Source organism: Mycobacterium montefiorense (genome assembly GCF_003112775.1).
GTDB lineage: Bacteria > Actinomycetota > Actinomycetes > Mycobacteriales > Mycobacteriaceae > Mycobacterium > Mycobacterium montefiorense.
Map to the genome: position 1 here is coordinate 172,602 of NZ_BFCH01000017.1, position 115,343 is coordinate 287,944.

General features: G+C 63.6%; 95 protein-coding genes, 7 pseudogenes and 1 riboswitch (2 of these 103 cut by a window edge). Of the genes and pseudogenes, 52 read left to right on the forward strand and 50 right to left on the reverse strand.

Annotated features, from left to right (window positions below):
• The 3 genes from DB708_RS10775 to DB708_RS10785 form a co-directional block, all read left to right on the forward strand.
• Positions 1-232, forward strand: the 3' end of a protein-coding gene (locus DB708_RS10775; protein ID WP_108921926.1) for an SDR family oxidoreductase. 542 nt of this gene lie to the left of the window's left edge; the window shows 232 of its 774 coding nt (coding positions 543-774); its start codon lies off the left edge, out of view; its stop codon occupies positions 230-232.
• A gap of 116 nt (positions 233-348) precedes the next feature.
• Entirely contained in the window at positions 349-1,440 is a 1,092-nt protein-coding gene (locus DB708_RS10780) for an acyl-CoA synthetase family protein (protein WP_108921927.1), read from the forward strand.
• A 10-nt stretch (positions 1,441-1,450) separates the two neighbouring features.
• Positions 1,451-2,812, forward strand: a complete 1,362-nt coding sequence (locus DB708_RS10785) for an aldehyde dehydrogenase family protein (RefSeq protein ID WP_235616743.1) — start codon at positions 1,451-1,453, stop codon at positions 2,810-2,812.
• Here the strand turns inward: DB708_RS10785 and rpsR are convergent.
• From rpsR to rpmB, 4 genes are read right to left on the reverse strand one after another with little or no spacing between them, the layout of a single operon-like run.
• Positions 2,809-3,066, reverse strand: coding sequence for a 30S ribosomal protein S18 (gene rpsR, locus DB708_RS10790; RefSeq protein WP_108921928.1), 258 nt, complete (start codon positions 3,064-3,066; stop codon positions 2,809-2,811). The two genes, DB708_RS10785 and rpsR, sit on opposite strands and share 4 nt — an antisense overlap.
• On the reverse strand, positions 3,067-3,372 hold the full coding sequence (gene rpsN / locus DB708_RS10795) for a 30S ribosomal protein S14 (RefSeq protein WP_108921929.1): 306 nt from the start codon (positions 3,370-3,372) through the stop codon (positions 3,067-3,069).
• Positions 3,372-3,536: a 50S ribosomal protein L33 gene (gene rpmG / locus DB708_RS10800; RefSeq protein WP_036465848.1), complete on the reverse strand. Its 165-nt coding sequence runs from the start codon at positions 3,534-3,536 to the stop codon at positions 3,372-3,374. Before rpmG ends, rpsN begins: the two co-directional genes overlap by 1 nt.
• A complete protein-coding gene (gene rpmB, locus DB708_RS10805) occupies positions 3,536-3,772 on the reverse strand; it encodes a 50S ribosomal protein L28 (protein ID WP_108921930.1) in 237 nt (78 codons plus the stop codon). The genes rpmG and rpmB overlap by 1 nt, the downstream gene beginning before the upstream one ends.
• Positions 3,773-3,890: 118 nt before the next feature.
• Between rpmB and mrf the strand changes: the two genes are divergently transcribed.
• The 3 genes from mrf (at position 3,891) to DB708_RS10820 (ending at position 7,672) form a co-directional block, all read left to right on the forward strand.
• The gene (mrf, locus tag DB708_RS10810; RefSeq protein WP_108921931.1) at positions 3,891-5,084 is read left to right on the forward strand and encodes a ribosome hibernation factor-recruiting GTPase MRF; all 1,194 of its coding nucleotides are present in this window, start codon (positions 3,891-3,893) and stop codon (positions 5,082-5,084) included.
• A gap of 153 nt (positions 5,085-5,237) precedes the next feature.
• Positions 5,238-6,128 (forward strand): SDR family NAD(P)-dependent oxidoreductase, encoded by an 891-nt coding sequence (locus DB708_RS10815; RefSeq protein ID WP_235616727.1) that lies wholly within the window; start codon positions 5,238-5,240, stop codon positions 6,126-6,128.
• A complete protein-coding gene (locus DB708_RS10820; protein WP_108921933.1) occupies positions 6,125-7,672 on the forward strand; it encodes an AMP-binding protein in 1,548 nt (515 codons plus the stop codon). Before DB708_RS10815 ends, DB708_RS10820 begins: the two co-directional genes overlap by 4 nt.
• Here DB708_RS10820 and DB708_RS10825 read toward each other — a convergent pair.
• Together DB708_RS10825 and DB708_RS10830 are read right to left on the reverse strand one after the other, a co-directional pair.
• Positions 7,669-12,522, reverse strand: coding sequence for a cation-translocating P-type ATPase (locus tag DB708_RS10825; protein ID WP_108921934.1), 4,854 nt, complete (start codon positions 12,520-12,522; stop codon positions 7,669-7,671). The two genes, DB708_RS10820 and DB708_RS10825, sit on opposite strands and share 4 nt — an antisense overlap.
• Positions 12,523-12,684: 162 nt before the next feature.
• Positions 12,685-13,641: a sigma-70 family RNA polymerase sigma factor gene (locus tag DB708_RS10830; RefSeq protein ID WP_108921935.1), complete on the reverse strand. Its 957-nt coding sequence runs from the start codon at positions 13,639-13,641 to the stop codon at positions 12,685-12,687.
• A 189-nt stretch (positions 13,642-13,830) separates the two neighbouring features.
• Between DB708_RS10830 and DB708_RS10835 the strand changes: the two genes are divergently transcribed.
• From DB708_RS10835 to DB708_RS10845, 3 genes are all read left to right on the forward strand, one after another.
• Complete coding sequence (locus DB708_RS10835; RefSeq protein WP_108921936.1) at positions 13,831-14,601, forward strand: SDR family NAD(P)-dependent oxidoreductase; 771 nt, start codon at positions 13,831-13,833, stop codon at positions 14,599-14,601.
• 41 nt (positions 14,602-14,642) lie between these two features.
• Positions 14,643-15,380, forward strand: a complete 738-nt coding sequence (locus tag DB708_RS10840) for a DUF899 domain-containing protein (RefSeq protein ID WP_108921937.1) — start codon at positions 14,643-14,645, stop codon at positions 15,378-15,380.
• Positions 15,381-15,691: 311 nt separating this feature from the next.
• Positions 15,692-17,110, forward strand: a complete 1,419-nt coding sequence (locus tag DB708_RS10845; protein ID WP_201263488.1) for an amidase — start codon at positions 15,692-15,694, stop codon at positions 17,108-17,110.
• A 139-nt stretch (positions 17,111-17,249) separates the two neighbouring features.
• Here DB708_RS10845 and DB708_RS10850 read toward each other — a convergent pair whose 3' ends face one another.
• From DB708_RS10850 to DB708_RS10860, 3 genes and pseudogenes are all read right to left on the reverse strand, one after another.
• A complete protein-coding gene (locus DB708_RS10850; protein WP_108921938.1) occupies positions 17,250-17,474 on the reverse strand; it encodes a hypothetical protein in 225 nt (74 codons plus the stop codon).
• Between the two features lie 43 nt (positions 17,475-17,517).
• Positions 17,518-17,889: a nuclear transport factor 2 family protein gene (locus DB708_RS10855; protein WP_108921939.1), complete on the reverse strand. Its 372-nt coding sequence runs from the start codon at positions 17,887-17,889 to the stop codon at positions 17,518-17,520.
• A 446-nt stretch (positions 17,890-18,335) separates the two neighbouring features.
• Positions 18,336-19,364 (reverse strand): annotated as a pseudogene (locus DB708_RS10860) (agmatine deiminase family protein).
• Between the two features lie 289 nt (positions 19,365-19,653).
• Here DB708_RS10860 and DB708_RS10865 point away from each other — a divergent pair.
• A complete protein-coding gene (locus DB708_RS10865; RefSeq protein ID WP_108921940.1) occupies positions 19,654-20,124 on the forward strand; it encodes an SRPBCC family protein in 471 nt (156 codons plus the stop codon).
• A gap of 22 nt (positions 20,125-20,146) precedes the next feature.
• Here the strand turns inward: DB708_RS10865 and DB708_RS10870 are convergent, their stop codons facing one another.
• The 6 genes from DB708_RS10870 to DB708_RS10895 are packed head-to-tail and all read right to left on the reverse strand — an operon-like array spanning position 20,147 to position 27,590.
• Positions 20,147-21,289 carry an NDMA-dependent alcohol dehydrogenase gene (locus tag DB708_RS10870; protein WP_108922248.1) on the reverse strand — a complete coding sequence of 381 codons (1,143 nt, stop codon included), beginning with the start codon at positions 21,287-21,289 and terminating at the stop codon, positions 20,147-20,149.
• A 28-nt stretch (positions 21,290-21,317) separates the two neighbouring features.
• Positions 21,318-22,823 carry an AMP-binding protein gene (locus DB708_RS10875; RefSeq protein ID WP_201263489.1) on the reverse strand — a complete coding sequence of 502 codons (1,506 nt, stop codon included), beginning with the start codon at positions 22,821-22,823 and terminating at the stop codon, positions 21,318-21,320.
• The gene (locus tag DB708_RS10880) at positions 22,820-23,602 is read right to left on the reverse strand and encodes an SDR family NAD(P)-dependent oxidoreductase (RefSeq protein WP_201263490.1); all 783 of its coding nucleotides are present in this window, start codon (positions 23,600-23,602) and stop codon (positions 22,820-22,822) included. The genes DB708_RS10875 and DB708_RS10880 overlap by 4 nt, the downstream gene beginning before the upstream one ends.
• The gene (locus DB708_RS10885) at positions 23,595-25,205 is read right to left on the reverse strand and encodes an AMP-binding protein (RefSeq protein WP_108921942.1); all 1,611 of its coding nucleotides are present in this window, start codon (positions 25,203-25,205) and stop codon (positions 23,595-23,597) included. Before DB708_RS10885 ends, DB708_RS10880 begins: the two co-directional genes overlap by 8 nt.
• 1 nt (position 25,206) lies before the next feature.
• On the reverse strand, positions 25,207-25,956 hold the full coding sequence (locus tag DB708_RS10890; protein WP_108921943.1) for a GntR family transcriptional regulator: 750 nt from the start codon (positions 25,954-25,956) through the stop codon (positions 25,207-25,209).
• On the reverse strand, positions 25,956-27,590 hold the full coding sequence (locus DB708_RS10895) for an SMP-30/gluconolactonase/LRE family protein (RefSeq protein ID WP_108921944.1): 1,635 nt from the start codon (positions 27,588-27,590) through the stop codon (positions 25,956-25,958). Before DB708_RS10895 ends, DB708_RS10890 begins: the two co-directional genes overlap by 1 nt.
• A gap of 218 nt (positions 27,591-27,808) precedes the next feature.
• Between DB708_RS10895 and DB708_RS10900 the strand changes: the two genes are divergently transcribed.
• From DB708_RS10900 to DB708_RS10935, 8 genes and pseudogenes are all read left to right on the forward strand, one after another.
• A complete protein-coding gene (locus DB708_RS10900) occupies positions 27,809-28,672 on the forward strand; it encodes an SDR family NAD(P)-dependent oxidoreductase (RefSeq protein ID WP_108921945.1) in 864 nt (287 codons plus the stop codon).
• Positions 28,672-30,072: an aromatic ring-hydroxylating oxygenase subunit alpha gene (locus DB708_RS10905; protein ID WP_108921946.1), complete on the forward strand. Its 1,401-nt coding sequence runs from the start codon at positions 28,672-28,674 to the stop codon at positions 30,070-30,072. The genes DB708_RS10900 and DB708_RS10905 overlap by 1 nt, the downstream gene beginning before the upstream one ends.
• Entirely contained in the window at positions 30,069-31,928 is a 1,860-nt protein-coding gene (locus tag DB708_RS10910; protein ID WP_108921947.1) for a flavin-containing monooxygenase, read from the forward strand. Before DB708_RS10905 ends, DB708_RS10910 begins: the two co-directional genes overlap by 4 nt.
• Complete coding sequence (locus DB708_RS10915) at positions 31,925-32,875, forward strand: SDR family NAD(P)-dependent oxidoreductase (protein WP_108921948.1); 951 nt, start codon at positions 31,925-31,927, stop codon at positions 32,873-32,875. Before DB708_RS10910 ends, DB708_RS10915 begins: the two co-directional genes overlap by 4 nt.
• A 13-nt stretch (positions 32,876-32,888) precedes the next feature.
• Positions 32,889-34,082, forward strand: coding sequence for a CaiB/BaiF CoA transferase family protein (locus DB708_RS10920; protein ID WP_108922250.1), 1,194 nt, complete (start codon positions 32,889-32,891; stop codon positions 34,080-34,082).
• 2 nt (positions 34,083-34,084) lie between these two features.
• A pseudogene (locus DB708_RS10925) lies at positions 34,085-35,797 on the forward strand (thiamine pyrophosphate-binding protein).
• A gap of 30 nt (positions 35,798-35,827) precedes the next feature.
• Complete coding sequence (locus tag DB708_RS10930) at positions 35,828-37,258, forward strand: aldehyde dehydrogenase family protein (RefSeq protein ID WP_108921949.1); 1,431 nt, start codon at positions 35,828-35,830, stop codon at positions 37,256-37,258.
• A 235-nt stretch (positions 37,259-37,493) separates the two neighbouring features.
• Positions 37,494-39,497 carry an acyltransferase family protein gene (locus tag DB708_RS10935; RefSeq protein ID WP_108921950.1) on the forward strand — a complete coding sequence of 668 codons (2,004 nt, stop codon included), beginning with the start codon at positions 37,494-37,496 and terminating at the stop codon, positions 39,495-39,497.
• 4 nt (positions 39,498-39,501) lie between these two features.
• On the opposite strand, the gene DB708_RS10940 is transcribed toward DB708_RS10935, so the two are convergent.
• Positions 39,502-40,161, reverse strand: coding sequence for an O-methyltransferase (locus tag DB708_RS10940; RefSeq protein WP_108921951.1), 660 nt, complete (start codon positions 40,159-40,161; stop codon positions 39,502-39,504).
• Positions 40,162-40,298: 137 nt separating this feature from the next.
• Positions 40,299-40,472, forward strand: a riboswitch (M-box (ykoK) riboswitch).
• A gap of 272 nt (positions 40,473-40,744) precedes the next feature.
• On the opposite strand from DB708_RS10940, the gene DB708_RS10945 reads away from it, so the two are divergent.
• Complete coding sequence (locus DB708_RS10945) at positions 40,745-40,978, forward strand: hypothetical protein (RefSeq protein WP_133251001.1); 234 nt, start codon at positions 40,745-40,747, stop codon at positions 40,976-40,978.
• A 106-nt stretch (positions 40,979-41,084) separates the two neighbouring features.
• On the forward strand, positions 41,085-42,752 hold the full coding sequence (locus tag DB708_RS10950; protein WP_108921953.1) for an NRAMP family divalent metal transporter: 1,668 nt from the start codon (positions 41,085-41,087) through the stop codon (positions 42,750-42,752).
• A 3-nt stretch (positions 42,753-42,755) separates the two neighbouring features.
• On the opposite strand, the pseudogene DB708_RS10955 reads toward DB708_RS10950, so the two are convergent.
• A pseudogene (locus DB708_RS10955) lies at positions 42,756-43,700 on the reverse strand (NADP-dependent oxidoreductase).
• A gap of 127 nt (positions 43,701-43,827) precedes the next feature.
• Here DB708_RS10955 and DB708_RS10960 point away from each other — a divergent pair.
• The gene (locus DB708_RS10960; protein WP_108922251.1) at positions 43,828-44,424 is read left to right on the forward strand and encodes a hypothetical protein; all 597 of its coding nucleotides are present in this window, start codon (positions 43,828-43,830) and stop codon (positions 44,422-44,424) included.
• A 9-nt stretch (positions 44,425-44,433) separates the two neighbouring features.
• Here the strand turns inward: DB708_RS10960 and car are convergent, their stop codons facing one another.
• Both car and DB708_RS10970 read right to left on the reverse strand, forming a co-directional pair.
• Complete coding sequence (gene car / locus DB708_RS10965; RefSeq protein ID WP_108921954.1) at positions 44,434-48,015, reverse strand: carboxylic acid reductase; 3,582 nt, start codon at positions 48,013-48,015, stop codon at positions 44,434-44,436.
• Positions 48,016-48,176: 161 nt separating this feature from the next.
• Positions 48,177-48,932 (reverse strand): L,D-transpeptidase, encoded by a 756-nt coding sequence (locus DB708_RS10970; RefSeq protein WP_108922252.1) that lies wholly within the window; start codon positions 48,930-48,932, stop codon positions 48,177-48,179.
• Between the two features lie 378 nt (positions 48,933-49,310).
• Here DB708_RS10970 and DB708_RS10975 point away from each other — a divergent pair, with 378 nt between their 5' ends.
• On the forward strand, positions 49,311-50,243 hold the full coding sequence (locus DB708_RS10975; protein WP_108922253.1) for a LysR family transcriptional regulator: 933 nt from the start codon (positions 49,311-49,313) through the stop codon (positions 50,241-50,243).
• Here DB708_RS10975 and oxc read toward each other — a convergent pair.
• The 4 genes and pseudogenes from oxc to DB708_RS10995 all read right to left on the reverse strand — a co-directional run.
• Positions 50,227-51,432, reverse strand: a pseudogene (gene oxc, locus DB708_RS10980) (oxalyl-CoA decarboxylase); the annotation flags it as partial. The gene DB708_RS10975 and the pseudogene oxc overlap by 17 nt on opposite strands.
• Before the next feature lie 17 nt (positions 51,433-51,449).
• The gene (locus tag DB708_RS10985) at positions 51,450-51,923 is read right to left on the reverse strand and encodes a DUF2231 domain-containing protein (protein ID WP_108921955.1); all 474 of its coding nucleotides are present in this window, start codon (positions 51,921-51,923) and stop codon (positions 51,450-51,452) included.
• A gap of 42 nt (positions 51,924-51,965) precedes the next feature.
• Positions 51,966-54,134, reverse strand: a complete 2,169-nt coding sequence (locus tag DB708_RS10990; RefSeq protein ID WP_108921956.1) for an elongation factor G-like protein EF-G2 — start codon at positions 54,132-54,134, stop codon at positions 51,966-51,968.
• A gap of 132 nt (positions 54,135-54,266) precedes the next feature.
• The gene (locus tag DB708_RS10995; RefSeq protein ID WP_108921957.1) at positions 54,267-54,692 is read right to left on the reverse strand and encodes a TIGR03668 family PPOX class F420-dependent oxidoreductase; all 426 of its coding nucleotides are present in this window, start codon (positions 54,690-54,692) and stop codon (positions 54,267-54,269) included.
• 139 nt (positions 54,693-54,831) lie between these two features.
• Between DB708_RS10995 and DB708_RS11000 the strand changes: the two genes are divergently transcribed.
• The 4 genes from DB708_RS11000 to DB708_RS11015 all read left to right on the forward strand — a co-directional run bounded on the left by DB708_RS11000 (position 54,832) and on the right by DB708_RS11015 (position 59,918).
• Complete coding sequence (locus DB708_RS11000; protein ID WP_108921958.1) at positions 54,832-55,899, forward strand: S1C family serine protease; 1,068 nt, start codon at positions 54,832-54,834, stop codon at positions 55,897-55,899.
• A gap of 108 nt (positions 55,900-56,007) precedes the next feature.
• A complete protein-coding gene (gene treS / locus DB708_RS11005) occupies positions 56,008-57,792 on the forward strand; it encodes a maltose alpha-D-glucosyltransferase (protein ID WP_108922254.1) in 1,785 nt (594 codons plus the stop codon).
• Positions 57,789-59,138 (forward strand): maltokinase N-terminal cap-like domain-containing protein, encoded by a 1,350-nt coding sequence (locus tag DB708_RS11010; RefSeq protein ID WP_108921959.1) that lies wholly within the window; start codon positions 57,789-57,791, stop codon positions 59,136-59,138. The genes treS and DB708_RS11010 overlap by 4 nt, the downstream gene beginning before the upstream one ends.
• Positions 59,139-59,210: 72 nt before the next feature.
• Positions 59,211-59,918 (forward strand): YoaK family protein, encoded by a 708-nt coding sequence (locus DB708_RS11015; RefSeq protein ID WP_409347585.1) that lies wholly within the window; start codon positions 59,211-59,213, stop codon positions 59,916-59,918.
• A 56-nt stretch (positions 59,919-59,974) separates the two neighbouring features.
• Here the strand turns inward: DB708_RS11015 and ag85C are convergent, their stop codons facing one another.
• The 5 genes from ag85C to DB708_RS11040 form a co-directional block, all read right to left on the reverse strand.
• On the reverse strand, positions 59,975-60,994 hold the full coding sequence (gene ag85C / locus DB708_RS11020; RefSeq protein ID WP_108921960.1) for a diacylglycerol acyltransferase/mycolyltransferase Ag85C: 1,020 nt from the start codon (positions 60,992-60,994) through the stop codon (positions 59,975-59,977).
• A 234-nt stretch (positions 60,995-61,228) separates the two neighbouring features.
• The gene (locus tag DB708_RS11025; protein ID WP_108921961.1) at positions 61,229-62,056 is read right to left on the reverse strand and encodes an ABC transporter permease; all 828 of its coding nucleotides are present in this window, start codon (positions 62,054-62,056) and stop codon (positions 61,229-61,231) included.
• Positions 62,046-62,876: an ATP-binding cassette domain-containing protein gene (locus tag DB708_RS11030; RefSeq protein ID WP_409347586.1), complete on the reverse strand. Its 831-nt coding sequence runs from the start codon at positions 62,874-62,876 to the stop codon at positions 62,046-62,048. Before DB708_RS11030 ends, DB708_RS11025 begins: the two co-directional genes overlap by 11 nt.
• A 2-nt stretch (positions 62,877-62,878) precedes the next feature.
• Positions 62,879-63,334 carry a MarR family winged helix-turn-helix transcriptional regulator gene (locus DB708_RS11035; protein ID WP_108921963.1) on the reverse strand — a complete coding sequence of 152 codons (456 nt, stop codon included), beginning with the start codon at positions 63,332-63,334 and terminating at the stop codon, positions 62,879-62,881.
• 58 nt (positions 63,335-63,392) lie between these two features.
• The gene (locus DB708_RS11040; protein WP_108921964.1) at positions 63,393-63,890 is read right to left on the reverse strand and encodes a metallophosphoesterase family protein; all 498 of its coding nucleotides are present in this window, start codon (positions 63,888-63,890) and stop codon (positions 63,393-63,395) included.
• A gap of 35 nt (positions 63,891-63,925) precedes the next feature.
• On the opposite strand from DB708_RS11040, the gene DB708_RS11045 reads away from it, so the two are divergent.
• Positions 63,926-64,381 carry a MaoC family dehydratase gene (locus DB708_RS11045; protein ID WP_108921965.1) on the forward strand — a complete coding sequence of 152 codons (456 nt, stop codon included), beginning with the start codon at positions 63,926-63,928 and terminating at the stop codon, positions 64,379-64,381.
• Positions 64,382-64,386: 5 nt separating this feature from the next.
• On the opposite strand, the gene DB708_RS11050 is transcribed toward DB708_RS11045, so the two are convergent.
• Together DB708_RS11050 and DB708_RS11055 are read right to left on the reverse strand one after the other, a co-directional pair.
• A complete protein-coding gene (locus DB708_RS11050) occupies positions 64,387-65,682 on the reverse strand; it encodes an acyl-CoA dehydrogenase family protein (RefSeq protein WP_235616728.1) in 1,296 nt (431 codons plus the stop codon).
• Positions 65,683-65,756: 74 nt separating this feature from the next.
• Positions 65,757-66,845 carry a F420-dependent hydroxymycolic acid dehydrogenase gene (locus tag DB708_RS11055; RefSeq protein ID WP_108921967.1) on the reverse strand — a complete coding sequence of 363 codons (1,089 nt, stop codon included), beginning with the start codon at positions 66,843-66,845 and terminating at the stop codon, positions 65,757-65,759.
• 75 nt (positions 66,846-66,920) lie between these two features.
• Here DB708_RS11055 and DB708_RS11060 point away from each other — a divergent pair, with 75 nt between their 5' ends.
• Positions 66,921-67,106 carry a hypothetical protein gene (locus DB708_RS11060; RefSeq protein WP_108921968.1) on the forward strand — a complete coding sequence of 62 codons (186 nt, stop codon included), beginning with the start codon at positions 66,921-66,923 and terminating at the stop codon, positions 67,104-67,106.
• Between the two features lie 29 nt (positions 67,107-67,135).
• Entirely contained in the window at positions 67,136-67,741 is a 606-nt protein-coding gene (locus DB708_RS11065; RefSeq protein ID WP_108921969.1) for a GNAT family N-acetyltransferase, read from the forward strand.
• 3 nt (positions 67,742-67,744) lie between these two features.
• Here DB708_RS11065 and DB708_RS11070 read toward each other — a convergent pair whose 3' ends face one another.
• Positions 67,745-68,407 carry a TetR family transcriptional regulator gene (locus DB708_RS11070; RefSeq protein WP_108921970.1) on the reverse strand — a complete coding sequence of 221 codons (663 nt, stop codon included), beginning with the start codon at positions 68,405-68,407 and terminating at the stop codon, positions 67,745-67,747.
• A 69-nt stretch (positions 68,408-68,476) separates the two neighbouring features.
• On the opposite strand from DB708_RS11070, the gene DB708_RS11075 reads away from it, so the two are divergent.
• From DB708_RS11075 to DB708_RS11090, 4 genes are read left to right on the forward strand one after another with little or no spacing between them, the layout of a single operon-like run.
• Positions 68,477-69,571 (forward strand): ferredoxin reductase, encoded by a 1,095-nt coding sequence (locus DB708_RS11075; RefSeq protein ID WP_108921971.1) that lies wholly within the window; start codon positions 68,477-68,479, stop codon positions 69,569-69,571.
• A 26-nt stretch (positions 69,572-69,597) separates the two neighbouring features.
• A complete protein-coding gene (locus DB708_RS11080; protein ID WP_108921972.1) occupies positions 69,598-70,719 on the forward strand; it encodes a fatty acid desaturase family protein in 1,122 nt (373 codons plus the stop codon).
• 22 nt (positions 70,720-70,741) lie between these two features.
• On the forward strand, positions 70,742-71,266 hold the full coding sequence (locus DB708_RS11085) for an SRPBCC family protein (RefSeq protein WP_201263491.1): 525 nt from the start codon (positions 70,742-70,744) through the stop codon (positions 71,264-71,266).
• Positions 71,266-72,312 (forward strand): LLM class flavin-dependent oxidoreductase, encoded by a 1,047-nt coding sequence (locus DB708_RS11090; RefSeq protein WP_108921973.1) that lies wholly within the window; start codon positions 71,266-71,268, stop codon positions 72,310-72,312. Before DB708_RS11085 ends, DB708_RS11090 begins: the two co-directional genes overlap by 1 nt.
• On the opposite strand, the gene DB708_RS11095 is transcribed toward DB708_RS11090, so the two are convergent.
• Positions 72,309-73,412, reverse strand: coding sequence for a DUF1214 domain-containing protein (locus DB708_RS11095; RefSeq protein WP_108921974.1), 1,104 nt, complete (start codon positions 73,410-73,412; stop codon positions 72,309-72,311). The genes DB708_RS11090 and DB708_RS11095 overlap by 4 nt on opposite strands.
• Positions 73,409-73,984: a TetR/AcrR family transcriptional regulator gene (locus DB708_RS11100; RefSeq protein WP_108921975.1), complete on the reverse strand. Its 576-nt coding sequence runs from the start codon at positions 73,982-73,984 to the stop codon at positions 73,409-73,411. The genes DB708_RS11095 and DB708_RS11100 overlap by 4 nt, the downstream gene beginning before the upstream one ends.
• 28 nt (positions 73,985-74,012) lie before the next feature.
• Between DB708_RS11100 and DB708_RS11105 the strand changes: the two genes are divergently transcribed.
• From DB708_RS11105 to DB708_RS11115, 3 genes are all read left to right on the forward strand, one after another.
• Positions 74,013-75,257, forward strand: a complete 1,245-nt coding sequence (locus tag DB708_RS11105) for a sulfotransferase family protein (RefSeq protein ID WP_108921976.1) — start codon at positions 74,013-74,015, stop codon at positions 75,255-75,257.
• A 299-nt stretch (positions 75,258-75,556) separates the two neighbouring features.
• On the forward strand, positions 75,557-77,005 hold the full coding sequence (locus DB708_RS11110) for a phenylacetate--CoA ligase family protein (protein WP_165839797.1): 1,449 nt from the start codon (positions 75,557-75,559) through the stop codon (positions 77,003-77,005).
• Positions 77,006-77,353: 348 nt separating this feature from the next.
• Positions 77,354-79,228, forward strand: a complete 1,875-nt coding sequence (locus tag DB708_RS11115; protein ID WP_133251002.1) for a glycoside hydrolase — start codon at positions 77,354-77,356, stop codon at positions 79,226-79,228.
• A gap of 64 nt (positions 79,229-79,292) precedes the next feature.
• On the opposite strand, the gene DB708_RS11120 is transcribed toward DB708_RS11115, so the two are convergent.
• The gene (locus DB708_RS11120; RefSeq protein WP_108921979.1) at positions 79,293-79,913 is read right to left on the reverse strand and encodes a GntR family transcriptional regulator; all 621 of its coding nucleotides are present in this window, start codon (positions 79,911-79,913) and stop codon (positions 79,293-79,295) included.
• Between the two features lie 625 nt (positions 79,914-80,538).
• On the opposite strand from DB708_RS11120, the gene DB708_RS28195 reads away from it, so the two are divergent.
• Entirely contained in the window at positions 80,539-80,826 is a 288-nt protein-coding gene (locus tag DB708_RS28195; protein ID WP_369692927.1) for a RidA family protein, read from the forward strand.
• Positions 80,827-81,040: 214 nt separating this feature from the next.
• Here DB708_RS28195 and DB708_RS11125 read toward each other — a convergent pair.
• A pseudogene (locus DB708_RS11125) lies at positions 81,041-82,021 on the reverse strand (MFS transporter); the annotation flags it as partial.
• 552 nt (positions 82,022-82,573) lie between these two features.
• Here DB708_RS11125 and DB708_RS11130 point away from each other — a divergent pair.
• Entirely contained in the window at positions 82,574-83,902 is a 1,329-nt protein-coding gene (locus tag DB708_RS11130; protein ID WP_409347587.1) for a serine/threonine-protein kinase, read from the forward strand.
• A gap of 89 nt (positions 83,903-83,991) precedes the next feature.
• Here the strand turns inward: DB708_RS11130 and DB708_RS11135 are convergent, their stop codons facing one another.
• The gene (locus DB708_RS11135) at positions 83,992-84,447 is read right to left on the reverse strand and encodes a cupin domain-containing protein (protein ID WP_108921981.1); all 456 of its coding nucleotides are present in this window, start codon (positions 84,445-84,447) and stop codon (positions 83,992-83,994) included.
• Between the two features lie 489 nt (positions 84,448-84,936).
• Here DB708_RS11135 and DB708_RS27260 point away from each other — a divergent pair, with 489 nt between their 5' ends.
• The 7 genes and pseudogenes from DB708_RS27260 (at position 84,937) to DB708_RS11160 (ending at position 91,831) form a co-directional block, all read left to right on the forward strand.
• Positions 84,937-85,107 (forward strand): hypothetical protein, encoded by a 171-nt coding sequence (locus tag DB708_RS27260; RefSeq protein WP_165839799.1) that lies wholly within the window; start codon positions 84,937-84,939, stop codon positions 85,105-85,107.
• A 58-nt stretch (positions 85,108-85,165) separates the two neighbouring features.
• Positions 85,166-85,702, forward strand: coding sequence for an aminotransferase class I/II-fold pyridoxal phosphate-dependent enzyme (locus DB708_RS27955; protein WP_261859426.1), 537 nt, complete (start codon positions 85,166-85,168; stop codon positions 85,700-85,702).
• A 26-nt stretch (positions 85,703-85,728) separates the two neighbouring features.
• Positions 85,729-86,163: an aminotransferase class I/II-fold pyridoxal phosphate-dependent enzyme gene (locus tag DB708_RS27960; RefSeq protein WP_261859427.1), complete on the forward strand. Its 435-nt coding sequence runs from the start codon at positions 85,729-85,731 to the stop codon at positions 86,161-86,163.
• 11 nt (positions 86,164-86,174) lie between these two features.
• Positions 86,175-87,890, forward strand: coding sequence for a fatty acyl-AMP ligase (locus DB708_RS11145; RefSeq protein ID WP_108921982.1), 1,716 nt, complete (start codon positions 86,175-86,177; stop codon positions 87,888-87,890).
• A 90-nt stretch (positions 87,891-87,980) separates the two neighbouring features.
• A complete protein-coding gene (locus tag DB708_RS11150; RefSeq protein WP_108921983.1) occupies positions 87,981-88,397 on the forward strand; it encodes an MmpS family transport accessory protein in 417 nt (138 codons plus the stop codon).
• A gap of 2 nt (positions 88,398-88,399) precedes the next feature.
• Positions 88,400-91,173: pseudogene (locus DB708_RS11155) on the forward strand (MMPL/RND family transporter); the annotation flags it as partial.
• Between the two features lie 289 nt (positions 91,174-91,462).
• Positions 91,463-91,831: a hypothetical protein gene (locus tag DB708_RS11160; RefSeq protein WP_108921984.1), complete on the forward strand. Its 369-nt coding sequence runs from the start codon at positions 91,463-91,465 to the stop codon at positions 91,829-91,831.
• A 65-nt stretch (positions 91,832-91,896) separates the two neighbouring features.
• On the opposite strand, the gene DB708_RS11165 is transcribed toward DB708_RS11160, so the two are convergent.
• Genes DB708_RS11165 through DB708_RS11175 form a run of 3 tightly spaced genes read right to left on the reverse strand, consistent with a single transcriptional unit; the run spans position 91,897 to position 94,533 of the window.
• Complete coding sequence (locus DB708_RS11165; protein ID WP_165839800.1) at positions 91,897-92,475, reverse strand: NifU family protein; 579 nt, start codon at positions 92,473-92,475, stop codon at positions 91,897-91,899.
• Positions 92,476-92,534: 59 nt separating this feature from the next.
• On the reverse strand, positions 92,535-93,584 hold the full coding sequence (locus DB708_RS11170) for an amidohydrolase family protein (protein ID WP_165839801.1): 1,050 nt from the start codon (positions 93,582-93,584) through the stop codon (positions 92,535-92,537).
• Positions 93,571-94,533 (reverse strand): NAD(P)-dependent oxidoreductase, encoded by a 963-nt coding sequence (locus DB708_RS11175; RefSeq protein ID WP_108921987.1) that lies wholly within the window; start codon positions 94,531-94,533, stop codon positions 93,571-93,573. The genes DB708_RS11170 and DB708_RS11175 overlap by 14 nt, the downstream gene beginning before the upstream one ends.
• 699 nt (positions 94,534-95,232) lie before the next feature.
• Here DB708_RS11175 and DB708_RS11180 point away from each other — a divergent pair.
• The 3 genes from DB708_RS11180 to DB708_RS11190 all read left to right on the forward strand — a co-directional run bounded on the left by DB708_RS11180 (position 95,233) and on the right by DB708_RS11190 (position 98,196).
• The gene (locus DB708_RS11180; protein ID WP_165839802.1) at positions 95,233-95,790 is read left to right on the forward strand and encodes a PPE domain-containing protein; all 558 of its coding nucleotides are present in this window, start codon (positions 95,233-95,235) and stop codon (positions 95,788-95,790) included.
• A 44-nt stretch (positions 95,791-95,834) separates the two neighbouring features.
• The gene (locus tag DB708_RS11185; protein ID WP_108922257.1) at positions 95,835-96,938 is read left to right on the forward strand and encodes a LuxE/PaaK family acyltransferase; all 1,104 of its coding nucleotides are present in this window, start codon (positions 95,835-95,837) and stop codon (positions 96,936-96,938) included.
• 85 nt (positions 96,939-97,023) lie between these two features.
• A complete protein-coding gene (locus DB708_RS11190; RefSeq protein WP_338103931.1) occupies positions 97,024-98,196 on the forward strand; it encodes a cysteine desulfurase family protein in 1,173 nt (390 codons plus the stop codon).
• 45 nt (positions 98,197-98,241) lie between these two features.
• Here DB708_RS11190 and ampC read toward each other — a convergent pair whose 3' ends face one another.
• The gene (ampC, locus tag DB708_RS11195) at positions 98,242-99,351 is read right to left on the reverse strand and encodes a class C beta-lactamase (RefSeq protein WP_165839811.1); all 1,110 of its coding nucleotides are present in this window, start codon (positions 99,349-99,351) and stop codon (positions 98,242-98,244) included.
• Positions 99,352-99,642: 291 nt separating this feature from the next.
• Here ampC and DB708_RS11200 point away from each other — a divergent pair, with 291 nt between their 5' ends.
• A complete protein-coding gene (locus tag DB708_RS11200; RefSeq protein ID WP_108921990.1) occupies positions 99,643-100,308 on the forward strand; it encodes a GntR family transcriptional regulator in 666 nt (221 codons plus the stop codon).
• Positions 100,309-100,338: 30 nt separating this feature from the next.
• Here the strand turns inward: DB708_RS11200 and DB708_RS11205 are convergent, their stop codons facing one another.
• From DB708_RS11205 to DB708_RS11220, 3 genes are all read right to left on the reverse strand, one after another.
• Positions 100,339-101,790, reverse strand: a complete 1,452-nt coding sequence (locus tag DB708_RS11205; protein WP_108921991.1) for a xylulokinase — start codon at positions 101,788-101,790, stop codon at positions 100,339-100,341.
• A gap of 9 nt (positions 101,791-101,799) precedes the next feature.
• Positions 101,800-102,282 carry a hypothetical protein gene (locus DB708_RS11210; protein ID WP_108921992.1) on the reverse strand — a complete coding sequence of 161 codons (483 nt, stop codon included), beginning with the start codon at positions 102,280-102,282 and terminating at the stop codon, positions 101,800-101,802.
• Between the two features lie 291 nt (positions 102,283-102,573).
• Complete coding sequence (locus DB708_RS11220) at positions 102,574-102,762, reverse strand: hypothetical protein (protein ID WP_108921994.1); 189 nt, start codon at positions 102,760-102,762, stop codon at positions 102,574-102,576.
• 752 nt (positions 102,763-103,514) lie between these two features.
• Between DB708_RS11220 and DB708_RS11225 the strand changes: the two genes are divergently transcribed.
• A complete protein-coding gene (locus DB708_RS11225) occupies positions 103,515-104,159 on the forward strand; it encodes a superoxide dismutase (RefSeq protein WP_108921995.1) in 645 nt (214 codons plus the stop codon).
• 181 nt (positions 104,160-104,340) lie between these two features.
• A pseudogene (locus DB708_RS11230) lies at positions 104,341-105,972 on the forward strand (P-type ATPase); the annotation flags it as partial.
• Between the two features lie 140 nt (positions 105,973-106,112).
• On the opposite strand, the gene DB708_RS11235 reads toward DB708_RS11230, so the two are convergent.
• The 7 genes from DB708_RS11235 to DB708_RS11265 form a co-directional block, all read right to left on the reverse strand.
• Positions 106,113-107,108 carry an isocyanide synthase family protein gene (locus DB708_RS11235; RefSeq protein WP_108921997.1) on the reverse strand — a complete coding sequence of 332 codons (996 nt, stop codon included), beginning with the start codon at positions 107,106-107,108 and terminating at the stop codon, positions 106,113-106,115.
• Positions 107,105-108,055 carry a cytochrome P450 gene (locus tag DB708_RS11240; RefSeq protein ID WP_235616730.1) on the reverse strand — a complete coding sequence of 317 codons (951 nt, stop codon included), beginning with the start codon at positions 108,053-108,055 and terminating at the stop codon, positions 107,105-107,107. Before DB708_RS11240 ends, DB708_RS11235 begins: the two co-directional genes overlap by 4 nt.
• Positions 108,056-108,437: 382 nt before the next feature.
• Positions 108,438-109,238: an ABC transporter ATP-binding protein gene (locus DB708_RS11245; protein ID WP_108921999.1), complete on the reverse strand. Its 801-nt coding sequence runs from the start codon at positions 109,236-109,238 to the stop codon at positions 108,438-108,440.
• Complete coding sequence (locus DB708_RS11250; protein ID WP_108922000.1) at positions 109,235-110,308, reverse strand: iron chelate uptake ABC transporter family permease subunit; 1,074 nt, start codon at positions 110,306-110,308, stop codon at positions 109,235-109,237. The genes DB708_RS11245 and DB708_RS11250 overlap by 4 nt, the downstream gene beginning before the upstream one ends.
• The gene (locus tag DB708_RS11255) at positions 110,305-111,129 is read right to left on the reverse strand and encodes an ABC transporter substrate-binding protein (RefSeq protein ID WP_201263493.1); all 825 of its coding nucleotides are present in this window, start codon (positions 111,127-111,129) and stop codon (positions 110,305-110,307) included. The genes DB708_RS11250 and DB708_RS11255 overlap by 4 nt, the downstream gene beginning before the upstream one ends.
• A 200-nt stretch (positions 111,130-111,329) precedes the next feature.
• Entirely contained in the window at positions 111,330-112,712 is a 1,383-nt protein-coding gene (locus DB708_RS11260; protein ID WP_108922001.1) for an MFS transporter, read from the reverse strand.
• A gap of 132 nt (positions 112,713-112,844) precedes the next feature.
• On the reverse strand, positions 112,845-114,359 hold the full coding sequence (locus DB708_RS11265; RefSeq protein ID WP_165839803.1) for a PPE family protein: 1,515 nt from the start codon (positions 114,357-114,359) through the stop codon (positions 112,845-112,847).
• Positions 114,360-114,570: 211 nt separating this feature from the next.
• Here DB708_RS11265 and DB708_RS11270 point away from each other — a divergent pair, with 211 nt between their 5' ends.
• On the forward strand, positions 114,571-115,343 hold the 5' portion of the coding sequence (locus DB708_RS11270; RefSeq protein WP_108922003.1) for an SAM-dependent methyltransferase. Its footprint extends 133 nt past the window's final position; the window shows 773 of its 906 coding nt (coding positions 1-773); it begins with the start codon at positions 114,571-114,573; its stop codon lies off the right edge, out of view.

Below are 115,343 nucleotides of genomic sequence, written 5' to 3' on the forward strand. Positions count from 1 at the left end.
GCATGTGCAGACCGGGTTGCAGGGCGAGCGCGGATTCGATCCGCGGGCAATGCCGCTGGATGACTACATCGCCGAGACGATGGCCTTGTTGCAGTCGCAGCCCGACGCCGACGAAATCGTGGTGGAACGCGTCAAGGCTTTCCGATACGCCGAGCGCGACGGCACCTATCACGACATCTACCCCGCCTTCAATGAGGCGATCACGGCCTGGCTGCGTAGCCGGGACAGCTGAAAACCCCGCTGTCACACAGAATTCGCTGCAGCATGGGCTAACGTTCAGTCGTTGTATGCCCGGTGCGGGCTGAGCCTGTGTGGCGGGCCCGACCGGCATGCGACAGGATCGATGGCATGGACGATGTCGACTTTTCGTTGTTGGACGTCCCGAGATCGGCACCGGTCGAAGACCCCGAGGCCTTTTTGCGCGCGGCGATCGCCTGGCACTTCGGTGCCGACACCGGATCCGCCTTCTGGCTGCGGACCGCCGGGACGCTGGATTTCGACCCGTTGACCGATGTCAAGACCTTCACCGATCTGCGGTTGTTTCCTAATCTGCTCAGCGAGCTGCGTAATGTGCCGGTCGAGGATCTGATCCCGCGCGGATACGGCTCACCGCCACCGGTACCGCAGGTATTCGAGTCCGGAGGTACCACCGGCGCTCCGAAACGTACTGCGCAGCTTCCGGATTGGGTCGCGCAAGTCGTCGAATGGCAAACCGACGACTTCGCCACCGGCGGCTTCCAGCGTGGCCGGGGCTTCCTGTGCCTGATGCCGAGCGGTCCGCACGGCGTGGGCTACTTCTCGCGGCTGGTCGCCGAGCGGCTGGGCTCGGCATTTCACGCGATCGACCTCGATCCGCGCTGGGTGAAGAAGATCGCCGCGCGTGACGCCGCCGGGGAAGTGGCGGCCTACCTCGACCACGTCCTCGAGCAGGCGGTACACGTTCTGCGGACGCAGAACGTCGCGAATCTGCATGCCACCCCGCCGTTGCTCGAGGCGATCGCCCGCAACGACGATCTGGTGGATTTGGTGAATGCCAAGATCCGCTACCTGTTGCTCAGCGGTGCGCACGTGGACGCCGACACGCTTGACCTGCTGCGCGACATCTTCCCCGATACGACGATCACGATGGCCTTCGGCAGCACGATGATTCTCTCGCAGGCTGTCACCCGAATCGATGGCGACGCATTCGTTTTCGACCCGCGAACACCGTATGTGGTGTTCTGGGTGATCGACCCCGACACCGGAGAGCAAGTACCCTACGGGCAGCTCGGCCAGGTGGTGATGAACCACATCAGCAAGGGCATGTTCCTGCCGAACAACCTAGAACGCGATATGGCGATCCGGATAGCCGGGCCCGCAGGACAACTCAGCGATTCGGTCTGTGCGGTACGGCCGGTCGCCACCTTCGAAGGCGAGGCCGTGATCGAGGGCGTGTACTGACGTGACCAGCGTGCTGATCGACGCGCTCGGACCCAGCGGCGAGTATCGGACGCGCAACCGTGAGATTGTCACCAGCACAGCCGGGATGCCCGTCGCCGAGCTGAGTCTTGTTCCGCCGCTGTATGTGTCGCGCACCGTCAGCGCGCAGCGCAAGGTCGCGCCGCTGCCGGTTGCGCAGCGTGAAAAGGCTTTGGCCGGCGCGGCCGACAACTTCTCGACCGCCGTCATCGGCGGCCTGGACTTTGCCGCATATGTCGAACTGGCCAGCCGGATTTCGGGAGTTCCGATCGCGGTCACCCGTGCCGGAGCCCTGGGTGTGGCCGACGCCGTTGCCCACGCATGCGACGCGGTGTGCCCGGCGCGACCGATTGGCGCGGCGCGCGACTGGCGCGAGGACCGCACCCGCCGCGGCAGCGCGGTCTGGACGCGTCGCGGCGAGGTGTTCGCCGTGCACGCCGCGGGAAACGGCCCGGGCGTACACGGCCTGTGGCCCCAGGCGCTGGCGCTGGGCTACCGGGTCGCGGTGCGCCCGTCGCGGCGCGAACCCCTCACCGGCCATCGACTGGTTAACGCGTTGCGCCAGGCCGGCTTTCGACCCGAAGACGTGGTCTTTCTGCCCACCGATCATGGGGGAGCAGACGAGATCATTCGCTGCGCCGATCTCGCCATGGTGTACGGCGGCCAGGATGTTGTGGACAAATACGCCGTCGATCCGGCGGTGATCGTGAACGGACCGGGTCGCGCGAAGATCCTGATCACCGCCGACCGGGACTGGCGCGATTACCTGGACCTGATCGTCGACTCGATCGCCAACCTGGGTGGCATGGCGTGTGTCAACACCACCGCGGTGCTGTTGGAGGGCGACCCGGCCCCGCTGGCGGCGGCGATCGCCGAACGGTTGGCGACGATCGAGCCGTTGCCCACCGAGGATGAGCGGGCGACCCTGCCGACCCAGCCCGTCGCTAGGGCGCAAGCGCTGGCGGACTACCTGGCGACTAAGGCGGCGGGCACCACCGCGCTGCTGGGCGCAGATCAGGTCGTCGCCACGCTGGGCGACGGCTACGCCGCGCTGCGTCCGGCCGTCCATCTGCTGGCCGAACCCGACGTCGACAAGCTCAACATCGAACTGCCGTTCCCCTGTGTGTGGGTGGCGCCGTGGCCGCGCGACGCCGGCCTGGGCCCGCTGCGACAGTCCTTGGTAGTCAACGCGATCACCGGTGACGACGACTTGATCGACGGCTTGCTCGCCGAACCGACCATCAGCAATGTCTACCGCGGAAACCACCCGACGTTCTTGCACGCTCCCGAAATCCCGCACGACGGGTTCCTGGCCGACGTACTGATGCGCAACAAGGGTTTCATGCGGGACTAGCGGGCGTTGACGTAGGGCAGCAGCGCCATCTCGCGGGCATTCCTGATCGCGGTGGCTACCTGCCGTTGCTGCTGAACCGTCAGGCCGGTGACGCGGCGCGAGCGGATTCGGCCGCGCTCGGAGATGAACATCCGCAACGTCGTGATGTCTTTGTAGTCAACGTGCTTGATCCCGAGGGTGCTCAGCAGGTTCTTCCTTTTCTCGAACGGCTGGGTCCGGCTCGGGCGGGTCTGCTGTTTGGACTTGCCGGCCATCTACCAACTCGCCTTTCGGACGCCGGGAAGTTGCCCTTCATGCGCCAGCTCGCGCATCCGCACCCGGGACAACCCGAACTTGCGCAGGTGCCCGCGCGGACGACCGTCGACCGAGTCGCGGTTGCGTACCCGCACCGCGCTGGCGTCGCGAGGCTGGCGAGCCAGCGCCTGCTGTGCGGTCAGCCGTTGTTCGGCAGTGCTCGCCGGAGATCGGATGATCTCTTTGAGGATGGCCCGGCGTTCCGCGTAGCGTGCGACGATCGCGCGGCGCTGCTCGTTTTTGACGATCTTGGATTTCTTGGCCATCAGCGTTCTTCCCGGAATTCGACATGGCGGCGGACCACCGGGTCGTACTTGCGCAGCGTGAGTCGGTCCGGGTCGTTGCGCCGGTTCTTGCGGGTGATGTAGGTGTAGCCGGTACCCGCGGTGGAGCGCAGCTTGACGATGGGACGAATCTCGTTGCGCGCCATCAGATCCGCTGCCCTTCCCGGCGCAGTCGCGCAACGACGGCCTCGATGCCGTCGCGATCGACGACCTTGATCCCTTTGGCGCTCACCCGCAGCGTGATACGCCGGCCCTCCGACGGCAGGTAGTACGTCTTGGTTTGAATGTTGGGCGACCATCGCCTCCGGGTTCGGCGATGCGAGTGCGACACCGAGTTACCGAAACTCACTGTGCGCCCGGTGACCTGACAGTGCATGGACATGATGCCTCCCCTCCTCTGGGCGACCCACCGTTATTGAAAATCATTTTCGACAAGGCCCCGCCCCGCACTGTACCGTGGCGGAGGCGTTATTGAAAATCATTCGCAATAAGGAGTTGGGATGCGGACCCCGGTGGTGCTGGTGGCGGGTCAGGGCGACACCGATGCGGTGACGGGTGCGCTCCTGCGCGGTCCCGGAACCGTAGTAGTCGAGCACCGCTTCGACGGCCATGTCGTGCGGCGGACGACGACCATGTTGTGCAAGGGCGAATTGACCACCGCGCACGACGCACTGGAGTTGGCGCACGGGTGTGTGGCCTGCACCGTCCGTAACGATCTTTTGCTGCTGCTGCGCAAGCTGGCCCACCACGGCGGAGTCGAACGCATCGTCGTGCACTTGTCGCAGTGGATGGAACCCGAACCCATCTGCGTCGCGATCAACCACGTCCGGGTGCGGGTCGGTCCCGGCTACCCCGACGGTCCGGCCGCCTTGGATGTGGCGATCGCCTGCGTGGTGACGTGCATCGACTCCCGCAGTTGGCTCACTCGCGCGCTCGGCGAGGACGATCTGCCGGACGGGCGCACGATGGCCCAGGTCGTCGTCGGCCAGGCCGAGTTCGCCGACCTGCTGGTGCTGACCCGCCCGGAACCACTGACGCTGGCGGTGCTGCGCAGGCTTGCTCCGCGGGCGCGGATCACGGTCGGTCTCGACCGTGTCGACATAGCGCTGGCGAACCTGGAAGAGGATTCGCGGCGCGGCCGCAGCGACCATCCGCACGGCTGGCTGCTGGCCGGCCGGCCGCCCCTGGGCGCCGACGGGACGGTGCGAGTCGTCGAATTCAACGCCCGCCGCCCGTTCCACCCTGAGCGCTTACACGCCACCGTGGATCTGCTGTTGACCGGCGTGGTGCGCGCCCGCGGGCGGCTGTGGCTGGCCAGTCGGCCCGACCAGGTCATGTGGCTGGAGTCGGCCGGTGGCGGCATGCGGGTCTCTTGCGCCGGAAAGTGGCTGGCGGCCATGACCGCGCGTGAGGTGGCCAATGTCGACGCGGAACGGCGTCTGTTCGCCGAGTTGCAGTGGGAATACCGGTTCGGCGACCGGCACACCGCGATGACGGTGCTGGTCTGTGGTGGGGAGCCACCCGACATTCTCGACGCCCTGCACGGTGCGTTGCTCACCGACGCGGAAATGGCGGACCCGCGTGAGTGGCGCGGCTACCCGGACCCCTTCGGAGAATGGCACGAGGATCCTTGCGACGAAATCTCCGGCACCGCAGAAGAAGTCGCATCCGACTCCGACCGCCGGGAATCTTGAAGTCGCACCGCGTCTCACCGGCAAATTAGCGTTTAGCCAGAACCAGGGGTTCGGGCTGTGCGCATGATCTGGTAGCTGTAGGTTACGAGTCAGCGTTGGAAAAGCAGCGCTGCACCAGGACTCGGCACGCCTATCGGTGAACGCGGTGTGAAGGTGAATTTGATAGGTCAGGCCTTTAAGACGGCGACAGACCGATTGGCCAACCCGGCGCGGGTATCGGACCCCGACAAGCTGCGCGCCGCGGTTACGGGCAAGACGGTGCTGGTGACCGGCGCATCGTACGGAATCGGCGAGGCGACCGCCCGCAGGCTTGCTGCGGCCGGTGCGAAGGTGCTGCTGGTCGCCCGATCGGCGGAACGGCTCGACGACCTCGCCGCGGCGATCAACGCGGGCGGCGGGCAAGCGGTCGCCTACCCGGCAGATCTGAGCGACGAGGCTGCCGTCCACGTCCTGACCAAGCAGATCACCGAGAACCACGGCCCGCTCGACATCGTGGTCAGTAACGCCGGCAAATCGCTGCGCCGGTCGCTTCATCACCAGTACGACCGCCCGCACGACTTCCAGCGCACCATCGACATCAATTACCTGGGGCCGATCTGGCTGCTGCTGGGACTGCTGCCGGCCATGCGGGAAAACGGCGGCGGCCACATCGTGAATGTCTCGAGTGTCGGCGTGCGCGTGGTGCCCGGTCCGCAATGGGGCGCCTACCAGGCGTCCAAGGGCGCATTCGATCGCTGGCTGCGCAGCGTGGCACCCGAACTGCACGCCGACGGCGTCACTATCACGTCGGTCTACTTCGCGCTGGTCCGAACCCGGATGATCGCACCGACGCCGATCCTGGGCCGCCTTCCCGGGCTGTCCGCGCAGGAGGCCGCCGATGCCATCGCCAAGGCGATCATCGAACGCCCGCGCACCAACGAACCGCCGTGGGTATTTCCGGCCGAACTGTGCTCGGTGCTGTTGGCCGGACCCGCGGATTGGGCGGCCCGGTTGTGGCATCGTCGCTTCTTCGCCGATTCCAGCGGCCGAAAGGACCAGGGATGACAGACGGTGTGGCCGCCACGACCGCCCGCGCGTTGGTGTCCTCGCGGTTGCTGAGTGTGCCCACACCGATCGCGGCGCTGCGGCTGATCCGCGAGGTGTATCGCGGCGGCACGAATCTCGCCACGCTGGCCGCTCGCTGGCCGGATCGCACCGCGATCATCGACGACGACGGAGCGCTGACCTACCGCGAGCTGCAGACCATCACCGAGGCGCTCGCGCACGAGCTCGTCGACGCCGGTGCGGGGCCGGGCGAGGCGGTGGGGATCATGTGCCGCAACGGCCGCGGCTTCGCGGCCTCAGTATTCGCCACAGCGCTGGTCGGTGCCGATGTGGTGCTAGTGAATACGGAGTTTCGCGCCAATGCCCTCGCCGGCGCGCTGAGCACGCACCAGGTCATAACGATGTTTTGCGACAAAGAGTTTGCGGCCCAGATCCGCGAAACCGCCCCGTCGGTCCGGGTCATCGATCCGGCCGGCGCCGAGATATCTCCAGGCAAGTCGCGGCCTAAGGTTGCATCGTCGGGCCGAATCGTGTTGCTCACCTCCGGCACCACTGGCATCCCCAAGGGTGCGCCGCGCACACCCCGGATCAGCTCGGGCCTGGGGGCGGGCGTGACCATCCTCGAACGCACCGGGTTGCGCAGCGGGTCGCGAATCGCCTTGGCAACCCCCATGTTCCATGGTCTCGGATTCGGTATCATGACGCTCGCCGTCAGTCTGGGCGCCACAATGCTGACCCGCCGCCGCTTCGACGCCGAAGAAACACTCGCACAGGCGTCGTTGCAGGGCGCCGATGCGATGAGCGCCGTACCCATCATGCTGGCGCGGATCCTGGATCTGCCGCAGCGGGTGCGGTCGCGCAACCCGTTGTCGCTGCAGGTTGTCATATCCAGTGGCGATCGGCTCGATCCCAGCCTGGCGCGGCGGTTCATGGACTCCTACGGCGACATCCTCTACAACCTCTACGGCTCCACTGAGGTCGGAATTGGCTCCCTGGCAACACCTTTCGAGTTACGTCACGCCCCGGATACGGTAGGAAGACCGGTCGCCGGCTGTCCGGTTCGCATTCTCGACAAAAGCGGCAATCCCGTCGGGTCGCGGGTGACCGGCCGCATTTTCGTCGGCGGTGAGCTGGGCTCGGAAGGCTACACCGGCGGGGGCGGCAAGGCTGTCGTCGACGGCTTCACCAGTACCGGAGACATGGGCTATCTGGACAACTCGGGCCGGCTCTACATCGTCGGTCGCGAGGACGACATGATCGTCTCGGGTGGTGAGAACGTGTATCCCCGCGCGCTGGAAAACGCACTCGCCGAGCATCCTGACGTTGCCGAGAACGCGGTCGTCGGGGTGCCTGACGAGCAGTTCGGGCGCCGACTGGCAGCGTTCGTTGTTACCCGCGGGCAGCGCGACGTCGATGTGCCGGCACTACGGGAGTACTTGAAGGACAAGGTCTCTCGTTTTGAACAGCCCAGGGATATCCATATCGTCGACAGCATTCCGCGCAACCCTGCGGGCAAGGTCATACGTAGGGAACTGGCGACTTAGGCATCCGGCTGATCGTCTGGTTCGCCTTCGGGCGCGATGACGCCGACGGTCTTGTTCAGCCAGTTGGGCGCCAGCCACGAGACCGCGGTGGCACCTGCTGTCGCCCCCATCACGCCCGACCAGGCGACCGGTCCCAGCGGCGTGCATCCGAAGAACTGGCTGACCACCGGGGTTTGAATGATGCCGACCAGCACGCCCGCGCTGCCCAGTGCGGTCGCCACCACGAGTGGGCTGTGCTGGCGCGTCAGCAGGGTCTGGGCGAGCTGAGTCGTCACCAGCGCCGCCAATCCCATTGTCGCTGTGCGGCGTTCGCTGCCCGGCGTGTAGCGCCCGATGCCCCAGGCGGCCGTCGCGCCGGCGGCGGTGACGACACCACGGGTGACGATCTGGCGCATCAGCGGGGCGTCCAGCGACGGCGTGGGCCCGGTCAACACCGCGAGCCGGTGTGCGGCACGGGCCTTTTCGGCCTGCTCTTCGGTCTGGTACTGGGTTTCGTCGGGTTCGACGTATTGCGACGTGACGGCAACCGCGAGCGCGGGGAACATGTCGGTGAGCAGGTTCACCAGCAGTAGCTGACGCGTTCCCACCGGCGCGCGCCCCTGGCCGAACGCGGTCCCGATGATGGTGAACAGCACCTCGCCCACGTTGCCGCCGACCAGGATCGTGACGGCATCGCGTACACCGGCCCACATGCTGCGGCCCTCGACCAGTGCGTCGAGCAGCACGGACAGATCGCGGTCGGTCAAGATGATGTCGGCGGCTCCCCGGGCGGCCGACGAGCCCCGACCGCTCACGCCGATGCCCACGTCGGCCATCCGAATCGCGGCGGCGTCGTTGGCGCCGTCACCGACCATTGCCGTCACCCGGCCGCAGCGCTGCAGCGCGGCCACGATCTGCACCTTCTGCTCCGGGCTGACGCGAGCGAAGACCGCGACGTTGGAGACGACCTTGGCGCAGGCGTCCTCGTCGAGACCGGCAAGCTCGGCGCCGGTGATGACGCGCGCATCCGCCGGCAGTCCCAGCTGACGGGCGATCGCCCGCGCGGTGATCGGGTGGTCGCCGGTGATCAGCACCACCTCGCGGCCGGCGGCCTCCAACGCCTCGATCAACGGACGCGACGATGCCCGTGCGGTGTCGGCCAATCCGACGTAGCCCAGCAGCTCGAGGTCCTGCGCTGTGGCCTCGACGGCATCGACGTCGGTGTCCTCGTCGTGGGAGGTGCCGTTGGGCCACGGGCGCCGCGCCACCGCTAGTACCCGCAAGCCCCGCTCGGCGAGGCTGTGAACCACCGATTCCGCATGTGCACGGTCGGCCTCCGGTTCGGCGAACCGGCAGCGCGGCAGCACCACCTCCGGGGCGCCCTTGAGCATCAGTACCGGCGCGTCCGCGTCCGCGCTCAGCGTGCCGATGGCGGCGGCGTAGCCACGGCTGGACTCGAACGGCACCTCGGCGAGCAACTGCCAACCCGAATTGTTCTTGGTGAGAAGGAAACTCGCTGCGGTGATGATCGCCTCGTCGGTGGCGTGCGCATGACCCTGGCCCTCTTGGGGCTGCGGCGACGCCCACGCGGCGGCCCGCAGCACCGCGGCCGACCGCGGATCCTCGGCCTCCGGGAACGGGTCGCCCGGTTTGGCATCGTGCGGCACGGCGCACAGCACACGCAGCCGGTTCTCGGTGAGAGTTCCTGTCTTGTCGAAACATACGGTGTCGACCCGGCCGAGGGCTTCGATGGTGCGCGGCGAGCGGACCAGTACCCCGCGCGCAGTCAGGCGCTGGGCGGCGGCCAGCTGGGACAGCGTGGCCACCAGCGGCAGGCCCTCCGGCACGGCGGCCACCGCGATCGCGACACCGTCGGCGACGGCCTGACGTAACGACGCGCGGCGCAGCAACGCCAGCGCGGTCACCGCGGCGCCGCCGGTCAGGGTCAGCGGCAGCACCTTGCTGGTCAGCTCGCGCAGCCGGGCCTGGACTCCGGCAGCCGTTTCGACGTTGGCGACTGCCGAGATCGCCCGGTGCGCAGCGGTGTTGACGCCGGTAGCCACGACGATCGCGCGAGCGCGGCCCGCGATGATCGTGCTGCCCTCGAACAGCATGCTTGCCCGCTCGCGGTCGTTGACGGCGACCGGCTCCACCTGCTTGTCTACCGGGAGCGACTCTCCGGTGAGCAGTGATTCGTCGACCTCCAGGTCTTCGGCCACCAGCACACGCGCGTCGGCCGGAACCACCTCCGGTGCGGCCAGGTCGATGACGTCGCCGGGCCGCAGCGACTTGGCGGACACCGTGACCGTGCGGGTGGCGTGTTGGGCAGCCTCCAGGCGGCGTCGCATGGTGGCCACTGCCGGGACTACCACGCGGCGCACCAGCTGATCCTGCTCGGCGAAAAGTTCGGCGGCCGCCGCCTCGGCCCGCAACCGTTGTGCCCCAACGGTTATCGCGTTGGCAGTCATGACACCGCCGACCAGCAGCGCGTCGATGTTACTGCCGACGATGGCCGACGCGGCCGCGCCGACGGCCAGAATCGGGGTCAGCGGGTCGGCGAGCTCGACCCGGGTCGCCGAAGCCAGCCGAGCCAGGGTGTGCAATGGTCCGCGCAGCCCATCGAACGGTGGGCTGTAGGACAGGTCATCGAGGCGGCGGCGCCAGGACGGCGTCAGGGTCTCCACCGCCAACGGTCGCGAGCCGCCGGCCAGCCGCGAGTACACGATCTCGGGATCCAGGGCGTGCCAGGTGGTGAGCGGCTGGGGGGTCGGGTCGGGAAGGCGTAGCACCCGGCCGGCCGAGAAGGCTCCGGCCACGATCGCGGTGGCCGCGGCGGTGTTGACCGGGTTGAGCCAGCGGCGGAAGCTCATCGGGTTGGTGGGTCGCTCCTGATCGCTGCCGGTGACCAACAGCAGCCCGGCCAGCGTGGTACCGCCCTGGGCAAGGTGTACCGCCGATTCGCTGGCCGAGCGGGCCACCGGAATCGCGGACAGGATCCGAACCGCGTCGGCCAAGTCGGTGCCGGTGATGATGTCGGCGGTCCACGGCGTCGCGGCGCGCGGATCATCAAGTGCCACACCGATATCTGCGATGGCCAACGCGGCCAGCGTGTCGGTCGACGCGAAGTCGCGGTGCACCGCGGTGATCAGCAGCACCGGTCCGCGATCGGCCCGCAGCTCGCGCACCACGCCCAGCAGTGGCGTACCGGGCGGGTGCGTCGCGCCGACACTCGCGGTGAGGTCCTCGGTACCGGCCACGTGACGCAACACCACTCGGGCTCCGGTGCGATTCGCGGTCTGCAGCAACGGGATCGCGTACGGGTCGGCTTCCCAGCCGACTTCGACCCTGCCGACGATCTCGCCGTCGACCACCAGGTCGGCACTTTCCAAGCCCTGCGCGGGGGTAGCCGACGGGCCTTGTACCGGAACCCATCTCAGATGCGCACCGGTGGCGGGCAACTCGTCGTGGTCGGGCTCCGGCGCTTCCTCGCCATGCAGCAGGGCGTCGGCGACCTCGTAAACCCGGTCGTCGTCCCAGCCGGGTGCCTCGCCGATCGACTGCAGCACCGCGCGGTGGTCACCGCGCAGCGCGGCGCCGTCGATCACGACCACTCGCACCCGGTCCAAGCGGCGCAGCGCGCCCGGGTCGAGCACCAGCTGCCCGCCGTTCGCGAGGCCGCGACCCAGCGTCGAGGCGAACGCCTGGCGGCCCATGTGAGCGGCCCTGGGCACCCCGGCCTCGATCGCGGCGGCCGCGTCTTCGGTGCCGCCACCGGCGACCAACGCACTGGCCGCGGCGATCAGCGAGCCGTTGGCTGCCGAGTTGACATAGGCCTCTACTGGTCCGGCCATGGAGCCTTTTTCGGTGTCCATCGCGGCGTCGATGGCTCCGCCGACCACGACGTGTGAGGCTTCGCCCGCGGCTGCGGCAGCCCAGCTGTGCCGGGGTACCTGCGAGTGGGCTCCGGCCGACGAGATGACCGGGACCACCGGAGCCTGCGGGCGCTCGGGCGAGGCCAGCTGCGGCTCACGTTCACGCCAGACGCGACGGTGCGCGGCCGCCTCGGTGATTTGCAGGGTCCGTTGCGTCATGTCGAGCAGCGGGGTGCCGAGCGCTTGAGTCAGCCCGTTGGCCGCCGCGGTGGCTGCCGCCAGGGCAACGTCGGTGCCCACGCGACCCAGTCGCGACTCGAGGATCGCCACCATGCGCGGCTGATGGTTAATCAGAGCGGCCGCTGCCCGGGTGGTTTGCGGTGCGGCGGGCAGTCGGGTCACCCAGCCGGTGACCGCGGCGGTCACCGCGACCATGTCCATGGCCGCGGCGGTCAGCGGCACCAGAATCGCCAGCGGGTTACCCGGGTCGGCGAATGGCGCGGAAACTGGTACGTCCGACTTCGTGGAAGCCAAATCGGCGGCAATGGCCGCAACCGTCGTCCGCACGTCGTCCACGACGACTTCGTTATCCGCGTCGTCGCAGAGTTCGACGACCAACCGGCCCAGGGCGCCCTCGACGTGGGCCTCGGCCACTCCGGGAATCCGGCGAACCGGCTCCTCGACCACCGCCGCGTATTCGTACCAGCGGGAGAACGGCAGCAACGGGTCGAGGTCCAGGTGTACCCGCTGCCCGCTCTGCCAGCGCACCGGCGGCCTGATGTGGTCGGGGGAGCCGTTGGGGGAGGTGTTGATTCCGAGCGCCCGGCCGGTGGAAGTCGCCATCGACTGCACGACAGGGCCGGCCAGTTCGGCTACCGGGCTCGCCAGGAGCTGCACCGCACCCGCAGCGCCGGCCGCGGTGGACATGCCGGCCTTCACCAGCTGGGCCGCTCCACCGGTGACACCAGCGACAACGCTGGTTACACCCGGAATCTTCATTCACTCAGCCTTCAGCTACGTTCGTCGCGCTAATAATCGTGGGGTGTCGGGGACCTGTCCACATATGCGTTCGAAGGCAGGCCGTGCGACGACACCAACAGTTCTGATGGGTGGGGATTCACTGGGTGAACAGCGGGTGTAATCGCGTCCCTTTGGGGCAGTTTACCGGCTGGGCGGCAGATCGAACGTGGCGAACAACACCGGGTCGAGGAAGACGGTAATGGCGGCGACGCCGGTGGCGCCCGGGGTGATCACGTGAATTGAATGGGCCCGCAAGACACCGTCGTCGGCGCGGCGGTACTCGGCCACCGCGGGTTGGGCATTCGCGGCTGTCTGAACCATGGAAATATCGCCGACAGTCGTAAATGCCTGTGCAGCAAGGAATTCCATCACAGTGTCCCGCCCGGTAAACCATACGGGAAGCGGCGGCATTTCGAGTTTGACGTCCGTCTGTAGCAGCTCCGTGAGTGCGGCCATGTCGGAGTTCTCGAATGCCGCGCAGTAACGGTCGAGCAATTCGCGGCGCTTGGCATCGTCGGGCTCCAGCACGTCGTCGTCGGTGGGCGAAACCTCGGCGAGGCGGGCCCGCGCCCGCTGTAGGGCGCTGTTTACCGAGGCAGGTGTGGTTTCCAGGAGTTCGGCAACCTCGGCAGCGCTGAACTGCACGACGTCACGCAGAATCAGCACGGCACGCTGACGCGCGGGCAGCTCCTGCATCGCCGTCATCACGGCCAGTCGCACGCTGTGCCGCACCGTCACGGTGTCTTCCGGGGTCGCGAACAGGTGCGTGTCGGGGAGCGGCTCCAGCCACTGATGGGCGCCGGCGCCGCCGGCGAGATCGGCCTCCGGATCGACCGAGCTGTCACCCAACCCGGCCGGCAGCACGCGCCGGGCTCGGTTCTCCAGCGCACGCAGGCACGCCGTGGTGGCGATTCGGTACAGCCAGGTTCGCAGCGCGGCGCGCTCCTCGAATGCCTGGTAGCCCCGCCAGCCGCTCAGGTAGGTCTCCTGGACGAGGTCCTCGGCATCGTGCACCGAGCCGAGCATGCGGTAGCAGTGCGCGATCAACTCGCCTCGATACGGCGCCGCCTGCTCGATGAAATCCTCCTGAGCCGACACGATCGCTCTCCCATCTCGGCCTCGGTCTCGGGTGGCCCGAAACGCTACTCCAGTACAGAGACGTCGGGACGGCGAAATTCATCGGCTTTGCGGCGATGAATTCGGGCGGTGCGCCGTATCTCAATTGGTGGATGTCGACCCACGCCGGCGTTCGCACCGGCACAGTTCTCCAAGGAAGCGAGTACGGAAATGAAACCGCCGAACCAGACCCACCCCGGCAGAGTTGCCGGTACCACCGCGATCGTGACGGGGGCCAGCCGCGGTTTCGGTCGCGCCATCGCGACCGCATTGGCCGAAGCGGGCGCCGAGGTCGTCGGTGTGGCGCGCAGCGCCGCCCTGCTCGACGAGGTCCGCGGGGAGCTCGGCGACGTCTTCATCCCGGTGGTCGCCGACGTCGCCGATGCGGCCACCGCGAGCCAGCTCATTGACAAGTACGCCCCGCGCACCCTGGTGCTGTGCGCCGGGTCCACGCCGCGGATGAGCCCGTTGCCGGAGCAGAGCTGGGCAACCTTCAGTGCCAACTGGAATGTCGATGTCGCGCAAGCTTTTCACTGGACCCGGCACGCGCTGGCGCGTCCATTGCCGCCGGGCAGCTCCGTGATCCTGATGTCCAGCGGCGCGGCGGTCAACGGGTCGCCACTGTCCGGTGGCTACGCGGGCGCCAAGGCAACCGTCAGGTTCATCGGCAGCTATGCCGCCGGCGAGTCGGACCGAGCCGGCCTGGGAATCACCTTCGTCTCGCTGCTGCCGCGATTGACGGCCGCCACCGAGCTCGGCGCCCAAGCCGCGGCGGCCTACGCCAAGCGCCAGGGTGTCGACGTCGACACCTTCGTCGAGCAGAACGGACCCGCGCTGACCGTCGAGCAGGTCGGCACGTCGGTATCGGCGATCGCCGGCGGCGAACCCGGGCAACACGGCGCCTACCTGCTCACGGCATCAGGTCTGTCGGCGCTGAACTGAACTCACCCAAGGTCAGGCGAAATCGAAAGGCGGACAACGCAATGAACACACCACCGATCGTGTCGGCCCAGGAGTGGCAGGCCGAACAACAGCGACTGCTGGTCAAGGAGAAAGAGGTGCTCCGGGCACACGATGCACTGGCGGCCATGCGGCGGCGGATGCCGTGGCTGGCCGTGGACAAGCAGTATGAATTCGACGGGCCCGAGGGTCCGGTGAACCTGGCTGGACTCTTCGAAGGCCGGCGCCAGCTGATCGTCTACCGTGCCTTCTTCGGCTCCGACATTCACGGCTGGCCGCAGCACGCCTGCCGCGGCTGCTCGATGATCGCCGACCACATCGGGAACCTCGCCCATCTCAATGCCCGCGACACCACGCTGGTGTTCGCCTCGCGTGCGCCACAGCCCGACATCGAGCGGTTGAAGGCGCGGATGGGCTGGCAGATGCCCTGGTACACGATCACCGACGGCTTCGACACCGACTTCGGCGTGCACGAATGGCACGGCACGAACGCGTTCATCCATGACGGCGACCGGGTTTTCCGCACCTACTTCATCAACAACCGGGGCGACGAGGTGCTGGGCAACACCTGGAGCTTCCTGGACATGACGGCACTGGGGCGCCAAGAAGCCTGGGAGGATTCGCCGCCGGGATACCCGCAGACCGCCCCGTATGAATGGTGGGACTGGCATGACGCGTACGGCCAGCACGAGCCCTCGCGATGGTTCGGCGAGCCCGACCCGAACGATCCGGATGACCAGCGGCCGCCGCGCGGCGACTGAACGGGACAGAATATTCGGGACCAACTGCAGCGCCACAAGTCAATGTGCTCGCGAATGACGAGCCGGACAAAGCGCGGTTCCGACGTCAAGGTGTTGACATGTTCGCCGCGATGTCCGGGACCGGACGAATTAGAGTCGGGTGTCAACTGCGCGCGAAGTATTGATTTATAGCCGGCGAAAGTGTGTGCTGGTCGCGCCGACTCACCAGACAACATGACCTACAGCGGCCAACGCCGTTCGGGCCGTGCAGGATTCACCGATACCCGGCAAGCAGGAATATTGGTGTTTGACATGAATTTAGGGGACAAGACGTGGAGTTGTTTCGCCTCACGGCACAGCGGGCTCGTGAGATGTTCGAGATCCGGGAACTGTCTCCGGTGGAGCTTTTGGACGCGGTTGTTGCCCGTACTCGCTTCACCGAGTCAACCGTCAACGCGGTGACTGAAGAGTTCCTCGAGGAGGGCTACTCGGCGGCGCGCGAGTCCGAGGCGCGGTTCGGGGGGCGGGGCGGTGGAGCGCCGCGGCCGCTCGAGGGGATTCCCTTGATGCTCAAGGACGAGCAGCCGATCGCGGGGAGACTGGCTGAGTACGGCTCCTTGCTTGGCCGCGGGATGGTGGCGAGTCATACGCATCCGATCATTGATCGGATCTTCGAATCGGGTGCGGTCGTGCACGGACGTACCGCGACGCCGGAATTCTCTTGCACCGCGGTGACACACTCGAAGCTATGGGGCGTGACGCGTAATCCTTGGAATCTGCACGTCACGCCAGGCGGCTCGTCGGGCGGGTCCGGCGCCGCCTTGGCCGCCGGATCGACGATCCTTGCCACCGGTTCGGACATCGGCGGGTCAATCCGAATTCCAGCGTCTTACTGCGGGGTGATTGGGTTTAAGCCGCCGTTCGGACGGGTGCCCAGTTTGGCGCCGTTCAACCTGGATTCCTACTGTGCCGACGGGCCCATGGCGCGCAGTGTCGCGGACGTCGCCGCCCTTCAGAACGTGATCGCGGGTCCCTGGGTTAAAGATCAGGCCTCACTTCGTCCGGCGAGTCCCGTCGTCGCAAAGGCGGCGCGACTGGATGGTGTCCGGGTGGCTCTGTGTCCCACCCTTGGCGACTACCAGCCAGATGATGCGGTCCTGGTGAACACGGCATCGGTAGCGGACGCGCTTCGAGCGCTCGGAGCCGAGGTAGTAGAAGTCACGCTGCCGTGGAGACGGGAACACATCCTAGAGATCGCAATCGCGCACTACGCTGCGGTGATGGGGGCGTCAATCCAGAGCGTTGTCGACAACGATTCTCGGCGCGAGGCGCTTCTGATGGACTATTCGCGCGAGGTCGTACGAGTGTGCGCACAGGCTGGCGACTACGCCTCGGGGTTAGAGGAAGAAGTGGCGATCTATCGACCCCTCGGAGAGATCCTGGTCGAATTCGATGCTTTGCTCTGTCCCACGGTTGCCGGTCTCGGACCGGCGGCTGACGATCCCGGTGCCGACTTCAAAGCTATGTTCGACGGCCTTATGACGGTCCCGTTCAACGTGATCGGGCGCGTACCCGTGCTTGCAATTCCCTCCGGGATCGCGCCGAACGGGGTCCCCACGGGCGTGCAGCTAGTCGGCAAGACGTATGACGATGCAATGGTCTTCCGGATAGGCGCCGCCGTCGAAGCCGAATTGTCCCTGTGGACCTCCGAGGAGTGGTGGCCTACGGTCGTCGCCGAGGGGGATATGTAATCTGTAGTGGCTCAACGAGTTTCCACGCTGATCCCGAGATGGCCTTCTGACTTGTAGTGGCCGCCGCCGGGACCGCGTGCTTTCCGGCTAAGCCGAAGCGGCGCTGCCGGCTCACACTATTCAGTGCGAAAAGCGCGGTTTACAGAATTCGGTGGTGTGCCCTATCGACCTGGTAGCCGGCCGGGAATGACTTCTCGATGACCTGCAGCTGGTGGTCCACCCTGGACTCCAGCTCAAGAACTATGCAGCTATCGCCGAGTGCTTTTGATTCGAGAACTATGTACCGCTGACCACAATCGGTGATCGGGTCGCCCGAGTGCAATTTCTCGACCGGCACCGACTCCGGAGTTCCATCTGCCTCCATCCCTGACACGGTAGGTCAATTCCGGGGGTGAGGGAATAGACCGCTATGTGGTGTCGGCCTGCCGTTGCTTGAAAAACACGCTCACCCGAGAGATTAGGCCATCGGTGTCTTGTTCGAAGAGGATGCATTCGGGCCACGTGATCGCGACGCTATCGATCTCGAACGTCTCGGACAGCTCTGCGTACGACACCCGGGAGTCCACGTGCGAGACCCGCTGCACGTGCAGTCGATGGCCCTTCAGATTGGTGCATACCTTGCGCAGGTAGGCGACATAGTGCGCCTTACCCTCGACGACATCGCAGAACGGTCCCTCCCGGGTCAAGCCTTCCTCCGCGATGGTGTCGGCCAGTCCGTCCCAGTCGTGAGCCGCCAGACATTCCAGGTAGCGCTCGACCACTTGACTTTGCGTCCCCATGCCTTCTCCGCTCGCTGCTGGGTTCACGGTAGGCGCGGCGTGGTCGCAAGGCTAGGTTCTTTGCTGTGAGCTAGTGGACCGCGCACTCCGAACATGCGCTGTCGGATCAGTACGAAATTTGCCGGCTTGCTGTCCGCGGGAAAATAATGCAGTGATCCGCGACAGGATCACAGGCGGCCACCAGTCTTTCAAGCGCTTCGGGAGCGGACCATTGTTGCTTTCTACCGGCCAGGAACCAGTCTGCATTATCTTCGGGCGGTATCTCTATGCGCGGCCAAGAGTGCACTCAACAATGCGGCGGGATGACACGAAGACGTAATAAGTACTCGGAAGGCGTGAGCACAATTTCCGAACAGCGGGCGCCCTCAGAGTCTTGACAGGATTAAAAGTCAAGCCGGGTAGTGTCGGAGACTTCATCGATGCAGCTGAGCTGGAGCTTGGCTCATTCAAGCTTGCAGAGCCGACGGCTGGTGCTGGGTCAGGCAATGGATACCTCCGCCGCGCTCGAACAGAAGCCGCGCGTCGACGGTTACGACCTCTCGTCCGGGGTACTGCTCGGCAAGGATCGCTACTGCCCGCTGGTCTGACGGGTCGTCAAAACTGCACGCGATGACGCCCCCATTGACTACTAGGTGATTGATGTAGCTGTAGCACACGAACCCTTGAGCGTCCTTGAGCGTCGTTGGTGCCGGAATCTCAGTGATCTCCCATGACCTTCCGGCAGCGTCGTGGCTCGCTTCCAGTGCCGTGCGAATCTCCTGACAAACTCGATAGTCCGGATGCCCCTCGTCGCGCTGGGTGTGCAGTAGTAACCGCCCCGGCGAAGTAATTGTGGCGACGAGGTCCACATGCCCTCGCGTGCCGAAATCACTGTGGTCTCGGGTGAGGCCCCGTGGCAGCTAAACCGCGTGAGTTGTTCCGAGCATGCGGGCCAATTCGTCCTCAACATCGGCGCGAGTGATGCCTGGGTTGCGCGCGTGGTCGAGTTGTACTGTCTCGGTGAGTAACACGGTACCTTCGCCGTCGACTTGAATTCCGCCTCCCTCGTTCACCAACCATGAGCTCATCGCTGGTAACCCGGCGCGTTGCGCTACGAAGTAGCCAACTTCGTTGTCCGCCATAAGCTGTGGCCATTGGGTACCCCAGCCGTTGAATAGCCAATCGATCGCTACCACAGATCCGTCGGTGTTATGCACGAAAGTTGGCCCGATGTCGCGCATCCATGGCGCGTTGAGCGGTGCCTCAACTAAGTCGATCTCTGTCGAAAGGTAGGACTGCGCTGCTGAAATTTGGCTCGGATCCACCACCATAGTCACGGGTTCGAATTCGGCAACGGCGTGAGCTACGGCTGCCAACATGGTTCGTATCTTGTGGTGGCCACGTTCATCAATTCCCAGCGCAAGACTGCTGCTGGGAAACCCCATCCAAACCTGGTCCTGCGGTGCCGACTCCGCCGGCATTTTCCAGCCGTTCATTTCACTGCTCGCTCTCGAAGTGACGGAAACAAACGCCGACATGTTGCCTCTTTGATGTAGACCACTCGTTCCTGTTCGAACGCCGTCGGACATACCGGGCGCAGAGGCAGATGCTGTTCGTTTAAGACGATAATGTCTTATATGAGATAGTGATATCACAAGATGCCATGACTGTCCAAGCGGAGGCTGGTGTGGATTCGAGCTTTGGCTCATTCGAGCTTGCAGACCGACGGCAGGTGTTGGGTGAGGCGATCGAGCGCGGCGTGGTCGCAAGGCTAGGTTCTCTGCTATGAGCTTGTGGACCGCGCACTCCGAACACGCGCTGTCAGAAGACGTGCCCGCGCCTTTAGAAGCGGTGCGTGACTTCTACGTCGATTTGGACAACATCAAACTCGTGCACCCGCTGATCGTGTCGGTGGAGTCGCTTGAGCGCAGCGAAACCTCGGATGGCTACCGGCACAGCTACCGGGTGGTCGATCGAATTCCGCTGGGACCGTTCACCATGCAGATCACCTACCAGGCATGCCTGCATGTTCGCCATAGCGGCTACGTGCTGACCGAGGCCGATCAGTCCCCCGGGGTGCGCCTGCGCGGAATGGTGAGCTTCGAGCCGATCCGGGAACCGGTAGTCGGCACCCGGATCACCGAGCACATCCGGATATCGGCACCCCGGCTATTGGCCCCGATCACCAGGAGCAAGGGAGTCAAGGCTCACATCGCAATGTTGGCCGGCATTCGTAGTCACTTCGAATCCGGCTGAGCCGCTGCGAATCCGGGGTTAGTTAGACGCCGGCGAAATCGATGACTCCGCGAATGTTGCGGCCCTCGCGCAGATCGACGAATGCCTCGTTGATTTGGTCGAGCTGGTAGTGGCGGGTGACCAGCTCGTCGAGTTTCACCGCGCCGGCCTGATACATCGACAACAGCATCGGCACGCTGGTACGCGGATTCATCCCGCCGTACAGCGCTCCCCGCAGCTGTTTGGCCGACAGCGTCATCTCTTGCAGCACCAACCCGACCGGTGGCTCGGTGAACGGGGTGATGCCGGTGAGCACGCAGATCCCGCCCTTGCGAAGCAGCGTCATCGCCAAAGGAATCAGGTCCACATGCACCACGCCGGGACACACGACCACGCGGTCCGCCATCAGGCCCGCGGTGATCTCTGTGACCAGCGGTATTGCTTCCTGCGCGGAGGCGGCGGTGTGCGTGGCCCCGAAAATCTTGGCCGAATCTCGCTTGGACTCAACCGGATCCACCGCGACGACATATTTTGCGCCGACGGCCCGCGCTCCTTGCAGGGCGTTCATCCCGACACCGCCGGCGCCGATGACGACGACGGTGTCGCCGGGTTCGGTGCCCGCCGATATCGTCGCGGAACCCCATCCGGTGCTGACCCCGCACGAGACGAGCGAGGCGGCGTGGAACGGGATCGCGTCGTCGATCTTGATGACCGACCTTTCCGACAGCACCGCATATTCGGCGAACGTGCCGAGTTGCCCATAGGCCAATAGGTTTTCGTCACCGAGATGCCGGCGGCAGGTTCCGTCGGTGGGCATCTCTCGCACGAACAGGCTGGCGCCGATATCGCAGATGTAGCTCTGGCCGTTCACGCAAAACCGGCAACTGCCGCACGCCGGAATAAACGAGAGGGCCACGTGGTCGCCCGGCCGCACCGTCGTCACGCCCGGCCCGACTTCTTCGACCACCCCCGCGCCCTCGTGACCGCCAAGCAGTGGGAACCAGTCCGGCGCCGGCTGACCGCTTGCGGCCACCGCCTCGGGAGTCGGCACCACGTCGCCGGTGAACAGATGGTCGTCGGAGTGGCAGATTCCGGCGACGGCGATCCGCACCAGGACTTCACCGCTGTGGGGCGGATCCAGTTCAATCTCGCGGATCTCCCAGTCCTGGCCGACCCCGCGGATCACAGCGGCACGACACTTCATTGCGATCTCCCTATTGTCTCGAGGCATTTGCGGTACCAACGCGGCGGGGCGTCAACCCGGCTCGCAGTTCCCGTTTGAGCACCTTGCCGTAGCTGTTTTTCGGTAGCTCGTCGACGAATTCGTAGCGCTTAGGCCGTTTGAAGCGGGCGATGCGCCCCAACACATACGCATCCAACGCCGCGGGGTCGACCGCGCCGACGATGAACGCGACCACCACCTCACCCCACTCGGCATCGGGTGTGCCCACCACGCATGCCTCCAAGACGCCGGGGTGCTCGAGCAGCACCTCCTCCACCTCCCGGGGGTAGATGTTGCTCCCGCCGCTGATGACCACGTCCTTCGATCGATCTCGCAGCGTGAGAAAACCGCGCGCGTCGAACGAACCCATATCGCCGGTGTAGAGCCAGCCTTCTTTGAGCGTGGCGCGGGTCGCGTCGGGATTTTGCCAGTATCCGGACATGACCGCGTCTCCGCGGCAAACGATTTCGCCGACCTCGCCGACGGCCGCCGGTCGGCCGTCGGCGCGCAGCACCACGACCTGCATCCCCGAACGCGCATAGCCGACCGAACCCAGAATCGCGTCGTCGTCCGAGTCGTGATCGACACCGCGTAGCCCGGTGATAGTCATCGGTGACTCGCCCTGCCCATAGATTTGCGCGAAGATCGGGCCGAATGCCGTGATCGCCTTCCGCAGGCTTTCGACATACATTGGACCGCCGCCGTAGACGATCACCTTGAGATTGGCCGGACGGCCGCGGCCCGTATCGACCAGTCGCTGCACCATCGTCGGGGCCAGAAATGCGCTGACGGCCGGGTGGTGCTCGCACAGATCGAGGAACTCGTCGGGATCGAACGCACCCGAGGAGGGCACCACCTGGCGGGCGGCGCGCAGCACGTACGGCAGCACGTAGAGGCCAGAGCCGTGCGACATCGGTGCCGCATGCACGAGGCTGCAGTCCTCGTCGACAGCGTCGATGTCGGCAAGGTGCGCGACCGTCATCGCCGTGAGGTTGCGGTGCGACAGCATCGCGCCCTTCGATCGGCCGGTGGTTCCGCTGGTGTAGAACAGCCACGCCAGCGCGCTCGGGTCGGTGTGTGGGGGTGCCGACGCGAGGGCGTCGAATCGCCGTGAGTAGTCTTGGGATTCAATGATTTCCGTTGGCGTCGCAGTGATCGATGCGAGCTCGGCGCCAATCGTGGCGGAGGCGAACACCTGCGCCGCGCCCGCGTCGTCGAGGATCTGCGCCATCTCGCGCGGATGCAGCTTGTAGTTGATCGGGACGACGACGCACTCGGCAGCCCAGATCGCAAACATCAATTCGACGATCTCGGGGCGGTTCTGGGTGGCGATCGCGATTCGAGCACCCACGCCATGCTGTTGGCGGATCGACGCGGCCAGCCGCAATGCCCGGTTGTGCAACTCGAGCCACGTCCACAAACGGCGACTCCCGTGGTACACGGCACCGCGATCGGGGAACCGGCTCGCGGCCGCATCGAGCATCGCAAACAGGTTCATCGCTCGATCCACTGCGATTCCAACGCGAACTCCGAAAGGTACTTCGTCGAACTCCATCCGCCGTCGACGACGATCGTTTGGCCGTTGATGAAACTTCCACCCGGCGAGCACAGGAACGCGACGGTGCTGGCGATATCGTCAACGCGGCCCAGCCGCTGATGCGGAGTCATTTCGGTGTTGATCTTGCGGAATCGCAGATCCTCCAAACGTTTTTCGACCATGGGCGTCACCGTCACGCCCGGCGCGACGGCGTTGCAACGGATGCCGGATGCGCCGTACTGGCAGGCGATGTGAGTGGTCAGCGCGGTCAGTCCGCCCTTGGCGGCGGAGTACGCGCCGCCTCGCAGCCCGCCGACCACCGCGAAAGTCGACGTCACGTTGATGATTGCCGACCCGGGCGCCATGTGCGGCAGCACGTCGCGCGCCAGCCGAAACGGAGCCCGCAGCATCAAACCCAGGAAGTAGTCCAGGGTCTCGTCGTCGGTTTCGTGTAGCGGCTTGGGGTTGCCCACTCCGGCGTTGTTGATCAGGAAGTCGATGTGGCCCCACCGCTGCACCGCGAGGTCCACGATGCGTCGCGGCGCGTCATCGTCGGTCAGGTCGACAGCGAGCGTCGCGACGCGATCCGGATCGTTGATCGCCCTTTCGAGCCCGGCCAGCCGAGCCCGGTCGCGGCCGATGCCCACGACCGCCATGCCCATCTCGGCAAGCTTTGTTGCGCACCCCAAGCCGATGCCGCTGCTTGCTCCCGTGACGATTGTGATCTGCATCTCACCCATCCTGTGTCAGCACCGCGCGGATCTGATGTTTGAGTATCTTGCCCGCGTCGTTCTTCGGCAGGGCATCCCAGATCACCACCCTTTCTGGTGCCTTGAATTTGGCGACCCCCTTGCTCACCAGCAGTGCAAGCAGGCTCGCGACGTCCGGGCTGGCCGCGCCCGCGGGGACGATCACCGCACAAGCCCGCTCGCCAGTGCGCTCATCGGGCAGTCCGACGACTGCGATCTCGGCGATGCCGGGATGGTCGGCGAGCAGGTCCTCGACCTCCTTGGCCGAGATGTTCTCACCGCTGCGGACGATGATGTCCTTGGCCCGGCCAGTCACGACGAGGTACCCGTCATCAACCCAGCGCCCAAGATCCCCAGTGCGGAAAAAGCCCGCGGCATCGAAAGAGTCGGCGCCGTCTTTCCGATGTCGGTAACCCAGCAGCATTTGTGGGCCGCGCACACAGATCTCCCCGTCACCGGCGGGCGCCGACTCGTGTGGGACGAGTTTGATCTCAGCGATGCCGGGTCTGCCGTCGGTGTCCGCCGCGTGATCGGCCTCCGGTGGCCGGGGTGCGCCGACGGTCGCAACGGGCACTTCCGTGCAGCCGTACACCCTGGTGACCACCGCATGCTCGAAATACTCTGTGGCGCAACGGATCAGCGACGGCGATACGGACGCGCCGCCGCAGATGAATACCTTCAGGTCGGGCAGCCGGGTGCCGGCGCGCTCGGCGGCAGCCAACAGTTGCTGCAGGAATGGTGTTGCCCCCGCGATGTGGGTACACCGCTCGGAGGCCATCAGTGCGACCGCTTGTGACGGTTCCCATCGGTCCATCAGTATCGCGGCTGTGCCTAGCAGTAGCGGGCATTCGAACGCGTAAATCGAGCCACCGATATGGGCAACCGGCGACGGGACCAGGAACGTGTCGCCCGGGGCGATCATCCAGTGGTCGCTGATCTGACAGATCAGCGCGTGTATCGAATTATGGGTGTGCAGTACGCCTTTCGGGCGGCTCGTGGTGCCGGATGTGTAGAGGATCATTCGCACTGAATCGGGATCCAGCGCGGGCAGGGTTGCGGAACCTAGTGGCCGCTCCAGTAGGAGCCGATACGGTGTGTACGAACCGGCTTGCCCGTTTTCGGAGCCGCGCAGCACCACCACTGTCGGCGCCGGGCTCATCGTGGTCGTTACGCGTTCGAGCATCGCCGCGTAGTCGTGGCCGCCGTATTGGTGTGGCACGAAAATCATTGCGGTTTCGGCGTCTTCGAGGATGAAGTGCAGATCGTGGTCGCGTAGCGACGGCAAGATCGGGTTCACCACCATACCGGCCAGCGTCGCGGCCAGATAGATGACGGCGGTCTCGTACCAGTTCGGCAGCATGAACGAGACGACGCTGCCCGTCGGCATGCGCGACATCATGGCGGCAGCCAGCGCGCTGGCCTGCGTGTATAGCGTGGCACAGTCCAGCCGAATACCCTTGTCCACCACAACTATTCGTTGTGGCGAATCTGCTGCGGCCGTGCGCAGTGAATCGGCCAGCGTGGTGTGCACCCACAGCCCGCGGCGGTATGCCTGCGCCGCGTGTGCCGTGTCCTGCGGGACCCGGGCGATCACATCAACCGGCCTGACCAGTCACGCGACGCATGGTCATCGCATACCGGAATCTGGACGACAGGTGGGTGTTGATCGTCACTTGGGCCACCTCGCCGTCCGAGGTCGTGTAGGTGCGCCGCATCTCGAGCGCGGCCGTTCCGGCTTCCACGCCCAGGCCGTCGGCCAATTCTGCCGATAGCGCGACGGCGGCGATCTCTTGGTGCAACGCAGCGACGCTCACGCCGAACAGATCCTCGATCAACGGAAAAATCGGGCCGGTATGGCGCTGCAGCAACCTGCCGACCGCGGCGAAACTCCGGGTGATGTAGTACTCCGTCCGGCACATCGGCACCGACGCACCGTCGGCTCGCCGGTAACCACGCACCGACAGCCACTGAGTCCCGACCTCGAGTCCGGTCCGAGCTGCGAGGTCGTCGTCGATCGTCACCATCGCGTTGGATTCGATGGTCAGCTGCGCGCCGGCCGCGAACGCGAGGAGGTCGTCGATCGACATCGCGTCCTGGGCATAGGAACTCGACGCCGTCCGGGGAACTACCCGGGTACCCGCGCGGGGTCGCGACGCGACCAGGTTGTCCTCTCTGAGCCGGCGCAGGGCCTCGCGGACGGTGTAGCGACTCACCGCGAAGCGCTCGCATAGTTGGTGCTCGGTCGGCAGCTGCGAGCCCACCGGGTAAACGCCGTCGACGATCTCCTTGCGCAGCGTGCGTGCGATCTGTAGGTAGCGGTGGTCGCCCGCGATAGCCGCCGACATCAGCGGCCGTCCCTGGTATGACGCACTGCCAGCACGCTGCCGTCGCCATCGGCCGAGATGTAGAGCGTGCCGTCGGCCGCGGCGGTGATTCCGGCGAATGGGCCCTGCGGTCCGGAAAACGGTGGCATGCCGCGCAGCGGCTTGGGTGTCACGCCCGGCGGGGGACCGACCGGCAGCCCGGACGCGATCGTGCGCCGCGCGTGGCCGGTCAGGTCGAACGCGATCAACTCCTTGGCGCCGGCATCGACGATGTAGAGCACACCGCTTTGGACCGCAATGCCCTGCGGCCGTTGCAGATCGGCGACGACGGTGTTGATCCTCGACCCGTTCACCCTGACCACCCGTCCGGCTCCGGCCTCCGCGACCAGACACGCGCCGTCGGCATCGATCGCGACGCCGACCGGCTCACGCAGATCCGTCGCCAGCACCTCGATACCCCCCGACTGCAGCGACAGCACCCGCCCGGTGCCCAATTCCGCAACGACCACCCCACTCGGGCTCAGGGTGACACCATAAAGCTGGTCGAAACCGTCTGCCAGCACCGCGCTTTCGTTCGCCTCCGGCCGGTAGCGGGCGATCTGGCCGCCCGATGTCGTGACGACGAACTCGCCGGGTCCGGTCGCGACGACGCCGCGCAGAAATCCGGGATAACCGGGGCTGAATAGCATTCCGGCGGTGTGTAAAGACCCGTCGGGCAGTGCGACGTAGAAGTAGGTGCCGTCGGCGATGTAAAGCTGTCCGTCATGGCCCACCGCCAGGTCCATCGGCCAGTTGAGTCCGCCTGCCAACACGGAGCGCGTTGTGCCGGCGGGCGATATCTCGGTGATCTCGCCGGTGAAGTTGGATACGAAGAGCCGGTCGCCGACGAAGGTGCAGTTGTCCAGCCCCGGATTCAGCTGGGCGAGCAGTTGCTGTTCGCCGCTGCGAGGATCGATGCGCAGCACCTGCCCGCTCGCCACCTGCGTCGAGACGAGGTAGCCGTGCGCGTCGAACTTGACCGAGTCGGGCACACCGAGATTGCCTGCGACACACTGCGGATCGCCGCCATCGGGGTCGATACGCCAGATTTCGTTGGCGCCCATCACCGGGAAATACAGCAGGCCGTCCGGGCCGACCTCCATCGCATTCGGCGAGGGCACATTCTCTAACAGCACCCGCGGCGGCCCGCCCGCCAGGTCGAATTCCAGCAGCCGCCCACCCTCGCGGCATTCACCGATGAACAATCGGCCTGCATGAATGGTGATGCCGTTGGCTGAAGGAACGTCGTCACGTAACACCCGCGTTCGACCGCTGGTGTCGCGCACGCTGACCCGGCCGTCCATCACCTCGGTCGCGTACAGATTGCCGCTGGCATCGAACGCGACGTCGTCGGGCGCCACGATGTCGCCGCCCTTGGGGCTGGCGGTCACCAGTTCCCCAGTGCGGTGATCCAGCGCGCTGATCTGACTGCCGGTCACCTGGGCGATATAGATGCGACCGTCCGGGCCGGTGCGCAAGCCATTGGCGCCGAACAGCCGGCTGGGTGCGGTGACCTGCTCGAGCTCCCATCCCTGCGCGACTTCGATCGGGTGTGCCCCGGAATTCGAGGGGGCATACCGCGAGGGCTGCGTTGAGATGGCCCTTGAGATGGACATGCTCGCCGAGGTCCTTCCGTCAGCCGGTTGGGCTGGACGTTATCAACTCCTCCTAGTCCAGACAATAGCTACGAATGTGTTCCGGCTCGACCTTGACAGCGAAGTCCGCTGATCGGAATAGTGTTCTCCAATGGACAGAATCCCGTATTTTGTCCGGACAAAATGAGCAAGAGATCTCATTGCGGACGCTTGACGGCGGCGGTGGGTGGAAGCAGGTCATGGACGATCACGAGGATCACAGCGATCTTCTAGGGCTCGACGGTCGCATCGTGGTGGTTGCCGGCGCCGGCGGGGGCGGCATCGGTACGACCGTCACGGCCATGACCGCCCGGGCGGGTGCCACGGTGATCGCGGTGAGCCGGTCGAAGGAAAACCTCGACGAGCACATCGCCCCGTTGGCGCAGCAGGGTCTGGCCGTGGTGCCGGTCGTGGCCGACGCATCGACCGACGAGGGTATCGCTGCGGTGCTTGACCACGCCCGCCGTGCCGACGGCGACTTGTACGGGCTGGTCAATGTCGCCGGCGGCGCGCGGCCGGCGACCTGGATGCCGTCGACTCGGGTGGCGCGCAGCGACTGGCGCAAGATCTTCGCAGACAATCTCGAAACGGCCTTCTTCATGAGCCAGGCTGTGGCAAGTGAGCTCGTCGCGCAGCAACAGCAGGGGTCGATCGTGTCGATCTCCTCGATCAGCGGCATGAACACCGCGCCATTTCACATCGCCTACGGGACAGCCAAAGCCGCGATCACGGCGATGACGCGCACGATGGCCCTCGAGTTGGCGCAGGCGGGAATCCGGGTCAATGCCGTGGCTCCTGGCGTCACCGAGACAGCGGCTTCGCGCGCCTATGTCGACGAGGACCCCGGCCGGGACCGGCAGGCGATCGCGATGGGACGGCGTGGGCGGCCCGAGGAGCAGGCCGGCGCCATCCCTTTTCTGCTCTCCGAGATGTCGAGCTACATCACCGGCCAGACGCTGCTCGTCGACGGCGGGCTGGGCCTCAAGTGGAGCCATCTAGGCGCCGACAACACCTCACTTTTCTTGCATGACGAATCCTTCCGCGCGGCAATCAGGAGGATGTGATGACCGATCCAGCCAAAGGTTTGAATTCCGAAGCAGCCGAGGAACTATCGAAACCAATGACAATCGGCGTCGAGGCATACATTTCCGAGGACTATGCCCGCGCCGAGCGCGACAAGCTGTGGCGCAAGGTTTGGCAGCAAGTCGGCCGCGTCGAGGAGCTGCCCGAGGTGGGTAGCTACCTGACCTACGACATTCTCGACGACTCGATCATCGTGGTGCGCAGCGGCAGTAACGAATTCCATGCCCACCACAACGTCTGCATGCACCGTGGCCGCCGGTTGATCGACACCCCCGAGGGCGCCAAGAACGCATATGCCCGAACGCGAAAGTCGTTCGTCTGCGGCTTTCACGGCTGGACCTACGGTCTCGACGGAGCGTGCACTCATATCCGCGAACAGCAGGACTGGCAGGAAGCGCTCACAGCAGACAACACCCGCCTTCGACCGGTCAGAGTCGACACCTGGGGCGGTTGGTTGTGGATCAACATGGACCCCGACTGTGAGCCGCTGGCCGACTTCTTGTTCCCCGCCGCGAAGATTCTCGATCCGTTCGGTTGTGAGAACATGCGCTACAAATGGCGTAAGTGGCTGTCCTTCGATTGCAACTGGAAGGTCGCGCTGGAGGCCTTCAACGAGACCTACCACGTTTTCACCACGCACCCCGAGTTCAACAAGTTCGGCGAATTCAAGGGCTGGGCGAAAGCGCAAGGCAGACACAGCCACATCGGTTACGACGCGCCAGCGGAGATGGAGGCCACCAAGTCCAAGATCCGCCTCGGCATCGGCGCCGATCCGCGGGTTTCGACCGCGGAGATGCAGGTGTACACGATGGAGGAAACCAACGCCACCACCACGCAGACGCTGGTGAACGCGGCGAAGCGACTGGTTGATGAGTTGCCCGAGGGGACACCGGCCGATAAGGTTCTCGAACACTGGCTGGCGTCGGCGCGCCGTGACGACGAGGCCCGTGGCGTGCTCTGGCCGATAATTCCCGCCGACATCCTCGGGCAGGCCGGCACCGCATGGCAGATCTTTCCAAATTTCCAGATTGGGCAGGGCCTGACCAGCGCGCTGTGTTACGGGGCGCGGCCACACCCCAGCTACAACCCCAACAAGTGCATCTTCGAGGTGTCAGTCTTCGAGCTCTACCCGAAAGGTCAAGAGCCACAAACCGAGTGGGAGTACACACCGGTCGGCGACCCCCGATGGCGGTCGGTTCTACCGCAAGACTTCTCCAACATGGCCGCCGTGCAACAGGGCATGAAGTCGCTTGGGTTCCCGGGCACCAAACCCAATCCATACCGCGAACGCAGCACGGTCAATCTGCACTACCAATTGTCGAGGTACATGGGTGTCGGGGAACCCCAAAGCCTTTCAGATGAGGAGCACCCACGAGCATGACCCCGGATATCAAGGCGGCCCAAGAGGCCTGCGGGCCAACCCGGACGCCCGACGACTTAGACATCGACGCGCTGCGTGAGAAATACCGCCACGAGCGCGAAAAGCGGCTGCGCAAAGAAGGTTCCAATCAGTACATCGAATTGGAGGACGACTTCGCTGGCTACTACGAAGTCGATCCCCACACGCCGGTGGTCCCACGTGAGCCAATTGTCGACGACATCGACGTCGCGGTTCTCGGCGGTGGCTTCGGGGGCCTGCTGTCGGCGGCCCACCTGAAGAAGGCGGGCGTCGATGACGTACGGATCATCGAGCTCGGTGGTGACTTCGGCGGCGTCTGGTACTGGAACCGTTACCCGGGAATCCAATGCGACAACGAATCCTACTGCTATATACCGCTTCTCGAAGAGCTCGATTTCATCCCGTCGAAGAAGTTCGCCGACGGTGCCGAGATCTATCAGCATTGCCGCAACATCGGAAAGCATTTCGGCCTCTATGATTCGGCGATCTTCTCCACCCAGGTGCGTGACCTGCGTTGGGACCAGGAGATGAAGCGCTGGAGGATCAGCACGAACCGCGACGACGATATCCGCGCCCGCTTCGTGGTGCTGGCGTCGGGCCCCTTCCACCGGCCGAAATTGCCCGGCATCCCCGAGCTCAAAGCGTTTGGCGGACACAGCTTCCATTCGTCGCGGTGGGACTACGACTACACCGGAGGCGATGTCAGTGGGAGTCTGGACAAACTGGCGGACAAACGCATCGCGGTGGCCGGCACCGGTGCCACGGGCATCCAGATCGTGCCCTTTCTCGCGCGCGCCGCCAAACATCTCTATGTGTTTCAGCGGACACCGTCGACCGTCGACGAACGCAACAACGCTGCGACCGATCCGGAATGGGTGAAGACGCTGCGGCCGGGTTGGCAACGGGAGCGTCAGCGCAACTTCCACTCATGGACGTTCGAGGGTATGGCGCTGGGTCAGCCGGATCTGGTGTGCGACTTCTGGACCGAGCTGGGACGCAACACCGCGGCCCGGGTGCTCGCCCTGGACGACCCCGCGTCGATGACTCCCGAGCAGTTCGTTGCGCTCCGAGAGGAGGAGGACTACAAGATCATGGAGCGGCTGCGGCGCCGCATCGACTCCCTGATCGAGGACGGGGCGACGGCCGAAGCGCTCAAGCCCTATTACCGCTTCCTATGTAAGCGGCCCTGTTCCAACGACGATTACCTGGCGAGCTTCAATCGTCCGAATGTCACGCTGGTCGATGTGTCCTCGAGCAAGGGCGTCGAGCGGGCCACCGAAAAGGGTCTGGTGGCCAATGGTGTCGAGTACGAGGTGGACTGCATCATCTATGCCAGCGGCTTCGAAATCACCACCGAGTTCAGCCGCCGCTATTCGATCGAGACGATCGAGGGACGCGACGGACTGTCGCTGTTCGACTACTGGCAAGACGGTTACCAGACGCTGCACGGGATGACCAGCCTTGGATTCCCAAACCAGTTCTATACGGGCTTCACCCAAGTCGGCATCTCGGCCAACATCGCCGCGAATTATGAACTGCAGGGCGAGCACATTGCCTACGTGATCGCCGAAGCGCTGAAACGGGGAGTCAGCACCGTGGAGCCCAGTCAAGCGGCACAGGAGCAGTGGTGCGCGACGATCCGGGAGACCGCGATCGACAATTCGGCGTTCGACGCGCAGTGCACGCCCGGCTATTACAACAACGAAGGTGGTGGCGGCGGACAGGGAATCCGGTCGCACCTGGGCGAACCCTACGGCCCCGGCTTTTACGCATTCGAGGATTTGTTGCGGCTGTGGCGCGATAAGGGTGACCTGGAAGGGTTGGTGCTCGGCGGTTGAGCGAAACATGTGCGCCGCAACTGAGATTCGACGGTCGCGTCGCCGTGGTAACCGGCGGCGGCCGAGGACTCGGCCGCTCCTACGCCCAGCTGCTCGCCTCACGCGGGGCGAAGGTGGTCGTCAATGACGTCGGCGGCAGCCTCGGCGGTGCGGGCGTCGACACAGGTCCGGCCGAGCAGGTGGTCGCCGAGATCACCGCGGCCGGTGGCGAGGCCGTCGCTTGTAGTGCGTCGGTAGCCACGCGTGGAGGAGGCGAGGCCATCATCGCCACGGCGCTCGGGCACTACGGCGGCATCGACGTCCTGGTTCACAACGCGGGCAACGTCCGTCCCGGCTCGCTCAAGGAGATGAGTTACGAGGACTTCGACGCCGTGCTCGACGTGCATTTGCGTGGCGCGTTCAACGTTGTGCGGCCGGCATTTCCGCTCATGTGCGAGGCGGGCTACGGCCGCATCGTGCTGACCTCGTCGATCGGTGGCCTGTATGGAAACCACCACGTGGCCAACTACGCGGCCGCCAAGGCCGGCGTGATCGGATTGTCCAATGTCGCCGCGCTCGAAGGCGCCGCCGAAGGTGTGCGGTGCAACGTGATTGTGCCGGCCGCGGTGACGCGGATGGCGGAAGGCATCGACACCTCGGCGTATCCGCCGATGGGTTCGGAATTGGTTGCACCCGTGGTGGGTTGGCTCGCGCACGAGTCGTGCTCGGTGACCGGTGAACTGTTCATCGCGCTGGCGGGTCGGGTGGCGCGGGCGGTCGTCGCGGAGAGCCCCGGCGTGTGCCGGGCGTCGTGGACGATCGAGGAGGTCAGCAGCCATCTGGATGCGATCCGCTACGTCGAGGCGCCACTCATCTTTCCCGTCGTCCCGGATGGACATAACCAGCACATCGGATACAGCTTCGATCTTGCTCACCGCTCGAACGACCAAGGAGCGCTCAATGGCTAGCCCGACGGGCCCGATGGCCGGTCTGCGGGTGATCGATCTCACCGCGATGGTGATGGGACCGTACTGCACGCAGATCATGGCTGATATGGGTGCCGACGTGATCAAAGTCGAACCACCCCAAGGAGATAACACCCGCTATATCTCGGTAGGTCCGGCGCCGGGCATGAGCGGGGTATTCGTCAACGTCAACCGGGGCAAGCGCAGCATCGTGCTGGACCTGCAAACCGACGGCGGAACACGCGCCCTACGCGCTCTCGTTGAGACCGCCGACGTGTTCATCCACTCGATGCGCGCCAAAGCAATCGCCAAGCTCGGCTTCGGTTACGACGACGTCACCGCGATCAATCCCGCGATTATCTACACCAATTGCTACGGGTACGGACGACGTGGACCCGACCACGACCGCCCCGCCTACGACGACACAATCCAGGCGGAGTGCGGCCTGCCGGCGGTGCAACAGCAGTTGACCGGCGAGGCCGATTACGTCGGCACGATCATGGCAGACAAGATAGCTGGTCTGACGGCGCTGTACGCGACGACGATGGCGTTGTTCCATCGCGAGCGCACCGGGCAAGGGCAAGAAGTCGAGGTCGCCATGTTCGAAACCATGGCCTCGTTCATGCTCGTCGAACATGCCAACGGTGCTCTGTTCGACCCTCCGCTGGGACCCGCGGTGTATCCCCGCACCGTGGCGCCCAACCGCCGTCCGTACCGCACCAGCGACGGCTACATCGCCGCATTGATCTACAACGACAAACACTGGAACGCCTTCATGGAAGCCGTGCAGCCGCCGTGGGCCAGCGACCTGTATTCGACGCTGGAACAACGCGCTCGCGAGATCGACACCGTTTACGGGCTGGTGGCTGAGACGATGAAGGAGCGTTCTACCGCGGAGTGGTTAGCGCTGCTGCGCCGGCTCGAGATACCGGCCGCCCCACTGAACACGCCGGGCGCACTCTTCGACGATCCGCATCTCAACGCGGTCGGCATGTTCGAAACAGTGGACACCCCGCACGGACCGGTGCGCTTCCCGGGCGTACCCACTTGGTTCTCGCAGACACCGGGTCGCGTCGCGGGCCCGGCGCCAGAGCTCGGCGCCCACACCGCACAAGTGCTCGCCGAAATCGGCGCGAGCGGCCACAAAATCAGCCGAAATGACCAGCCAGAGCGCGATTTTGCGACTGCTCGCGACGGAAAGGAACTCTGACCATGGCCGTGCCCGTGTACCAGCGCATTCTCGACCTGTTCGAGGCCGAGGGGGTGAACACGCTGTTCGGTATCCCGGATCCGAACTTCGTGCACATGTTTGCCGAGGCCGACGCGCGCGGGTGGTCGGTGGTCGCACCGCATCACGAACTGAGCGCGGGATTCATGGCTGAGGCCGCGTCACGTATGACGGGCAAGCCCGGCCTGTGCATCGGCACGCTCGGCCCGGGCATGGCCAACATCGCCGGAGCGATCCAGTGCGCACTCGTGGAGAACTCGCCGGTGATCTTTCTCGGCGGCCAGCGCGCCCGCATCACCGAGCGCCGGGTCCGGCGCGGACGGATCCAATTCGTCCGCTAGGAGCCGCTTTTCGCGCCGTCCGTCAAGTACAGCGCATCCATCGAGTACGCCGATCAGACGGACGAGATCATCCACGAGGCGATTCGCCGGGCCATGTCCGGCACACCCGGCCCGGTTTACATCGAATACCCGTCGCACGTTATCCTCGAAGAAATCGACGTTGCAGAACCGTTGCCGCCCAATCGGTATCGCCTCGTCAACCAGGGGGCGGGCGCTCCTGAGATCGCCCAGGCCGCGAAGCTGATTCGCGAAGCGAAGAGTCCGATTCTGTTGGTGGGCCACGGCGTGCACACGTCGCGCAGCGGTCCTGCGGTCAAGGAGCTCGCCGACTTGATGGCCTGCCCGGTCATCCAGACCTCCGGTGGAACGTCGTACATCCCAGGCCTGCGGGAGCGGACATTCCCCTACCTGTTCTCCCCGGCCGCCAACGAGGCGGTCGAGGAATCCGACCTGTGCGTCGCGCTGGGAACCGAACTCGGCGAGCCCATGCACTACGGCCGGACCCAGCATTGGGCAGACAACGATGCGAACCGCAAATGGGTGTACGTCGAGCAGGACCCGGCCGCGATCGGCGTCAACCGCCAGTTCGACGTGCCGCTGGTGGGCGATCTGCGCGGCGTCGTGCCGCAGCTCGTCGACGCGCTGCGGGACACCCCGCGCACGCGAACGGCCAATCTCGAGAAGTTGGTCAACGCAGACGCCGAGGAACTCGCACAGCTCGCCGAGAATGCGCCGTCGGGACGTTCGCCCATTCACCCGGCGCGATACGTCGTCGAGGCCACTAGGGCGTTCAACGAACTCGAGGACGGCATCATGGTCCGCGACGGTGGCGCGACCGTCATCTTTGGTTGGACCTACTCGCAGGCCAAACCGCGCGACGTCATCTGGAATCAGAACTTCGGCCACCTCGGCACCGGTCTGCCTTACGCGGTCGGAGCATCCGTCGCCGAGGGCGGCAAGCGCCCCGTGATGCTGCTGACCAGCGACTCGGCGTTCCTCTTCCACATTGCGGAGCTGGAAACGGCTGCGCGGCAGAACCTTCCGCTGGTATGCGTGGTGGGCGTGGACCATCAGTGGGGCCTCGAGGTGGGCGTGTACAAGCGCACCTTTTCCCAGCCGTCGCCGCAGCCCGGCGTGCACTGGAGCAAGGACGTCCGGATGGACAAGATCGCGGAGGGCTTCGGCTGCCACGGTGAGTTCGTCGAGAAGGAGGACGAGATCCGCCCGGCGATCGCCCGCGCCTACGCCAGCGGCAAAGTCGGTGTGGTGCACGTGTGCATCGACCCGAAGGCCAACTCCGAGGAGATGCCCAAGTACGACCGATTCCGCACCTGGTATGCCGAAGGCACCCAGTAAGGCCCACCGAGCAAGAAAAGGATCGATCTGATGCGCGAATACCTGAAGTTCTACATCGACGGACGGTGGGTCGACCCGGTGCGGCCCAACACTTTCGACGTGGACAACCCGGCAACGGAACAAGTTTCCGGGAAGATCTCGCTGGGGTCGCAGGCCGATGTCGACGCGGCGGTCAAAGCCGCCCGGCGAGCCTTCGCCGGCTGGTCGCAAAGCACCCGCGAACAGCGCCTCGATCTGTTGCAGGCCATCCTCGCCGAATACCAGAAGCGTGCGGACGATCTGGCCGCCGCGGTCACCGAGGAAATCGGTGCGCCGCCCTCACTGGCGGCGGGGCCGCAGGTGTTTCTCGGGATCGGACACCTGACCACGGCGATCGACGCCCTGAAGAACTTCGCGTTCTCCGAACAAAAAGGGGCGACCCTGATTGCCAGGGAGCCGATCGGTGTCTGCGGTTTGATCACGCCCTGGAACTGGCCCATCAACCAAGTCGCGGTCAAGGTCTACCCGGCGTTGGCCTCCGGCTGCACCGTCATCCTGAAACCCTCTGAGGTGGCACCGTATTCGCCCTACATCTTCACTGAGATCTTGGCCGCCGCGGGCGTACCGGCCGGGGTGTTCAACCTGGTCAACGGCGACGGTGCGGGCGTGGGCGTGGCCCTGGCGAGTCATCCCGACATCGACATGGTGTCGTTCACCGGATCCACTCGCGCCGGTATCGAGGTGGCCAAGCTTGCGGCCCCGACGGTGAAACGCGTGACCCAAGAACTCGGCGGCAAGAGTCCCAACATCGTGCTCGACGACAGTGGTTTCGCCGAGGGTGTCAGCGCCGGCGTGGCCAACATGATGCCGAACTCCGGGCAGAGTTGTAACGCGCCGTCGCGCATGCTGGTCCCGAATTCGCGGATGGCAGAGGCTATTACCCTCGCGCGTCAGGCAGCCGAGCAAATCGAGGTGGGCCCTAACGGCGATAAGAGGGCGATCGGGCCAGTGGCTTCGACGGCGCAGTTCGACAAGGTCCAGCGCCTGATCCAGCAGGGCATCGACGAGGGCGCGACCGTGGTGGCCGGAGGCCCGGGCCGGCCCGCCGGGCTAGACAAGGGTTATTACGTCAAGCCGACCGTCTTCGCGCATGTCACAAATGAGATGACGATCGCGCGCGAGGAGATTTTCGGACCGGTGCTGTGCATCCTCGGCTACGACGACATCGACCACGCTGTCAATATCGCCAATGACACCGAGTACGGTCTTGCCGGCTTTGTTTCGGGAGCCGACCTCGACAAAGCTCGTGAGGTCGCGCGCAAGATCCGCGCAGGATGGGTGACGATCAATCATGCGTTCGACATGAACGCGCCATTCGGCGGCTACAAGCGCAGCGGCAACGGTCGCGAGTGGAGCGAGTTCGGCTTCCACGAATATCTGGAAGTCAAAAGTACCCTGGGTTACGCGCCCGACGAAGGCTAAAACTCTAGGCCGAAATCCGAACGCACCACAGCGGAAACCGCTGCGTGTCCTCCACCTGATCCTGCGGCGCCGCCCCTAAGCTTGCTGAGATCAAGAGGAGGGGCGACGACGTATCGGCAGCAACTATCGCGCTGGGCGCTGCGGTGGTCAGGGCGCGCGAAAAGCGAGAGCTGAGCCGGGCGGGGAGCATCCCGCACCGGCGCGTTCTGATCGGCCTACCCGGTGGGTAGCGCCCGTGCGTCGGGCCGGCCGGCTGGCGATCTGGGATAAACCCGAGCGTGCCAGCGGCATACCCGCGCTGGATGGGCTTCGCGCGATCGCCGTTGCGCTGGTGCTCGCCGACCACGGCGGCATTCCCGGCATGAGCGGTGGCTTCCTCGGCGTCGACGTCTTCTTCGTGCTCAGCGGATTCCTGATCACCTCGCTATTGCTGGACGAGCTTGGGCGCACCGGACGTATCGACCTGACCGGATTCTGGATTCGCCGGGCCCGCCGGCTGTTGCCGGCGTTGGTGTTGATGGTGCTCGCCGTGGGCGCGGCCCGCGAACTTCTACCGGCCCAGGCGCTCAACGGATTGCGCGATGACGCGATCGCGGCGTTTTTGTGGGTGGCTAACTGGCGCTTCGTCGCGCAGAAGACTGACTACTTCACCCGGGGGGCGCCGCCGTCGCCGCTGCAGCACGCCTGGTCGCTCGGCGTCGAGGAGCAGTACTACTTCGTCTGGCCGGTCCTGCTGATCGTGGTCACTCTGCTGCTTGCGGCACGAGCCAAGCGCTACTTCATGCGGGCCAGCGTGGGCGGGGTGCGGTTCGCCATCTTCGTGATCGCCACGCTGGGGGCGCTGGCGTCGGCGGCGGCCACCATCGTCTTCGTCTCCGACACCACGCGTGACCGCATCTACTTCGGCACCGATACCCGCGCGCAGGCTTTGCTGGTCGGATCGGCGGCAGCGGCTCTGCTGGTTCGGGATTGGCCGTCGCTGAACCGCGGCTGGTGCATGATCCGCACTCGGTGGGGGCGGCGGGTCGCCCGCGTGCTGCCGGTCGTGGGTGTGGCGGGGCTGGCGGCGGCGGCGCACTTCGGGACGGGCAATGTCGGCGACTTTCGCCACGGCTTGCTGATCGGTGTCGCGATTGCTGCCGTCTTCGTGGTCGCCCCGGTGGCGCTGGAGCAGCGTGGGCTGATCGCCCGCATTCTGGCCGTACCCCCGCTGGTGTGGCTGGGCACGATTTCCTATGGCATCTATCTGTGGCACTGGCCGATCTTTCTGGCGCTCAACGGCGAACGCACCGGATGGTCCGGATTGCCGCTGTTCGCCGCCCGGTGCGGGCTCACGCTCGCGGTGGCCGGCGCGTCGTACTGGCTGATCGAACAACCCGTCCGCCGCTGGCGGCCGGCCCGGGTCGCGTTGTTGCCGCTGGCCGCCGCCACCGTGGCCAGCGCCGCCGCGATTACGATGCTGGTGATTCCGGTCGGCACCGGAACCGGTCTACGTGAGAACGGCCTGCCCCCCGGCGTTTCGTCGGTCGCGGCGGTGTCCTCGGTGCCGCCGGGCGGCGCTCGCCCGGTCGGCCCGCGAAACCCCAACCGGCCGTTCACCGTTTCGGTATTCGGTGATTCGATCGGCTGGACCTGGATGCACTATCTTCCGCCGACGCCCGGATTCGCGTTCCTCGACCACACTGTCATCGGATGCAGCCTGGTGCGCGGTACACCGTATCGCTACATCGGCCAAACCCTGGATCAGCGGGCGGAATGCGACACGTGGCCGGGCCGATGGGCAACGCAGGTCAGCCAGGATCAGCCGGATGTCGCACTGCTGATCATCGGCCGGTGGGAAACGGTGGACCGCGTCAACGAAGGGCAGTGGACCCACATCGGTGATCCGACCTTCGACGCCTATCTCAACGGCGAGTTAGAGCGAGCACTGAACATCGTGAGCGCGAGCGGAGTTCGAGTGGTGGTCGCCACGGTGCCCTACAGCCGGGGCGGCGAGAAACCGGATGGCCGGTTATACCCAGAGGACCAACCGGACCGGGTCAACCAATGGAACACCATGCTGCGCAAGACCGTTGCGCAGCATCCGAATGTTTCGATCTTGGATCTGAACAAAAAGCTTTGCCCCGATGGTGTTTACAGCGCCAAGGTCGACGGCATCAAGGTACGCAGCGACGGCGTCCATCTCACCCCGGAAGGGGTCAAGTGGCTGACGCCCTGGCTGGAAGAGTCACTGCGCTAGACGCCTAGGCGTCAGTACGGCAGCTGATTTCCATGCTGTCGCTTTCCCGGACCAGGAAATTGAAGCTGATGTAGCCGTTGGCGGCATCGCGAACACGATCGAGATAGGGAGCCATATCCGACGAGCTGGCATTGTCGGCAACGACCAAAGCGCCTGTGGTAAGCCGGGGCTCGAGCATTTTGATGACTGGAAGGTAGAGATCTTTCCAGCCGTCGAGCAAGACGAATTCGACCGGCCCGTCCACCGCCTCCAGCGTGGTCAGCGCATCTCCCTCGAGAATGGTGATCACATCGTCTAAGCCGGTCTCCGCGAACGTCTTCTTTGCGGCGGCTATCTTGCTCGCACTGAGTTCCGTGGTCACCACGCGCCCGACACCGTTGTCGCGTACCGCCGCCGCAAGATGAATGGCGGAGATACCGAAAGACATTCCGAATTCGACAACGGTCGTCGGACGGGTAGCCCGGATCAGCGCGTACAGCAGCCGCCCGGCCTCGGGAGTCACCGGGATGTAGAACTCGCTCATCGCCTCGGCGCGTTCCGCTGTGGTCATCGGTCGATCGAACTGACCAAGCCGCTCACGCAGCAGCGACATCTGGTTCTTGGTTTCGGTGTACATCCGGTCGAGCACCGACTCGACGCGAGGGTCTTGCAAGGATGTGGCCATGCCCTCGAGGGTATTCCTCGGCGATGTTCAGCCGTGCAGAGCTCGACGATCGGTAAATGTGACACGTGCCACGCCTGGTGCAAAAAGTCTGCAAAGACGTTTGACGAGCGGTGGGTCCTAGTGCCAGCATGTACGGGCAAGCACCTCGGTAGGTGAGGCGTCTGCACGGACACAGGCCACTGACCCCGAACGTCGAGAGACGCCCCGGGTCAGGACAGCTCTTCCCGGACCCAAGGGTTGAGCCCAAGTGGCTTCTGGACATGGTCCAGATACGCCGTGCAGTGCCGAAGCTCCGACGAGAGGGGTGCGGCCTGGTCGGCTTATGGTCCGGCCATTCGTTCCTCTTTTGCGTGTGATGTGACGACACCCCCGTGTGTCATGGCCGTGAGGAGGTGAGGGCGAGATGAGTCCCGGCGATAGTTGGTATCCAAAATCCATCTTGATCCGATCCGGTTCCGGCGTTTCTTTCTGCTGACGCAGCTCTTTGGATTTTGCTGTCCCACAACCGTATTGATGGTGGTGGGCACTAGCGAATGCTCGGCGCGCTGACGAGCCGAATCGGCCTTCCGAAAAGGGGAAGACCATGACTTTTGTTGTTGTGCACCGTATTAACGGTCGTGGAATGCTGCGCGGACGGGCAACGCTGCGCGGACGGTCGATGCTACGTGCGGGTCGGCTGCTGACAAACAGGTTGTCCGCCATGCACATTCCGACACCCGAAGAGCGGGCGAACCTGTACGCGTCGCTGACGCCGATCGGTGTGCTCTCGGCCGCGCCGGGTGCAGCGCCATCGGGCAGTGCGGTCAACTACCGATGATTCGTTGCGCCTAACGGTCCCAGCGGCGGGAGCGGGTTGCTCACCCGCCGCTGGGGCGCGTTCAACACCCGATCTGTGTAGCCCGACTACTGATAGCGAGAACGCCATGACTTTGACCTCCCCCCCGTCCCGCACTACCGGCGCTGTAAGCCCGGACACTTCCGGGCAAGCCACCCTGGATTCCGCGCACACCGGTGACATCGTCGGTGCGTTCGGTCGCATCAAGCGCGATGAGACCGGCTCGTTCAGCGGCCGCTGGCGGCGGTTGCGCACCCTGCTGGTGATCACTGGTCCCGGATTGATCGTCATGGTGGGCGACAACGACGCCGGCGGTGTCGCGACCTACGCGCAAGCCGGTCAGGACTACGGGATGAACCTGTTGTGGTCCCTGGCATTGCTGATTCCGGTGCTGTACGTGAACCAGGAGATGGTGCTGCGGTTAGGCGCGGTCGCCCGAGTAGGTCACGCGCGCCTGATCTTCGAGCGGTTCGGCAAGTTCTGGGGCGCTTTCAGCGTCGGTGATCTGCTGGTTCTGAATGCCCTAACGATCGTCACCGAATTCATCGGTGTCGCGCTGTCATTGGGATTCCTGGGCTGTCCGAAGATAGTGGCGATCCCCGCCGCTGCCGTACTGCTGTTCGCTGTGGTGGCTGGCGGCTCGTTTCGGCGCTGGGAAGGGCTGATGTTCCTGCTGATAGCCGTGAACGTTGTGATGATCCCAATGGTGCTGATGGTGCACCCGAATCCGAAAACCACTGGTGGCGGCCTAATCCCGCACATTCCGGGTGGATTGAACTCCACGGTCCTGCTGTTGATCATCGCGATTGTGGGGACCACGGTGGCACCCTGGCAGTTGTTCTTCCAGCAGTCCAACGTGGTGGACAAGCGCATCACCGCACGCTGGATTCCGTACGCGCGAGCCGATTTGATCATCGGCATCGTCGTGGTCATTGCCGGGGGGACGGCGCTGATGGCTGTCACCGCCTTCGGCCTGCCCGGATCCGGGGTTGCCGGCAGCTTCACCGACGCCGGCGCGGTCGCGAGCAGCCTGCACCACCCGGTGGGGGCGCTGTTCGCGATCATCCTGCTGGACGGTTCGTTGATCGGGGCCAACGCGGTTGGGCTGGCCACTACCTATGCGATCGGTGACGCGATGGGCAAGCGGCACTCCCTGCACTGGAAAATCAGCGAGGCGCCGTGGTTCTACGGCGGCTACGCGCTCCTGCTTGGTGTGTCGGCCGCGGTGGCGTTCAGCCCCGATCACATCCTCGGGCTGATCACGCAGGGCGTGCAGGCGCTTGCCGGCATCCTGTTGCCCTCGGCAACGGTGTTCCTGGTTTTGCTCTGCAACGACCGGGCGATCCTGGGGCCGTGGGTAAACACGCTGCGGCAGAACATCGTTGCGTGGGCCATCGTGTGGTCGCTGGTGCTGTTGTCGCTGGCGTTGACGGCGGCGACGTTCTTCCCGGACATGTCCACGGCCACCCTCGAGGGAGGGCTCGGTGCCGGCGTCGCAGCGGGCGTCATCGGCGGTGCTCTGGCGATCATCGGCGCTCGCCGATCCAGCGATCCGCACGAGTCGAAACTCGCGCGCGCCGAGCGCCGAGCTCGGCGCCAACAGGATCGGCTGAACTGGCACACCCCCAACCTTGCTTCCCTTGCCCGCCCGGTTATTTCGCCGTCTCGCCGGGCAGGACTGTTGATCCTGCGCGGTTACCTGGTGCTGGCGGTGGTATTTGCGATCGTCAAGCTCGTTGAGGTCGGCGTCGGCTGACGATTACAGCGAACCGTTGGGTAGCAGAACGATCTTTCCGTGGGTGTGCCGGTGTTCGAGTTCCTCGAAGGCGTCGGCCACCCGATCCAACGGATAGCCGGCGGCGATGTCGAAATCGACCGCGCCGCCGGCTATCAGGTCGGCGATCTCGGTGAGCACTTCCGGTGTGGACGCGTCGGTGCTGCCTTCAGTCTTGGCGCCGACTTCGCCCGCCTTCTAGAAAGAGATGATCGTGTCGATGCGCTGCGGTGCCACTCCCAGATCCACGGCTAGCTGAACGTAGTCTGGGCCGAACAGGTCGATGAACGCGTCGATTCCGTTCGGCGCAGCCTCACGCAGGCGCTCGGCCAGACCGTCGCCGTAGCTGATCGGGATCACGCCGTGTGCTCGCAGCCAGTCGGCGTTGCCCTCTCCGGCGATGCCGAGCACTCGGGCCTTGAGCAGGATCAGCAGCTGGACGACAAGACTGCCGACGCCGCCGGCGGCCGCCGACACGGCGACGGTCTCGCCCGCCCGCGGCGCGACCGCACGGACCGCCGCGTATGCCGTCGCGCCGACGACGTAAAGCGAACCCGCTGCTTCCCAACTTAATTGGGAAGGCTTGCGGATCAGCTGATCGACCGGGACGGCAGCGTGGGTGGCATGGCTGGATCGCCGGAAGCTGAAGCCCAAAACCTCGTCTCCGACCGCGAATTCGGTGACCCCGGGCCCGGTCTCCGTCACCACCCCGGCCAGATCGCTGCCTTCACCGGAGGGAAACGTAGCCGGGAACATGTCGTGCATCGCTCCCGATCGAATGGCGGCCTCGCCGGGGTTGATTCCCGCAGCGCGGACCTCGACTACTACCTCACCCTCGCCGGGTGTCGGCATGTCGATCTCTGTCACGTACAGCACGTCACGGTCCCCATAACGGTCGAATCGCACAGCGCGCGCCATCCCAGCCGTCATCTCAATCTCCTTTTCGCGCGAGTTGCCCCGGCCCTTCGCCAGGATAGGCGCGGACCGGCGCCTATCGGTTGGAGCGTGCGCGTATGTTCATATGCGCTGACCCTTGTTCCCGCTGGAAGGAATGCCCATGGCACGTGCCCGGATGACCGCCACCGGCTGGGCGGTCGCCACCATTGTGGCCGGCGTCGCGATCACCGGCTGTAGTAACAGCGGAAAGACTTCGGCGCCCGCATCCAAGAGTGCCGCGACTTCGGTGGTGAGTACCCCGGCAGGGCCGCCGCCGGATTACAGCGCGTTGCTGATCCAGCCCGGTGATCTCGGCGGCGACTTCACCGCACCGGAACCGCCGGTGCTGAATTTCAACAACACGACCGGTGTCTCGCAAATGTTCGTCAATGCCGACAAAAGCCGGCGCATCGGGGACACCATCTTGGTCGTCGACGATCCCTCGATGGCGGCGGCTGGTCTGGAGAACACCAAGACGAACTACGCGAAGAAGGTCAGCGGCACCTGGCAGCCCGTCGACGTCGGCACCAACGGTGCGATGATTTCGGGCACGTCGCAGGACAATTCGCAGGCCATCGCCGTCTTGCTGTTCACCGAGGGTAGGGCGCTGGTCAACCTGGAATTCGACAGCGCGCCAGGCGATCCGATCGATCCGGGTATCGCCACCGATATCGCCCGCAAGCAAGCCGCCGCGGTCAAGAACGGTTTGCACGATTAGCTTTTCGGGCTAGATCAACCCGAGCAGCCGCAGATCCGAGATGTACTTCTCGATCAGCGCCTCAGACAGGTGCGGAATGTCTTCGTCCGCACCAATTTTGGCTTCCTGCACCGCTGCCCGGAACACATCCGTCGGAGCCGGCGCGCCGCGCAGCGGCGCCTCTGGCTTGCGGTAGGCCTCGAGCAGGGGCAGTACCGACTGCTGACGCTGCTTTTCGGGCAGGGCTCGAATGGTGGTTTCGAACCGTTGCAGCCATTCGCCATAGTCGTCGATGCGCTGGATAGCGTGCCCGGCGGCGATCAACCAATCAACGAACACATCCAGCGAAATGCCGTCGTCATGTGGGTTCATCACATCGAAGGATCGGTAACTAACGGAATCCTCAGCAGCCGTTGCCGTCTGCTCGCCCAGTGTGGTGACCGCGGCCGCCACGAAGTCGGCGGGCAGACCGTCGAAGTGCGCGACGGCCCGGTGCCCCTTGGCATCGGCTTCGTAGAAAGATGACGGTGCTATGCCGGTCACCAGCAGACTGAAAATCAAGCGGGTGAACATGTCTGGGACATTCAACTGTCCGGCGTATCGGCTGTGCGCGAGGATCAGGTCGGACCGGAAGACTGCGACCGGCAACCCGCACAGGTCGTGTGCCTCGCGGAGCAGCACCTCGCCGCCCCACTTGCTGTTCCCGTATCCGTTCGCGTAGCTATCGTCGATGGGCCGCACCGGGCTAACGGTGCGGATGTCGCCGTCCTCGAGGAACTTCGCGGGGTCGACCGACATGGCCACCGAGACGGTCGATAGATAGGTGACCGGCTTGATTCGCGTGGTGATCGCCAGGCGAATCAGCTCGGCGGTGCCCACGACGTTGGGACCGAACAGCTGGTCGTACGGCAGGACATGGTTGACGAACGCGGCCGGGTGGACGATCATATCCACGCTCTGCGCCAGACGGTCCCAAGTCGCCTGGTCCAAACCAAGATTGGGCTCCGCGATATCGCCGAGGATGACTTCGAGGTGGTCGGCAGCCAGGCTGCGGAATCGCTGCAGCAATTGCGGATCTCCGCTGTCGAAAACGGCTTCCAGCCGCTTACTGGCGGCCGCGGTGTCGGTGCCGCGGATGATGGTGACGAGTTTTCCGCCGGTTTCGGCCAGCCTCTCGAGCCATTCCAGGGTTAGGAAGCGGCCGAGGTAGCCGTTAGCACCGGTCAGCAGCACCGTTTGTGGTGTGCCGGTCGCACGCGGGAGGGCCGGGGCCGCGGCCAGGGTCTTGGCGTCGATGAACTTGTCCAACGTGAGATCGGATGCGTGGACTTCGGTCACGCCGCGGCCGTGAACGGTCGAGAACGTAGGCCGCTTGGAGCCGGACTCACGTTCGGACTCAACATATTCCGCGAGTTGCCGCAGATCTGAAGCTGGGCTGATGATCTGACCCACCGGGACTTCCACGTCGAAGATGTCCTGCAGCAGGTTGGAGAAGGTCAGGGCGGACAGCGAATCACCGCCGAGATCGAGGAATTGGGTGTCGGGGTCCGGCGGCCCACCGGGCAAGCCCAGCAACGCCTCGGCGGCGCGGGTCAGCGTGTCGATGACGGGCCGGTTCGCGGCGCCCTCGCGCAGCGCCCGTAATTCCGCCGTCCGGGTGGCGGCGAGTTCGGCATACAGTTCCTCGAGCCGTACGCCGTAGTGCTCCTTGAGCTTTGGCCGTAATAGCTTGCCGACACCCGACAGCAGGCCGTTGTCCTCATTGAACGGCTCGGACTCGATCAGAAAGTCCGCAGGCACTTCGTAGGACTGCAGCTCGGCGAGTTTGGCAGTGCGCCGCAGGGATTCGCTGAGTGCGGCCTTGAGGCTGTCGGGATCGCCCGCGAACCGTTCCTCGGCTCCGGCCGTCGGTACCACGACGGCCAACAGGTAGGGTCGCTCACTGTTGCCGTAAACGAAGATCTGCCGGACCAGTGCGGCGCTGCTGAAAACAGCCTCCAGGCGGGCGACCGCCACAAATTCGCCCTGCGCCAGCTTCAACACGTTGTTGCGCCGGTCCACGTAAACGAGACGATCCGGCCCGATCTCGGCCATGACGTCGCCGGTGCGGTAGTAGCCGTCGGGGTCGAACGCATTCGCCGTCACATCGGGTCGCTTGAAGTACCCGCCGAAGGCGGTCTGCGATTTCACCAGTAGCTCGCCGCGCGGATAGGGCTTATCGGTGTGGAAGTAACCCAGTTCTGGGACGTCGATGAGTTTGTAGTCGGTCACCGGAGGCCGGGACACCAGACCGTCTTTGAATACCATGCCCACCTCGGTCAGGCCGTAGCCGTCGAGCACGTGGACGTCCAGGCAGGACTCGATGAAGATCTTCATCTCGGCGGCCAACGGCGCCGTAGTGGAGAAGCTGGTGATCACCCGCCCACCCAAAACCTGTTCGCGCAGTGCGGCTTTCGCCTGCGTGTCGGCTTCCGCGGGTTCGGCACCCTGGCCGACGAGCCGCTCCACCGCGCTTTGGTAACGCTGGTACAGCATCTCGACCACCCGCGGCACCATGCCCATTTCGGTGGGGCGCACCAGATTCCAGTCGTCGAACAATGTGGACAGATCACTTTCGGGCACAAAGTAACTAGTGCCGCCCGCCTGGAACGACGAGGCCAGCGGTATCCGGCCGCCCACGTGATTGAGCGGCATGAAGTTGACATTCAATACCGGTATGTCCGCGAATTCGGGATAGAGCTCGGTGGTCCACAGGCTCAAAATCATGCGCTCGGTGTACATGGCGCCTTTGGGCAGCCCGGTGCTCCCCGACGTGTACATGATCATCGCCAGCCGCTCATCGGATTCGCCGGTGTACCACGGCTCCGGCGGCAATGCGAGGCCGCGTTCGACCAATTCGTCGAAGGTCTCGATGGTTACCGCCATGCCGGCATCGGCCAGCTTCGCCTGCGCGCGTTCCAGGTTCTCTCGCAGGTCGTCAATCTCCGGTTCGTAGTCGAAGACCACCAGGCGCCGCAGCGAGGTGCTACCCAGCGCCGCCTCGACGGCGAGGTCGAGGTACCCCGCCCCGGTAGCCAGCACTTGCGGTTCGATTTCGGCGACGATCGGCTGCAGCCGCGAGGCTGATGCGTTGTGTTGCAGCGGTACCGCCACCAGGCCGAGGTAACCCGTTACCAGGTCGACCGTCAGATACTCCGGGCTCGCGAAACCGAGTGTGGCGACGACATCGCCCGGCTTGACCGGGTTTATCGAATCGTGGCGCCAGGCTGTCGCGACGGCAGCGACGTTCGCCCACAGGTCGCGGTAGCTGATGGTGTCGAATCGGTGCAGCAGCCGGCTGGTGGTTCGCCCGGTCACCGGGTCGGCCGCCAATTCACGTGCTCGCCAGCCCAACGCGGGGCGATCCGCGTAGCCGTCGGCGAACATTTTCAGGATCTGCGGAAGCCGAAGGCCGGGCTGGCGTGCCGCGGCCTGCAGCGCGGGATCCGGCTTGGCGTTCTGGTACTGGTCGTCGGCCGCCTCCAGCCGGAGGATGCGTTCTGCCACTCGTTGCCTCGGGGTGGCTTGCGAACCCGCACTGGTGCCGATCTCGCGCCTCGCGTCAACACTCATGTCCAGCCTCTCGTTCGGACGGCTTCTTAACGCAACCGCCGGCCCGCCACGAGTCTTCCAACCGATCACTGTGACCATGGCCACAGCGATCCCGGGGCGCGCTAGCCAGCGCGGCATTGTGCCGCGTCACAGATCTGCTGGTGTCGGCCTAACCGGGACTGTTACGCCACGACCTGGATGGGATCGCCGACGTTGACGTTATTGAAGTACCACGCCGCGTTGTCCGGGCTCAGGTTGACGCACCCGTGGCTGACGTTGGCATGGCCCTGCGAGTCGACCGACCACGGTGCCGAATGCACGTACACACCGCTCCAGGTGACCCGGACCGCGTACTGCGCGGTGATCTTGTATCCCTCGGGTGAACTCAGCGGGATACCGATCGTCCGCGAGTCCATCACGACGCTGCGTTGCTTCTCCAGTGCGGTGAAGTTTCCGATCGGCGTGGGGCGGCTGGGCTTACCCATCGAAGCCGGCATCGTGCGCAGTATCTCCCCGTCCCTGCTGACGGTGAAGGTGTGGCCGGAGATGCTGGCGACACCCAGGAATGCGTCGCCGGTGTCGAAGCCCGTGGTCATCTCTTGCACGCCCACCGAAACGTGGTTGTGAGTGGGCCAATACTGGTTCGGAACCCATTGCACCACATTGTTCTCGGGCCACTCGAAATGTCCGGTGGTGTTGCTCGGCGAGGTGACGTGGATGGACCGCTCGACGGAGGCACGGTCGGCCACCGGCGCGCTGAATCTCACCACGACCGGGTGCGCAACTCCCACCACCGCGCCGTCGGCCGGCAAAATCGCGACAATTGCGGGGGCACGCTCGGGTACCGGGACCGTGGCGAGCGCGCGGGAACCGGATCCGACCACGCCCAAACCCGTGATGGCGACCAATACAAATAGATAACGAACCCCACGATGCATGGCGTCCACCCTCCGAGATGGTGCAATCAACACACGATATTCTACTGGCTGTCTGCTTATTACGGCTTTTAGCAAACAATGACACTCCCGCCCCGTCCCTACGATAACGATGCGATCACCGGTTGAGTTCGATCCCGGCACGGGCGGTTCTCGCACAGGGAGTGGGGATGACGGCTCTGCCGGGCAGTTGCGCTTCACGGATCGCCGCGAAATGTCGCCCAAAGCCGTTGAGCTGGATCATAAATCGCTCTTTGGGTATCGTCTGCGACACCGCGCTCGAACGGCGGGTACCTGAATGCGGCAGCAATACACTGGCTGGCGGGCTGGCAACGCGTTAACCTCAGCGGAATCGGTGCCGCCAGACCGAGGGAGGTGCGGGTGCTCTTCCGCCAACTGGAGTACTTCGTTGCGGTCGCCCAGGAGGGCCACTTCGCCCGGGCGGCCGAGAAGTGCTACGTGTCGCAACCCGCGCTGTCCGCCGCGATCGCCAAGCTGGAACGTGAGCTGAACGTCACGCTGATCAACCGCGGCCACAGCTTCGAGGGCCTCACCCCCGAAGGGGATCGACTAGTCGTGTGGGCCAAGCGGATTCTGGCCGAGCACGACGCGTTCAAGGCCGAGGTACACGCCGTGCGGTCGGGGATCACCGGAACGCTTCGGCTGGGCACCGTGCCCACCGCGTCGACGACAGCCTCCCTGGTGCTTTCGTCCTTCTGTTCGGCTCATCCGTTGGCCAAAGTGCAGATTCATTCCCGACTGGCCGCCACGGAACTGTACCGGCGGCTACGCGAATTCGATCTCGACGCCGCGATCGTGCACGTGTCTCAGGACGACGCCCACGATGTCGACCTGGTGCCGCTCTACGCGGAGCGCTTCGTCCTGCTGTCGGCGGCCGACATGTTGCCGTCGGGCGCATCGACGCTGCGATGGCCGGATGCCGCCCAGTTGCCGCTGGCGTTGCTCACCGCCGACATGCGGGACCGCCAAATCATCGACGAAGCCTTCGGCGGCCACGGCATCACGGTCACCCCGCAGGTCGAAACGGACTCTGTGGCTTCACTACTCGCGCAGGTCTCATCCGGAAACTGGGCCTGCATCATTCCGCACACCTGGCTGTGGACGACTCCGCTGGGCGCAGAGATCCGTGCGGTCGAAATGGTCGATCCGGTGGTGAAAGCCGGGATCGCGCTGGCTAGCAACGCCACCGGGCCCGGATCACCGGTCGCCCGTGCGCTCGTCGCTTGTGCGCAAGAGCTTTCACTCGACGAATTCTTCAACGCCGAGCTACTCGGCGTCACGCACCGGCGCTGACCGCGGACTCCCGATTGGCGGCGCTGGTCGGGTTGAGACTGGCCAGGTGCCCGCTCTCCACCCCAGCCGCCGGGTCGAGTTCGCAGTCGATGAGTGACGGCCCGCGCGACGCGAGCGCATGGGTCAGGGCCGCCTGCAGCTCCACCGCAGTGGTGACGTGGTATCCGTTGCCGCCGAAAGCTTCTGCGATCATTTCGTGACGTGCACCGGCGTTCAGCACGGTAGGGGCCGGGGCGTGACCGGTGGGCTTCTCGTCACCGTGGTAGACGCCGCCGTTGTTGAGGATGACGACCGTCACCGGCAGCTGGTAGCGGCAGATGGTTTCGATCTCCATGCCACTGAACCCGAATGCGCTGTCGCCCTCGATCGCGACGACGGGCCTGCCGGTCTCGACGGCCGCCGCGATCGCGTAGCCCATGCCGATACCCATCACGCCCCAGGTCCCGGAGTCGAGTCGATGCCGCGGCAGCTCCATGTCGATCACGTTGCGGGCCAGGTCCAGCGTATTGGCCCCCTCGTTGACCACGTAGACATCCGGATTCGCCTGCAGCACCGAGCGAATGGCACCCAGAGCGTTGTAAAAGCGCATCGGATGTGGATTTTCGGCGAGGCGCTCGCGCATCTTGGCGTCGTTGCGGGCTCGTCGATCGGCCAGCTCGTCCGTCCATTCCGTCGCCACATTGACCGGGTGCGTGGTCAGGCCGTCACGCAGCGCAAACATCACCGATCCGATGTCGCCGGCCAGCGGCGCCTCGATTCGCTGGTTGCTGTCGAACTCCGACGCCGCAATGTCAACTTGTACGAACTTGGCGTCCTCGGACCACTGCGGTGATTCTCCGTGCCCGAGCAACCAATTCAGCCGCGCACCGATCAGCAAGACCGCGTCGGCGCGGGCGATGGCCAGTGAGCGCGCGGCCGCCGCGGACTGCCGGTGCGAATCGGGCAGCAACCCCTTGGCCATCGACATGGGCAGGAACGGAATTCCGGTGGTCTCGACGAAATCCCGAATCACGGCGTCGGCTTGGGCGTACGCGGCGCCCTTACCCAAAACGATCAACGGCCGGCGTGCCTGTGCGAGTACGCGCAGTGCGCGATCGACCGCTTCGGGTGCCGGCAGCTGGCGGGGTGCGGGGTCGATGACCCGCCAGACGCTCTCGGATCCGGCCGTGGCATCCATGGTCTGGCTCAAGGGCTATCGAGACAGTCTCACGTTGTGGACGACGTCACGCTTCCCCAGGCGGCGCGGGCGCCCGAATCGCCGACTCGGTAGGTCTGCACCAGCGTCGCCACGGCCGCGATAACCACCAGCACCCCGACTACGGCGTGCAGGGTGAGTTTCATATCCACCCCGCGCGCCTCGCGAACGTGCAGGACGGCCAGCACCGTGACCGTCGCCGCCAGCGCCGCCACGATGTAGATCAGGGTTGAGCCGAGTTGCTCATGATTGGTGAGCACCGGCGACGGCGCACCGACGCGAGCCGACAGCCAGACGCCCGAGCTGGTCGTCAACGGGGTCAACACGAGTGTGCCCACCGCCAGCAGCAGAACCAGCCAGATCAGCCGGCGCCGCGCCGCGGGCCATATCACACACAGGATCGCCAGAATCGCGGTCAATGGACCTAGGACGACGACGAAATGGTTGAGCAAGATATGGGCAGGCAGCCCATTGAAGGTCGACATATTCGAATCCGGGATCCCAATCTGGCTGTTTATCAGGTGCTTTCAAACAGTAGCCTTCAGCCGGGTCGCGGCGGACTCCGGCATGGCTTCGTAGCGGGCGAACGAGCGGGTGAACGACGCGGCTCCATGCGCCAGTGAACGCAAGTCGATCGCATACCGGGTCAGCTCGACCTGGGGCACCTCGGCTCGCACCACCGTTCGGTCCTGGCCCGCGGTCTCGGTGCCGAGCACCCGGCCGCGACGACCCGACAAGTCGCCCATCACGGCGCCCACGAAATCGTCGGGCACCAGCACCGAGATTTCGTCGATCGGCTCGAGCAAGGTCACCTTGGTCGCGGCGGCGGCCTCCCGCAACGCCAGCGACCCCGCCATCTGGAACGCGAAGTCCGACGAATCCACGCTGTGGGCCTTGCCGTCGCGCAGGATGACCCTGATGTCGACCACCGGGTAGCCGGCGTGCACACCCTTGTCCATCTGCGCGCGGACACCCTTCTCCACACTCGGGATGAATTGTCGCGGTACCGCTCCGCCGACCACTTTGTCGACGAACTCGAATCCGGAGCCTTCCGGCAACGGCTCCACCTCGATGTCACACACCGCGTACTGGCCGTGCCCGCCGGACTGCTTGACGTGGCGGCCGTGGCCTTTCGCCTTGCCGCCGAAGGTTTCCCGGAGCGGGACGCGCAGCTCCACCGCATCCACGGTGACCCCGTACCGATTGGCCAACGCCTCGAGGACAACGCCGGCGTGGGCCTCACCCATGCACCACAGCACGATCTGGTGTGTTTCCTGGTTCTGCTCGATCCGCAGTGTCGGGTCCTCGGCGGCCAACCGGCCCAGCCCGACCGACAGCTTGTCCTCGTCGGTTTTGGCATGCGCTGCAATGGCAATCGGCAGCAGCGGCTCCGGCATCGCCCATGGCTTCAGCACCAGGGGCTCGGCCTTATCGGAGAGTGTGTCGCCGGTCTCGGCGCGGCTCAGCTTGCCGATCGCGCAGATGTCGCCGGCCACCACCGCGGGTGCGGGCCGTTGCTGCTTGCCGAGCGGGAAGGACAGCACGCCGATGCGTTCGTCTTCGTCGTGGTCGGGATGACTGTTGCTATTACCTTGACTCCCTTCGGAACTGCCGAAGAAAGACGAAAAATGGCCCGACACATGCACCGTCGTGTCGGGCCTGATGGTCCCGGAGAACACCCGGACCAGGCTCACCCTGCCGACGTAGGGGTCTGATGTCGTCTTCACCACCTCTGCCAACAACGGAGCTTCGGCGTCACAGGCGAGTTTGGCGTGCTTGGCGCCGTGCGGCGTAAACACTTCCGGTAGCGGATGTTCCATCGGAGACGGGAAACCGCGGGTGGCGATCTCGAGCAGTTCCAGGGTGCCGACACCGGTACCGCTGCACACGGGGATCACCGGGAAGAACGACCCCCGGGCGACGGCGCGCTCCAGGTCGTCGATGAGCACGGCCTCGTCGATCGACTCGCCGTCGAGATAGCGGTCCATCAGGGACTCGTCCTCGGATTCCTCGATAATTCCTTCGATCAGCGTGCCGCGCGCGTCCTCGATCCGGTCGGCATCCGACGGGTCCGGCGGCTCGATGGTGCGCGTGCCACCGGAGTACTGGTAGCGCTTCTGCGACAGCAAGCCGATCAGGCCTTCGCAGGATGGTGATCCGGTCGGCAGGTAGAGCGGTAAAACTCTGTCGCCGAACGCTTTTTGCGCGGCCTGCAACGCTTCCATATAGTTCGCGCGGGCGTGGTCGAGTTTGGTGATCACCACGGCACGGGGCATGCCGACCTGGCTGCATTCTCCCCACAGCGACTTGGTCGGCTCGTCGACGCCCTCGTTGGCGGCGATCACGAACAGTGCGCAGTCCGCGGCGCGCAATCCGGCTCGCAGCTCGCCGACGAAGTCGGCGTATCCGGGTGTATCGACCAGGTTTATTTTGATCCCGCCGTGCGACAGGGAGGCCACCGCAACGCCGACCGACCGCTGCTGGCGGATTTCAGCGTCGTCGTAATCGCAGATGGTGCTGCCCTCGGTGACCGAGCCCGGTCGGGTCAGCACGCCGCCCGCGACCAGCAGAGCCTCGACCAAGGTCGTCTTGCCGCCTCCCGAGGGGCCCACCAGGGCGATGTTGCGAACATCGCCAGGACAGGTCGCGGTGGGAGCGGCTCCCGTGCCCGCCGAAGCGTTCGCCTTGTCCGCCATGACCTTCCTCCACTTCGCTCGGTCGGCCACGGTGTGTCGTAGCTCACAGAACGTATTAGGCAACCTTTCTCCCAACTACCGCCCAACACAAGGCCACGGACCAGCGACAATTGCGCGCCGCGGCGCGCCTGGTCAGGCGTGCCAGCTCGACCAGCGGTGCACCGCTATCGCGATGACCGGGCCGTTGAGCGAAACTGATTGATACTGAGGGTATTTGGCGCGTAACAGCCGGTAGCCGGTGTGCATCGCCTGGCCGTTGGAGTGGATGGATGCGTCACCGTCGACGCGGACCCACCAGAGCTGCGCCCAATCGTCGGCGTAGTGGTCGACGAGCAGGCTGACCCGTGCGTTGCCGGCGATGTTCGCCAGCCGGCGCAGCTGCTGCGTGCTTTTCGGTTTCGCGTCGATGGCGGTGTAGACCACTTCGTGGCCATCGGCGGAGTCCTCGTCGAACGCGAACACCACCGGCACCAGGTGCGGCTTTCCGTCGGGCGAGCTGGTCGCCAGTCGCGCCACCGCGGACCGTGTGAACCTGACTTTGGGGTCGAATTCACCCACCCCGCCAGCTTAGGTGCGCAATCGCTCACCAGCGCTTTGTGACGCCCGAACTAGCTACCTGCATTACGGTGAGGTACACAAAATTGTGCTGCCCAGACGTAGAGGCTGGGCAGCTTGTGGTTCGGCAGGGAGGTACGGGATGGGCAAATGGCAGCACCGCTCAGTCAGGCGGTCATGGATGGTCAGCGTGCTGGCCGTGGTCGGACTGGGCCTGGGTCTGACCACGATCCCGGCGGCTGCGTCGCCGTCAACCCTGGCGCTGGAGCAGTTCCGCGACGCGCCCATGTTCCCGCTGGACCCCGCGGCGATCGCCGCCCAGGTCGGGCCGCAGGTCGTCAACATCACCACCAAGTTCGGCTACAACAGCGCGGTGGGAGCCGGGACCGGCATCGTCATTGATCCGGGCGGCGTGGTGCTGACCAACAACCACGTGATCTCGGCCGCGACCGACATCAGCGCGTTCGACGTCGGCAACGGCCAGACCTACGCCGTCGACGTGATCGGCTACTCCCGCACCGCGGATATCGCGGTGCTGCAGCTTCGGGGTGCCGGTGGCCTGCCTGCGGCCGCGATCGGTGGTGGCGTCTCGGTCGGGGAGCCGGTCGTCGCGCTCGGCAACACCCACGGCCAGGGTGGAGCGCCCAGCGTGGTGCCCGGCCGCGTCGTCGCACTCAACCAGACTGTGTCGGCCACCGACACCCTCACGGGTGCCAACGAGACGCTGGGCGGCTTGATCCAGGCCGACACCGCGATCAAGCCCGGCGACTCGGGTGGGCCGCTGGTCAACAACGCCGGCCAGGTGGTCGGCGTGGACACCGCCGCCACCGACAGCTACAAGATGTCCGGCGGCCAGGGCTTCGCCATTCCGATCGGTAACGCGATGGGCGTCGCCGGTCAGATCCGCTCCGGAGCCGGTTCGCCGACCGTGCACGTCGGCCCCACCGCCTTCCTCGGTCTCGGTGTCGCCGAGAACGGTGGCAACGGGGCCATGGTCCAACGCCTGGTGCCCGGGGGCCCCGCGGCGGGGACGGGCATCGCGGCCGGTGACGTGATCACCGGCGTCGACAACGTGCCGATCAACGGTCCCACCGCGATGACGGACGTGCTCGTCCCGCATCACCCCGGCGACACCATCGCCCTGCACTGGCGTTCCGGGGCCGGCGATCAGACCGTGAATGTGGTCTTGGGCGAGGGGCCTCCGGCCTGATCCGACATGCATACTGCCTGGCCGGCGACCAATTCGGTTGCCGGGGCGGCAAATTAGCGGTGTGATTCCGATCGGCTCGCCTCGGGTACACGTGGCATCGTGGAATTGATGAACGACGCAAACGACGCCTCGCACAAGGAGTCAGAGCACGATCCCGCGGAGGGCAGTCACGTCGAAGGGGGTGTAGTCGAGCACCCCAATGCGGAGGACTTCGAGAACGCGGCTGCGTTGCCGGCCGATCCGACTTGGTTCAAACACGCGGTCTTCTACGAGGTGCTGGTCCGGGCTTTCCTGGACGGCAACGCGGACGGGTCCGGTGACCTGCGCGGGCTGCTGGAGCGCCTGGACTATCTGCAGTGGCTGGGAATTGACTGCATTTGGCTTCCGCCTTTCTACGACTCGCCGCTGCGGGACGGCGGCTACGACATCCGGGACTTCTATAAGGTGCTGCCCGAGTTCGGCACGGTCGAGGATTTCGTCGCGTTGCTCGACGCCGCCCACGAGCGGGGAATTCGCGTCATCACTGATTTGGTGATGAACCACACCTCCGAGTCGCATCCCTGGTTCCAGGAGTCGCGCCACGACCCCGATGGGCCCTATGGCGACTTCTACGTGTGGAGCGACACCAGCGAGAAGTACACCGACGCCCGGATCATCTTCATCGACACCGAGGAGTCGAACTGGACCTTCGACCCGGTTCGCAAGCAGTTCTACTGGCACCGGTTCTTCTCGCATCAGCCGGACCTGAACTACGACAACCCGGCCGTGCAGGAGGCCATGATCGATGTCCTGCGGTTCTGGCTGGACCTGGGTATCGACGGGTTCCGGCTGGACGCGGTGCCGTACCTGTTCGAGCGCGAGGGCACCAACTGCGAGAACCTGCCCGAGACGCACGCCTTCCTGCGGCGGGTCCGTAAGGTCGTCGACGACGAGTTTCCGGGCCGGGTGCTGCTGGCCGAGGCCAATCAGTGGCCGGCCGATGTCGTGGAGTACTTCGGCGACGCCAGCACCGGCGGCGACGAGTGCCACATGGCGTTTCACTTCCCGCTGATGCCGCGCATCTTTATGGCGGTGCGACGCGAATCGCGATTCCCGATCTCGGAGATTCTCGCGCAGACGCCCGAGATCCCGGACATGGCGCAATGGGGGATCTTCCTGCGCAACCACGACGAGCTGACGCTGGAGATGGTCAGCGACGAAGAGCGCGACTACATGTACTCCGAGTACGCCAAGGACCCTCGGATGAAGGCCAACGTCGGCATCCGGCGCCGGCTGGCACCGCTGCTGGACAACGACCGCAATCAGATCGAGCTGTTCACCGGGCTACTGCTCTCGCTACCCGGCTCGCCGGTGCTGTACTACGGCGACGAAATCGGGATGGGCGATGTCATCTGGCTAGGAGACCGGGACGGGGTGCGCACCCCGATGCAGTGGACGCCGGACCGCAACGCCGGCTTTTCCAAGGCCAATCCCGGCCGGCTGTATTTGCCACCCAGTCAGGATTCGGTCTACGGGTATCAGGCCGTCAATGTCGAAGCCCAGCGGGACACCTCGACGTCGCTGCTCAACTTCACCCGCATGATGCTGGCGGTGCGCCGCCGCCACGACGCCTTCGCGATCGGATCGTTCGAGGAACTCGGCGGCACAAACCCATCGGTGCTGGCCTTTCTGCGCGAATCACCCGCCGACGGCGACATCGTGCTGTGCGTCAACAACCTGTCGCGCTTCCCCCAGCCGATCGAGCTGAACCTGCAACATTGGAGCGGCCACACGCCGATCGAGCTCACCGGGCAGGTGGAGTTCCCCCGCATCGGACACCTGCCCTATTTGCTGACACTCCCAGGACATGGGTTCTACTGGTTCCAGCTGTGCGCATCGGAGGAGAAGGCATGAACCAGTCAGCCAAGCTGCCGTGGACCGAATGGCTGCCACAGCAACGCTGGTATGCCGGGCGCAATCGCGAACTTACCGGCGCCGAGCCCGCGCTGGTCGTTCCGCTGCGCGACAACCTCGAATTGGTCCTCGTCGACGCCAGGTACTCGAGGGGGCCGTCGGAGCGCTATCAGGTGCTGGTCGGCTGGGATGCCGAGCCGGTCACCGAATACAACACCGTGGCCACCATTGGCGCGGTCGGCGACCACACCGGCTACGACGCGCTGTATGGAATGGATGGCCCGAGGTTCCTGCTGTCGCTGATCGATGCGTCCGAGGCCCGCGGGTCCGTTGGCACCGAAGTGGTGTTCCGCAAGGAGCCCGACGTCAGGCTGCCGCTCGAGGCGTGGCCGCGGGTCGCCGACGCTGAGCAGTCCAACACCAGCGTGATCTTCGATCGGGACGCCATCTTCAAGGTCTTTCGCCGGGTTACCAGCGGCATCAACCCCGACATCGAGCTGAATCGGGTGCTCGGCCGCGCCGGCAACCCCAACGTGGCCCGGCTGTTCGGCACCTACGAGATCGCCGGAGCCGACGGCGCACAGGACACGGCGTGGCCGTTGGGCATGGTTACCGAGTTCGAGGCCAACGCCGCCGAAGGCTGGGCCATGGCCACGGCCAGCGTGCGAGACCTGTTCGCCGAGGGTGACCTGTACGCCCACGAGGTCGGTGGTGATTTCGCCGGTGAGTCCTACCGGCTCGGTGAGGCCGTCGCGTCGGTGCACGCCACCCTCGCCGAATCCCTCGGCACCGCACAGTCCACCTTCCCGGTCGACAACGTGCTGGCCCGGCTGGCGTCGACCGCGGCGCTGGTTCCCGAGCTGAAGGAGCACGCGGCGACGATCGAAGAGCGCTTCGGCAAGCTGGCCGGCGAGACGATCACCGTCCAGCGAGTACACGGTGACCTGCACCTAGGACAGGTGCTGCGCACTCCGGAAAGCTGGTTGCTGATCGACTTCGAGGGCGAACCCGGCCAGCCGCTCGAGGAGCGACGGGCCCCCGACTCGGCACTGCGCGACGTGGCCGGCGTGTTGCGGTCGTTCGAGTACGCGGCCTACGGGCCGCTGGTGGATCACGAGGGTGACAAGCAGCTGGCCGCGCGCGCCCGGGAGTGGGCCGAACGCAATCGCACCGCCTTCTGCGACGGTTATGCGGCCGCGTCCGAGACCGATCCACGGGATTCGGCGCAATTGCTGGCAGCCTACGAACTGGACAAGGCGGTGTACGAGGCCGGCTACGAGGCGCGGCACCGGCCCAGTTGGCTGCCGATCCCGCTGCGGTCCATCGCCCGGCTGGCCGGCGGCTGATCACCCCCGTCGGGCAGGCCCGACATATGCGTCTCCTATGCGATCCTGCGCGCGTCGACGGCCTCTGCTTGCATGGTTGCCGTGGCGAATAAAATTTTCAACAGCGAAACACGGCTGTCCTGGGTGTTGGGGGCGCTGGCGGGTGTGCTCGGTGCGATCTCCTTTCTCCATTCCGCCGGGTATTTCGTGACCTTCATGACGGGCAACGCCCAACGTGCCCCGCTCGGGTTGTTCCGCGGCGAGGTGTGGCCTTCCGTAGCTGCGATGCTGCTGATCCTGTCCTTCGTTGCCGGTGTGGTGATCGCGTCGCTATGCCGGCGGCATTTCTGGGTGGCGCACCCGCACGGACCCACCGTGCTGACCACCTTCAGTCTGATGGCGGCCACCGCGCTCGACGTTATCGACGAGGGATGGAGCGAAAGTGATGTCGATTTCCCGCCGATCGCGTTGATGGCCTTCGGAATCGGCGCGTTGAACACCTCCTTCGTCAAGGACGGCGAGGTGTCGGTGCCCTTGAGCTATATCACCGGCACGCTGGTCAAGATGGGCCAGGGCTTCGAACGCCACATCGCCGGTGGGCAGGCTGCCGACTGGCTGGGTTACCTGCTGCTGTTCTCCAGCATCGTCCTGGGCGCCACGCTGGGCGGCTTCATCGGCTCGGTCGTCAACGGCACCGCGATGCTGGTGGTCGCCACCGCCGTGTGCGCTCTGACGACCGTCTACACCTACTTCCACCAGGACCGCCAGGACGAGCTGAGCAAAAAGCGCGCGAAGGAATAAAAAGCATCGGCAGCAGGCCCTAACCGGGCACTGCTGCCGATGCTTTTGTTGGTGTATCAGCCGGCGGGAGGGGCTTCCGGAGGGGCGGCGGGAGCAGTGGGCGAGTTGAGCACCTGCAGCATGTCGGGCTTCATCGCCATCAGCTGTTGGTTCCAGTACGGCCACGAGTGCGTTCCGTTGGCCGGGAAGTTGAACACGCCGTTGCGTCCGCCTGCGGCCGCATAGGTGTTCTGGAACTGCTGGTTGGTACGCAGCGTGAGACCTTCGAGGAACTTCGCCGGCATGTTGTCGCCGCCGAGGTCGCTCGGTGTGCCGTTGCCGCAGTAGACCCAGACCCGGGTGTTGTTGGCGACCAGCCGCGGGATCTGGAGCATCGGGTCGTTGCGCTTCCACGCCGGGTCGGTGGACTGACCCCACATGCTGCTGGCGCTGTAGCCGCCCGCATCGCTCATCGCCAAGCCGATCAGCGTCGGCCACCAGCCGTCGGACGGGTTGAGGAAGCCCGACAGCGACGCGGCGTAGGGGAACTGCTGCGGGTAGTACGCGGCCAGGATCATCGCGGAGCCACCCGACATCGACAGTCCCACCGCGGCGTTGCCGAACGGTGAAACCTGCTTGTTGGCCTGCAGCCAGTTGGGCATCTCCTGGGTGAGGAAGGTCTCCCACTTGTAGGTGTAGTTCTGGCCGTTGCTTGCCGACGGCTGATACCAGTTGCTGTAGAAGCTCGACTGACCACCGACGGGCATGATCACCGAAATGCCGGACTGGTAGAACTCCTCGAAGGCTGCGGTGTTGATGTCCCAGCCGTTGTAGTCATCCTGTGCCCGCAGACCGTCCAGCAGGTAGACCGCGTGCGGTCCGCCGCCCTGGAACTGCACCTTGATATTGCGGCCCATCGACGGTGATGGAATCTGCAGGGTTTCCACTGGAAGACCCGGCTTGGAGAACGCCCCCGCAGTCGCCGAGCCGCCGACAACAGCGACCAGACCGGACAACAGGGCAGCGCCTACAACCGCGATAGCCAGTCGGCGCGGCATGGTTGCCGCAGCGCCACACAACTTCTCAACGAATGTCATAGCTCTTACCCATCCCAACTTTCATCTGCCGCATTCGCGGTGGAATCTGTTCTCGGGGAGTGAAACACAAACGTGGAATTTGAATCGCTTGTCATGGCCGGAGCGGCAGATCGCGGTTAGCTAACGATTGCGAGTCAGCCAGGAATCGTCTCGGTCGGGTCACGATTGACTCTCGGAACCATGCGGCCCTCTTGCCATGCGACAGCACATACGCTATCGCATCCCCACCATGACCTAGGTGACCAGGCGACGCAGAACCGTTGAGGCCGTGGCGATTCCGATCAAGGCCGCCGCGAGCAGCACGACAATGTCAAGCGGGTTCAACGGCGTGCCGATCAACAGCGCACGCAGGGCATCGACCTCGTAGCTCAGCGGGTTGACGGTGCTCAGCACATGCAGCCACGAGGGCATCACGTCGACTGGGTACAGCGCGTTCGAGGCGAAGAACAATGGCATCGTGATGGCTTGGCCGATACCCATCAGTCGATCGCGATTGCGGACCAGCCCGGCCAACGTCATCGACAGGCAGGCGAAGAACGCGGCGCCGAGCATCACCGTGGCCATGGCGGCCAGGATTCGCAGCGGGTTGACGGTCAGGCCGACCCGCATCAGATACGCCAGCGCCATGACGCCGACAACCTGGGCGACCGAGCGCACCCCGGCTGCGAAAGCCTTGCCGGTGATCAGCGCCGACGCGGGAGCCGGTGTCACCATCAGTTTGGCCAGCACGCCGGCATCGCGATCCCAAATGATCTGTATGCCATAGAAAATCGAGATGAACAGCGCCGACTGCGCGATGATGCCAGGCGCCAGAAAGGCCAGATACGACACCGATCCGGTGTTGATGACGTGCAACTTGCTGAACGTCGTACCGAAGATCAGCAGCCACAGCGCCGGCTGCACCATCCGGGTGACAAGCTCGGTGCGGTCGTGCTGCAGCTTCTGCAGTTCGACGATCGCGAAGGCGCCGATGCGGCGCAACGTTGCGCCGACTCGCTGCCATCCGCGCGGTGCGCGTACCAGCGTGGCTGCCGGGGCTTCGCGGGTGTGATCAACTTGCACGACTGGCAACCTTTCTGCTGGAACGGATTTCGCGGAAGTCCGACGATTCGGAAGATGTGGCGCTACGCAGGTCCGAGGATGCATAGTGACGGAATACGTCCTCGAGTGTGGCGCCGGGCGACACATTGGATACCTGGTTCTTCAGCTCGGTGGGAGTGCCCACGGCGCGCAATTTGCCGTGATGCATCAGCGCGACTCGATCGCACAACGCGTCGGCTTCCTCCATGTAGTGAGTGGTCAGCAGCACGGTCATGCCGAACTGGGCCTGCATGCTCTGCACCTGCGACCACACGCCGTCGCGGGCGATCGGGTCCAGCCCGACGGTCGGCTCGTCGAGTACCAGCAGCGACGGGCGGTTCACCAGTGCCTGGGCCACCTCGAGCCGGCGCACCATGCCGCCGGAGTAGGTGCCCGCCAGCCGGTCGGCCACGTCAAGCAACTCCATGGCGCCCAGTGCCTGCTCGACGCGGTCGGTGCGCTCGCTACGTGGTACGCCGTAGAGCCGGGCGAACCATGCCACATTCTGCCGGCCGGTCAGCGCGGGCTCGATCGAAAGCTGTTGTGGGACATAACCGATATTGCTGCGGATATCGATCTTCTGGCGCCGGGAGTCCAGCCCGAAGATGCGCAATTCGCCGTGCTGCGCCGGGGTCAGCGTGGTGAGCATCCGCACCAGCGTCGTTTTTCCCGCGCCGTTGGGCCCGAGTAGACCCAGCGTTTCGCCGGGCCGTACTTGCAACGTCAGATCGTCGACCGCGGTGAACTGGCCGTAGCGGAATGTTAGGTGCCGGCAGTCGATCGCTATCGGAAACTTCGTCATAGTCATCTCTCCTGTAATCTGCGGGCGACCATGTCAAGGACCTCCAACCCTTTTGCCAGAGAATCGATTTGGTCATCGTTCAGTTCGTCCAGCAGCTCGGAAAGCAGCGCGCGCCGGGCGGCCCGCGACGCGTCGACGATCTGCTGGGTGGGTTCGGCCAGCCGTAGTTGGCAGGCGCGCCGGTCTGTTTGGTCGACGGTCCGGACCAGCAAGCCGTTGGCCACCAGCTTGGAGACCATCGTCGAGGCGGTGTTGGGAACCAGCCCGAGTTCGCCTGCCGCGGCGCGGACCGAGATCCCGGGCCGCCGGCCGACCAGCCATAACAGTTCTGACTGCGACTCGGTGAACCGGCTGGAGTCGAAGCCCCGATCGACTGACCTGCGCAACTGGCGGCGGAATCGGCCCACGGCGCCGAATGCGTCGGCGGCTCGGTCGGTACCTGCGTTCACAGCTTGCATATATAGCTCTGTTTACGAGCTATGCATGTGTGCCGGCTGTGTAGGGCCTTTACCTGGGCTACTTGTCGAGGTGGTGCAGCATGACGTCGGTCACTTTGCCGTGATCGACGCTGGTCGTCATGTAGCTGCAGAACGGTTGGCGGCGGCGATCCGTCGGAGAGCCCGGGTTGAGCAGACGCAAGCCGCTGGGTGTCGTGGTATCCCACGGGATGTGACTGTGCCCGAAAACCAGCACCTCGCTGTCCGGGTACAGCCGCGACATCCGGGCTTCGCGACCGGCCGAGGCGCCGGTCTCGTGCACGACCGTGAAGCGCACGCCGCCCAACGTCACGTCCGCTCGCTCCGGCAGTCGCGCCCGCAGCTGGGGTCCGTCGTTGTTTCCCCAGCACGCGATCAGCCGCGCGGCCCTGGATTCCAGTTCGTCGAGTAACTCAAGCGCTATCCAGTCACCGGCGTGGATGACGACATCTGCCCGCGCGACTTCCGCCCACACCCGCGCGGGCAGATCGCGGGCCCGCGTCGGGACGTGGGTATCGGCAATCAACAGCAGCCTCACAAGTTCTATGCTTACCCGCGAGCAGAGGAGAAAGCATGCGCACCTTCGAGTCAGTAGCCGATCTCGCCGCCGCCGCGGGCGAGACAATTGGTCAAAGCGACTGGGTGACCATCACTCAGGAAGACGTCAACCTCTTCGCCGACGCGACCGGCGATCACCAATGGATCCATGTCGACCCGGAGCGGGCGGCGGCCGGCCCCTTCGGCAAGACCATCGCGCACGGCTTCATGACCCTGGCGCTGCTGCCGCGGCTGCAACACGAGATATACACCGTCAAGGGCATCAAGCTGGCAATCAACTACGGCCTGAACAAGGTTCGGTTCCCGTCGCCCGTGCCCGTCGGCTCCAAGGTGCGTGCGACGACTTCGCTGGTCGGCGTCGAAGACGTGGGCAACGGTGCGGTGCAGGCCACGGTGTCCACCACCGTCGAGATCGACGGGTCCCCGAAGCCGGCCTGTGTGGCCGAGATGATCGTTCGCTACGTTTCCTGACGCTGTCAGAACTCGGCGATCGAGTGCTCCAGCCGTTGCGCTAACCGGGCCTCGGCTTCCGCGCGCCGAGTCGGTATGTGCGCCGACGGGAAAGGCGTTGTCACAGGCGTGTATTCACGCAACGTCCGGCGGGCCACCGTCATCTTGTGCAGCTCGGTAGCGCCGTCGGCGATACCAAGCGACTCGGCGGCAACGAGCATTTTCACAAAGGGCATCTCGTCGGAGACGCCGAGAGCGCCGTGCAGGTGCAGGGCCCGCTGCGCGACGTCGTGCAGCACCTGGGGCATCGCGACTTTCACGGCCGCGATGTCGCGACGCACCTTCTGGTAGTCGTGATGCTTGTCGATCAGCCACGCGGTGCGCAGCACCAGCAGCCGGAACTGCTCGATCTGGATCCAACTGTCGGCGATCTTCTCCTGCGTCATCTGGAAGTCGGAGAGATGGCCCTGCCTGGTCTTGCGCGACACCGCGCGCTCGCACATCATGTCAAAAGCCTTGCGCGCCAGCGCAATCGTTCGCATCGCGTGATGGATGCGGCCACCGCCGAGGCGGGTCTGCGCAATCATGAATGCCGAACCTTCACCGCCCAGCACATGGTCGGCCGGCACGCGCACATCGTTGTAGCGGACGTACCCGTGCGAGCCGTGCTTGCCTGACTCGCCGCCTACCGCGACGTTACGAATGATCTCGATGCCCGGAGTCTCGCCCGGGACGATGAACAGCGACATCTTGTCGTACGTACGCGCGTCGGGCTTGGTCACCGCCATCACGATGAAGAACGACGCGTGCTTGGCGTTGCTGGAAAACCACTTCTCCCCGTTGATGACCCAGTCGTCTCCGTCGCGGGTCGCGCTTGTCACGAACATCCCCGGATCGGAACCACCCTGTGGTTCGGTCATCGAATAGCAGGAGGAGATCTCGCCGTCGAGCAGTGGCTGTAGGTAGCGCGCCTTCTGTTCGTCGGTGCCGAACAGCGCAAGGATCTCGGCGTTGCCGGAATCCGGCGCCTGGCAGCCGAACACCGACGGCGCCCAGCGGGAGCGGCCGAGGATTTCGTTGAGCAGCGCCAGCTTGACCTGGCCGAAGCCCTGACCGCCGAGCTCGGACCCCAAATGGGCTGCCCACAGGCCTTGGTCCTTCACCTGCTGTTGCAACGGCCGCAGGATGCCCATCATCTCGGCGTTCTGCTTGTCGTACGGATCAAGGGCGACCAGATCGAGCGGTTCCAGCTCGTCGACCATGAATTTTTCGGCCCAGTCCAGCTTCGCCTGGTATTCCGGGTCCGTTTCGAAGTCCCACACCGTGGCCAACCATTCCCCGGCGCATCGTCGCACCGGCATCGTTAGAGGAGCTACCTCATCGTAGGTTGGGCGCTCTAGTGCAGCTTAGGTAGCACGTAGTCGCGATAGAAGTTGATGGCGGCGATGGGGTCGCCCTGCGGGAAGTGCAGAAACGGGATGGCGCCACCATCGAGAACCCATTGCACGGCGGTGATGTGCGTGCCGGCATCGGTGCCGACCGTCCAGTTGGCGATCACCTTGTCGATCGGATTCGACTCGGCGGCGCGCTGAATCTCGACCGGATTGGGCTGATCGACCGCCCCGGCGGTAAAGCGCCACAAGGCCGCCGTGCGCGCGGCCTCCTCGGCATCGCCGACGATGGCGAACAGTTCGGCACGCTTGCCCAGAGTCGCGGGATCGCGCCCGGCAGCATGGGCGCCGTCGTTGAGCGCGGCCAGCAGCTTCGGGTTGACGAGATCGCGGGATTGGGTGATCCAACCGTCGCCGTATTGCCCTGCCAGCCTTGCGCTTTTGGGTCCGCTGGCCGCGACGAAGATAGGCGGCGGGGCCTGTGGTAAGTCGTAGAGTCTCAGGGAGTTGGTCTGAAAATAGCGGCCCGCGAACGAGATTCGTTGACCACTCCACAGCTGGCGAATCAGTTGGATCGCCTCAACCAGGCGGTCGTGACGCTCGGCGTATTTGCCCCACGTGTTGGTGGTGGCCTGCTCGTTGAGCCGTTCACCGGTGCCAACCCCCAGGAACACCCGGCCCGGACTCAGCATCGCCAGCGAGGCAAAGGCCTGCGCCACCGTCGCGGGGTGATAGCGGTAGGTCGGACAGGTAACGCCGCTGCCGAAGGCGATGTGGCTGGTGCTACTGCCCACCAGAGCCAGCGTCAGCCACGGGAACATCGAGTGGCCCTCGTTGTCCTGCCACGGTTGAATATGGTCGCTGGCCCAGACGTATTGAAACCCGGCCTTTTCGGCCGCCTGAGCTTGGGCCACCAGCTGGTCGGTGCGAAATTGCTCGTGCGACAAGGTGATTCCCACGCCCTTGGTCGTAGGCGGCGGATTGGCGGGCGCGCCGTGATGCTCGCGGGCACACCCGTCGGCCAATGCACCGGCGCCGAGCACGCCCACGCCGGTCGCGATCTGCCCGAAGGCTCGCCGTGAAAGTCCCCTCATCGCACTAAAGTACCCCCCGACTACACCCCACCGCGGGGCAGTTTTACCTGGGATGCGAATGGGAATTGACAACAGATGGCCAGGAGTGATCATCCACACCGCACACCGCTTTACAGCGTGTGCCTGATGTGCGGCGCAGTGCTGCTGTGCTGGCTCGCGTCGACGATCGGCATGCTGTGGCTTTCGATCTTCGTCTACGCCCTGGGCGCCATCGCGGCGGTAACGGGCTTTGCCATGATGTTCCGGGGTTCTTCGTTCTGAGGCGGGTGGTTTAGCACTAGCCTGAAGTAATGGCTCCCCAGGCACGTGCCGCGCGCAAAGCCGACGTGCGCGAGCTATCGGCCACCTTGAGCGCGGCCTTCTTCGACGATCCGGTGATGGCCTGGATATTTCCCGAGAGTATGACGCGGACTAGGAATCTCTTCCGCATGTTCGCGGCCATGACCCGCCACCACCATCTGCGTCTCGGTGGTGTCGAGGTGGCCCACGACGGGTCCCGCATCGGCGCGGCCGCGCTGTGGGATCCGCCGAATCAGTGGCAGGAATCCCGTTGGGCGCAGTTGGCGATGACGCCAGCCTTCTGGCGGGTGTTCGGCTTGCAGACGGGGATGGCGCGCGGCATTCAGGAAATGATGAAGCGCATACATCCCGAGGAACCGCACTGGTATCTGGCCGCGATCGGCAGCGACCCGTCGGTGCGCGGCCAGGGCTACGGGCAGGCGTTGATGCGGTCGCGGCTGGACCGCTGCGACGCCGAGCACTGTCCGGCGTATCTCGAGTCGAGTAAGCCGGACAACGTGCCGTACTACATGCGTTTCGGTTTTACGGTCACCCAAGAGGTCCCGCTACCGAACGGCGGTCCGCCGCTGTGGGCGATGTGGCGGGAACCCCGCTAGAGGTCAGGGGCTGCTTTGCCAGCCGGCGATACCGACGGCGATCATGCGCAGCTGTTTGACCGCGAGACGTCGGATGTCCTCCATCGCCTCGGCGGTCTGGGTGTCCTCGATCGCCTCGGCGATCAGGATCATCGCGTTGACGAACAGGGACGCCAGCACGTTGAGGTCTTCGGTGCTCCACTCGTGCAGCCCCGGGAAGCGGGCCAGATCGGTGGCCAGCTCGGACGTGATCAGCCTGATCTCGGTGCGGATCGCATAGCGCAGCACGGACAGGCCGCTGTTGCGTTCGCGGCCGATCAGACGCCAATGCTCGCGCCGGTCTGCAACGCTGGCGATCAGGATTTCGACGGACGACTCGATCACCCGGTTCGGGTCGAGCTTGCCGGCGCGGGCGTCGCGCAGGGCGCGAAAGGATTCGTCAATGAGGACGAGCCCGAGGGCCTCCATCGACTCGAAGTGCCGATAGAAAGCTGCCGGCACGATCCCGACCTCGCGGGTCACCTCGCGCAAGCTCAGGCTGGAAAAGCTGCGGTCTCCCAGCAGCTTGAGTGCTGCGGCGATGATGGCGTGCCGAGTCGCCTCTTTGCGCTCTTCACGTGACGGACTTTCTCGGGAGCGTTCGCGGCTAGATCGGTGCGGCCGTGAGCTAGGAGTACGACCGTTCACTGTGTGAACCCTACCACAGAGCTGGGGAAACCCTTGACTAGCTGCACCATGCGGTCGCACGGTGTACATATGTTCACTCAAAGAAGTCAGACCTCGCGTCGTAGCTTCGCCAAGACTCTCCGGGACCGAATCCTCGGTTCCGACCTGGTTGACCTGCTCACCGGCCCGCACGGCGTCGACCGCTACACCGAGCTGGTCGCGCCCACCTGGACGCGCGGCGATGCCCGCGCCAAGGTCGTCGACGTGCGCCGCACCACGCCGCGCAGCCTCACCCTCACCCTCGCTCCGAACGAGAGCTTCGCGTCCACCCACGCCGTCAGAGCCGGTCAATACGTCAACGTCACTCTCGACATCGACGGCCGCCGGCGCACCCGCTGCTATTCACCGGCCAACGTTGAAGGCAGCACGACCCTCGAGTTGACGATCGGCCGCCACGACGGCGGGCTGGTGTCGAACTATCTGTACGAGCAGGCTCGCCACGGCATGGTGGTCGGCCTGGCCGGTGCCGGCGGCGACTTTGTCCTGCCGGAACAACGGCCGCGCCGGATCCTGCTGGTGTCCGGCGGCAGCGGCATCACGCCCGTCATGGCGATGCTGCGCACCCTGGTCGCCGAGGGTCACGAGGGGGAGATCGCGTTCGTCCACTACGCCCGCACGCCCGTAGAGGCCTGCTACCGCGATGAGCTAAGCGCGATACCCGGGGTGCGGGTGCTATACGGGTTCACCCGTTCGGGTTCGGGCGACCTCGAAGGACGTTTCGGGCCGCAGCATCTGGCAGCCGCCATGCCGGCACCGGACGCGGTATTCGTCTGCGGCCCAACCGCTTTGGTTGAGGCTGTGCGCGAGCACTGCGACAACGTGCACACGGAGAGCTTTGTGCCGCCGGTGATCACGGCGTCGGAAAATGCGTCGGGCGGACGAATTGCCTTCGCGGACAGCGGAGTTGACGTTATTGACGACGGCCGCTCACTGCTGGAGCAGGCGGAATCGGCCGGCCTGACGCCGGAGAACGGATGCCGGATGGGCATCTGCCACACATGCACGCGCCGGAAGGTCTCCGGCACCGTGCGCAGCCTGACCACCGGCGCGGTCTCGACCGCCCCTGACGAAGACATCCAGATCTGCGTATCCGTCCCCGTCGGGGACGTCGATCTCGCCCTGTAAGCCCACAACCCTTAGCAGGAGGAGCTATGTCAAACGACAAGATCACCCTTACCCCCGAGCAGGCCGACGCGTTCGGCCGTGAACTCGACGCCATCAGAGACCGCGTGATGGCTGATCTCGGCGAAGTAGACGCCGACTACATCCGCCGCGTCATCAAAGCCCAGCGTGCGCTGGAAATCGGAGGACGAGCGCTGCTGTTCCTGCCGCCGGCCTGGCTGTTGGGAACCGCGATGCTCGGCGTGGCGAAAATCCTGGACAACATGGAGATCGGTCACAACATCATGCATGGCCAGTACGACTGGATGCGCGACCCGAACATCTCCGGCCGCTCATTCGAGTGGGACACGGCGTGCCCGGCCGACCAATGGCGGCACTCGCACAATTACATGCACCACACCCACACCAACATCGTGGGATTGGACCGCGACATCGGCTACGGCATCATCCGGATGAGCGAGGACCAGCGCTGGCACCCCTACTACCTGGGCAATCCCGTCTATGCGTTCCTGCTGATGGTGCTGTTCCAATACGGCGTCGCGCTGCACGAACTGGAAACCGAGCGCATCCGCTCCGGTGAGATCCGGCTGCGTGACAAGCGGGACGTGTTGAAGGCGATCTGGAAAAAGACCAAGCGCCAGACGCTCAAAGACTACGTCGCGTTCCCGCTACTGGCCGGACCGTTCGCGCCGTTCGTCTTCACCGGCAATATGACGGCCAACCTGATGCGCAACGTGTGGTCCTACATGATCATCTTCTGCGGCCACTTCCCGGACGGCACTCAGGAATTCACCATCGACGAGACCAAGGACGAGTCCCGCGGCCAGTGGTATTTCCGCCAGGTGCTGGGTTCGGCCAACCTGACCGGGGGCCGGATCTTCCATCTGCTGTCGGGCAATCTGTCGCACCAGATCGAACACCACCTGTTCCCCGACATGCCGGCCCGACGGTACTCGGAGATCACGGCCGAAGTGCAGGAGATCTGCGAGCGCTACGGGATTCCCTATAACAAGGGCCCGCTGTTGCAGCAGTTCGGCACGGTGGTGCGCAAGATCGTCAAGCTGACGTTCCCGGACCCGGGCAAGCTGGCGTCGTTGTTGCCGAGGAACAAGGCCGACAAGCCAGCTGACCGGGAACCCGTCGCCGCCTGAGTCCCGCCCCGGGTAGGGGACAATGGGCTGCGTGGAGTGGACCGGTGCACGTTATGCGGATAAGCCGACGGTGGAAGTCTCGATGTGGATCGACGCCGATCCCCCCCGGGTCTGGAACCTGATCTCGGATATCAAACTGATGCCGACGTTCAGCAACGAGTTGCAGTCCGTCCAGTGGGTCGGCGGTGCCGATCGCCCCAAGGTCGGTGCCCGCTTCGTCGGACACAACCAGCACGACGCGTTCGGCGAATGGAGCACCACCTCGCACATCGTCGCCTGCGAACAGCCGAAGGAATTCGCCTGGGCGGTCGGTGATGCCGACCACCCGTCCTCGACCTGGCGGTTCCGGCTGGAACCCCGTGATGGCGGCACCAGCCTCAGCTTCTGGATGCAGATGGGACCGGGGCGCTCGGGGCTGTCGGCGGCGATCGACTCGATGCCGGACAAAGAAGAAAAGATCGTCTTCGTCCGGATGCGCGAGTTCGAGACGGCGATCGGCAAAACCCTGGCAGCAATCAAGAGGCTGGCCGAACACGGGGTGCGCTGATGCGTACCGCGACGACGGTCGAGTTGTCCGGCGGCAGTGCGGAAGTCGCCCAGGTGGTGACGCTGGCCGTCGAGGCGGAAAAGCTGGGGCTCGATGTGTGTTGGGTCGCCGAGGCGTGGGGTGCGGACGCACCCTCGGCGCTGGGCTACCTCGCGGCGCGTACCGACAAGATGCTGCTCGGCTCCGGCATTCTTCAGGTTGGCACCCGGTCGCCGGTGCTGCTGGCGCAGACCGCGATCACGCTGTCCAACCTTTCGAACGGGCGATTCCTGCTCGGGCTGGGCGCCTCGGGGCCCCAGGTGATCGAGGGCCTGCACGGCGTCTCGTTCCGCAGGCCGCTGGCCCGCACCAGAGAAACCGTCGACATCGCGCGGCAGGTGTTCGCCGGGGGGAAGATCTCCTATTCCGGCAAGGAGTTTCAGATCCCCCGCCCGGGTGAGGCGGTGCCGATGCGGGTATCGAACGCGCCGCAGCACGCCATTCCGATCTACCTGGCCACACTCTCGCCGGCGATGCTGCGGTTGACCGGGGAGATCGCCGACGGCTGGCTGGGCACCAGCTTCGTTCCAGAGGGTGCCGACGAGGCGTACTTCGCTCATCTCGACGCCGGTCTTGCGGCCTCCGGTCGCACCCGCGCGGATATCGACATCTGTCAGGGCGCCGAGGTGGCGTTCGCGGCTGACGAAAGCGAACTGAACACCATGATCGCCGGCCGTAAGACCGAACTCGCCTTCAGCCTCGGCGGTATGGGCTCGTCGAGCACGAACTTCTACAACCAGGCCTACAGCCGTCAGGGCTGGGCCGAGGCCGCTGCTGCGGTGCGCGAGCGCTGGCAGGCCGGCGACCGCGACGGCGCCGCACAGCTGGTGACCGACGACATGGTGTTGGGCACCACGCTGATCGGGACCGAGCAGATGGTGCGTGCGCGGCTGGCGGTATGGCGCGACGCCGGCGTCAACACCGTGCGGCTCTACCCCGCCGGCGACACCGTAGCAGCCAAGCTGGAGACGCTGGGCCGCGCGATCGAACTGGTCCGCGAGGTCTAGCTCACCGCCGTCGGTGCGTCGGCGACCTTGACGAGTCGCGCCTCGGGGCGCTGCGGCACGCCGTCGGACAGGAACCACCGGAACGCCAGGTTGCCAAGCGGATAGCCCAGCGTCGTCAGTGAATTCGGATGCGCGGTCGTCCCGTTGGACAACACGATCGTCACCGAGCCGTCGCTGTTGAGTGCGGCGCTGTGGTTGTTGAGGGAAGAGCGCGCACTCTCGTCACCATAGGTGGCCATGAATTGGTTCCACACCACTAGATTCCAGAACCGGCAGGACGGCGGCCGATGCGTAATGACCAGCGCCTCGTCGTCGTCGAGCACGAAACTGCCGTAGGCATAGCACGCGTCGCGCGCCGACCAGCCGAAGTTGGCGTCGGGAACCTGATAGGGATCGGCGAATTGATTTGCGGCGTGGGCAGTTTCGTGACCCAGCCCGTGATGGTCGTCGACCCGGTCTCCGACCGGCAGCGGCACGATGGCGCCCATGGTGCGCATCCAGGCGGCGGCCGCACGCAGGCTGGCCGCGGTCTCGGCGTCGCCATGCCGGATTGGTTCAGGCTCATCGAGCGCCTCGATCTGCCACGTCACCGGGCGACCGGTCAGCGGGTCGGCCTGATAGTCGCGGGTCATCAGCACCACCGCATCGGCCGTCGCCGGGAAGTCGAAGGAGAAGTTGCCGTCGGCGTCGATGTCCAGATCGGTGTCGCGAACGATCGCCACGATCCGATCTGACCAGGCACCCGGGGAGGGTTCGTTGTACGCGGTCACCGAGAAGTACACGCTGTCGCCCTTATTGCCGCTGATGCGATACCGGCGCTTCTCATTGACCGGGCAGATGAAGTAATACGCGTCGGTGTTGTCGCCGCCCCACCGGCGATCGCGACGGAACGGGGTGTTGACCGCGACGAACTGCGGGCGACCGGGCTCCGGGAACAGATAGGTGTCAAAGGCGACGCCCAAGGTAGTGGCCAGCATGCGGTAGCCGTCGGCGACGTGGCGGTCGTCGGTGACCGCGCGGTCACCCTCGGTGAAGTTGCGGTCGAGGTCGCCGATGGTGGCCAGCAACTCTTTCCACGCGGCCGTCGATTCGTGCGTCATGCGCTGATTCCTTTCAGGAGCAACGTGGTGGTGCGGTCCACCCAGGCGTCATTGAGTTCGTCCGGGCGGGTGAGCAGGCCGATCAGGGTGATGCCGGCGATGGCTTCGGTGAGTTCGGCAGCAGTCACGTCAGGGGAGACCTCGCCGCGGGCCGCAGCCCGGGCCAGCAACTCGGCGATGCCACCACCGATCACGCCGGCGAACCGTTCCAGCAGCGCCGAATGCAGCGTGGGATCGGCTGCCATCTCGCCGACCAGGCCGGGCAGTGCCGCCCTGGCGGCCGGTGTCGTCAGGAAAGCCATTGAACGACAAACCATTTCGCGCAAATCCTCGGGTAGCGACCCGATGTCAGGAATCTCTGTCGCGGCGCCGATCGGGAACACCGCCTCGTGCACCAGGTGCGCCTTGTTGGGCCAGCGGCGATAGATCGCGGGCTTGCTGGTGCCGGCTCGCTCGGCGATGGCGGAGACCAACAGCCCGGGGTAACCGGTTTCGGCGAGCAGCTCGACGGTGGCGCGTAACACGGCACCGTCGATACGCGGGTCACGGGGTCGACCAAAATCCACTACCATTACGAAACTCAGAGTAACATAAGTCGCCGTGACCGACGCCGTTCGCTCAGTTCGCCTTGACGACCTGACCCAGCCTCAATTCAGTGCCGAGGGCCAGCAGATCCTCGACATGATGGCCATGCTGGCCCCGCAATGCTCGTTGGATGCCGATGCGCTGCATGCACAGGCCAGCGCCGACACCGGCCTGCATGACTTCGGGCCCGACGACTATCGGGAACGCCTCGGCGTCTATCTCGCCGCACTGCGCGAGATCGACGGGCTGCACGACGCCGGGGTGGTGAACTTCTACGGGCAACTGCTGCAGCTGCTCAAGAACCGGCTGCTGCTGACCGACCTGCTCAGTCGGCATCCCGAGATCAACGACATCGAACTGCGCTCGCCGGTGGTGATCGCCGGGCTGCCCCGCACCGGCACTACACACCTGCACAACCTGCTGGCCGCGCCGCCCACCTTCCGCACCATGCCGTACTGGGAAAGCAACGAGCCGTTCCCGTTGCCGAATGAAGTTGGCGTTCAACCTGATCCGCGCCGGGCGCGGATGGATGTCGCGGTCAGTGTCGTCGACATGGTGATGCCGCATTTCCCGCTGATGCACGAGATGACCACCGATCACGTGCACGAAGAGATCCAGCTGCTGGCCAACGACATGTCCACGATGCTTTTCGAGACGCTGGCCGACGTGCCGCGCTGGCGCGACTACTACCGGGCGCACGACCAGACGCCGCACTACGAGTACCTCGCCACTCAACTCAAGGCGATGCAGTTCCTACGCGGGGGACAGCGCTGGCTGCTCAAGTCGCCACAGCATCTCGAGCAGGTGCTGGTGCTGGACCGGGTATTTCCCGACAGCATCGTCGTGTTCACCCACCGGGATCCGGTGCCGGTGGCGCTGTCGATGATCGCAATGATCACCTACTCCGCGCGCATGCACCGCTCGCCGGTCCCGGTGGAACAGATCGCCGGCTCCTGGATCGACCGCCTCGATCAGATGCTCACCGCACTTGTCCGCGACCGTGACGCGATCGGTCCGCAGCGCTCGATCGACGTCCGGTTCAACGACTTCATGGGCGACGAACTCGGTGTTGCCGAGCGGGTCTACGCTCTGGCCGGCGAATCGTTCACCGACGAAGCGCGTAAACCGATCGCCGACTACCTGGCGGGCCACCAGCGCGGCCGGTTGGGAAATGTCGAGACGTCGTTCGAAATGTTCGGGTTACAGGAGAGTGCTCTGCGCGAACGGTTCGCTCCCTATGTCGAACGATTCCTGAAATAGGCTCAGCTCTCGCTGGTGAGCGTAGCGGTGGACTCACAGATCATGGATCTCCCTGTGCGTCAACAATAATCCGAAGAAGGCCGCCGATGCCCAGATGCCCGCGCTGACAAGCCTGGCGTGCCCACTCGCTAGACCGGCCGTCGCGCAGACTAGCGAAACTTCAGGCCGTGCAACCGCTCGTACCGCGGCCGTAAGCCCGCCCGGCGTGGGGTGATAACCTGCGGCCCAACCGAGAACATATATAATCGAGATTAAAATATATGGTATCGAACGCACGAGCAGGCAGGTCTTTGCAAGCAATGGACATCCGCAGATGGTCTAGGACTCTCGATCGGTGGCTGAGTGGCAGCCTTACGGCCAACGAACTTCACCAATGGCAGACCACATCGCTGCGTGCGGTGGTTGACCACGTCCAGCGGCATTCTCGCTTCTATGCCGACCAATTGGCCTGGGCTCGGGCCTCAACTCTGACGTTGGACAACCTCGCCATGCTGCCGCTCACCACTCACGACGACGTTCGCGATGCGCGGTTCGACATGCTCTGCGGACCGATTGGCGACGCCCAGTTCTACTTCGAGACAATGGGAAACACCGAACACCCAACGCCGTGTCCCAAGGCCGAAATCGATTTCGACCTGAATTATCGTCCGGTGGCGCACGGCCTGCGCGCCATAGCCGACCATCACTTCGCGGACGGCCAGAAACCCATACTTGCCGTGGTCGTTCCCAACGAACTGCATCCGACATGCAGCACTATTGCTTACGCGGCCAAACATGCCGGTATTACCAGGCTCGACATCTTTCCGCTATCGCCGACCGTGGGCTTTGATCGATTCTTTCAGGTGCTGCTTGACCTCGGCGTCAACATGCTGCTGGGCTCCCCGTCGATGCTGATGGGATGGGCGGAGTTGAGTCAACGCTACGGGGTCGACGTCCGCCACGACCTCGACATCAGATGTGTACTTGCCACGGGCGAGTCCTGTTCTGACGGGCTGAAGGCGTTGCTGGGCCAAGCCTGGGATTCCACCGTCTACAACTTTCTGTACGGACCTGCAGAGGTCGGGGCAGTCGCGGTCGCAACCGCGACGGGGGCGCTGGCTACCGTCGCTCCCAACTATCTCTTTGAAGTCCTCGACCCCGATACCGAACGGTCGCTTGGGCTTCAAGGCACCGGAGAATTGTGCTTGACCTCACTGATCCCTGGTATCAGACCACTGATTCGGTATCGAACCGGAGACCTCGTGTCGGTCGCGTACGACGGCCGATCCGACCGAATGGCCATCGATATTCTTGGCCGGGTCAGCGCCAGGGTCTGCCTGGCGGGGCAGCAACGGACTGCCGCCGAGATCGAAAATGCAGTCCTCGTCGACGCGGGGCGTATCACCGGATACGTCCTGGACGTCTGTACCCGCAACGCCCAAGATCACCTCGAAATCCGGCTCCAGGCTCACGGTGACGCCGATCACGAGCGGCTCGAGGCCAGGGTTCGGGATCGGGTGCGCAATGCCCTGGGGATCGGCGCTGACGTGAAGATCCTCTCCTCGCCGAGCATGGGTGGCTTGAACCAAGAAGACGGCGAAAGCAGTTGGGAAGGCTGGAAGTCGGGGCGAATCCGCGACCTCAGGAACCCTGAGATCGACAAAAGTGTCACCACCAGGCGCCGGCCATCGCCATCGCGGCGGAATTGGATCAGGCGCGAACAGCTGATGCACCGTGAGAATACCGGGAGCCCCGCAGAGGCGACCTAAATCGTCAGGATCCGCTGATTCCAGAGCGGCCACGGTGATGGTGGGCCGGCCAAGATGCGGCGGGTACATCCATCCCTTAAAAAGATGGTGCCGTATATCCACAACAGCGTGATATATGATCGCTGGGTCGTCGGCATCGGCTGCAGTTCTCGATCCGTGGCCACCCGCGTCCTCGGTGCCGGCGATGTCGTCGGGCCCTGATATGCACGCACAGCGTCAGTCGTACGCCGCAGCAAGGGAGACGATAATGAATAGTCTTGTCGTCGTATCTATGCCAAGCGCAATGGTCGCCGGCGTCGACTTGTGACGTCATCGTGGCGAATACTCGCGCTGGTAACGGTGATCAGCATGGTCGCCGCTGGTTGCAGTGACGTTGCGGAGCGGCATCTGGATGCGGTTCAAGCCCACGGCCGCACGGTCACCGTCAATCTGCCTGACCATCCGATCACGATTGATACCACCGACCTCAGCGTGCGCGGGCAGGTATTGCTGTCTGACGCGGCACAATCGTCGCTGGGTGAGCCGACTCCCGTCATCGTGAATTCGGCTGGTGCCCATTGGTCTTACCCGAAGCTCGACCTTGAGGTTCAGGTTGCCGCGAGAGGCGGCCGTGTGGTGTTTGATCTGGCCACTCGTACCGACCAGACACTGGCTTGGCCCGTCACCGGGGCGGGGATGTCCGACTTGCAGATCCTGATCGGTGATGGCCTCGACATCCCCGCCGCTGATCCGTTCTGGACTGGACCCGCGCCACGATTGGCCGGCGGCGAGGGATTCAACGTGCCTGACCTTTCACTGCCGCTGTGGAGTTTCGGTCACGGGTCGGTGGGGGAAAGTTATCTTGTCCCAACAGACATCGGCACTACACTGCACTTCACCGCTGTAGCCGGGCGCATCGTGGGAACTGCCACGCATAAGTTCGTCGTTGCCAAAGGTCGCGGCGGATACACCGTCATGATTCGGGAAACTGACGGTTCCCCTTTGGCCGGCGCCTATGACTACCGCGAGCTGTTGCAGGGCAACAACGCGCTCACCACGCTCCGCGACAAGATCTCGAGGAACCCTGATGTCGCCAAACTCATCGGTGCCTACCACGCCTACAGTTTCGGTGAAGCGCGATCGAAAGCGGCCATCGAGAAGCTGCAGGCCCTTGGCGTTGACCGGATGTGGCTCGGCTACGACGATGGCCTGTGGCCCGCGGACTCGGTAACGGCCGCCAAATCAGCGGGATACCTCGTCGGTCCCTACGACAGCTATGCCAACGCCCAAGATTCCGTCCGGGCCGACAGCCCACTATCGATATGGCCCGGTGATTTGTGGCCTAACGGCTGCATCATCGACGAAAAGGGCAACCGCCAAATGGGTTTTCACAATCGCGGGTGCTATCTGAGTTCGCAAGCGTTGAAACAGCGGCCAAGCGTGCTCGAACAACGGGTGGCGACGATGACATCAAATGGAGTCAACAGCTACTTCCTGGATGTCGATGCCACGGGGGCGACCTTCGACGACTACAGCGTCGTCCACCCGATGAGCCAAGAGCAGGATCGGCGAAATCGCTTGGCGCGGATGCGAGAACTCGGGGAGCGGTTCGTGGTCGGTTCAGAGGCCGCAGAGCCGTGGGCAAATGACGTGGTCGACTTCAGCCACGGATCTAGTACGCCGGCACTGGCTCCACTGTGGGATGCGGAACGTGATCGCCAATACTGGGGAGGCTACGCCGGGCCAAACGGCGCGGACATCTTCCTGCGCAAGGTTGACCTGACTCCCACACTTCATACTGTCTTGTTCGATCCAAAATATCGGATTCCATTGTATGAAGCGGTGTTACACGACTCAGTGGTGAGCCTGGACCGATGGGAGCTGCCCTTCAACAAGTTCCCCGCTGAACAACCAACCCGCACGCTTCTCTCGATGCTGTACGTCACGCCGTTGATCTACGCCCTCGACATGGCGACTTTGAACGCGGAGGGCTTGCAGCTAGCCAGGTTGCAGCAATTCTTCGCCCCGTTAGCATCAACCGCGGGGGTCGAGCCGCTGACCCGATTCGCCTGGCTGACCGACGATCATCTGGTCCAGCAGACCTCGTTTGGAGACGACAATCTGTCCGTGACAGCTAATTTCGGATCATCGGATTATCACGACGCATCGCTTGGGACGCTCAAAGCGGGCTGCGTCACCGCAAGAGCGCGGGCCGCGGACGAGCAATGGAATCTATGCACATGACGACGTAGTTGGGCGGGGTCGCAAACATTTGGTCCCCCGACGAGCCGCCAGGCTCCCAGCGAGATCAGCGCGCCGGGTTCTCGAAGGACTTCAACATGATGTTGATAACGCGATCCAGGTGCTCTGCTCTTACCCGCGCCGCCCTGTCGGGATCACCCTTTCGGATCGCAGTCACAAGAGCTCGGTGGTAGCGGTTGGCTCTGACCGCCAGTGCCGGATCGTCTCGCATCATATTTGCCACCGGCAGCATTGATCTGTTCCGCAACGTTTCAATCGTGTTGAACAACAGGGGCCATTTGATACGAAGCGGTTCTACGAGGCACGCGTGGAAGTCGTGATTGCGAGTCGTCCAAGCGCCCATCTCCGACTCGCCGTCCATCTCTTTGACCAGTCGCGCCGCAATAGTGCAGGCGACCACACGGTCCTCTTCCACCATCGCGGCCACCTCGGCCATTGCCCGCGATTCAAGTAGCGAACGCAACGCGTAGATCTCGGTCAACTCCGCGGCGCTGGATTGGTGCACCCGGGCGCTCTTATGGGCATCGATATCCACTAATCCGGACGCGGCAAGGTCGCGCAACGCCTCACGGACAGGAGTGACGCTTGTCCCGATCCGTTGCGCAACGTCGGCGAGGACTATACGGCCGCCGACATCGATCTCCCCGCGCAAAATCATGTCCCGCACCGTGTCGCGCGCAAGATCAACCCCAGTGCGATGAGTGCCGGGATCCCCGTCGCTAGTGCGAGTGGCGTAAAATACGCTGCCTATTTTCGTATGTACTCCTTGCCGCTGCTTCTGTCATAAGGAATCGTATATCTTCGTGGCCACTGGTTACTACACAAACCGCGTAACAACATCGGACTGTTTTGTAAATTCTTCGTTGTCATGCGAAAGTCCGAGACCATCGGCCCGTGATGGCCTCGATTTCCTGCGCACGACGGCATCTCTTGACCGGCACATCCGCAACACCATCGCGCGTTCGGTACGCCGCGATGCGATGGACAGTGAGCAAGCCCGCACGGCTGGCGGTCAACAAACGACAATCCCCCGCTCATGACAGTACTCCGGTCGGCCCTGCACGGATTTCAACCTGGTGCCAAACGACTCCATCGCGTCCACCGTCCGCGTCCGCGGGGGTTAATACCCCCGGCCGCAAGGGCTCTGGCGCTGAACACATCGCTCGTGCCGTCGTCGTCCGTAGTATTCGGATGAGCTGGCTCGATTCGCCCATTCGCGGCGGGCGACCGCCGAGCCGGGCATTTCGGACACCGAAGCCCGTTGATCTGGCGACTGCGCCGCTCAAACACGGATGGCCTGCGACGAGAGCAAGACCGTTGTCGCCGATCACGGCGCAGACCTCAGCCACGTCATCCGAATTGTCATCTACCTGACCGACATGCGCGACGAGGCTGACTACGAGCGCGTGCAGCGCGAAGCGCTAGCCTGCGCCAACCCAGCGCCGCACTCTCTAATAGGCGTCGCGAGCCCTCGCCTAGCCCGACATGGTTGCCGAAGTAGAGGTAACCACGATCGCGCCGAACTGCATGCTCGTACTTCCGGCGCGGCCGGGCTGTCCGTCTACCGTCGGCCGCGATAAGCGCCCACATGAGGAGTCCGACCACGCCGTTGCCGGCGCCCAGGGCGCACAGTGCCGGCCAACGTCCGGTCTGATACGCCAGCCCGGACAGCAGTGATCCCGTTACCGCTGCGGCGCACAGCGCTGCTGAATTGACCGTGGTACTCACGGAGCGCGTGCCTCGCTGGGCGGCATACAGCGCCTGCTGATCGGATAGCTGAACAACCTTCACACCGAGACCGAAGATGAGTAATCCAGGCACCAGCGCATCCATGCAGGGGGAGTCCCACACAAACAGCCACCACCCGGCCGCAATCAGCGTGCAGGCAGCCGTGATCGCAGTCCGGGCGTGGTCGCGGTCAGCGAAGTGATCGACACCCGAGACGCCCGGGGCTCCTGCTGCCCCAAATGCTCCGGCAAGGCCGACGACAGGCTCGCTGAAGCGGTAGTTGGCGGAGCCGAGGCCGGCAAGCGCGAAGGCGGTCGAGGCCCATACAGTGATAAATCCCGGTGTGGCAAGGAAAGGTAGCAATGTGCGCCCACGAAGCATCGGTGACAATGCGATCAGTCGACTCACTGAAGGTGCGAAGGCTGCGTAGGAGCGGCGTGCGCTGGCCGGTGCCCCAGCCGGGATGATCTCCACGACGATCATGGACAAGGCAAGTTGAACCCCGGCGGCAACCATGAAGACATCTCGCCAGGACAGCTCGGCGGCAATCAGGCCACCGGCCGTGCCGGACGCTGATATCCCCACCAGCAGGCCCGGCATCACGACTCCGACGGCGCGGCCGGGGTACTGACCATCGGCGAAGTTCGCAACTAGTCGCACAGCCACCAAAGCCGCGGTCGCGCTGATACCCACCCCGCCCATCGCTACGACAGCCCACCAAAACCCTGGCGCTAGCCCCACGCCGACAAGCGCGATCGTCGATAAGACGAGCAATGCGGCCAGCAGCGCACGTTGTTCGACATGGTCGATCACGAGCGCACCGAACGCGAGCGCGAAGGCAAAGCCCACCTGGGCCGCGACCACCGGTAGTACAGCAATTCCCATTGAGACACCGAACTGACGGGCAATCGCACCGAGCAGCGGCTCGATCAGGAACAAACCCGAGACAATCACCCCGGCGACCGCACTGAGTACCAACAGCATCCCCCGCTCTGAGCGGGACTTCGCCGAGAGCGTCTGGGCATCTAGCGTCATAGCGTTATCCATCTGTGGTGTCTCATCTTCTGGCGCGATCCGCGCCGTGTGGCACTGGGTCGATGTGCCCGAGGAGCGGCCCAAGGTGCGCCCAGACCATCGATGCCGGCAACGCTTGCGACGGTGCTCAAGGAGGCTCACGGCCGTCCTTGTCGGCTCAATGTTGGACCGGGTAAAGGCTCAAGACATCGTTTTCGCCAACGACACCCGTGGCGCTAGCGCTGACGGCCACTCCACGTTGAGTCCGCGAGGCATACTATATATGATTGGCTGTAGTATATATAAATTATCAGAGAGGAAGACGAGGTTTTGGATGTATAGCGCTGGAGATCTGTTCGCCGGCTATACCATCGTGCGCTGCTTGGGCGTGGACGCAATAGGTGAGGTATATCTAGCTCAGCACCCTCGGCTGCCGCGCTACGACACTCTCAAGATCTTGTCCACCGAGCTAGCGGCGAACCGCGATTTCTGCGAACGCTTTGTCCGGGAAGCCGATATGGCCGCAAGCCTGTCTCACGACCACATCGTCGCCATCCATGACCGCGGCGAGTTTGAAGGCCGATTGTGGATTTCGATGAGCTATGTGGAGGGAACCGCCGCCGGCACTCTATTGACGCGCGAGTACCCGTCCGGAATGCCGCGAGCACGGGTGCTCGAGATCGTCTCCGCCGTGCGGACGCGCTCGACTACGCGCACTCGCGCGGGCTGTTGCATCGCGACGTCAAGCCCGCGAACATACTGCTGGGTGACATCACACCGCGCCGACGAATTCTTTTGGCGGACTTCGGGATTGCGCGAGAGTTCGGTGAAATCAGCGGACTTGCTGCGACGAACATGTTCTTGGGGTCCACCGTTTACTGCTCGCCCGAGCAGTTGCAGGGGTTGGAGCTTGATGGGGGAGCCGACCAGTATGCACTCGGATGTACGGCGATTCATCTGCTGACCGGGTATGCGCCTTACGAGGATTCCAATCCAGCAGTCCTCATCGCCCAGCATCTCATGGAACTGCCGCCGCTAGTTAGTGAGCGGAAGCCCGAATTGGCAGGCCTGGATGCAATTTTCGCTCGAGCCCTTGCAAAACGATCGGCGAATCGGTATCCGAGTTGTAGTGATTTCGCTGCAGCGCTCGGCGGCCTGCTCGGCACCGGGTCCGCGGAATTCCTCAACATCAACACCACGACGTCGGCGCCAACTCGGGTTGTCGAGGTAGACAGGACAACGTCGTCGACACCGAAGAAGCACCGGCGGAAGGGATTGGCCGTCGCCGCGGCCGCCGTTATCGCTCTGGCGGCCGGCGGCGCCTTCTTTGGATTCAAGATGTACGGCCAGTCCCAGCAGTCCTTCGGTGCCCCTCCGCAATCGGCGAGAGCTACATCGCCGAGTGCCGATGCCGGGAAGCCGCTAGCGTCACCACCGAGCGCCGATACTCCACAGCTCGCCGAAGCACCTGAGTCCAGCGGCGAACCCTCGGGCGAGGCAACGAGCACTCCTGCCTCCGGATCATCCATCCAGCTATCGCGATACGTCACTGACGATTCCGGTGTGTTGAACCAGTTCGACGCCGGTATCGTTCAACGGTCCTCGGAGAAGCTGTACAGCGACCGCGGCACCCGCTTCTGGGTGGTGTACGTCAACAGCTTCGCGGGCTCTAAACCGGCCAAGTGGGTCGAAAACACCACGCACGCAAACGGGGTGAACTCATCGGATGCTGTTCTGGCCATCGCTACCGACGACAAGACCTATTACTTCACAGCTCCATCATTCACGGGGAACGGGAAAGCCACGCAAATCGACCTGATTCGCCGAGACCTGCTAGATCCAGCGGTGGCGCGGGGGGAATGGACTCGGGCCGCAATAAGCGTCGCCAATGGTTTAGACCTCATTCCTGGCTAGTGCTGGCGCGAATCGGGCGCAGCACTTGCAGGAAGTCATGGGTCGCGCGGTGACTCGCTGCAAGGCGATCGCGGATCCCATCGGTCAGCTCAGGGAGCGTAGAGCGCCGGCAGATTGACCACGATCGCCTCTTGAGTGGTCCGCGCGATCACGACCTCGGCAGGTGTGATCGGGTCCGGATTCTCTTCCCGGTGCGGAAGGTACGGCGGGACGAAGATGTAGTCGCCGGGCTCGGTGGCTACACGGATCTCTTGCACACCATCGTGAAACACGAACTCGGGGTGGCCGCTCCGGACGTAAATCGCGGTTTCAGATTCGCCGTGATGATGATTGCCCGATGATGTCTCCGGCGCCACATGCGCCTCGCCCATCCAGAGAGTCTCCGAGCCGACCGAATGACCGCTGATGGCGGCGAACCGCCGCAGACCCGCGGTCTGTGCGGTTTCTGAATCAAGCTCTGAGGCTTTGATGTGATGAACTTGATTCCGCGTCGGACCGACCTGCCGCGCCTCGAAGTCAGGATGGAATCCATCCGCCGTACTCATGAGCCCGACCTCCTAATGATCAGCTGTATTCATTTGCCGCCGAATGGAATACAGGCGCCGAAACATACCTGACGCAGACGCAGCTGCGTCGACATTGGTATGTACATTTGGGCTGTCTCCAGCATATGTTATTTCCGGTTGCTCAGGAAGCCTCGACCCGTTGCGGACAGGCCTGCGCAGCGTGGAATCGCTGGTATGGCACGTATTTGAACCAGTTCACCTAACCACCACCTGTCAGAGATGTTAGCTGCCAGCTGGTGAGTGTCGTCCACGGATCTACTCACGCAGGACGGCGGCACACCGCGGTTCAACGCGGTTCGGCCCGGCGACTACGTCACAGGTCATATAAAATCGGAATGATCGTATATGTTAGATGACCGTACGTGGATGTCAGTTGGGGGACTGTCGGTCAATGTGCCTGGTCGGCTAGCAGTACCTCCAGTTGTGGATGACAGTTCGATTGGAGAGACGGTTCGATTGACTATGCATGTGCCGCAGACCGAAGATGTCCTAGACCTCATCAAGCTGAGTCTTGAGGCAGTGAGTGAGAATGAAATACCGCAATTGACAACAGATCTGGAGATCGACGACCTCGGCCTTAGCTCCGTGCAGATGCTGGAACTTCTGGCGTATATCGAGGAGTCGGCGCGTCGTCAATGACACCACGCAGATTGGCAGGCGGGTGCTGGTCAACTATTCCAGCTATAACTACCTGGGCTTGTCGGGCGACCTGCGGGTTACCCGCCGTGCCCAGGAGTCCATCGCCCGTTACGGCACCTCGGTTTCCGCGAGCCGACTGCTGTCGGGCGAAAAGCCGGTGCACCGGGAGCTGGAAGGTGCGATTGCCGCTTTGCTCCATGTCGAGGATGCCGTGACCTTGGTGGGCGGCCATGCGACCAACGTGACGGCCATTGGTCACCTACTCGGCGAGCAGGACATCGTGCTGCCCGATGCGCTGGCCCACGACAGCATCATGCAAGGCTGCCAGCTCTCCGGCGCGAGCCGGCGGCCGTTTCGGCACAACGACCCCGCGCACCTACGCGAATTGCTGACCAACGCTCGCGGCTGCTACCGCCGAGCCCTGGTGGTAATCGAAGGCATCTACAGCATGGACGGCGACATCGCCGATCTACCGGCATTTATCGAGGTCGCCAAAGAACATGACGCAATGTTGATGGTTGATGAAGCGCATTTTCAATGTGGACCGGTCGCAGGTCGACATCTGGATGGGGACTCTCTCGAAATCCTTGTCTAGTTGCGGCGGCTACCTGGCCGGCTCAAGTGAAACTCATCGAATACTTCAAGTACAGCTTGCCGGGCTTCATCTACAGCTGCGGTCTGCCGCCGGCCTCGGCCGCTGCCGCACTCTCGGCGATCGAAATTCTAGGGGCCGAGCCAGAGCGGATCCGTGCTCTGCACGCTAACGGCGATTACATGCGGTCACTGTTTTCCACCCATGGATTGGAGTTCGAAAAGAGCAAGGACACACCGATCATTCGATTCGTCGTGGGAGATTCGATGCTGTGCTTGTCGCTGGCGTCGCGGCTGCGCGACGCGGGAATAAATGTGGACCCAATCATGTACCCGGCGGTCCCGAATGACCAAGCGCGCCTTCGCTTTTTTGTAACCGCGAAGCACAAGCACGAGCAGATTGACAGGACGGTGGACATACTCGCCCGTGAATACCGGAATCTGGCCGATCGCGCAATCCTCTGAAAGGAAAAGACATGTCTGGTTCTTCTGCTCCGGTATCGCTTGTGGAAGCTCTACAACGCAATGCCGAACGCTACTGGCGCGGATTCACGTTCGTCAGCGGCGATCGATGTGACACCGACACATTTGTCTCCTTCAGCCAGCTGAAAGAGTCGGTCGCACGCGCGGCTGCCGCGCTGCGCGCCCGAGGAGTTCGCCAGGGCGATCTCGTGGCTCTGATCGTGCCGGATGCTCAAGAATTCGTGACCAGCTTTCTCGCCGCCGTGTGGGCTGGCGCGGTCCCGGTCCCGCTGTACCCGCCGGTGGGCTTGGGCAGTCAACAGGCCTACCTGGACTACATCTGCGGCCTGATGGATGCGGCGAGCGTCGATGGTCTCATCATCCCGCAATGGCTCGACGATGCCCTGGGTCTCGGTGAGAGATTCCAGGAACAGCACAAGCCGGTGGCTCACGCTGACGCGTTGGATGCCGGCGAAGATCTACTGGAACCGGTGGTGCGTGGATCCGACCAACCGGTGTTCCTGCAGTTCACCAGCGGCAGTACCGGCAAGCCCAAAGCCGTGGTCGTCAAGGATAAATCGTTGTGGACCAACGCCGAAGCCTTTGTTTCAGCGCTGGTCTGCACTGATCGCGACCATGCTGTCAGCTGGCTGCCGCTGTATCACGACATGGGTCTGATCGGTGAAGTGCTTGCCCCGCTGCTCTTTTCGGTGGAGGTCACATTCCTGCCGACACTTTCCTTCCTGCGGGACCCCGGTGTTTGGCTCGACGTCATTTCCCGCAAACGGGCGACGCTTTCGTTCGCGCCGAATTTCGCGTACGCCTTGGTAGCAAAAAGGGCAAAGCCACGGGGGCGAGCTTGGGACTTGTCTAGCATGCGTGCGTTCGGCTGCGGCGCTGAGCCGATCAACGCCGAGACATTGGATCTGTTCATCGATACATTCGCCCCATATGTTTTACGACTCGAATCAATCATGCCGGCGTACGGAATGGCCGAGGCGACGCTGGCAGTCACGTTCGACCGCCTTGATCGTCGATTCACAGCGCTGAAGGTCGGAGCGGACGCTTACCACGCCGACGGCGAGATCAAGTCACCGGTCGGCGACGAAAAGACACTATCGTTTATCAACTGCGGCAAGGTGTTCGAGGGACACTCGATACGGATCGCCGACGATCGAGGAAGCGACCTGCCCCCAGGTCGCGTCGGTGACGTGGAATTTCGCGGACCCTCGTTGGCGGCCGGCTACTACCGCGACGAAGCTGCCACCCGTGCAACGTTTCGGGACGATCGCTGGCTGGTCACCGGTGACCGCGGCTTCATCGTTGACGGCAACCTATATGTCACGGGCCGCAAAAAAGACATCCTCATCGTCAACGGCCGCAACTACGACCCGCACCACGTTGAATGGGCCGCGGCCGACGTGCCTGGGATCCGCAAAGGAAACGTCGTCGCCTTCTCGGTCCCCAGTGATGTCACTGAAAAGGTCGTGGTGGTCGCCGAAGGTGTTGCCCTCGGCGACAATCATCACCAACAGGTGCGGCGCGCCGTCTATAGCCAGACCCGACTCGCAATCGATGAGCTGGTGCTGCTAGAGCCCGGTCAGCTACCTAAGACCTCCTCGGGCAAGGTGCAACGATCGCGGACACGAGACCTGTACCTAACCGATGCACTCGAGGATGTCACCGTCGCCACCCGCACGCACGCTCATACCGGTACAGCCAGCGGTTGATATGCGCGCTATACCTCAACGGCATCAAACACTTTCGCGTTGAGACCCGATCCGACGATACGAAAGGAGGCTAAGAAGATTCTTGCCGCAATGAAATCCGCCTGGCTGCCATTGGCTGCCGTAGCGGTGATCGCGCTATCTGGAATCGCCGTCTTCCGGCTCCATGGAATCTTTGGCTCACACAACATCAACACTGTCATCGACACCAAGGATGATTCGCGAAATACCGTCCCCAAATATGTGGTGTATGAGGTCTTCGGGCCGCCGGCGACACACGGTGAGGTCAACTACCTCGACGAGCACGCCCAACCGCAGCGCGGGGAGTTCAACGAACTGCCGTGGAGATTCACCATCACCACAACACTGCCGTCGGTATTCGCTAACGTTGTCGCACAAGGAGATAGCGACAGCATCGGCTGCCGAATCATTGTCGATGGCGTTGTCCGCGAAGAACAAACCGCTCACAATCGCGATGCCCAAAACTTCTGTCTGGTGAAAGCAGCTTAACAATGCATAGTCCGTCTTCGAGGCCCACGCGTTGCGCACACTTCGTCCGCCGTTACCCGATACTGATCATCTTGGCCTGGTTCGCGCTGACTGCGGCACTCAACGTCTTCGTCCCGCAACTAGAAGCGGTCGGCAAGGACAACTCGGTGTCGTTGGCATCCGCGGCATCACAGTCCTATAAGGCGCTCAAACGCCAGGGCTCCCTGTTCCACCAGTTCAACTCCGACAGCATCGCGATGCCGCCCATGTCGAACATGTCCAAGACTTCTGGGGCGATCGCATCACCGCAGGCGGCGCGCAAAGCTCCGACATGAAATCGGCCTACCTGCAACTGAATCTGGTGGGCGATCAAGGCACCACCATAGGGAAGAACTCCGTGCAGGAGGTCCGCGACATCGTCGACCACGACCCGCCGCCCGCCGGCCTGAAGGTCTATGTAACCGGACAGGCGGCCCTGACGGCCGACATGAACAACGCCGGTGATCAAAGCCTGACCAAGATGACCGTGATCACCATGGCGGTCATCACCTTGGTCGTGCTACTGATTTACCGCTCCATCAGCACCGTGTTGCTCATCCTGTTGGTCGTCGTCATCGAACTCGGTGCATCCCGTGGTGTGGTCGCTCTATTGGGCCATTACCACCTGTTCGGCCTCTCGGTATTTGCCGTGAGTCTGATCACCTCGCTGGCGATCGCCGCGGGCACCGACTACGTGATCTTCTTCCTTGGCCGTTATCAAGAGGCGCGGGCAGGCGGGCAAGATCGTATGGCCGCCTACTACACCACCTATCGCAGCGTCTCGCACGTCGTCCTGGGATCCGGTTTGACGGTCGCGGGTGCGACCCTGTGTTTGAGCTTCACTAGATTGCCTTATCTTCAAACACTCGGCGTCCCTTGCTTTATCGGAATGCTCGTCGTAGTAGCGGGCGCGCTCACGATAACTCCCGCAATGTTGTTGGTAGCCACGCGATTCGGCCTGATGGAGGCCAAACGGCCGCTCTCGACAAGAAGCTGGCGCCGAATCGGCACAGCCACAGTGCGCTGGCCTGTGCCGATTCTCGCGGCGACATGCGTGGTCGCGTTGGTCGGCTTAGCGGTCCTTCCGTCCTACTCCGTAAGCTACAACGAGCGCTATTACGTTCCTGACCGGCTCGCGGCAATTCAGGGTCTCGAAGCCTCCGAAAAGCACTTCTCCCGGGCAAGGATGAATCCTGACATATTTTTGATCCACGCAGACCACGATCTGCGGACGCCGGCCAACATGCTGGTTCTCGATAAGATTGCTCGAAACATATTTCAGCTCAAAGGAATTGACAAAGTACAGACGATTACTCGGCCGCTGGGCTCACCAATCGAACACAGTTCAGTGCCCTTCCAGGTCAGTATGCAATCGATTCCGATCAACGAGAACCTGCAGTACTTGAAAGATCGTATGAAGGATCTGCACAAGATGATCGGCGACACCAGCGAGATGATCGCGATCATGGGGCGAATACGGAAGAGCATGGCCAAACTTACCCAGACCAACCATGTCGCGCTGCGAGATACCCGGGTCATGCAATCGAATACCACGGACATGCGTGACGAATTCGCCGACTTCGATGATACGTTCCGCCCGATACGTAGCTACTTCTACTGGGAGAAGCACTGCTTCGATATTCCGTTGTGTTGGGGCATACGGTCGCTGTTCGATTCGGTCGACAAAGTCGACCAGCTGAACGACAACATGACGGTGATGAACGACCACTTCGCCCAGATCGACGCGTACCTATCCAAGATCAATGACCAGATGCCGCCGTTGATCTCGGTGGCCAAGACGATCAGGGACACGATGTCGACCATGTACAGCAGCTACAGCAGCATGGTCGACCAGATGGGTCGTATGGCCGACACCGCCAGCGTGATGGGAATGGTGTTCGACGAAGCCAAGAATGCCGACCTCTTCTATCTGCCCCCCGAGGCGTTCAGCAATGAAGACTTCAAGAAGGGGATGAAACAGTTCCTGTCGCCCGATGGCAAAACGGCACAAATAATCATCACTCACAAGGGGGATCCGGCCAGCAACGCGGCTCTAGCGACGACGACCGCTGAACTCGAAACAGCACAGAACGCGATCAAGGGTACGCCGCTGGCCGGCGCCTCTGTGTATCTCGGAGGCACCGCAGCGTCGTATCACGACATCGGCGAAGCGGTGAAATACGATCTCATGATCGCTGTGATTGCGTCGTTGAGCCTCATCTTGATCATCATGCTGGTCATCACACGCTCGGTTGTCGCTGCAAGCGTGATCGTCGGCACCATCGCAATTTCGCTGGGCTCGTCATTCGGCCTATCAGTTCTGCTCTGGCAGCACATCATTGGCCTTCCGTTGCACTGGATGGTGATGCCGTTCACGGTCATCGCATTGTTGGCGGTGGGATCTGATTACAACCTGCTGCTGGTGTCGCGGATAAAGGAAGAACTTCAGGGCGGGCTGAACACCGCGATCATCCGTGGGGTCGGTGCCTCCGGCAAGGTAGTCACCGCTGCGGGCCTGGTGTTTGCCCTCGCGATGGGTTCGATGATCGCGAGCGACTTAAAGGCCGTCGGGCAGGTGGGTACTGCGATCTTCCTCGGCCTGCTGTTCGATACCTTCGTGGTTCGGGCTCTGATGACTCCGTCGATCGCGGCATGGTTGGGCCGTTGGTTCTGGTGGCCGATGAAGATGGGTAAGCAGGCCGCTGCGCCGGCCGAGCCGGTACCGGTACCGGTACCGCCTGCGCCTGCGCCTGCGCCCGCATGGCAGCTCGTGTCGACGATGCCGATTCCTATCGTGGAGGCGCCTCGCGAACCAGAGCCGACTCTGGTGGGCAAGGCACTCACGAAACTTCGCGCGCTGGGCAATCGCGTTCGGCATATCGCGGTTTTCCGACCGAGGCAAAAGGACTCGGCAACCGTGGGAGTGAGGGATGGAGCCAACGATCCGTTCCACATGCGGAATAGAACGTGATTGGCCGCTCAACGGTGCCCGCGCAAACGTTGGCCGGGCTGGGCCCTAGTCAGATGCGATCAGTGGAGGCTTTCCCATGCGAGTAGAGTTCGGCAAACCCCTCAAGAAGCTGTCGCTGACCTATGAGGTGTCCCACTGCAAGGACTTCCTTCCAACCCCGGACCTTTACCTGTACGACAACGGTACGTACTGGATTCGATCGGCCGGCGTGGACTTCTATGGCGTGTTCGTCGTGACCGAAGGCTCGTTAGCCGACCCGCGATTCGAGATCAAGTTCATCGCATTTCCGTCCCCATACAGTGGCGGACAAACCGTGTATCACCATCTGCATTTTGACGCGACCACCGGCAGATTCACTCAGGACGCCGCGAACGCGCGTGACCCCGAAATTCCCCCACAGGGTGGGGTATTTCGTATCAATGACAATACGGCGATCATCCGCTGATTCGACTATAAGACCCTCGGTCGCGGGCGGTGAGATATTAAGCGTAACAACTTCTTTGGTACGCGTCAGCCGCGACGGATTTGTCCCGCCGAGGTTGCCGTTGTACCGAGCGCAACGGCCGAGTAGTCGTCGGCGCGGACAAACGTGCCGAGTTGGTATGCGACTACGCCGAGTGAGTCCGCCAGGGCGGATTTGGTCAGCCGCGGCACGGCGGAAGCCGCCGCTGATCCTGAGGCAACAGTGGATTTAATTCGTTGCAGGGCAAGCGCGATGGCTGCGATCGCCATGCTTCCAGGTGCTGACACAAATGACATCATGCTTTCTCCTTTGGGTTCACTATCAGGCTCAGTTGGTGACCGATCATTGGCATAGGACCTGAGATCGAGCGGGTGATCGCGATAGGCGGCCTCAACGCGTGCGATCGCCGTCCTCGACAACCGGACGTCGTCCATCACTACGTCGGTAACCCCCGGGATCTCCATCAGGCGTTGGCGAATAGAGACCGCGTAGGTGACCATTTTCAGTGGGCACGCGCGGCAAGCTGCATGGAAGCAGAGGCGAACAACTCCCTGATCGGACACCGACAGCACTTCGAGGTCCCCACCGTGGATGTGCAGCAGTGGCCGAATCTGGGAATCGACCACTGCGGCAACACTCGACCGCGTCAGTGGGCCGGCGGTGTGATGGTCGGGAGTCTGCGTTGTCATGTCGCATCGCCGCCCGCCACGCCATGGCGCGTGGAGTCGATGATAACTTGGGGATCCACGCCGAAGAGCCGCGCCTGATTGAGTCCGAGAATGTTTCGTTTGTCGTTGTCGCTGATGGCCGGATAACCATGCCTGTCTTGCAACTCTTCGTCGATGTCCATGTTCCAAAACCACTCGATGGCCGGTCGTGGTGGCCCGGTTAGCGGGGCCTCTGATCCCCACAGCACACGATCGGAGCCCACATCGCGCAGCAGCCGACCGATATAGGTCTTGAAATCCCACGGTGCGACGAATGGCAGATGCATCGTCCCGGACAAGACGAGCACGATATTGGCATGGCGCGCAGCCATGTACACGCACTCCTCGAAGTACGGCAATGCGAGGTGATGTATCGCAAAGACCAAATCCGGGAAGTCCAGGGCAGCGCGTTCGATGTCGAGGGGGCGCAGTGATTCCAGCGGTGCTCGCGTGATCGGAAAGCCCTTATGGAATTGCAGTACCTTGATGCCCAGCGCTTGTGCCTTCTCGTACATGGGGTAGGCCACTTCGCGGTCGTCGCAACGCCATGAGTTGTCGAGGTGACCGTTGTAGAACTTGAACGATCGAGCGCCCAGCTCGACAACTTGGTGGGTCATGGCGTCACCCACGCTGCGATTCCCGACCAAATACAACGGATCCACACCACCGCAAAACAGAACTTTTTCGGGGTACGCTTTCGCGAACTCGTATTGGGCTCGCACTGGGGCGAATCCGTCTTTGTACACGTCGTAGAGAACTACGGCCTGAGCCATCGCCATGTCGGTGATTCCGTCGGCGAACACCACCTGAGCCATGTCGTCCACCGACCATCGGCGATCGTATCCGTGTCCGACCCCGGAGTTGCTCGGTGTCTTGCTACGCGAGCTGTCGTTCTCGCGACGCATGCGCGAGCCAATTGTGAGGTGTCCCTGGCGGTCTATGGCCGAGCTGGCGCGAATCAGGTTGTCGTCGGACAGGTCGTACATGTGCACGACGTTGTCGAAAACGAAGACATCATTGTTGAGCATGCGCAATCCCCTCCCGGCTTGGCTGGGCATCGCTGACGTACGTTGGGCGCGCGTCTCGCCTGGACAGCCCGGCGTAAACGGCGTGTATTGCACTGCTGTCAAGACCGCCAAATCCCGTGGCCTTTGCGGTCCGATAGAGGTCAGCAGCCGTATTTAGAAGGGGTTCAGGAGAATTAGCTGAATAGGCGAGTTCGCTGATGATGTCGGCATCTTTGACGAACGTGGCGACAGTCGCGGTCATGGGCTTGTACGTACCCGATGCCATCATCGGCCCGCGCAGTTCCAGCTGGCGCGAGCCCGCACCCGTCCCGGTCAACATGTCGACTGCCATTTCTGGATCGATACCGAGTCGTTGAGCCAGGTTGATCGCCTCGGCTGTCGCGGCGTTATGCACGGTGACAAGATGATTGGCAACTACCTTCATATTGGCGCCCGCCCCCAGTTCGCCCACATACTCGACTCGTTTGCTGAATGCGTCGAGCACACACTTGACCGCTTCAACTGCGGGTTTGGGCCCAGAGGCACACACAACAACGTCACGTCCATAGGCTTGAGCGCTGGTGCCGATGACCGGGCAGTCGAGCAACGTGATGCCGACTGTGCGCAAAGTGGCTGCGGCTTGGGTCTTGGCCTCAGCAGGAAGTGTGCTCAGATCAACCAGGTAACGCGTCTGCCCGTCGCGGCAATGCGTCAGCTGCGCGCACACCGCGTTGAGCGACTCGACGCTCGGCAACACCGTAATAGCAAGGCGGGCCGCATTGGCTGCCTCGGCGACAGTGCCCGCGATCGGAATACCGACAGCATCGGCCATCGCCGTTCTGCAGGGGTCGATGTCCACACCACCGACAAGCTGATGTTGGGAGCCGAGGATGTGAAGGGCGATCGGGATGCCGAGCGGCCCGAGGCCGATGACCGTTGTGGAAAGGCGTTGCGACTCTGCGATTGTCATGATGCCTTCTGATTGTGTGCAGCGACTGGACGGGCGGCTGCGGCGATTCCGGCGCCAGTCCGGCGCATCGCCCGAGTGCGCGGCGCCACGGCGCGCACCAGCTCAGCCGGACGCATCGTGGCCAGACCTCGGCACATCCCAAGCAGCTGGCAGGCGCGGAAAATAGGTAAATCCATGGTTACCCGGGTCATCGATGCGTCCCGCGCGCCGTATCGATCGCGATTGCCGGCGGCGCGCTCGACGGGCAGGACAACCGAACAACCTTCACGGGTGCACCGACCAATCAGATTTATGTATATAATCAAACCCAACGTATATGATCGGAACAGGGGGGCAAGCCTGGAGCTAGATTCCGATCAACGGCCTGGTTTTGCCAATAGAAGGTGCAGCCGACCCGACGTCTGCCGGCCGCGGCATAGCTACTCGGCAAGATCTGCAACATCGGTGTTGCCCAGCGGCGTAGCGTGCTGCGCTTGCCGTCTAATCGGTTGACCTGAAGAACTATTCCGTGGCCCTTGTGGCCATCGCCATTTCTTGCAGCAGCTATGGGCAGGTTCGACTTGCAATGATGTGCGGCTGGCCCGTGTTGGTATGCCGCCGGTCGAAGATGAAGCCGAAGACAGCGTTGTCGAGCGTCGCTAGAAATAGCTTGACTGATTAGGAGAAACGATGGCTGATTGCGTTTCGCCGTCGCCGGACATGAACTCCGCCGGCATGTTTGCTGTTCCGGCGACAGAACCGCTGTTTATGGCCGCGGCGGCCTGGGAAGATCTCGCCGCTGAGCTCGGGACCTCGGCTTCGTCGTTTGAAGCGGTAATCTCGCTGGCGCTGGGGAGTGGATCGTGGTCTGATCCAGAGTCGACGTCCATTTCCACGGCGCTGCGTGCGGCAGCGGAGTCGTGTCTGGACTTGTTGAAACTGGCCGCGTCCCAGGCTTTGCCGTCCGCGCAAGATGCACGCCTCACAGCATCGGTGTTTGAAGCTACGCAGACCGGCGCTCTACTTCCAGCTGCCATGGCCGCGAACCGACAGATGCTGGCATCACTGGTGGAAACGAACTTCTTCGGTCAAAATGCTGCGGCGATCTCCTGCATCGAAGGGGTGTACGCCGAGATGTGGGCGCGGGATTTGCAGATGAGGAGCAACGACTCCAGTAACCAGTCGACAACTTCGAAACTGAAGCCGGCACGCGCGTTGGCGGCCGATTCCGATTCGCCACCACGAGTTGACCCGTTGGGCCGCAGAGATGAGTTCTGATGTGGTATCCGGGAACGCGATTGGTCCCGTCCTAGGAGATGTCGGTGGATCTGAACACGATGCTGGGCATGCCGGGCGAGGCGCTGCGGACAACTCGCACAGAATGGAGACAATCACTCACCAATGCGGTTCAAGCGGCATTCGCATTTCACTACGAAAGAAACGACTTGTATCGGGCCCAATGCGACGCCGTTCGGGTATGCCCGCATGACATCATCGGCTACAACGACTTGCACCGGATCCCTCTTCTGCCTGCAGTGGTTTTCAAACAGGGTGCCGGACAGCAAATCTTGACCGCCAAGGCGGCAGATATCGAAATTGAAGTTCGTTCGGCAGGATCCAGTGGTGTTCCTTCAGTCTCGCGGCGTGACGCGATGACCTTTACCCGCGCCTCGGTGGGAACACTGGGCTGTTTTCGTGACTTCTTCGAATTATCCAACGGCACCGGGCTTTTTCTGTACTCATCGAAATCAGACGACGCCGGATTTCGCATGCCCAAAGTGTTCGATCTGCTCACCTGCACGCTAGACGACTACAGCTATGCTACGCACAACCGCCCCTTTGACATTGGCGAGGCGCTGACGCAGTTGCGCAGCTGGGAAGGGGCGAAAGCCCGGCATATTATCGGGACACCGCTCGCCATTACTCGGCTCATAAAGGTATTGGAACTGGAGTCGATTCGAATGAATCTCGGCTCACGGTCACTAATTATCATGTTTGGCGGACGGCATCAATACACTCGGTATCTCGGCACCCGCGACGAGTTCGACGCCGAGGCCCAGCGAATCCTCGGAGTCGGGCGCTGTGGAATCCGTGACGTGTATAGCATGACCGAATCAACGATGGTTGCCATCGAATGTGAGTACCAGCGCAAGCATGTTCCCCATTGGTGCTACGCCTCGATTCGCGACAGTTCCAATCCCGCAGTCGAACTCGACCCCGCGCGTACCGGGATGATCGCCATCCTCGACGCCTTGAATACCGCTTATCCCGGCTTCCTGCTTTCGGACGACATCGGTGAGGTAGACGAAAGCGATTGCCCGTGCGGTCGTACCGGACAAACACTGACCGTGCGACGACCTTATCGGGCGGCTGAACGCGGGCACAGCAATGCTGGCACTGCAGCGATAGCGAACGGATGGGCGTAGCGATGCTTCGATCAACCGTTGGATACCGGTGCTTGGCGTCAAGATGACAATTTCATCTCCACTCGCTGGTGTCGCCCGGGGGTCGATTCCAGCCATTGATCATGCTGATGGGGTGTATCTCGACTACGCGGCGACGGCACCCCTACACCCGCCCGCGGCTCACGCCGCGGGCGTCGGTGCATCCCTGGCCGGGTATCCAGCGAGCCGTCACGGCGTTGGTCGCACTGCCGCGGCGGCGTTAGAACACGCTCGGCAATCTATCGCCCAGCTACTCGGGGTAGCTGTTAGCGAGGTGGTACTGACTTCCGGTGGCACCGAAGCCAACGCGATGGCCCTGTGGGGGACTTTCGCGGCGCATCGATTCTCGGGCCATCTCGTAACGACCGCTATTGAGCATCCATCTGTCCTCGAAAATGCTTACGCTCTAGCAGAATTCGGTATTGATATAACAGTCGTCAACCCTACCCGGTCCGGGCACGTCGAGGCATCGGCCATCGCGGCGGCGCTGCGTCCCGATACGGTCCTCGTCTCGGTCATGCATGCGAACAATCACACGGGGGCGATTCAGCCGGTTGCCGAGATCGCGGCCTTGGCGGCGTTCAATCAGGTTGCCTTCCACTGTGATGCAGTACAAACTGCGGGAAAGCTCGACCTGGTGGCTCTCGCTGCAGGTGCCCCACTGATCTCCGTGGCCGCGCACAAGTTCGGAGGTCCACGTGGTATCGGTGCGCTTGCGGTCGGTCCTGGGCATCGAATATTGCCATTGATACGAGGCGGCCCACAGGAAGATCGACGGCGAGCGGGTACCGAGAATCTCTCGGGAGCAATGGGAATGGCCGCGGCCGCCGAAGTGTGTCTGGCGCGCACATCGCCGACGGCCCGTGCCGCTGTTCGCGCGCGCCGTGAACAGCTAGTTGCGGGTCTGCTCCGCCTGGGCGGCGTTCACCTCAACGCCTCCGAGCCGATGCTCGAAGAGATAGTCAGCGTGCGATTCGACTGGGTGTGCGGCGAGGCTCTCGCCGAAGAGCTTGACATGCGGCACATTTACGTCTCGACAGCGTCGGTCGGCGACGCCGAGGCGGGATCGCAGGTGCTTACGGCGATGGGCCTCAGTCAGCAGGATGCCCGATCGACCATCCGCTACTCGTTGGGCCCCGAGATCTCTGACGATGACATCGATCGTGTTGTGTCGGTAACAGCACAAGCTGTGGAGCGACTGCGCGGCGTCGCAGGCATCCGGTCTGCGCTGCTGCTGTGAGTCGCGGTGCGGCCGCTCTTTGACATCGTCGAAAATCGTGAGTCATTACGCATGCTGAGCCGAAAGTACTTGTAATACGGTATAAGCAGCACTCACACGTGCGGCGTTGGGGACGTTCTTATTGGCCAGCATGACAATGCCGATCCGCTTTTCGGGTACAAACGCGACGTAGGCGCCGAAGCCATCGGTTGACCCGGTCTTGTTGAATAGTGTCGGTCCCGACTTGGTGGGCGACATGATCGGTGATACCGGGTTGGGTTGCATAGCCATGGTGTCGGAGTTGCCGGCGAGAAGCGCATCGAGACTGACCGGGTAGCGATATTGCTCCCAGCCCGGCCCCTGGACCATGCCGTTGACGTCGAAATAGCCGACATGAGTTCCTGATACGGCCCCGCCAAACGGTTCCGCAAGACTGTTGGGCGATATGTTGGCTTCGACGAAACGGAGCATATCCGCCGCGGAGCTCTTGACTCCGTACGCTTCGGCGGACAATACGCCTGGGGCAACCCGAACCGGTTCGTCGCCGGCGCTGTAGCCCCAGGCGTAGTCCTGCATCCGTGTCTGCGGCACCTCGATGTATGTGTCGATGAGTCCGAGTCCGGGCAAGATGTCACCTTGGACCAGATCGGTAAAACTTTTGTTCATCGCGATCGCGGTGAGGTAGCCGAGTAGAGCGATACTGGGGTTCGAATAGCGCCGCTGCTGCCCGGGGGCCGCGTCTGGCCTCCACTGCTGGAAGTAGCTCTGCATCTGTGCGTCGTTGGTCACTTCAGCCGGGAATTGCAGCGGTAGCCCTCCGGCGGTATAGGTGCCCAAGTGCAGGAGGCTGGCTTGATCAACAGCGCTGCCCAATAGATTCGGCAGGTACTTCCCAGGGTGATCGTCGAGCGAGATCCGGCCCAAGGCCAGCGCGTAGGACACTAGGGTGGCGGTGAATGTCTTGCTGAGCGAGCCGATCTCAAACAGCGACTCCGGGCGCACGGGGGCGCCGCCGTCTTTGGCAGCGACTCCATAGCTAAAATACCGATGTTTGCCATCGACCGTCACTGCGACCGCGATACCGGGGACGCCGTATCGCGCCATCAGCGGTCGAAAGGCACCATCCACCGTTGTCGCGACTAAGTCGGGACTTCCGGCAGCAGGACTAGCAACCATGCCAACTACGCATGCGATCGTCACGGAGACCGTCGTGATCGCTTTTGTGATCGTTCTCAATTGGTATCCTTCGCTGCGCAAGCCCGCAGGTGTCTTGCGCAGTAGCCGTGTTGATTTCAGTACGTTGTGCATGTTCGGGGCGCAGTGTCGTCGACAGGCCTTTGGGATGTTGTGCCACGAGTTGTGGTTCAAACAACCAGAAGTTGCTTACGCGTAAGTATAAGATCATATGCGAATTCCACTACTGCATATGAACTGTTAGTGAGGGGCGAGAGAAGGGATGGGCCGACAATGAGCGGCATCAGCACCGCAAGCCGACAAACCGGTGTCGATGTCGCGCGTGATTTGGTACGAAATTTGATTCTGCGCGGCGAGATTGCGCCTGGTAGCCGCCTCACTCTTGCGGATCTGGCGCGCAGAGTCGGCGTCAGCGTCACCCCGGTGCGAGAGGCACTACGTGACCTCGCTGCCAGCGGTCTGATTGACATCGATCCGCACAAAGGTGCGCGGGTTCACGCGTTCACCGCCGCCGAGATGGCAGAGACCTACGCACTGCGGTCCCTCCTCGAATCCCGGGCGATGGCAGAAGTCGCCAATCTAGAAGAAGAGGACCGGGTCGTGGCGTGCGCTCTGGCAGCCAAGCTGGCCACTCAGATGGAAGTGGAGTCGGACGTGGTGAATTGGGCGGCATTGAATCGAGACTTCCACGCTCGTCTGGCCGAACCGCTCCGCGAGGCTTGGCCGGTGTTGTTTGACTTAGTCGAGTCGCTTCGGAATAGATCGATGATGGCCATCGCAACCGCGTTGCGATCCCATCCTGACCATATGTCGCAATCTAATTGCGGCCACCGTGCCCTGATCGACGCAGTGCGCGTCGGCGATAGCGACTACGCGGGTCGCTTGACGACAAAGCACTTGAACCAGACCCTGAACGTGTTGTTGCGGTCGTTCGGCTGAGCGCACTAACATCGCTGTGCCGCAGCGCCTTCAGTATCGAGCATTGAATGGGCGCAGTGTCTCGTAAAGTGCCGTAAAGTGCGCGAACTTCTCGTCGTAATAGCCTCGATAAGCCGTTGTTGGCTCGAAAGTGCGTTCCGGTCTGACGAATCGCTCGGCCGCGTCGCGCAGGCTACCTACCATCTGGATGCCCACCCCGGCGAGCATTGCAGCCCCCAGCGCCGCTGCCTCCGGCACCCTCATCCGCTGCAGCACGATGCCTAACGCGTCTGCACGAATCTGACACCAAATGTCCGACTTCGCGCCCCCGCCGGTGATATTGGCCTGTGAAACGACTTGACCGGACGAGCTCTGCACCGCCTCTAGTGCCCACCGTGCCGAGAAGGCGACCCCCTCCGCGACGCTGCGCGCCATTTCGGGCGCGCCCGTCTGGGAATTGATGCGGGCGAACACGCCCCGCGATGTCGTGTCCCAGATCGGAGCCCGCTCCCCCTGTAAATGTGGCAAGAACAGAGGCACGGCCTCTAGACGATCGCATTGAGCTGTCAGCACAGACAATTGGTCAAGTGACTTACCCAGGATTTCGCTAAGCCACAGCAGCGCAGCTCCACCGGACTGCGTCGGCGCCGCATGCAGCACGATGTCCTGGTATGGAGGAAACACGACAACCCCAGGCGTCGGTTTTTCTTCCGTCGAGATGATGCCTACGATCTCGCTGGTTCCGCTCTGATACATCATGTCGCCGTGGCCAACCACCCCCGAACCAACCATTCCGGCCCACGCGTCCATCGTGCCGCCTACTACAGGCGTTCCAGCGCAGGGCATCCCTGCGCGTACCCGCCCGGCGATATGCTCAAGGCCGGCTAGCGGCGGTAGCAACTCTCGCGACCGTGGTACTAGCTCGAGGAATTCGTCGACATAGCCGCCGGGCCTCGCTAACCGCACAGCAGAGATCGCGTCGGAGACGACCGCCCCTGTCAACTGCATTACGCAATAATCCTTGGGCAACAATATATATCGAGCCGTCGCGTAGATGTCGGGATGAACTCGCGCCATGTGCGTCATCCGTGACAACGCGTGACTGGCATCGATTGGGACAGGTCGGCCCAGCCAAGCGGCGCTCTGTGCCGCACCGATCTGACCGGCGAGCTCGGCGGCGTCTGGTGCGCAGCGGGTGTCCTGCCAGGTGATTGCGGGCACGAGTGCATTGCCACCTGAATCGACAAAGACGTGCGTATTCGCCTGCGAGCTGATGCCGATCGCACCGAGCCGCGACAGATCATGCCGGGATGTGAACTCAGTCAGCGCCCCGACCAGACCTGTCATCCAATCGGCGGGATCCTGTTCGGCGCAGCCGGGCAACGGCCGTGAGATCGGCACAGGCTGTGTGAAGCCGGCAAGGCGCCTCCCCGCACTATCGATCAGGATCGCCTTTACCGCGCTGGTCCCGATATCAATGCCGATCAGGCAATCGCTCGCCACGGGTGCTAGTCAATCGCTGCGTTGATATGCATGAATCCCATTGAACCACTGATCGTTTAGCTGTCCCCGGGAGGTGGCGAACCTAATCAATTGCGCAATAGGATCCTCTGGCCGCAGATGCACTCGAGAGGTTTCCCAGTCGTGAAGTGCGTGGGGCTGCACGGGTGTTCGAAGGTGCGTCAAGATCTCGTCGAAATTCGAGAGCACGGGGTTGGGCGCATCGTCATCGCGGGCGTAAGTGGTTGGGGCATCTGTGATCTGGGCGTGATCCGCCATGACCCAGTCTTGGGCTTGGCGTAACCTGTCGTACCTGTCGCGCAATCGGGTGAGCTCCTGCCATACGTCAGTTACGCCACGTTTGATTGCTTCAGCGGGATTCCTGGCACCATCCAGCCTGGTCGCGACGAGGGCAACGCTATCCATCACCTCGTCGAGGTCTCGCGTCAGCATTTTCAGCTGCCGGTCTTTATGGCGGACGACCAGCGCGATCACTGCTTCGCATCGATTGATCAAAAGAAGTCAGGGCATCGTACAGAATGGCACGGTCGCGCCCGGGGGTGGCGACCTGCTCGATCAATTCGATCCACCTGCTCGTGCTGTGGTCCGCGCTATTCGGCGCCGGCAGCCGTGGGACCCGTGGAAGTTCTGCACGAATCTTCATTGCCTTGGCGCGCAGTCTAGTCGCGCGGTCGTATTGAGCCGACATGATTGCGCGCTTGTAGTGTGGGTTCGCGTCGGCGCGCCGTAGCACGACCTGGGCGGTAACTCGGCCCGCTGGCGGCGTCATGGCATGCCCTCGTAGCTGTTGCCGCGCTGGCTCTTTCGATCTTCCCGGCAGTTCAGTTGCTGTTTGAGGACCCGATGCGTGCTGATCCATGTTGTCGTGCTCGCGGCAATGTTCAGGTGGCCATGCATGCCTGCGCCATCGCGCGCCAGTACCCCATGCTGGTAGCTCTCGACTGCCAGACTCATGTGATGTTCAGATAGATGACTATGTATGTAGTATACATACGTTATGATGTTTGGACACTGTCGACGGAGGTCGGACCAAGATCGCGGAGTTGATTGCCTTAGCGCCGGCGAGGCCGCCACCCACGTGTTGATGCACGTCCCGGGCGTGGGTCGCGATCGCAGGGCGCCGCGTAGGCCTAGCTTTCGAATCCGAATGACGGGGACCCCTGGTTGCGGGTTTCATACCAAAATATATAATCAACATATTCATATATGTTAACGTGTCGGACGTACATCGATCTTCTATGTAAGTAGGCCGCGTACTTGGGTCGACTTGAGAACGGGGCGAGAGGAGGCTGGTATGAGGATTTGCATCGTGAATATTGCTGCGTTGGTGGTGATCTCGTCGGTCGTGGTTAGCCCTGCGCCGGCATCCACCGATATTCAAGCGAAGGTAGCGTGAATACAGCTCGATCAACTCACGGGAAGCCGGTGGCCGCCGGTAGCGTCTGCTACCAGCTGATTAACCGCCGATGGATTCAGTGAGCCCGTTCCCGCGCGGCACTTCCGCCGAATGTGTCTCGCGCCCGGGACGGCGCCGTAGCCATGAATTGGTCTTGAGGCCGGGACGTCGTCCGCCTTGTCTGACCTGGCACGGGGCATGGCAACTCCCACGACCAGGTAACTTTCAATAGCCTAATAAAATAGTTCGGAAGGCCAAACTTCTGAGCTACAGTCGGGTTGCACCATCGAAGCAAACGAGAGGTAACAGTATGCCGGGATATCGGTTGCCGGACCTGACCTACGATTACGCGGCGCTTGAACCAGTTCTTAGCAGACAGATCATGGAGCTCCATCACGGCGCGCACCACGCGGCCTATGTGAAAGGTGCGAATGCGACCGCCGCGCAGCTCGCAGAAGTTCGGGCCAGCGGCGATCTCGAGACTCTACCTGGTTTGGAGCGCACCTTGACCTTCTTTCTCGCCGGGCATGGCTTGCATTCGATGTTCTGGCGCAACCTTTCGCCCGATGGCGGCGGTGAGCCCGACGGGGAACTGGGTGCGGCGATCGGCGAATTCTTCGGCGGATTCGATGGCTTCCGTGCAGAGATGACATCCGTCACGACCACCGTTCAGGGTTCAGGCTGGGGCGCGCTGGCTTGGGATCCGATCGGGCAGCGTCTCGTGATACACCAAATTCACGACCACCACTTCAACCTGAACATAACCAGCGCTCCATTGCTCGTATTCGACGTCTGGGAACATGCCTTTCATATGCAATACCGGGACGGCAATGACTACGTCCAGCAGTTGTGGTCACTGGTGGACTGGGCTGACGTCAGTGCCCGGTTCGACGCGGCGCGAGCCGGCCGAACCCTCGGTGTCGTCAGCTGCGCTGTGATGAGTGAATTGGGTTGAGCCGACGGTGCATACGCGATCTACTTACCAGGCATCCACAACCCGCTACGGGTCACCGATCGCATTGAAATCAATACAAGATGTATGACTGAACTCCATGCCTGATGGTGCGAGATTGCATCGTAGATCGTGATTCGTCACGCGGTCATGGCACGCGATTACTTCGTCACCTTGCGTCGAGACGCACTACCTGGAGGTGAATATCACTGTGGCGACTGTGAATGCGGCAGCCCGCCAAGCGCCGCACCAGGGGGGCTATCAAGCCAAACTAGGTAGCACTCTTGATACCCAGGATGATAGAGATCCCGACGCGGCCCACGCGAGGCTTCTGCTGATCCGGTTGGCCGTTGCCGCCCTTCTCTTCCTGCCCCTGGCCGACCTGGCCGTGATGTTCACCGCGGAGCCTCACACCCGATTCACCGGGTGGCAGTGGGTTTTGACCGCGCTTACCTTCCCGATCGTAACTTGGGCGGCACGGCCGATCCACCGCGTTGCGATTCGCAATGCGCGCCAACGTAATAGCTCGATGGAAACGCTAGCCGCGGTGGCTATCACCGCCGCCACGATCTGCTCGGCATACACCGTTTTTGTCTTCGGTGATCAGCGGCCTGTGGAGGCTAAGGCTGCATGGCAGGCGTTGCTGTCAAGCGACGCCATCTATTTCGAGGTTGCCGCGGGTGTAACCGTTGTCGTGCTGGCCCAACGCTATTTCCAGGCGCGCGCCAAGGCGAAGGCAGGAAGCGCTCTGCGGGCCCTGGTCGCGCAGCGTGTCAAGGATGTTGCCGTCGTGGGGCCGGACGGGTCTGAGATCGTGATCCCTGTCGTCGAACTCAAAGAGCAACAACGCTTTCTAGTACGCCCCGGGCAGACGGTCGCCGTAGACGGCCTGGTTGTTGACGGGTCGGCCACCGTGCACGCCAGCGCCCAGATTGACGAAGCCGACCCGATCCGTGTCGATCCCGGCGCACAAGTAATCGGCGGCACCGCGGTGCTCGAAGGCAGGTTGGTCGTCGAAGCCGCTGGGCCAGGCGAGGACGCCGAATTCACCGACATCGTCCGCATGGCCGAGCAGGCGCAGACCCAGCAACCCGACGCACAACGATTCGCCGACCGCATCGGCTCGGTGTTCGTTGCCTTTGCCTTAGCCGTGGCGGCCCTGACAGCCGTCGAATGGCTACTCACCGAAAATGGACTCACGCGGGCATTCTCGGCTGCAATCGCCGTGCTCGTCGTGGCATGTCCATGCGCGTTGCAACTAGCGACCCCGACTGCGATGACACTCGCCTCGAGCCGCGGGGCCCAGCTCGGAATCTTCTTCAAGCGCTATCAATCGATGCAAACCGGCCGTGTCGTCGACACCCTGGTGTTCGTCGAAGTCGACGGTGAACCGTGCGATCCGACGGTCCACAACCGCGGCATCCGAACTGTCCTGGTGACCGCCCGCAAGGCTCCACCCCTAGCCGACCAGGCTGACCACCGCGGATTCGACGAGGTTATTGCCGACGTTGCGCCCGAGTCCATCGAAGATGTCATAACGCAGCTGCGCGCCCGCGGGCAGGTGGTCGCGATGATCGGTGCCAGCGTCATTGACGCGCCGGCACTGGCTCGCGCGGACCTCGGCATTGCCATCGGAGGCGGTGCCGACGCCGCGATCGAGGCCGCCGACATCATCTTGTTCCGCGAGGGCATCGACGGTGTGCCTCTGACCCTCGACCTGGCTGCCGCGACAATGCGAACCGTCAGAGGAAACATGTTTTGGGCTGTGGGCTACCACGTCGTCGCGATCCCGATCGCCGCCGCGGGATTACTCAACCCCCTGGCCGCGGTCGCGGCGATGGCATTCTCGGCGTTGTTCGTGGACTTAAACAGCCTGCGGCTGTGCAACTTCGGGAGTGCACTGGGCACGGCGAATCGCCGCTCTCGCCTGCGAAGGTTTCGACGATAGCGCGGCCATCAAGCCGGGTTCACTCGATAATGCCAGATCCTGCCGTCGCGCATTTCTGGAAGGCCTTCTGCGCGAGCGGAATCGTGTCTGACCAAGCGCGGCCGGCCCCGCTGATCGTAAAGGACAACCGCATGCCAGGGCGTGGTCCATCCGCTGTCGGGCTCTACGGAAGGGATGAGACTCACTCCGAACTTGTCCGCACCCAATGGCTGCGGGTGGATCGAAAGCCGCACTGCGCGCGGCATGTAGCTGTGCACGATCGCCCCCCAAGCCTTGGATCGCGCCAATACCCGGTAGGCACGTCGCGTTGCTTCGCGCTGTTGCTGCGACGAGGTCGCGGTGCTGTTCCCGGCATCTTCGCGGAGGAATCGGGTCATTCCCCGGATGACCCGCGCAACTTCACGATCGGTCCGGGCTTGCCGGCGGAGGCCTTCAACCGAGCCCATCCATCCCCGCTCGAGGCGCAAGCGCTTGTTTTCGATCTCCTCGGTACCCCACATGTCCTGCAAGTCGAATGTGTTTAGGCTACAGAGGTTCTCGTCCTGGATTAGCCTCGCGAGGTCGTCCTTATAAACGGTGACAGTGCCGTCGCAGACGCCGACAATATCGGCGAACACATGCCCGTCCGAGCAGATTGTCAGCCGGGCGCCCGGAGCGTAGATAGCTGCGATTTCATCACATAGATTTTGGAGGGTTCGCAGGGCCAGCCGCTCGCCTTCGTCGGGACGTGTTCCGGCCACCTTGTTCAGATTCGGTGACTTGCAGGGAAATGCGGGCAACGCAAATTCGATGGGCTCATTGCCGAGTAGGAAGTCAAGAATCCGTATCCATTGGGGCCGCAGGCTGACCCATGCCGGGGCCTGGCGGGACTCGGAACCATGCTCGGCGAGGTCTTCACCAGCGAACACCCGCCGATACCTGACCAGGATCTCAATGATGGATTCGGTCAGTTCGGCGGCCTTGGTCGTGCAGAACTGGTATTCGGCCAGATTTGCAACAGTCATGGGCGGCCCAGCTTCTGTGAATAGGTGGCGGGTAACGAGCTGACGGCTCGGGTCAGGGGCGCGGTTGACCACCGCAACTCGTTGCGCTGCGCGGAGATGGCAAGGTCGGGTAGGCGAATCAGCAGCGCGTGCAGTGCTTCACGCAATTCGATACGGGCAAGCGCCGCCCCCGGGCAGGCATGCGGTCCGAATCCGAATGCCAAGTGCGGATTGGGTTCTCGGTCGATATCGATGTCGTCGGGAGCGGGAAAGACCCGAGAGTCCCGGTTGGCGGCCCCGAGCGCGACGATGACCGAATCCCCGGCCGGAATAGGGGTTCCGAACAGATCTGTCGGCGCATCGAGGAAGCGCCAGGTGGTCAGTGAGAATGCGCTGTCATGGCGCAGGAATTCCTCGACCGCGCGAGCCAGGTCTGTTGGTCGCGTCCTCAATCGCTCGGCCAGGCCCGGGACGCCGAACAGATCCAGCAGGCACAGTTGTAATTGTGCGGATACCGGATCTTGCCCGGCGACAAGCAGTTGGAAGATCATCGAATCGCGCTCGCGGCCGGTGATATTTCCGGTGTCGCTAGCGCCGATGACCTTCGACAAGATGCTTTGATCGTCGCCGGAGTCTCGAATGGTCGTGACGACCTCGGCGATATAGTCCTGCAGTTCGTGCAGCCTCCTCGCGTAGATTGCGCGATCCGGGTGCCGCGGACCGACCGGTGCGACGACCGAGCCCCATGCTCGATCGAACTTGTTGCGTAATTGCGGGGGCAATCCGATTGCCCGCGCCAGCGCCAGAAGCGATAGTGGCGCAGCCAAAGCCGATACCAGATCCACCGTTGCTGGTCCCGACGCCGGGTCTGGGAAGTTGTCGATGAGATCGTCTATGTCCGCCCGTATCTCGGTGCGTAGACCTTCGGTACGCCGCGACGACAGCGCTCCCGCGACAAGGTGACGCATGCGCTGATGACGCTCGCCATCGACATGGAGGAGATGGGCCTGAAGCTCAGAATGCTGTGGTTCGGGCATGATTGACGCGTTCGCAAGGAAATGGGGGTTTGCCCGGCCATGGTCCTTTCCCAGCCGGGGATCCGTGCAAGCACGTCGGGCCGCGTCGTGCCCCGTGATGAGCCAGGCGTGGACCGCGGGAAACTGAACCGGATGTACGGCCCCGCTGTTGGTTAGATCACGAAACAACCGGTACGGGTCCTCGTGATAAGCATCGCCCTCCAATCGAACGCGAGCCACAGCCGGGTCCGGGGCTCCGAAAAGTTCCTGCTGTGCTGGGCACCTCCCCGAGGACATACGCGGCACCTTTCTCTCGCTGTTCTGTTGACTTCGGCTAGCCATCAGTGGCGCCCGGTGATCTCCGACGGTGTCTTCGGCGAAGCAGTAGACGGGGCCTGCCGGTGATCTCGTCGCGTATCAACGAGCCGTCCACGCCGAAGACATGGCGAAGCGTCTCGGGGATAAAGGTGTGTTCGGGAGTGCCGACGCTATGAACGGTTCCCTCGTGAAGGACAACAACTTTCGCTGCGTACTGCGCGGCCAGGTCGAGGCTGTGCAGCGCAGCAATGACGCCGACTTGCAGCGACGAACAAAGTTCGAGCACTTCAATTTGATGTTCTGGATCCAGGTGATTGGTCGGTTCGTCGAGCACCAGAACCTGTGGTTGCTGGGCCAGCGCCCGGGCGAAGAGGACGCGTTGCCGTTCACCACCGGACAGCGTGGAAACAGAACGATCCGCCAGGGTGTGGCATCGGCACCGACGCAAGCAATCATCAATGATTTCTTCGTCGTGAGAGCTGAGCCGACCAAATGCCCCTAGGTGAGGAGAACGCCCCAAACTGACGGTCTCGCGCACAGTGAAGTCGTATCCGCCATGGTGGTCTTGCCCTAGAGCTCCAATACTGCGCGCAATATCTTGGTGCCCCAAGGTATTCCACGCATCGACGCCGTCGAGCAGGATCCGTCCTGATCGCGGTCGCAGGGCTCGGTAGACGGACTTGAGCAGGGTAGATTTTCCACTGCCGTTGGGTCCGACGAGTGCCACGAATTCGCCTGGATCGACAGTGAACCCAGCGTCGACGATCGCCGGGCGGTGTGAGTACGCCACCGCAACGTTGTCGATCGTCAATCTCACGCTAGACCCACCGTGCCAGTCCGGCTGCGGCCTAAGATGCCGAGGAAGACAGGAACGCCGATCGCCGCCGTCAGGATGCCGATGGGCAGCTCACTCGGAGCCAAGACCAGCCGCGCCGCTGTATCGGACCACACCATGAGCAATGCTCCGAGCAAGGTGGCAACCGGAATCGATCGGCGATGATTGGCACCGACCAGCAGTCGGGCCAGATTGGGGATGACCATTCCGACAAAGCCGATTGTCCCTGAAACGGCCACTGCGGTTCCGGTCAGCAAGGTGATGACCCCCAGCAACACCAAACGGGTCCGATGGGTATTAAGTCCAAGTGCGGCAGCGGCATCGTCGCCGAGTACCAACAGATTCAATTTTCTGCTCAGCATTCCCGACGCGATGCACACGGCGGCTACTACTGCCGCGCACGGAATGGCGAACAGCCATCGTGCGCCGGCGATGCTCCCCAGCAGCCAAAACAGCACCTGCTGTTGAGCATCCGATCGCCGGGTGTGTAACAGCAGAAATGAGGTCAGCGCCGCAAGAAACTGACCAATGGCACATCCGGTCATCACCAATTTTCCGGGGACCAGTCGGCCCGATGACCTCGACAAGCCGAAAACCAGCAGCGCGGTTACCACGGCCCCCGCGACTGCCGCACATGGCACGGCTAGCATGCCTAGGCCGGCTGCTCCCGTGGTCGTGACGACCAGTACCGCCCCCACGCTCGACCCCGACGAGAGTCCAAAGATGAACGGGTCCCCCAAGGGATTTCGGATCAGGGCTTGGCTTAGCAGTCCGGCTAACGCCAGGCCCGCTCCGATCGCGATACCCTCCACCACCCTCGGGGCGCGCAACTGCCAGATGATGAAATCATTTGGCAAAGAGCTGGCTTGCCCACCGCAGAGATGAGCGACGAGGACGCGAGCCACTGCAGTGGGCGAAACCCAGACCGGGCCCAAGCCAATCGAAACAATCATTGATGCCAACGTCGCAGCCAACAGCGGCCAGGTTAGTGCCCAAAGCGGAACTTTCGCGAGTGCGGCTGCCACGCGGTCACCCCGGTGCTGCGTATTCATGCCGGCGGTTGCCGTAGCACGCGGGCGATGCGAGCCACGGCCTCACCGTTGAGCACGCTCGGTGAGATCGCAATGCTTTGTGGGACAGCGACCAACCGCCCCTCGCGCACTGCGGTGGTGGCGGCTAACACGGGACTTTGGCGGATCGAGGCCGTCAATTCCTGGTCACTGACCGGTGCAAAACCGGTCACGACGACGATGGCTTGCGGGTCGCGCGCCACTACCACCTCGGGACTGAGGCTGGCGAAGTCCATGTCGATGTCGCCGGCGATGTTGCGACCGCCCGCCAACGCGATCACTCCGTTAGCCAAACTCCTTGCGCCTTGGGTCAAGACGGGTTGCCCGCCAACGGGCGCAGCCGACAAGACAAGAACACGCATCGGGGTAGCACCGGGTGCGGGCCGGACACGGTCGAGCTCTCCGCGGATGCGTGCGTTCAGCTCATTGCCACGCTGGGTGACGTTGAGAAGCTTTGCCGTCTGATCGATGAATGTTGTGGTGACCGATAGATCTGGCACCGGCCCCGGAATTGCGGGGTCTTGGCACGCCACGATCACCTCCGCCCCGGCTTCGTGTAGCTGCTGCACCGTGGGAGTGCCGTCGAAGCCGCCGAAGCTGTACAGCGAGACCCCGACGACGAGGTCGGGTTTCGCATTGATCACTGCTTCCGCGGAGCCGCGCTGCGAGTCGATCACCGGGATGCGAGCGAGCTGACTTCTTTGTGGTTGGGCGAACGCATCAAAGAAGTCCGGACTCGCCGTGCCGACGATGCGATCACCCACACCCAACTCGGTGAGGATTGCCGCAGCGCCGCCGTCCATCGTCACAATCCGCTGCGGCGGCGCCGATAACGACGGCGCTGAGGGGCAGGGTGGGGCTTGCGGATGCACAAGCATCGGTTTCGATGCATTCGAGCCGGTGTGATACGGGAGGGGGCCCGGCGAGCACGACGACAGCACGCAGGCGAGCGCCGTCACCCCCGCAGCTATCCGTGTTGCTGATCGAAGTCGCGGCCGACCGGTCATCTCGCACATGCGGTTTGGTTCCCCCGTTGTCGCGACGCCGCGATCGCGACGGTTCCTGCGAAAGCGGCGGTGCCTCCCAGTAATACGGGTGCCAGCGGAGCCACCAGGTGCATCGCCCCTACCGCGCAGGCTGGACCTGCTGCAAACCCGACATTGCGGGCTAACTGACTGCTGCCGCTGAGGATCGCACGTTCCGCTGTGGTGTGAGCTCGGCTGAACAGCAATGCCTGGGTGGGAGCTCCGTACAGTCCCATGCCTACGCCGGCTATTGCCAGTCGCCAACCGGTTTGCATTGGGGTCCAGCCAGAGGGCATATCAAGGAAGAGCAGGGCGGCGACTCCCACGACCACACCGCCGGCACATGCGACTGTGGTGGCAGAAAGTCGATCGGCCAGTTTCCCGCCGATAAGGCCAAAAACGGCCATTGTCAATGGGAATGCCATCAGTGCTGCACCGGTGCCAGCGGGGTCTATGTGATTCGCGGCGTCTTGCATAGTCACCGAAACGGTGTAGGTCAAGACGACAAACCCCAAAGCCAGTAAGGCAATCGCGACATGGATGGACTTCGTCGCAGTGTGCCGCAGCACCGTAGTTTGGCTTCGCCCAAAAGCTTTCACCCACACCACCAGCAGCGCCCCGCCGGCCACGGCAGCCACCACCATTGACCACCCGCGTGCGAACCCACCGATCGCAAACAACAGCAAGGCAATTCCGGCCGCGCTGATCACCGCGCCGGTGCTCTCCCGGCGCCAACAGAACGTCGGCGTCGTGGTGTGGCCCGGGTCGGGCGGGCGGGTCGATGCCGCCGCAAAAAGTACAAGCGCCAGTACGCATACGGGAACATGGAGTAAGAAGACGCTGCGATAGTCGAAGTGAGCCACCAGGAACCCGGCCACACCGGCGCCGACTGCGCCGCCGAGGGGGCCGCTGATCACGGGCACGCTCATCGCACGACCCAAAAATGCCGGAGGTGCGGCCGTAGCGGCAAGTAATGGCATCTGTACCAACAACGCCGACGCGCACACCCCCTGGGCGGCCCGAGCCGCGACCAACCAGGACATCGTGTCCGCGACTGCGCACAGCGCCCCGGACACGGTGAACAAAATGATGGTGACAGGCACGGCGATTCGCATGCTGATCGAGGCGAATAGCGATCCGAAGAACAGTAGGAGTGCCGCAACTGGGATCTGGTACCCCAACAAGATGAACGACGCCACCGCAGTCGATGTGTCGAAAGCTTTCATCACCGAGGGGACGACTACAGTCGCGACGTTACCGTCGGCCATGGCCACGAAAGACATCGCTCCGGCGACGGCGACCATGCGCCAGTTGACGCCCTCGATGTCCTTTTCAATCAGCGATTCTCGCGCGCTGCGCAAACTGCCCTCCTGGTTAACGGATCTTCAGACCCACTGGATTGGCTGTGGCAATTCGTCGAAATCTAAACTGCCCCTTGGGCGAATCCATCGACGCGATGGCGGGCACGTTCAATCGCCATGGATGGCTGCCCGCTATGCATGGTCGACGCCCCAGGCGCTGGGCACTAGCGGCGCAGTCCGGTCTATGTCTTCGACCGCGGGGTCGTAGATCAACCCCCTGGGTTCGCGTCCGGTGTGGGCGGCACCGGAGCAACCCATCGGGCCGGATCCCTCTGCGGACGACCATGATTCGGGAACGGCCGACAGGTCCTGGTGTGGTTCATATTCCAGGTACTCATGTCGGTGAGCGCGGTCGTTGATCTTGGTCTTTGTTCGCCGGCTTACCCCGGCTGGTCCAGCAGTAACGCTGGTTGCCGACTGCGGCGCGCTGCTGGGTGCAGCGGCTCTGATCGCGGTAGTCGCCGGTGGGCCTAGCCGACCGCCGGGATCGGGAGTACCGGCCGCGGCATAGAGCGACGGCGCGTTGGGTGCCGGTGGCGCCGTGGCCGGTGCCGATGTGGCGGCGTGCGCGGGCGCCGCCGGAGCGGATGGTGGCGTGCTGGTGGGTCCCGTGAAAACGGACGGGGCGATCATCGGCGTGAGCCGCTGGATCGCGGACGGGCTGGGGACGGGCTGCAGTGGAGCGGCGGGCGGAGCAGCCTGGATGCCCGGTGGGATAGCGCCGAGGGCTGCCAGGCCGCCCACGCCCGCGGCTGCGAGAAGCGCGCCGGGGGCAATCAGGGGGAGCAAATAGGGCGCGGCCAATATCAGTAGCTGACTCGCATGTACGAGAGCCATCGAGGCATAGATAAGGACGAGGAAGAAGCTCCCGATGCTGGGATGTAGAAACAAGTCCGGGATCAGTTGGAAGAGCAGTGTCTTCAAAGTGCCGAGAAGACCGTTCAGGATCTGCTGTGGAGTAAAACTTGACGGATCCAGCAGCCATTTGATGAAAAACTCGTATTGCTGTAGCAGGGTTTGGATGAGCCACTTGATCTGGTTCCAGAAGCCGTCCGGCGGCGGGGGAGGTCCCATGCCATCGTGCATGCCGGACGAACCCGGCTCGTCCACGGCGAGGATGCGGGGGGCGGGTGTAGTGACTGGTGCCGACGCCAACGCTATCGCAGATGTCACTTGGTAAAGCGACATCGTTTGAGCAGCCTGGATCCACATTCGGGCATAATCTGCTTCATTGAGAGCAATCGGAATAGTGTTGATGCCAAAGAAATTGGTGCCAACCAGGACGGCATGTAGGGCGTGGTTGGCGGCTAACTCCGGGAGGGTTGGCATTTCGGAGACCGCGGCGATGTAGGCGGCCGCGGCCGTGTCGTGTGCAACGGCCCTCATGGCGCTATCGGCGGCCGCCTTCTCCAGCCAGGCCAGGTAGGGGCCGTGTGCCGAGATGTAGCAGTCACTGCTTGGCCCCTGCCATGAACTCGTGCATGTCGCGGCGAGCAGGCAACTCAACTCGGCGGCGGCCTGGGCGTACTGATCGCTCAGGTACTGCCACTGCGCCGCCGCAGCAAGCAACGATCCTGGACCTGGGCCGCTGTCCAGCAGGCTCGAATGCACCTCCGGAGGGAAGGCCATCCATATGGGCGCAGTCACACTACCTCCTCGCGCGATGCCATACAGCATCGACTGAGCTAACTGTATATAAATCGTAAAATCACATAATGTCAGCGCGACGAGGCAACTGACGTTCCAGTGAGTAGTCGGTGCGAGAGGCAAAAAAGTTCCCGGCCATCCGTCGCTCTTGACCAGAGATCGCTGATTCTAAGCAGTTTCAGCATGAGAAGTCCTGGTACTGTGCGCAAGCATGCGCACGGATAGAGACACGTGGGACATCACAACTGGTGTCGGTTCGACGGCGCTATTCGTTGCTGCAGCACGCGCCCTGGAGGCTCGCAAACTCGCACCGCTCGCCGTTGACCAGTACGCCGAACTCTTTTGCCGCGCCGCTGGAGGCGATTGGTTGGAGTTGCTCGACGGAGCCGCCCCCCACCACAAGCTCTGCACCGATGACTTCGGTCAGCACTTCGTGAACTACCAGGGCGCGCGGACAAAGTATTTCGACACGTTCTGTGCTTCTGCAATCGCGGCGGGGATACGCCAGGTCGTGATTTTAGCCGCCGGTTTGGATTCTCGCGCGTACCGATTGCAATGGAACCCTGACACTGTGTTGTTCGAGCTGGACCAGCCGCTGGTTCACGCATTCAAACGACGAGTGCTGACGACGACCGGCGCCGTTGCGCGCACCACCCGACGCGAGGTCGCTGTCGATCTGCGGGATAACTGGGGTAAATCCTTACAGGACAACGATTTTGATCCCACACAGCCGACTGCTTGGTTAGTCGAAGGACTGTCGATGTATCTCGGCGGCGATGCCCAAGGACAACTCTTCGACGCGATCGCGACACTGTCGTCACCCGGTAGCATGATCGCCCTCGAGCAGATGGCGGTTCAGCCAGATGTGGTGCTGGACAGGTTGTCCGACGACGCTGCCGAACGCGGCGACGCTGGCGAGCTGAGATTCCTGTCGCTGATCTGCAACCAGCGACGCGACGAGGCCGCCACGTGGTTTCGGTGTCA

Coding starts and splice junctions, on each gene's coding strand:
- DB708_RS11110 (WP_165839797.1), top strand. CDS start 75,557: ATGGACATCCGCAGATGGTCTAGGACTCTCGATCGGTGGCTGAGTGGC.
- ag85C (WP_108921960.1), bottom strand. CDS start 60,994: ATGACATTCGTTGAGAAGTTGTGTGGCGCTGCGGCAACCATGCCGCGC.
- DB708_RS11220 (WP_108921994.1), bottom strand. CDS start 102,762: ATGAGTCTGGCAGTCGAGAGCTACCAGCATGGGGTACTGGCGCGCGAT.
- DB708_RS10835 (WP_108921936.1), top strand. CDS start 13,831: ATGAAACCGCCGAACCAGACCCACCCCGGCAGAGTTGCCGGTACCACC.
- DB708_RS10880 (WP_201263490.1), bottom strand. CDS start 23,602: ATGGGTGAGATGCAGATCACAATCGTCACGGGAGCAAGCAGCGGCATC.
- DB708_RS11240 (WP_235616730.1), bottom strand. CDS start 108,055: ATGCGTCACCTTGTCGCGGGAGCGCTGTCGTCGCGGCGTACCGAAGGT.
- DB708_RS11255 (WP_201263493.1), bottom strand. CDS start 111,129: ATGGACGGCGGCGCTGCGGCAATCCTCACCGAGTTGGGTGTGGGTGAT.
- DB708_RS11225 (WP_108921995.1), top strand. CDS start 103,515: ATGCCGGGATATCGGTTGCCGGACCTGACCTACGATTACGCGGCGCTT.
- DB708_RS11150 (WP_108921983.1), top strand. CDS start 87,981: ATGAAATCCGCCTGGCTGCCATTGGCTGCCGTAGCGGTGATCGCGCTA.
- DB708_RS10865 (WP_108921940.1), top strand. CDS start 19,654: ATGAGCTTGTGGACCGCGCACTCCGAACACGCGCTGTCAGAAGACGTG.
- DB708_RS10875 (WP_201263489.1), bottom strand. CDS start 22,823: ATGAACCTGTTTGCGATGCTCGATGCGGCCGCGAGCCGGTTCCCCGAT.
- DB708_RS10910 (WP_108921947.1), top strand. CDS start 30,069: ATGACCCCGGATATCAAGGCGGCCCAAGAGGCCTGCGGGCCAACCCGG.
- DB708_RS28195 (WP_369692927.1), top strand. CDS start 80,539: ATGGCCTGCGACGAGAGCAAGACCGTTGTCGCCGATCACGGCGCAGAC.
- DB708_RS10950 (WP_108921953.1), top strand. CDS start 41,085: ATGACTTTGACCTCCCCCCCGTCCCGCACTACCGGCGCTGTAAGCCCG.
- DB708_RS10895 (WP_108921944.1), bottom strand. CDS start 27,590: ATGTCCATCTCAAGGGCCATCTCAACGCAGCCCTCGCGGTATGCCCCC.
- DB708_RS11015 (WP_409347585.1), top strand. CDS start 59,211: ATGGTTGCCGTGGCGAATAAAATTTTCAACAGCGAAACACGGCTGTCC.
- DB708_RS10940 (WP_108921951.1), bottom strand. CDS start 40,161: ATGGCCACATCCTTGCAAGACCCTCGCGTCGAGTCGGTGCTCGACCGG.
- DB708_RS11045 (WP_108921965.1), top strand. CDS start 63,926: ATGCGCACCTTCGAGTCAGTAGCCGATCTCGCCGCCGCCGCGGGCGAG.
- DB708_RS10780 (WP_108921927.1), top strand. CDS start 349: ATGGACGATGTCGACTTTTCGTTGTTGGACGTCCCGAGATCGGCACCG.
- car (WP_108921954.1), bottom strand. CDS start 48,015: ATGAGTGTTGACGCGAGGCGCGAGATCGGCACCAGTGCGGGTTCGCAA.
- DB708_RS10850 (WP_108921938.1), bottom strand. CDS start 17,474: ATGGAGGCAGATGGAACTCCGGAGTCGGTGCCGGTCGAGAAATTGCAC.
- DB708_RS10960 (WP_108922251.1), top strand. CDS start 43,828: ATGGCACGTGCCCGGATGACCGCCACCGGCTGGGCGGTCGCCACCATT.
- DB708_RS11100 (WP_108921975.1), bottom strand. CDS start 73,984: ATGGTAGTGGATTTTGGTCGACCCCGTGACCCGCGTATCGACGGTGCC.
- rpmG (WP_036465848.1), bottom strand. CDS start 3,536: ATGGCGCGCAACGAGATTCGTCCCATCGTCAAGCTGCGCTCCACCGCG.
- DB708_RS11145 (WP_108921982.1), top strand. CDS start 86,175: ATGTCTGGTTCTTCTGCTCCGGTATCGCTTGTGGAAGCTCTACAACGC.
- rpsN (WP_108921929.1), bottom strand. CDS start 3,372: ATGGCCAAGAAATCCAAGATCGTCAAAAACGAGCAGCGCCGCGCGATC.
- DB708_RS11090 (WP_108921973.1), top strand. CDS start 71,266: ATGCGTACCGCGACGACGGTCGAGTTGTCCGGCGGCAGTGCGGAAGTC.
- DB708_RS11135 (WP_108921981.1), bottom strand. CDS start 84,447: ATGAGTACGGCGGATGGATTCCATCCTGACTTCGAGGCGCGGCAGGTC.
- DB708_RS10985 (WP_108921955.1), bottom strand. CDS start 51,923: ATGTCGACCTTCAATGGGCTGCCTGCCCATATCTTGCTCAACCATTTC.
- ampC (WP_165839811.1), bottom strand. CDS start 99,351: ATGGTTGCTAGTCCTGCTGCCGGAAGTCCCGACTTAGTCGCGACAACG.
- DB708_RS10825 (WP_108921934.1), bottom strand. CDS start 12,522: ATGAAGATTCCGGGTGTAACCAGCGTTGTCGCTGGTGTCACCGGTGGA.
- DB708_RS11010 (WP_108921959.1), top strand. CDS start 57,789: ATGAACCAGTCAGCCAAGCTGCCGTGGACCGAATGGCTGCCACAGCAA.
- DB708_RS10970 (WP_108922252.1), bottom strand. CDS start 48,932: ATGCATCGTGGGGTTCGTTATCTATTTGTATTGGTCGCCATCACGGGT.
- DB708_RS11250 (WP_108922000.1), bottom strand. CDS start 110,308: ATGAATACGCAGCACCGGGGTGACCGCGTGGCAGCCGCACTCGCGAAA.
- DB708_RS11030 (WP_409347586.1), bottom strand. CDS start 62,876: ATGACGAAGTTTCCGATAGCGATCGACTGCCGGCACCTAACATTCCGC.
- DB708_RS11200 (WP_108921990.1), top strand. CDS start 99,643: ATGAGCGGCATCAGCACCGCAAGCCGACAAACCGGTGTCGATGTCGCG.
- DB708_RS11055 (WP_108921967.1), bottom strand. CDS start 66,845: ATGAGGGGACTTTCACGGCGAGCCTTCGGGCAGATCGCGACCGGCGTG.
- DB708_RS10855 (WP_108921939.1), bottom strand. CDS start 17,889: ATGGGGACGCAAAGTCAAGTGGTCGAGCGCTACCTGGAATGTCTGGCG.
- mrf (WP_108921931.1), top strand. CDS start 3,891: ATGCGGACCCCGGTGGTGCTGGTGGCGGGTCAGGGCGACACCGATGCG.
- DB708_RS11095 (WP_108921974.1), bottom strand. CDS start 73,412: ATGACGCACGAATCGACGGCCGCGTGGAAAGAGTTGCTGGCCACCATC.
- DB708_RS11115 (WP_133251002.1), top strand. CDS start 77,354: ATGGTCGCCGCTGGTTGCAGTGACGTTGCGGAGCGGCATCTGGATGCG.
- DB708_RS10900 (WP_108921945.1), top strand. CDS start 27,809: ATGGACGATCACGAGGATCACAGCGATCTTCTAGGGCTCGACGGTCGC.
- DB708_RS10820 (WP_108921933.1), top strand. CDS start 6,125: ATGACAGACGGTGTGGCCGCCACGACCGCCCGCGCGTTGGTGTCCTCG.
- DB708_RS10920 (WP_108922250.1), top strand. CDS start 32,889: ATGGCCGGTCTGCGGGTGATCGATCTCACCGCGATGGTGATGGGACCG.
- DB708_RS11085 (WP_201263491.1), top strand. CDS start 70,742: ATGGGCTGCGTGGAGTGGACCGGTGCACGTTATGCGGATAAGCCGACG.
- DB708_RS10945 (WP_133251001.1), top strand. CDS start 40,745: ATGACTTTTGTTGTTGTGCACCGTATTAACGGTCGTGGAATGCTGCGC.
- DB708_RS11180 (WP_165839802.1), top strand. CDS start 95,233: ATGAACTCCGCCGGCATGTTTGCTGTTCCGGCGACAGAACCGCTGTTT.
- DB708_RS10990 (WP_108921956.1), bottom strand. CDS start 54,134: ATGGCGGACAAGGCGAACGCTTCGGCGGGCACGGGAGCCGCTCCCACC.
- DB708_RS11175 (WP_108921987.1), bottom strand. CDS start 94,533: ATGACAATCGCAGAGTCGCAACGCCTTTCCACAACGGTCATCGGCCTC.
- DB708_RS11065 (WP_108921969.1), top strand. CDS start 67,136: ATGGCTCCCCAGGCACGTGCCGCGCGCAAAGCCGACGTGCGCGAGCTA.
- DB708_RS11060 (WP_108921968.1), top strand. CDS start 66,921: ATGGCCAGGAGTGATCATCCACACCGCACACCGCTTTACAGCGTGTGC.
- DB708_RS11160 (WP_108921984.1), top strand. CDS start 91,463: ATGCGAGTAGAGTTCGGCAAACCCCTCAAGAAGCTGTCGCTGACCTAT.
- DB708_RS11235 (WP_108921997.1), bottom strand. CDS start 107,108: ATGACTGTTGCAAATCTGGCCGAATACCAGTTCTGCACGACCAAGGCC.
- DB708_RS11075 (WP_108921971.1), top strand. CDS start 68,477: ATGTTCACTCAAAGAAGTCAGACCTCGCGTCGTAGCTTCGCCAAGACT.
- DB708_RS10930 (WP_108921949.1), top strand. CDS start 35,828: ATGCGCGAATACCTGAAGTTCTACATCGACGGACGGTGGGTCGACCCG.
- DB708_RS11035 (WP_108921963.1), bottom strand. CDS start 63,334: ATGCAAGCTGTGAACGCAGGTACCGACCGAGCCGCCGACGCATTCGGC.
- rpmB (WP_108921930.1), bottom strand. CDS start 3,772: ATGTCCATGCACTGTCAGGTCACCGGGCGCACAGTGAGTTTCGGTAAC.
- DB708_RS10890 (WP_108921943.1), bottom strand. CDS start 25,956: ATGTCGGCGGCTATCGCGGGCGACCACCGCTACCTACAGATCGCACGC.
- treS (WP_108922254.1), top strand. CDS start 56,008: ATGAACGACGCAAACGACGCCTCGCACAAGGAGTCAGAGCACGATCCC.
- DB708_RS11080 (WP_108921972.1), top strand. CDS start 69,598: ATGTCAAACGACAAGATCACCCTTACCCCCGAGCAGGCCGACGCGTTC.
- DB708_RS10905 (WP_108921946.1), top strand. CDS start 28,672: ATGACCGATCCAGCCAAAGGTTTGAATTCCGAAGCAGCCGAGGAACTA.
- DB708_RS11000 (WP_108921958.1), top strand. CDS start 54,832: ATGGGCAAATGGCAGCACCGCTCAGTCAGGCGGTCATGGATGGTCAGC.
- DB708_RS11170 (WP_165839801.1), bottom strand. CDS start 93,584: ATGCTCAACAATGATGTCTTCGTTTTCGACAACGTCGTGCACATGTAC.
- rpsR (WP_108921928.1), bottom strand. CDS start 3,066: ATGGCCGGCAAGTCCAAACAGCAGACCCGCCCGAGCCGGACCCAGCCG.
- DB708_RS10840 (WP_108921937.1), top strand. CDS start 14,643: ATGAACACACCACCGATCGTGTCGGCCCAGGAGTGGCAGGCCGAACAA.